Genomic DNA, 110532 nt, shown 5'->3' with positions numbered 1-110532 from the left:
TGCAACGCCTCCTCGCGGTAGGCGGGCGCGGCGGCGAGCGCGAAGTCGACGGCCTTCGGCGGCGCGACCGCAGCAAGCGGCAACCGGACGCAGAACGTGCTCCCGGCCCCCTCCACCGAATCCGCGCACACCGTGCCGTCGTGCAGCCGCACCAGTTCCTGCACCAGCGCCAGCCCGATCCCGGCGCCCTCGTGGGAGCGGCCCTCCCGCCCGCGCGCCCGGTGGAACCGCTGGAACAGCCTGGGCAGCTCGTCGGCCGGGATGCCGGCGCCGGTGTCGGCGACCGTCAGCTCGGCGTGCCCGTCCACCTCCCGCAGCCGGACCGCGACCCCGCCCTCCCGCGTGTACTTGAGCCCGTTGGACAGCAGGTTGAGGACGATCTTCTCCCACATGTCCGGGTCGACGACCACCGCGCGGGACAACGGCGGGCAGTCGATCTCGAACCGCAGCCCGGCGCGCCGCACGGCCGGGGCGAAACTCTCCGCGATCTCCGTGGTCAGCGCGGCCAGGTCGTGCGGCGCGGAGTCCGGTTGCAGACGACCGGCTTCGAGCTTGGCGAAGTCGAGCAGGTCGTTCACCAGCCGCCGCAGCCGTCCGGCGTTGCGGTGCACCAGCTCCAGCCGCTCGCGCTGACCGGGCGGCAACGGCTCGGCGGTGTCGGCCAGCGCGTCCTCGGCCGGGCCGGTGATGAGCGTCAGCGGGGTGCGGAACTCGTGACTGACGTTCGCGAAGAACTCGCTCTTCGCGCGATCCAGTTCGGCCAGCGCCTCCGAGCGGCGGCGCTCGCCCTCGTAGGCGAGCGCGTCGGTGATCAGACTCGACACCTGGCCGCCGAGCAGTTCGAGGAAGGCCCGGTAGTCCGCGTCCAGCGCCTGGTAGGCCGACACCCCGAGCACCAGTGCGCCCACCGGCCCCACCCGCCCGGCGGCGACCAGCGGCAGCACCACGGCGCGGTCCGGCGCGGCCGTGCCGACCACCACCGGTTGCACGAAGTCCGGCCCGAACCGCTTCCGCAACCCGTCGCACACCCGGGTCCCGCCGTCCCACAACGGCCAGACCGGTTCCCCGCCGCGGTGCAGCACCGCGGGCGCGGCGCGCTCCCCGGGGCCGACCCCGTACGCGGCGGCCAGCGACGCCTGCCCCTCGTCGAACAGGTACGCCAGCGCGAACGGCAGATCGGCGCCGTGGCGGCTCAGCGCGGACACCGCCGACCGCGCGGTCTGCGCCACCGACCCGGCCGCCGACACCTCGCCGAGGTCGTTGAGCACTTCCATCCTGCGCTGGCGGACCACCTGCTCGGTGGTGTCCTGGACCGCGACCAGGATGCCCAGCACCTCGCCCCGGTCGCCGGAGATCGGGCTGTAGGAGAACGTCCAGTACGTCTCCTCGAGGTAGTTGTGCCGGTCGAGGAACAGCAGCTGGTTCTCCGAGTAGGTGGCGCCCTGACCGGTCATGACGTGACGTGTCAGCGGCCCCAGTTCGGCCCACGCCTCCGCCCAGCACTCGGACGCCGGGCGCCCGAGGTAGCGCGGGTGCTTCTCGCCCATCGCCGGGCGGTAGGCGTCGTTGTAGAAGACGGTGAGCTCGGGCCCCCACCACACCAGCATCGGGAACCGCGACGACAGCACCAGGCGCAACGCGGCGTGCAGCTCACGCGGCCACTCCCCGATCGGGCCGAGGGCGGTCGCCGTCCAGTCGCGTGCGGCGACCATCGCCCCCATCTCACCCACTGCGTCCAAATAGGACGTGTCAGCCGGACGCGTCATCGACCGTGTCAGCCCTCACCCAGGGCGCATTCGAGAGTTTCGGAAACGGTGAACACCTGCCGCAGATCGGCCGCCTCCAGCGCGCGCAGCACGACTCGGTTGGACGCGACCAGCCGCAGCGGTGTGCCGGCCTCGGCACACCGCTGCTCGGCCTCGACGAGCAGGGACAACCCGGCGGAACCGAGGAAGTCCACCTGGGACAGGTCGACGATCACCGGCTGCGGCGGCACGGCCGCGCGGCGGGCCTGGTCCATCTCGCTGATCATCGCCGGTGCGGAACACAGGTCCACACCGCCGGAGACGGTCACCACGACGGCGTCCCCGGTCACCCGGTGACGCACCGCGAAAGCTTCTTCGGCCAACGGAACCTCCCGGACACGCGTAGGGACACCTGCGGTGCGTTCAGCCTAATGCGGGGCCGGGAAGTCGGCAGATCTCGAGCTTCGTCAGCCCGCCAGCGCCGGCGCGGAATACGCGGCCAGCCGCTCCCGGACGTCCACCGGATCCCAGACCGGCGGCTCGAGGACGCCGGCCGCCACGCCGTCGCACAGGTCCTCGGCGAACCGCGCCACCACCCGTGGCGCGGGCAGGACGTCGGCGCCGAGGTAGGCCAGGACGATCAGGTCCTCGCCGCAGTGCGATTCGACGACCAGCGACCACCCGGTGTCCTCACTCCAGAGAAGGGCGGCGTCGCGGTCGGGGAACTCGGGAAGGCGCCGCTCCAGCGCCAGGTATGCGTTTGCCGGTGGTGGGTCTATCTGCACGAAGTAGGCGTTGCCGCCCAGCCCCAGAGCCTCGGTCACCAGTCGCACGTACCGCCGCAGCCCCCGCGCCTGCGCGTCCTCGTATTCCAGGTACATCTGCCCTCGCACTTCGCCCACCAGATACCCGGCGGGGCGCCCCTGCTTGACGCCTCGCCGGAAACCGGCCCCTTGACGGGTTTGAAACCGCTCATGGCCCAGCCGGGCTACCCCTGGCTCGCGAATCCCAAACCTGCCATTTCACTGTGGGTGCGCGCGCGGGCTGCCTCACGCACGAGCGCTGGGTGACTCCTCACCCTCGATGGTGAACGAGCCCAGCAGTCCGGTGATGTCCAGGATGCGCCGCGCGTAGCGGTCCACGTTGGCCAGCTTCACCGTGCCGCCCTGCTCCTCCGCGCTGGTCTTCGCCCTGATCAGGGCGCTGATGCAGGCCGAGTCGAAGAAGTTGAGGCCTTCGAAGTCGAGCACCAGGTGGATCACGCCGGATCCGAGCAGCTTCTCCACGGCCTGGTCCAGCTGGTCCACCGCGCCGTGGTCGATCTCGCCGAGCAGCAGCACACGTCCGCTGTCGCCGCTGGCCTCCGTGCGCACCACGGAAGCCGTGGCGGACCTTGTCGCGCCTTCGTCCGTCGTCATGGTTCGAACTCTCTCCAAAATCGTGGCGTCGGCTTCGGCCCCGGTTGTCGCCCGGCGGCCGTGTGCAATAAGTTTGCCGCAAGCCAACGAACTCTGCGCAACACTGCGGATCGTTCTGCTTACGACCTTCCACCATGCTGGAGCCTGGGAGCGATGACGACAACCTCCGACCGCCAGATCACCACTGTGGTCAGCGATTTCCTTGACGCCCAAAAGGAATCGATCGTCGCGCAGTGGGCCGACTCACCTTTCTTCCGCTCCGTGGCGCAGGATTCCGATCAGGCCGCCGGCGACAGCGCCGAGGTCCTGCGGGGGATCCGCCGGGCCATCGCGGCCGGTGACGCGGACAGCCCGGCCGCCGACGGCTTCAACGACCTGCGCTCGCTGCTCACCGCGCTCGCCTCGCAGCTCGACGGCAACGAGGGTGTGAGCCCGCGCACCGCCGTCGAGGTGAGCGACCTCAAGAAGCCGCTGCTGCGCCTCTGGCAGGAGACCGCGGATGCGGAATTGCTCACAGCGGGCGCCCTGCTGCTCTCCAGCGCGGTGGACACCCTGCGGCTGGTGCTCGTCGAGTCGGCGCTGGCGTCGGCCAAGGAGACCCTGGCCATCCAGCGCGAGCAGCTGACCGAGCTGTCCACGCCGGTCATCAAACTGTGGGACGGGGTGCTGGCGATCCCGCTGATCGGCACCCTGGACAGCATGCGCAGCCAGGTCGCCACCGAGAGCCTGCTGCAGTCGATCATGACCCACCAGGCCAAGGTCGCGATCCTGGACATCACCGGCGTGCCCACGGTCGACACGATGGTGGCCCAGCACCTGCTCAAGACCGCCATGGCGGCGCGGCTGATGGGCGCGGAGTGTGTCATCAGCGGTATCCGCCCGCAGATCGCCAACACGATGGTGCAGCTCGGCATCGACCTCGGCGAGGTCGCCACCCGCGCCCGGCTGGCCGACGCGCTGGCCTACGCCCTCAACCGGCTCGGCCTGCAGGTGGGCTCGTCCGCGGGACCGGGCGTGGTCTGATGGCAGGCATCCCGATCGTCAACCTGAGTGGTGTCCTGCTGGTCACCATCCAGGAGGAGCTCCTCGACCAGTCGGTGGCCGAGTTCGAGTCCGAGCTCACCGAAAAGGTCGTGGAGACCCGCGCCCGGGGTGTGCTCATCGACGTGTCCGTGCTGGACATCATCGACTCGTTCCTCGCCCGCACGCTGCACGACATCGCCGCCATCACCTCGCTGATGGCGGCCCGCACCGTCGTGGTCGGCATGCGGCCTGCCGTGGCCATCACCCTGGTCGAACTCGGCCTGACCCTGCCCGGACTGTCCACGGCGCTCTCCGTCGAGGAGGGTCTGTCACTACTCGCCCCGCCACCGGGGTCATCGCGGACGGCGCTGCGGTGACACGCGCGCCTTCCACGAACACGGTCGCCATCCACGACGAATACGACATCGTGCATGTGCGGCACGCCGCCCGGTCGGCGGCGTCCACCGCGGGGTTCAGCCTCGTGCAGCAGACCAAGCTGGTCACCGCCGCCAGCGAACTGGCCCGCAACGCCCTGGTCTACGGCGGCGGGGGGCAGGCGGAGATCGCCGTCGAGGACCTCGGCGGCAACCCGACGGTGCGGATGACCTTCACCGACAAGGGGCCGGGCATCCCGGACATCGACGCGGCCATGGCGGACGGCTTCACCACGGGTTCCGGCCTCGGCCTCGGGCTCGGCGGCGCCAAACGGCTCGCCGACCAGTTCCGGATCGACTCGGCGCCGGGCCGCGGGACGAGGGTGGAGATCAGCATGTCCGTCCGCAGAAGCGCGGGACCGTGACCCGCGACGACCTGATCGTGACCGAGCCGAGTCACGTGGGCCGCGCACGGGTCGTCGCCGCGTCGGCCGCGACCCGCGCCGGGCTGCCGCTGGAGCGGGTCCACCTGGTGTCGCTCGCCGCCACCGAACTGGCCTCCAACCTGCTCAAACACGCCGGGCGCGGGGTGTTCAGCGTGGTGCCCGCGCTGGGCAGGCTGGACGTGGTCGCCGTCGACTGCGGTCCGGGGATCGGCCGGATCGAGGACAGCATGCGCGACGGCTACTCGACCACCGGCACGCTGGGCGGCGGCCTCGGCGCGGTGCGCCGCGCCGCGGACGTGTTCGACGTCTACAGCAGGCGTGGCCAGGGCACTTCCGTGCTCGCGCGCTGGCACGCCGGCCCGTCGCCGCTGCCCGGTGGCCTGCGGATCGGCAGCGCGATTCTCACCGCACCGGGTGAAGCGGAATGCGGCGACCGCTGGACGGCGGAAACCACGGACGATAGCGTGACCATCGCGGTGAGTGACGGTCTGGGCCATGGCCGGCTGGCGGCGCGGGCCAGTGACGCGGCGATCTCCACCGTCGCGGCGCACCCCGAGCTGCGACCGGCCCGTATCCTGGAGCTGATGCAGCCGTCCCTCGCCTCCACCCGCGGCGCGACCGTGGCCGTCGCGCAGCTGAGTCCGGCGGAGGGGCGCATGCGGTTCTGCGGGGTGGGCAACGTGTCCACCCGGTTCTACGCGGACCAGGACGGGCCCGTGCAACGCATCGTGTCGCGGCACGGCATCGTCGGCGTCGCCGCGCGGCCGCGGCCGTCGGACTCCGCGTACTCGTGGTCCTCCCGCAGCTGGCTGGTCCTGCACTCCGACGGGATTTCGGACAAGTGGAGCAACACCGACTGGCCCGGCCTGTTCACCCACGACCCGGCCACCGTCGCGGGCTGGATCCTGGGGCAACGTGGCCGCGGCCGGGACGACGCGTGCGTGGTCGTCGTGTCGGGAGGTGGTGGACGGTGACGAAAGCCACCACCGAGGACCTGCTCCGCGAGCTGCGCGAGACCATCGCGCGGCAGGAGCGTGAGCTGCGGCTGCACCAGTCGGAGCTGGAACAGACCAACGCGGGCCTGCTGGCCCTGCACGCCGAGGTCGAGCTGCAGCGGCAGCGGTCGGCGTTCCTGGACGAGGTGAGCCGCAGCGTGTCGGCGTCGCTGCGCGGCCGGGAGGTCGTGGAGGCGCTGGTCGGGCTCATCGAGCGGGAGAACCTGGCCGACTGCGCCGGCGTGTGGCTGGTCACGGACGAGAGCCGCAAGCTCAAGCGCCTGCCGCGGCCGGACAGCGCCCCGGACGCGGACGTGAAACGCGTCGCGACCGGGCACCAGGCGCACATCGAGCCGAAGCGGCTGCTGCTCCCGCTGACGGTCGGGCCGCACCTGCTGGGCGTGCTCGAGCTGCACCGGGACAGCGAGTTCACCGGCGACGAGGTGTCCTTCCTCACCGCGGTCGCCGCGCGGTCCGCGGTCGGCCTGCGCAACGCGGGCGAGTACGAGCGGGAACGCGAGCTGGCCGAGCGGCTGCAGCACGCGATGCTGCCCACCCTGAGCACCCCGGACGAGCTGGAGCTGTGCGCCCGCTACCGGCCCGCGGCGACCGGCGTGAACATCGGCGGCGACTGGTTCGACGCGTTCACCAGGGCCGACGGCACGATCGTGCTCACCGTGGGTGACGTCACCGGGCACGGTCTCGACGCGGCCGTGGTCATGGGGAAGCTGCAGAACGCGCTGCGCGCCTACACCGCGGAAGGGCACGGCCCGGCAGAGGCGCTGCGGCTGGCCCACCACCTGCTGCGCGGGCTGGACAGCACGTTGTTCGCCACCGCGGTGGTCGCCGACCTGGAGCTGGAGACCGGCCGGATCCGCTGGGCCAGCGCCGGGCACCTGCCGATCCTGGCCTGCGGCGAGGACGGGGTCCGGCACCTGGAGCGCCCGAACGCGCCGATGCTGGGGGTGCCGTTCGCGTTCGACATCGCCGAGTACGAGGAGACCATCACGCCGGGCAGCGACCTGCTGCTCTACACCGACGGGCTGGTGGAGCGGCGGGCCGAGGTCCTCGACGACGGGCTGGCCCGGCTGACCGGGGCGTTCGCCGAGGTCACCAGGCTGCCCACGGACGAGGCAGGCGACCGGATCCTGTCCGAGATGCTGGGCCAGGACGAGCACGACGACGACGTGTGCCTGCTGCTGTGCCGGTGGTCGGCGCAGCCGGAACGCCCGTCCGGCCGCGGCGCGCGGCACATCCCGGCGCCCGGTTGAGCTCAGTGTGGGATGGCGAACTCCGCCCACACCCACTTGCCGTCGGAGCCGGTCTCGTAGCCCCAGGACTCGCTGACCGCCTCGACGATCACCAGGCCGTTGCCGCGCACCGAATCCCGTTCGGCCGGGCGCGGGACCGGGACGTGCACGTCGTCGTCCCACACGCGCAGCAGCAGGCGGTCGCCGTTCTGGCGCAGCACCACCGTGACCTCGCCCTGCCCGTGCTCGACGGCGTTGGTGACCAGCTCGGACGCGGCGAGCACGATGTCCTCCCTGGTGTCCGGGGGCACCTCCCACGCCTGCAGGGCGGAGGTGGCGAACTCCCTGGCCTGGCCGGCGGCCGGCGCCTCCTCGGGCAGCCGCGTCACCGCCCGCCGCCACTCCGACGGCTTGCTGTGATGCTTCGTCGGTCGGCGCGAGCCGTCGGTCCTCACAGTGTCCTCCCGCCAGCGGTCCTTGCTCGCGTATCGGCTGTGTTGGTGGTTCCCCGGACGTGGCCGGTTAACCACTTTCCGCCCCGATCCTCACCCGCGGTGAAGCCCGGTTAGGATCGGCGGACGGTTGAGCCGCCAGCCTGTTGCCGTGGCGGCTTCGGGTACCGGTGCAGCTTCCTTGTGGTCCGCCGACGGCAGGACGCGGTGAACGACGACAGTAGGAGGTATCTCGGGTGACCACCGAGTTGCGTGTCACGCGACGCCTCATCGACGGGGCCATCGTGGTCTCCGCCGCCGGCGATGTGGACCTGACCAGCGCGCCCGATCTGGAGAGCGAGGTGCAGTCCGCCTGCGCCGAAGCGCAGCCGCCGGGACCGGTGGTGGTCGACCTGTCCGGGGTGACCTTCCTGGGGTCGATCGGCCTGAGCCTGCTGGTGAACGCGCAGCAGAGGTGCGAGGAGAACTCGGTGGAGCTGCGGGTCGTGGCCACCAGCCGCGCCGTGCTGCGGCCGCTGGAGGTGACCCGGCTCGACGAGCAGCTGCGGATCACGTCGTCGCTCGAGGAGGCCGTGGCGCCGCCCGCGACCGAAGCGAGCTGATTGTCCCGCTCCCGCGTGGGGTACTCGCTGCCGATGGACCGAGCCGGGGAGCGAGAGATGATCGTGGTGAGCAAGCGGATTCCCGTGCAGCCCGAAAAGGTGTTCACCGTCCTCGCCGACGGCTGGACCTACGCGGGCTGGGTCGTGGGCGCCTCGCACATCCGGCAGGTGGACAGCGACTGGCCCCGGGTCGGTTCGCGGATCCACCACAGCGTCGGGCCGTGGCCGTTCAACGTGCAGGACGTGAGCTGCGTGCTCGCGGTCGAGGAGAACAAGCTCCTCGAACTGGAGGCTCGCATGTGGCCGATGGGCTCCGCGAAGATCACGCTGACCCTGACGCCCGACACCGAGGGCGGCACCGAGGTGCAGATGGCGGAGAGGTTGGCGCGGGGCCCGCTCAGCCTGCTGCCCGAGCGTGTGCAAGCAGCCATGCTGGCCCCACGGAACACCGAAAGCCTGAAGCGCTTGGCGGACATCGCGGTGCACCGCGACCTTTGAACCAAACCCAAGGCAGCTGGGTGGTCATCCCGTCGCCTGACACCGGCGCCATCACCTTGAGCCAGGGCCGCAACCCGGGCTCTCTCCGGCGGCCGAACATGCCAACCTTGCGGCCCTGGCTCAAGGTGATATGCACAAACCGGAAGGCGACGGGATGACCACCCAGCCACCTCGCCAAGGTGAGGTGAAGTGCTTTTCTGTCATCCCGGAGCCTGCCCGTCCGGCGAGGACTCTTTTGATCTTTTTCCGCCCTGCGGGCGGTGCGCCTTGCGGCGCCGAACGGTCACCTTTCGACCACCCCCGCCCCCGATGCCTGATTGTGTTTCAGTCGCCGAGCAGGGTTGTCAAGGCGGGAAAGCGTGCCTTGACAACCCTGGTCGGCGACTAAAGATCGGCTGTGGATCGGGGGCGGGGGAGGTCTGGTTGGGGTAGTCGGTGGCGTTGCGTTGCCGGGCGGCGGTTCGCTACGAGTAGATGGCTCGTTGTGCTGTTTGTATTGCGGCTGCGTATAGGCCGCCGGTGAATCCGTTGCGCGCTAGTGCTGCCCTTGCGGCGTTGGCTCCTGGTGCTCCGTGCACAGCCCCGCCGGGGTGGGCCGAGGCGCCGGCCAGGTAGAGCCGATCAACTGGGGTGTCGGCCCTCGACAAGCCGGGGACTGGGCGGAACACGAACTGCTGGTGGATCGCCGCGGTGCCGGCGTTGATCGCGCCCTGTACGAGGCTCGGGTTGAGTGCCTCCAGCTCCGCCGGGCCCTGCGGGCACCGCGCCTTGATCAGGCTGCGGAAGCCGGGTGCGCGTCGCTCGATGAGTTCTTCCATCCGGTCGGCGTAGCGCTCCAGCCGGTCCCTGTCCCAACGCTCGCCGCGGGGCACGTGCGTGTACGCCCACACCGCCTCGGTGCCCGCCGGGGAGCGGGACGGGTCCGTCGTCGTCATCTGGCCCAGCAACAGGAACGGCCGCTCGGGCACGCGGCTGCACGCCAGGTCCGCGCCGTACGCGGTCAGCCCATCGAGGTCCGCGTCCAGGTGTACCACGCCCGACCGGCGCGCCGCTTCGGCCGTCCACGGGATCTTCCCGCTCAACGCCCAGTCGACCTTGATCGTCGCGTTGTCCCAGTGGAAACGGTCCAGGTCGGACACCAACCGGGCGGGCAGGTGCTCCTCCCCGACCAGCTCCCGGTACAGCGCCGGGGCCGGCACGTCCGCCAGCACCGCCCGCTTGGCCCGCACCAGTTCACCGTGCTCGTCCCGCACACCCATCGCCCGGTTGCCCGCGATCAGCACGTCCCGGACCCGGCGGTTGCACTCGACCCGGCCACCGCGGTCGGCGAGACGGCGCACCAGTGTCGTGATGATCCGGTCCGCGCCGCCCTCCGGCACCGGGAACCCCACGTCCTGCCCGACCATCCCCAGCAGCCACCCGAACACACCGCTGCCCGCGTTGTCCGGACCAAGATCCGTGTGCAGGGCGTTGCCGGCGAACAGCAACCGCGCGCCCTCGCCGTCGAAGAGCTCCTCACCCAGCCGCCGCACCGGCAGCGTCACCATCCGCACCAGCCGCAGGGTTTCCGCGACCCCGATCCGGCGCACCAGCCTCGACGCCGAGCGCACCGGCGGGAACGGGCGCAGCACCGATTCCAGCAGGTCGTCGCGCACCCTCTCCCACTGCGCGAACGCGTCACGCCAGGCGTCGCCGTCCTTGGCGGCGAAGGTCGAGACCGAGGCAGCCGTCTCGTCGAGGTCCCTGGACAACGCCACGCACCGGTCGTCGTGCAGGACGTGGGCCAGCACCAGCGGCGCGTGCCTCCACACCAGGCCGTAGGAGTCCAGCCCCAGCTCCCGCAACACCGGCGACGCGTAGCCGAGCGGGTAGAACGCGCTGCACAGGTCGCTGCGGAACCCGGGCGCGGTGACCTCTGCACTGCGCACCGCGCCACCGGGCTCCGGCGCGGCCTCGAGCACGAGCACGCTCCACCCGGCGTCGGCGAGCACGTTCGCCGCCACGAGGCCGTTCTGGCCCGCCCCAACGACGACCGCGTCGACAGTTTCGGTCACGACGCTCCCTTCTAGGCTTGCGTCTGACGGCTGGGCCGCCCCAGCCTGACCCCAGCCAACCGCTCCAGCCACGATTCCGCACCCCGCGGCGCGAGCGGCCCGCTGCCGGTGCCACTGCCGTCACGCATCCCGGCGACCAGTTCGGCCAGCGCCTCCTTCGCGTCGTGCCGCGGTTCCCAGCCGAGGTGGGCGCGGGCGCGGGTGGTGTCGACCAGCGGCGCCTTGTCGGCGAGAGTGAGCCAGCCGGGGTGCATCGGCTGCAACCCGAGCCGCCACGTCGGCAGGGCCAGGGTGGTGACCAGCCGCCGCGGCACCGGGACGCGGAACCCGCCGAACAGCTCGGCGAGGTCGTTCACGCCGAGGATCGGTTCGGCGGCCAGGTTGAAGGCGCCCTCCGCGCGCTGGTCGAGCATGCGGCAGATCGCGTCGGCGACGTCGTCGGCGTGCACGACCTGGGCACGCAGACCGCCCCACAGCGGCACCGGCAGCAGGCGGTTGCCGATCAACGCGGTCGGCAGGAGCGGGCTCAGCGTCCACCGCACGAGCTGCGCGCCGGAGTCGTACTGGGCGACGGCGCACGGCCGGAACACCGCGACCCGCACGTCCGGGTGCTGCCGGGCGAACAGCTCGACGAGGCGTTCCAGGCGCGCCTTGTCACGGCTGTAGGCGCTGCCCGGCACGCCGGCGCGCGGCCAGTCCTCATCCACGCGGGTCCAGCGCGGGGCCGGGGTGTAGGCGGCGACCGAGGACGCGCAGACCAGCTGCGGCACCCCGGCCTCGGCGACGGCGGCCAGGACCTCCTGCGAGCCCTCGATGTTGGTCCGGTTGCGTGGCGGCTCGTCGGCACCGGGGTGGATGGCCCAGGCGAGGTGGACGACGGCGTCCGCCCCGGCGAAGACCTTCGGCAGGACGTCCGGGGCGGAGTCGGAGTCGAGGTCGCAGTCGACCCACTCGGCGCTGTCGTACGGTGGACGGGCGTCCGGGATCCGGCGCGCCAGCCCGACGACCTCCCAGTCCGGCCTGCGCGCGGCCGCACGCAGGAACGCGGTGCCGATGCTGCCGGACGCCCCGGTGACCACGACCTTCATGCCGGACGTGTTCCACGAGGGCGGGTTCGCTAACCGCCGGGCGCGGAACTTCTCAGTCCGCAGGCAAGGCGGGCGCGTCCGGCGTCGCCACCGCCGCCAGCCGCGCGCGGACCGCCGTGCGGGCGTAGTCGTAGCGGGACGGGTCGTCGTGCAGCAGGGCGTCCTCGGCGGCGGCCCTGGTGAGCGCGTCCAGCTCGAAGGCCAGCTGCGCCGGGTCCACGTCCGGGTCGATCTCGCCCAGCTCCTGCGCCTCGGCGATCGTCGTGCGGTACAGCGACTGCCAGTCCCGCCGTCCGGCGGCTATCGCGTCACGCACGCGGCCGGGACGGGCGTCGAACTCGGCCGCGGTCGCGACGAAGAAACACCCGCCCGCGAACACCGGCTGCCGCACGTACGCCAGCCACGACTCGGCCAGCGCCCACACCCGCCGCAGCCCAGCCGGGGCCTTCCGCGCGGGCTTCACGACCTTGCCGACGAACACCTCGACGGCCGCGCGCACGGTCGCCAGCTGCAGCTCCTCCTTCGAGCCGAACTGCGCGAACACCCCGCTCTTGCTCACGTCCAGCTCGGTGGCCAGCCGCCGCACGGACAGGCTCTCCAGCCCCTCCACGGACGCGATGTCCATCGCCCGGTCCAGGATCGCCCGCCGCGAGCGCAACCCGCGCTGCACCCGCTTGTCCACATGCACGTCAGCCACCCGCCCAGTCTATCTCGGACAGCCGTCCACCGCCTGCTCGATTCCCTTCGGAGAATTGCGGGCGCGAACCGCGCGAACTTACCGTACGAGTGTCCACCAACTTGGAGGAGCAGACATGCGAGCGGTACTGCAGCGGGCGTGGGGCGACCCGCTCGAAGTGGCCGAGGTGCCCACACCCCGGCCCGCCCCCGGCGACGTCCTGGTCCGGGTCTTCGCGGCGGGCGTCAACCCCGTCGACCACTACACCGCCATCGGCCAGGCCTACAACATGGTCCTGTCGCTGCCCCACACCCACGGCTGGGACGTGGCGGGAGTGGTCGAGCAGGTCGGCTACGGCGTGACGCGGTTCGCGCCCGGCGACCGCGTCTACGGCATGCCGTGGTTCCCGCGCGCGGCGGGCGCGTTCGCCGACTACCTCACCGCCCCGGCCCGCCACCTCGCGCCGATGCCGGAGGGGCTCGGTTTCCCCGAAGCGGCTGCTCTGCCGCTCGCCGGGCTGACGGCGTGGCAGATCCTCACCGACGTCGCCGGCGTGACGGCCGGGCAGCGCGTGCTGGTCTCGGGCGCGGCGGGCGGCGTCGGGCACCTCGCCGTGCAGATCGCGAAGGCCCGCGGCGCGCACGTCATCGGCACGGCGAGCCCGCCGAAGCACGAGTTCGTGCGCGCGCTGGGGGCGGACGAGGTGGTCGACCACCGCACCGGGCCGCCCGCGCGGGACGTCGACGTCGTCGTCCAGATGTTCGGCGGCGAGCACGGCCTGGCCGCGCTGCGCGCCCTCCGGCCGGGCGGGCTGCTGGTCAGCGGCCAGTCCGCGTGGACGCCGGGCCTGCACGAGCGCGCCGCCGAACTCGGCGTGCGCGCCGTGGGCTACCTCGTCGACCCGGACGCCGCCGGGCTCGCCGCACTCACCGACCTGGTCCACAAGGGACAGTTGTCGCCACACGTCAGCGAGACGTTCCCGCTGACCGAGGCCCAGCGCGCCCTGAACCTGCTCGCCGAGGGCCGCACCACCGGCAAAGTCGTCCTGACCGTCACCGACTGAGGAGGAACCGTGGAACAAACCGTCCGCGCCTACGCCGAAGCCAAGAGCCGCGCCGACACCGGCGCCGCACTGGCCCAATGCCACCCCGACGTGGTCATCGAAACCGTCCCCTTCCGGGCCGTCGCGCACGGCACCGCGGAGGCCGGGCGCCAGTTCACCGGGTTCTTCCGCGCGTTCCCGGACTACCGCGTGCATGCCGACTACCTGCGCACCGCCGGGGACCTCGTGGTCGGGGCTGGCACGATCAGCGCCACGATGCGCGGCGCGCTGGCCGGGATCGACCCGACCGGGAAGTCGTTCGAGCTGCCGTTCGCCTGCCACTGGCAGGTGCGCGACGGCCTGATCGCCCACGAGCGGTTCTTCTTCGACTTCCACTGGATGTGTGAGCAGCTGGGCCTGTCGACCGACGAGGCGGGCAAGCGGTTCACCCAGTGGCGGGAGGCGGCATGAGCACGTACGTCCTCGTGGCCGGCGCGTGGCACGGCGGCTGGTGCTGGGACCGCGTGGCGACCCCGCTGCGCGAGCGGGGTCACCGGGTGATCGCCCCGGACCTGCCGATGGACGCCGGAGCCGGCCTGCACACGCACGCCGCCGAAGTGGCCGCGCTGCTGGCGGACCTGGACGACGTCGTGCTCGTCGGGCACAGCTACGCCGGTTTCGTCGTCCGGGAGGCCGCCGACCGGGTGCCGGAACGGGTCGCACGGCTGGTGCTCGTCGATGCGTGGTTCGGCCGGAACGGCGAGTCGCTGGACAGCCGTGCGCCGGGATGGTTCACCGAGTGGGTGGACTCGACGACGGTCGACGGGCTGATCGGCGTGCCACCCGCGGCGGCCGTCGGCGTCACCGACCCCGCCGACGTCAAGTGGCTGGAGGCGAACATGGTCCCGCACCCGCGCCGGTCGTTCGCCGAGCCGACGACCCTGACCGGCGCGGTCGAGTCCATCCCCTGCCACGCCGTGGTGTGCCTGGACAACGAGCGGATGCCGCTGGCCCGGCTGGCGCGGGACGCCGGATGGCCGGTCACCGAGTTGCGCACCGGCCACGAGTGCATGGTCACCGCACCGGACGAGCTCACCGGGGCCCTCCTGGGTCTGTCCACTCAGGACTGACCGGCGGAACCCGGTTCGGCCATCCGGCGGTGCATCGCCGCCTTCACGGTTTCGGGCACCGCCCGCGCCGCCGCGGCCTGAACCTTGTTGCGCGCCGAACCGGCGACCACCTTGTCCTTCCCGGCCATCATCGCGGCGAACCCCTGCTCGGCGACCTCCGCGGGGTCGTCCTTGGGGCCCTGGGCGATCTTGGTGTCGGTCATCCCGGCGCGCTCGAAGAACTCGGTGTCCGTCGGGCCCGGCAGCAGGGCCGTGACCGTCACGCCGCTGTCCTTCAGCTCCTCGCGCAGCGCCTCGGCGAACGACGCGAGGAACGCCTTGCTCGCGCCGTAGACGGCCTGGAAGGGGCCGGGGGTCATGGCCGCGACCGAGGACGTGAACAACACCCGACCCGCCGCCTGCTCCACCATTCCCGGCAGCAGGCGGCGGGTCAGGTGCACGGCCGAGGTGACGTTCAGGTGGACCACGTTCAGCTCGTCGCGCAATGAGCCGTCCACGAACGCGCCGCCGACCCCGACCCCGGCGTTGACGGCCAGCGCGGCCAGCGGCCGGTCCACCGACGCGACCGCGGCGACCAGGTTCTCGACCCCGTCGTAACTCGCGAGATCGCCCCGCACGGCCAGTACCTGCGCGCCGAGCGCCAGCAACTCGCGCTGCGCGTCGTCCAGTTCCGCGTTCTCCGCGGCGATCACGAGGTCGTAGCCGTGCGAGGCGAACTGCTTCGCCAGCTCGCGCCCGATCCCGGTGGAGGCGCCGGTGACGACCGCGAGCGGTCTTGTTCCTGTGTTCGTCATGGCGGGCGGTTACCCCGATCCGGGCCGCCCACTCGGGCTACGCGTTGCCGCGCGCCGCGCTGATGTCGCCGAGCGCCGACGACGGGTCGCGCTCGATCGTGCTGCCGCATCCGCGGGCTCCTCCGGGCGCGCGGGGAGCCGCCGAAACCGGCTACCGTGGGAGGCAGAGCTTCACCGGATTGGGAGGACGTCCCCGTGACCGAGGCCTGGCACCGCCCGTTGCGGCACATCAAGGGCAGCGAGCTGACCGGCGACACCGCGCAGACCAGCGGCATGCGGCGGCTGGAGGCGGTGTCGGGCAAGACGGCCGGCTCGGAGAAGGTCTGGATGGGCGAGACGCACGTCGGCCCGCGCACCAATTCGGGTGACCACCACCACGGCGAAGCCGAAACGGCGATCTACGTCAAGTCCGGGCACCCGGTGTTCGTGTTCGCCGACGGCGACGAGGAGATCCGGCTGGAGACCGAGCCGGGAGACTACATCTTCGTGCCGCCCTGGGTCCCGCATCGCGAGGAGAACCCCGGCGACGAGGACGCGGTCGTGATCATCGCGCGCAGCAGCCAGGAAGGTGTCGTGGTCAACCTGCCAAGCCTGTGGGCCCAGGTGGACCGGCCGGATTCCTGAGCGCGGCCCCGATCCCACTTCTCCGGGCTCTGTTGGTCGCCGTCACGGGGGCACGTATGATCCTGGCCAGCGTCAAGCAGCCGGCGCCCAACGCCGTCCGAACGGCGGACGGCACCACGAGGCGAAGGGCTTGACGATGAACGACCTCCAGCGGATACGTCCGCATTCATCCCCGCCGTGCTGGAACGTGCTGGGGGGCAGGCTCCGGTTCTGATCCGCCGCGGATCCCGGATCACCCACCACATCACGGCACCCGTGCACCGCCCGCGTTCCGCGCGGCGGTCCGGCGGCGTGCCCGGCAGCGCACTCGCGGAGAGAACCCACACATGACCAGATCCGAGCGGCCGGCGCCACTGGCCAGACTCGACGACGTCACCCTCGCGCTGGAGAACCTGCGCCTCGGCATCGACGAAGAGGAGCCACTCGACGCGGTGCTGCGGCGGCTCGCCGAAACCGCCGTGAACGCGATCGCGGACGCCGACGCCGTCAGCGTCACGCTGCTCGACGACGCCGGGCCGCGCACCGCGGCCACCACCGACAACGAACTGACCGGGATCGACCAGGCCCAGTACGTGGCGGGCGACGGCCCGTGCCTGCTGGCCGTCCGCACGCGCGAACCGGTCCGCGCGGTGTCCAAACCGGACAATGGGACGTGGCCCGAGTTCGCCGCCGCCGCACAGGACCGCGGCGTCCTGGCGTTCCTCGCCGTGCCGCTGTTGCTCGGCGCGGGCAGCCGCGACGGCGACGAGCTCGTCGGCTCGCTGAACCTGTACAGCCGGGTCGACGGCGCGTTCGACCCGTTCGACCAGAAGCTGATGCGGTTGTTCACCGGCGCCGCCTCCGCGGCGATCAGCAACGCGCGCCGCTGGTACCACGCGCGGCAGCAGATCCGGCACCTGGAGAGCGCGCTCACCTCGCGCGCCGAGATCGACCAGGCGAAGGGGGTGCTGATGGCGGTGCACGGCATCAGCGCGGGCGAGGCGTTCGACCGGCTGGTGGACCAGTCGCAACGACAGAACATCAAACTCCGCCAGGTCGCCATCGACCTGCTGGAGTCCGTGCGCGCACGCTGACGCCCGGGCCGGTTCAGGCGCGGCGCATCGCGACCCGGGGCCAGCGGTCGAGTCCCCGCGCCGCCTCCGCCGCGCGGATCCGGCGCAGCCCGGGCGACAGCTCGTCCGCGGTCAGGCGGACGAAGCCGCACCGCTCGTAGTACGGCGCGTTCCACGGCACGTCGGCGAACGTGGTCAGCGTCAGCGCCGGGAAGCCCGCCCGCGCGGCTTCCTCGATCAGCGCTCGCCCGATGCCGCGCCGCGCGCGCGAGGCGTGCACGGACACCTGCTCGATGTGCAGCGCACCGTCCACCGGCGCCGCGACCAGGTACGCGACCGGTTCCGGGTCGTCGGCCACCCACGCGAAGGGGTAGCTCGCGAGCTCCGCGGGCGTGGGCAGCACGTCGTCGGCGATCTCGGACATCCCGATGTCCCGGAAGCACTCGCCCGCCGACCGTTCGACCTCCGGCAGCCGGTCGAAATCGGCCGCGGTCGCAGTCCTGATGCGCATGCCGCACAGTGTGACCGGGTACCGCCACATCGATGGCACGAATTTTGTCACCCTGGTACTGGCTGCGGCGGGCCGCGCGCTTCCCCGGGCGGGAGCGTGAGGCCGTGCTGCAGGCGGTCAAGATGGCGCTCGCCGCGGTGCTCGCCTGGCTCGTCGCGCGCGTGGTCGTCCCGTCGCCGCAGTCGTTCATGGCGCCGTACGCTGCCGTGTTCCTGATGACTGCGACGGTCTACCGCTCGCTTACCAACGCGGCGCAGCAGACCGCGGCGCTGCTGCTCGGGCTGGCCCTCGCCTACGCCGCGGCCCACCTGATCCCGCAACCGGCGCTGGCGCTCGCGGCGGCGGTGTTCGTCGGGATGTTGCTCGGCCAGTGGCACCGGTTCGGCGGCAGCGGCATCTGGGTCGGGGTGACCGCGCTGCTGATGATCTCCTACGGCACCGCGGGCAACCTGCTCTACCTGGCCGAACGCACGGCCGAGAGCCTGCTCGGCGCGGCGATCGGGGTGGTGGTGAACACGGTGGTCCTGCCGCCGGTGCACCTGCGCCACACGCGCGACGCCGTGACCGCGCTCGCCGCCGAGGTGCGCGACCTGCTGCAGTCGATCGCCGGCGACCTGCGCGAGGACTGGGACGCCGACACCGCCACCCGCTGGCTGCGGCACGCCCGCCGCCTCGATTCCACGGTGGTGCGGGCCGACGAGGCGGTCAGCTGGGGGCGCGAGAGCGTGCGGTTCAACATCCGCTGGCTGGTGCACCGCCGCCGCGGCCGCCTGCCGCTGCCGTCGGCCTTCGAGTCGCCGCTGAGCGTGCTCAAGGAGGTCTCCGAGCAGGTCAAGCGCATCACCGAGGCGCTGGTGACCGCCGCCCAGCAGGACGAGGCCGACCCGGAGTTCACGGCGGAGTACGCGCGGCTGCTCGACCAGCTCGCCGGCGCGGTCGCCTGCCTGGACCAGAACGACGACCGGCTCGCCGACCTGCCCGGCTACCTGGACGAGCTGGCCGCCCACCACCGCGAACTGGACGACAGGCTGCGGTTCGACCACGTCACGACGGTGATGCGGCAGGCCGAGGACGCGGCGCTGCTCGCGGTGGCCCGCTCGGTGCGGGTGCTGGAGACCGCCGCGCCGAGCTGACCCGTTTGAGCCCGCCGCGGGCGGCAAGCCCACAGGCGGGAAAGGAGGGACGACGATGAACCGCACCACGACCCGGGAGAGCCTGGAGGCCTCGCTGCAGGACCTGGATTTCCCGGCGGAGAAGCCGCAGATCCTGGAGTGCGCGGAGCGCAACGGCGCCGACGACGACACGGTCGCCGCGCTGCGCGCGATCCCGCCGGTGGGCTACGGGAGCTGGACCGAGCTGATCTCGGCCGTCCGCGTCGAGTCCGACGACGACCGGAGCTGACCTCGGGGTGGCGCGGCTACGCGCCGCGCCACCGCACCTGCTCCTGCTCGGCGAGTGCCTGGCGTACCGCCGCGGACACGGCTCACCGCCCCGACTCACCGCCCGCCGATCGCCCTGGCTCGCCGCCCGGCGAACCCTCGATCCAACACCCCACGAACGCCCCGGCTCGCCGCTCCGCGGACCCCCGGCTCACCGGCCGGCCAGCAGCTCCTCCAGCTCCCCCAGCACGTCTTCGACCGGGACCGTCGCCACGAAGGAGTCGTCGTGCTCGCAACGGGGCAGGTCCTCGCGCGTGCAGTCGACGCCGCACACCGGGCAGTTCGCCGTCCACGAGATCAGCAACCTGTGCCGCGACCGGCTGAGCGGCCCCGCGTTCACCACGTTGCCCATCCAGTACACGCTGACCGTCGGCGCGCCGACCGCCGCCGCCAGGTGCCGCGGGCCGCTGTCGTTGCCTGCGAACGCCGAGCACCGGTCCAGCACACCCACCAGCGCGGACATGCTGAGCGACGTCAGCCCGCGCACCGGCGGGCCGGCCAGGCCGGCCACCCGCTCGACCAGTTCACGTTCGTCCGGCGCCCCGATCACCACCACACCGCGCCCGCCTGCCGCGAGCTTGGCCGCGATCTCGGCGAACCGCTCCGCGGGCCACCGGCGGCGCGGGTCACCGGCGCCGGGGTGCACCACGACCAGCGGCTCCGGCAGTCCCTCCAGCACCTCGTCCGCCGCCGCGCGATCGGCGTCGGTCACCGCGATGGACGGTTCCAGCTCCACCGGCCGCGCCCCGGCCAGCCCGGCGACCTCCAGCGCGCGCAACACCTCGTGCTGGTAGTACCGGAACGGCAGCCACCGGTCGGCCTCCGCCGCGTCCGGCGTCCGCGCGCCGACCAGGTACCGCGGTTCCAGCCTGCGCAGAAAAGGGTTGGAGTTGCGCCCGCCGCCGTGCAACTGCACGGCCAGGTCCACCGGCTTCAGCGCGTCGAACCAGGCCTGCTGCTCCGCCGCGTCGAACGGCTTCCCGGCGGGCTCGTGCACGTTCTCGTACGGCGGCAGCGGCCGCACCTCGGTCACCGGCGACGGGCGCCCGGCGAACAGCTCACGGTGCAGTTCCGTGCCCAGCAGCACGATCTCGGCGTCCGGGTAGGCCGCCCGGAGCGCGGCCATCGCCGGCACCGCGAACAGCAGATCCCCCAGACCGCCACCGCGCAGCACGGCGATCCTGCGCACGTCCGGCCACTTCGCTTCGATCGGGCCGACCGCGGGCCCTGCGTCGGAATTCACCACGCGCTCAAGGTGCCCGTTTCCGCAGGCAGCAAACGGAAATGTTTCGTACCGCAAGATCCGGCTACTGGTGGAGCAGGAGAAGGAGTGGAGGTGGACATGGCAGGCGAGACCAAGGACGTGGCCGCCATCACGCCGGACCTCGTCCGGCTGCTGTCGGAGACCGCGCCCACGGTCGTGGTGCTCGGCGACGCGATCCTCGACGTGTGGCTGTCCGGCCACTGCGAGCGCATCTGCCGCGAGGCCCCGGCGCCGGTCGTCGACGTGGGCGCGCGCGCCCTGTCGCCCGGCGGGGCGGCGAACACCGCGGCGAACCTCGCCGCGCTGGGCGCGCGGGCCCGGTTCGTCAGCGTCGTCGGCGACGACGAACCCGGCCGGGAACTGGCCGCGCTGCTGGACTCCCACGGCGTCGACACCGAGAACCTGCTCACCGCGCCGTCGCGGCGCAGCATCAGCAAGCAGCGCGTGGTCGCCGACGACCAGGTGCTGCTGCGGTTCGACGAGGGCGACCGCGACGACCTGCCCGCGGTGCAGACGAACCGCCTCACCAAGGCGCTGGAGAACGCGCTGGCCGGCGCGGATGCGCTGATGGTGTGCGACTACGGCAACGGCCTGCTCGGCAAGCCGCTGCGGGACGCGGTGGCGCGGCTGCGGGCGGACATCCCGCTGCTGGTCGTCGACGCGCACGACTTCGAGCACTGGCTGCAGGCCCGGCCCGACCTCGTCACCCCGAACGCCGCGGAGGCCGCGAACCTGCTCGGCGCCGACCTGCCGGAGCCCGGCGAAGAACGCGCGCGCCTGTTCGAGGACGAGCGGCGGACGCTACTCGACAAGACCGGCGCCGCGGCCGCGGTCGTGACCATGGACCGGCACGGCGCGATGCTGCTCACGGGCGAGGGCCGCGGCTACCGCACGTGGGCCGATCCCGCACCGGAGAGCCAGGCCAGCGGCGCGGGCGACACGTTCGCGGCGGCGCTCGTGCTGGCGCGGGCCGCGGGCCTGCCGACCACGAGCTGCATGGAGCTGGCGCAGACGGCGGCGAACGTCGTGGTGCACCAGGACGGCACTGCGATCTGCAGCCAGGCTCAGCTGTCCCTGGCGCTGAGCCGGGAACGCGAGGCCGCGGTGCCGGCCGGGGAACTCGCCCGCGCCGTCGCCGCGCACCGCGAGGCCGGGCGCCGGGTGGTGTTCACCAACGGCTGCTTCGACGTGCTGCACCGCGGGCACATCACCTACCTCAACGAGGCCAAGCGGCTGGGCGACGTGCTGATCGTCGCGGTCAACTCCGACGAGAGCGTGCGCCGGCTCAAGGGGCCGGACCGTCCGGTGAACACCGCACAGGACCGCGCCGCCGTGCTGTCCGCGCTCAGCTGCGTGGACCACGTGGCCGTGTTCGAAGAGGACACTCCGATCGAGCTGCTCAAGCTGCTGGAGCCGCAGCTCTACGTCAAGGGCGGCGACTACACCGAGAACATGCTGCCGGAGGCACCGACGGTGCGGTCCTACGGCGGCGAGGTCCGCGTGCTCGGGTACGTCGCCGACCACTCGACGACCTCGGTGATCGAGAAGATCCGCACCTCCGCGCCGGTCGGGGAGGGCGCGTGAGGGTCGACGTCCTCATCCCCACGCGCAACCGGCCCGCCGAGCTCGCCGTCACGCTGTCCGGCCTGGCCGCGCAGGACTTCCCGGACTTCGCCGTGCACGTGGCCGACCAGTCCGACGGGAACGCCTCCTACGACTCCCCGGCGGCTGAGGCGATGGTGCGGGTGCTGCGGCACCAGGGCCACCCGGTCGACCTGAGCCGGAACCTGCCCCGGCGCGGTCTGGCGCAGCAGCGCAACCACCTGCTGGACCAGTCCAAAGCGGACTACGTGCTGTTCCTCGACGACGACGTGTGGCTCGAACCCGGCGCGATCAGCCGCCTGCACTCGGCGATCACCGAGCTGGGCTGCGGGATGGTCGGCAACGCCGTCACCGGACTGTCCTACTTGGACGACCGGCGGCCGCACGAGCTGGAGCCGTACGAGGAGTGGGACGGCAGGCCGGAGCCGGAGCAGATCACGCCCGGCACCCGCGAGTGGCGGCGCTGGACCCTGCACAACGCGGCCAACCCGACGCACCTGTCGGAGCGGGTCCGGCACCGTCCGAAGTGGACCGCCTACAAGGTCGCCTGGGTCGGCGGTTGCGTGATGTTCGACCGCGAGGCCCTGGTCAACGTGGGCGGGTTCGAGTTCTGGCAGGAACTGCCGCCGGAGCACTGCGGCGAGGACGTGCTGGCGCAGATGAAGGTCGCCGCCAAGTACGGCGCGGCGGGCATCCTGCCCACCGGAGCCGTGCACCTGGAATCACCGACCACGGTGGTGAACCGGAACACCGAAGCCTACGACGTCGTTTCCCCGTGAGGATCATGACCGAGCCCGTTTCCCAGCAGCGCCTCCGGCTCCGGGACGAGTTCCTGGACCGGGCGGCGGAGGAGTTGTTCAAATACGACGAGCGGTTGCGCGGACTCGACCTGGAGGTCCGCTTCGACCGCGGCATCGCGCACCTGACCGGCGAGGTCGGCGAGCGCGCGCACCTGGACACCGCGCGTGAGCTGCTCGGGCGTCTGGACGGGGTGTTCGGCGTGTGGGACCGCGTGCGGGTCGGCGGGCAGGACCCGCTGATCCTCGACCTCGGCTGCGGCGGCCAGAAGCAGTACCCGGGCAACCTCGGCGTGGACCTGATGGCCACCGGCGAGGTGGACGTGGTCGCCGATCTGTCCGGTCCGCTGCCGTTCGCGGACTCGTGCGCGGACCGGGTGTTCCTGGTGCACATCCTGGAGCACTTGATCGATTTCCTGCCGCTGGTGGACGAGGTGCACCGGGTGCTGCGCCCGGACGGCATCGCGTACGTGTTGTCACCGTGGTGGCGTTATGTGAACGCGGTGGCCGACCCGACGCACGTGCGGTTGCTGGATGTGCAGACGATCAAGGGCATCTGCCGCAGGCCGGGCTCGTCGCGCACCTGGTTCCCGCTGCACGCGGGCTGCGACGGGGCCAGCATCTTCGCCGAGTTGCGGCCGGTCAAGGACGGTTCCGCGGAGGCGCCGGGCGCGGCGCACCTCGCCCGGTTCTTCGACTAGTGACCTGACTCGCACCTGCGCGGTCCCGGCAACGGGGGTGAAACACGGGATGCATACCGTGAATCGCATGACGACCCACCGGATTCCGGCCGGCGCCATCAACCTGTGGCCGGAGCAGCCCGAGAGCACGACCCGGACCGGCGGCACCGAGAACCGCGGCCTGGTGTGGTCGGCGCTCTGGCAGCACGACGAGACCGAGCCGCCCGCCGCCGACGCGCAGTCCTAAGCCGCGAGGCCGAGCCGCGTCAGGTACACGGACAGCTCCGGTGGCGTGTGGAACGCGCTGCGGATCGCCAGTGACGCGTCGCAGCCGAAGGCGATCTCCGCCCTGTTGATGGCATGGCCTTCGGCGCGGAGGCCGTCCTGGTAGGCGTCGAGGACCAGTTCGCGCAACGCGGGCAGGGCGGCGACCGGCAGCGCCCCCTCGTCGGCCGGCCCGACGAGGAGCTGGCCCAGGTCGGAGCCGACCGGGAGCGGGCACTGCCAGCCGACGTCGATCACCACGAACGTGTCCGGTTCGTCGCATGGCACCAGGAGGTTCTGCGGGCAGGCGTCGTGGTGCCCGGTGGTCTGCGGCAGCGCGTCGAGGCGGTCGAGCAGGTCCGGCACCCGTCGCGCGAGCGCGCGCTGGTCGTCGCTGGTGAGCCGGGTGAAGGCGTCCAGGTGGAGCCTGCCTTCGGCGAGGATCCGGAGCGCAGGCCCGGGCGCGCGGCCGAGCCGCCGCCCGGCCCAGCGGCCGAGCAGGTACGCGGCGCGCTCGAACCGCGGCGGGTCCCAGGGGAGGTCCGCGCACCGGACGTCCTCCAGCCACATCGCCACGCGGTCGTCACCCAGCTCGTCGATGCGGAAGACGGCGGGTGTGCGCAGGCCGGGCGGCAGCTCGAAGCCGGACCGGAGGAAGTCCGCTTCGCCACGCCAGGGGAACTCGCGCGCGAACCGTTCCCGGAGGCCGGCGGGGATGGTCGCGAACACCGCGGAATGCCATGGGGCCTGGAGGATCTTGACGAACGCCGGCCGTGGCCCGGTGACGCGGTAGACCGCGGCCGTGGATGGCGCGGTGGGCGTGAACCGCACCGGCACGATGCGGGTCGGCTGGCGCCGCCGCGTTCTTCTTGACAGCGCCGCCTCAGCGGTAGGGATCGGTGATCTCACAGAGCTTCTCCAACGTCTCCCGCAGCTGCGTCATCCGGCGCTTGCCCACGTGCTGCTCCCACTCGGCCTCGATGCGGGCGATCTCGGCCTCCGCGACGGGCGCCGCTTCCCGGGCCTTGTCCGTGGCGTGGATCAGGCGCGCGCGGCCGTCCCGCGGGTCCGGCGCCCGCTGCACGTAGCCGGCCTTCTCCAGCTGGTCGACCAGGAACCCGGCGGTCTGCTTCGTCACCTGCGCCGCCTCGGCCAGCTCGGTCAGCCTGCTGCCGCCGGGGTTGATCCGTTGCAGCAACCGCGCCTGCGCGAGCGTCACCTCGAACCCGGCGGCGCGGATCGCGTCCATCACCCGGTTCTCCAGGTGCCGGTACGGGATGTAGAGCAGCAGTCCGGTGTTCACGCCCGCTCCTTGACGATAGTCAGAGGACTTGCCTAAACTAGTCAGAACATCTTACCACTTTCGGGAGGTTCCCATGGAACAGAACGACAAGTGGCTGGCGATCGACGCGGAACGCACGCGGATCGCCGACCTCTACGAGACCCTCACCGACGTCGAGCGGACGTACCCGTCGCTGTGCGACGGCTGGACGGTCCACGACGTCGCGACGCACGTCGCGCTGGCGCCGCACGTCGGGTTCGGGACTGTCCTCAAGGCGGCGCTGCGGGCGCGCGGGAACTTCAACCGCATGGTCTACGACCTGACCAAGCGGGAGTCGGCCCGGCGCTCACCGCCGGAGGTGGTGGAACTGCTGCGCACGGCGGTCGGCGTGCGCCGTCTCGCGCCGCGGCAGAGTCTCGACAACGCGTTGATGGACGTGCACGTCCACGCGCAGGACATCGCGATGCCGCTCGGCAGGCAGCTGCCGATGCCTGCCGAGGCGGCGGTCGCGTCCGCGGACCACCTGTGGGAGATCGGTTTCCCGTTCCACGCCCGCAAACGCCTGGCCGGTCACCGTCTGATCGCGACGGACGCCGACTGGCGCGCAGGCGAGGGCACGGAGGTCCGCGGCCCGATCCAGGCCCTGGTCATGCTGCTGGCCGGCCGCACCGCGACCACCCCGCAGCTGACCGGGATCTAGGCCGCGCGGTTCTCGCGGGCGCGCTCGACGCCGGTGAGACCCCAGCCCAGCGCGATCATGCCGACGCCGAGGCCCAGGTGGAGCCAGTTGTCGGCGTTGTTCAGCGGCACGAAGTTGGCGCCGCTGTCCTGGTCGATGACCAGTCCGTAGACCCACAGCAGCAGGTAGACGAAGCCACCCAGCACGAGGAACCCGCGGGCGCCGCCCGGGGTGCGGGCCAGCGCGAGCCCCACGATGCCGAACAGCAGGTGCACGATGTTGTGCAGGATGGACACCGCGAAGACCCCGAGCAGCATCGCGCCGGAGTGGTGGCCGGCGAAGGTGAGGTCGCCGTAGTTCGAGGTGATCCCCGGGATGAACCCGAGGATCCCGACGAGCAGGAACACGGCGGCGACGGTGGTGGCCGCGGTCTGCACGGGCCTGCGGACCCTGGTCGCGGTTGCGGAACGCCCGGTCATGACTACTCCTTTGGGACGAATTGCCCCCCGGATAGCCCCACCGAACGTGGCGAAACCCGTTCAGGGACGGCGGCCGACGAGATTCATGGCGACGAGGCTCAGCACGACCTGGTCGTCCTGGTTGAGCAGCTCGCCACGGGTGTGGACGAGGCCGCGGTCCGGCTTGGAGCGGGACGCCCGCGCGGACACGACTGTGGCACGCAGCCGCAGCGAGTCACCCGGCCGGACCGGCGCGGGCCAGCGCAGTTCGTCCACGCCCGGTGACGCGAGGCTGGCGTTGCGGGAGAGGTAGTGGTCGGCGAACAGGCGCATCATGAGGCCGGTCGTGTGCCAGCCGCTGGCGATGAGCCCGCCGAACGGGCCGGTGGTCGCCCACTCCGGCTGGGTGTGGATCGGCTGCGGGTCGAACTGGGCGGCGAAATCCAGGATCTCCTTCTCGGTGACCGAGAGGTGCCCGTACTCGTAGACCGCGCCGGGCTCGTAGTCATCGAAGAAGCGCTGGTCGATCGGCGCGGCGAAGTCCGCCTCGCTGAGGGTCATCGTCATGGCGCCAGCATCGCACGCCTGCCCCGCCCGACCAGCGACGCAGAACGCGCCCGCCCCCGCGCCGCCGCGGCGGTCAGCGTGCCGAACTGCTCAGGTTGTGCGCCGCGGCCAGGGCGTCCGCCGTTTCCGAGGCCATGCGTCGCACGTCGAAATCCTGCTCGGCCTTTTCGCGGGCAGCGTGGGCGAGTTTGCGGCGCAGCGCGACGTCCGTGCTCACCCGGTCCAGCGCCGCGGCCAGTGCCGGCCCGTCGCCGGGCGGGACGATCATCGCCGCGCCGGCCAGTTCGTCCACCACCTCCCCGACCGCGGTCGTCACGCACGGCACCCCGTGCGCCATCGCCTCCAGCACCGCCAGCGACAACGTGTCCCGCCGGGACGGCAGGCAGAACACGTCCAGCCCGCGCAGGAAAGCGCTCACGTCCCGCAGCCGCCCGAGGAACCGCACCGGCAGACCGCGCGCCCGCTCCGCCAGGTCCCGCCCGTCCCCGGCGACCAGCACCCGCACCGCGCGCCCCCGCCGCCGCAGCGTGGCCACGGCGGTCAGCAGGTCCAGGCCGGTCGCCCCGCCGATCGCGCCGATCACGACCGGCGTCCGGTCCGACGGCTCGACCGGCTCGGCCGGGATGTCCACACCAGGCCGGATACGGGTCACCCGCTCCGCCGGCGTGCCCAGGTCCCGCAGCCTCGCCTCGACGATCCGCGACGGCGCCAGCGCCCCGGCCAGCCGCCGGTAGCAGTCCCACACCGCGCTCGACTGCGGCGCACCGCCGACCCGGTGCAGCGTCGCCACGGTCGGCGCCACCGACTCCGCGGCCTGCACGGCGGCCAGGTTCGACCCGGCGTCGGCCAGGTTGACGTGCACGACGTCCGGCGAAAGCGCTCGCAGCGCGTTCTCGACCTGCGGGGCCCACACGCTCCGCACCGCCGTCGCCACGATCTGCTTCGGCACGCGTTCCGGGAACGCACCGGCGAGCGGCTCGCCCACGACGAGGCTCGGCGCGACCCACGACGGCAGGCACCGCAGCAGCCGCCGGACGTAGACCTCCGCGCCGCCGAACGCCTCGTTGTCCACCACCAGCGCCACGTTCAGGCGTTCCATCGCCACCTCACGTAGTCGGCATACCGGACACAGCTACCCGTTCCGCGATCACCCAACACCTAACCGGTCGGTCAGACCCCTGACCGATCGGTTAGCATCGTCCGCATGGAACACGTGACGTGCTGCGTTGTTGGCGGGGGCCCGGCCGGGGTGATGCTCAGCGTCCTGCTGGCCAGGGCCGGAGTCAAGGTGGCCGTGCTGGAGAAGCACCGGGATTTCCTGCGCGACTTCCGCGGGGACACCGTTCATCCGTCCACTCTGCGCCTTCTGGACGAGCTGGGCCTGGGCCGGAAGTTCGCCGAGCTGCCGGGCCCCGAGCTGACCGAGATGCGGATGCGGGTGGCCGGGGAAACCGTGGTGGCGGCCAACTTCGGCCGCCTGCCCGGACGGCACAAGCACATCAGGATGGTCCCGCAGTGGGACTTCCTCGACCTGCTGGCCGCGGCCGAGCCGCTGGACCTGCGGATGGGCACCGAGGTGACCGGTCTGCGCAGGACGGACGGCCGCGTGACCGGGGTGACCTACCGGGACTCCGACGGCGATGGTGAGCTGTCCGCGGACCTGGTGGTCGCCTGCGACGGGCGGGATTCGGTGGTGCGGCAGGCCGCCGGGTTGCGTCCCGACGAGTTCCCGCTGCCGATGGACGTGTGGCAGGTGCGGATTCCCGCGCCCCCGCACGACGAACGCGACGGCCGGGTGTTCGGTGTGTTCGGCAACGGGCAGGTCGCGGTGACGATGGACCGCGGCGACTACCACCAGACCTCGTACCTCATCCCGAAGGGCGAGGACGCCCGGCTGCGCGCCCGCGGCCTCGACTGGTTCCGCGGGCGGCTCGCGGAACTGTTCGGCTGGGACGGTGCGGTGCTGGACGAGATCCGGTCGTGGGACGACGTCAAGCTGCTGGAAACCTCGATGGGCCGGCTGCCGCAGTGGCACGTGGACGGTCTGCTGTGCCTCGGCGACGCCGCGCACACCATGTCACCGGTCGGCGGGGTGGGCGTGAACCTGGCGGTGCAGGACGCCGTGGCGGCCGCCCGGATCCTCGCCGGCCCGCTGTCCGCGGGCCGGGTGTCCACACAGGATCTGGCGAAGGTCCAAAAGCGACGTGAGTGGCCGACGCGAGTGGCGCAGCGGGCCCAGCTCGGCGAGCACGAGATGCTGCTGAAGCCGGCACTTGAGGGCACCCTGACCCGCGTGCCGCCCCCGTTGCGCGCGGTGCAGCGGTTCCCGCTCCTCGCGGTGGTCGCGGCCTACCTCGGCGGGATCGGCGTCCGGCCGGAACACGCGCCGGCCTTCGCGCGGCGTTAGGTGATCGCCGCCAGCACGAACCGCTCCACCTCGTCGGCGGCCGCGTCCAGGTCCAGTTCCGGGTGCGCGAGCCAGTGCGACACCACACCGTCGATCGCGCCGCCGATGGCCAGGGCGACCGTCGTCGTGTCGAACTCGCGTAGCTCCCCGGCGCGCTGGCCGTCCTCCAGCAGCTCGGCCAGGCCCTGCCAGCGGCCGCCGGCGTCGTGCGAGCCGGGCGCCTTGAGCTTCGTCCCGTTCGCGTCGTCGAGCAGCACCTCGGTGATGAGCCGGACGTGCCGCCGGTGCGCCGACTGGTAGCTGATCATGGCTCGCACGTAGGCAGTGATCGCGGACCGGGCGTCGGGCTGGCGGTCGACGCGGGCCCGCACGTAGTCGCCGAATTGCTCGAACACCTGCTCCAGCGCCGCCTGGGCGAGATTCTCCTTCGACGAGAAGTGGTACAGCACCGCGGCCTTCGAGATCCCGGCCGCCTCGGCGATGGCGGACAGCGACGTGCCGCGGTAGCCCTTGGTCGAGATCAGGTCGATGGTGCACTCGATGATCTGCTCCCGGCGGGCACGCTCGGTGAAGGTCGTCGGCCGGGACATGCCCCGATCCTAGAGGTTGCCGTCCGAGCGGCCGGGTATCCGCCCGGAATGCTGTCTTCGATCCTGCGGGGCGCCGCCGCCGGGGCGGCCGGGGCCACCGCGCTGAACGCCGTGACTTACGCCGACATGGCCGTCCGCGGGCGGCCGGCGAGCTCGACCCCGGAGCAGACGGTCGAGCAGGTCACGCACCTCGTCGGCGTCCACATCCCCGGCGACGAGCAGCGGAAAAAGGCGCGGGAGAGCGGCATCGGCGGGCTGCTCGGGCTGCTCACCGGAACCGCGGTCGGCGCCGCCTACGGGGCGGCGCACGGCGCGGGCTGGCGACCGGGCACGCTCACCGGTGGCCTCGCGGCGACCGGCGCCGCACTGGTCGCCGCCAACGGGCCGATGACCGTTCTGCGCATCACCGACCCGCGCCGCTGGAGCTTCGCCGACTGGGCCGGCGACGTGGTCCCGCACCTCGCCTACGGCTTCGTCACCGCCGCAACCTTCGCCGCCACCGTGCGGAAACGCCGCCGCTGACCACCCGCCAGGGGGAGGTGTATGCGGAACGGCCAGGGGGTATCCCGGCGTCAGCGCTCGATCGGGGAGGGAAACCATGGGCAGGCACCGCATCGACGACGCGGGCACGGACCTGAAGTGGGGCGGTCCGGCCCTCGTCACCGAAGCCAGGCACGCCGCCCGCGGCCGGCACGCGCGGCCCGAGGACGAACAGGCGACGCAGCCGCTGGAAGGCGCTCTCACCGGCGAGGTCGCCGTCGCCCCCTGACGGGCGGGAAAGCGCAGGTCAGCGCGTCGCGAACGGGTGCCGCCCGTTCGGGTTGATTAGTGCGAATCGGTATCGGGTACTGCTCCGGCCGTGACACCAGAGGTGGTCGTGGTCGGGCAGATCGCCCGTGACCTCGTCCTGCGCGTGGGTGACGCCCCGGAGGCCGGGACGTCGGCCGCGGTGCGCTCCCGCGACGAGGTGCTCGGCGGCAAGGGCGCGAACCAGGCCGTCGGCGTCGCCCAGCTCGGTGTGCCGGTCGCGTTGCTCGCGGTGGTCGGCGACGACCGCGCCGGGCACGACCTGCTGACCCACGCCGCCGCCGATGGCATCGACGTCTCGCACTGCGTGGTGCGGGAACACGCCCGGTCGGCGCTCGTCGTGAACGTCGTCGACGACCACGGCCAGTGGCGCTACCTGGAGGACATCCCCGAAGACGTGCAGGTGGCCGAACACGATGTGCTCTCCTCGGCCGCACTGCTCCGGGAGGCATCCTCGGTCATCGTCCAATTGCAGCAACCGGCCCGGGCGTCGATGGCCGCGGCCCGGCTCGCCCGCGAAGCCGGCGCCCGGGTGGTGCTGGACGGTGTGCCCGCGGACAAGGACCTGCTGCCGTGCGCGGACGTCCTCCGCGCCGACGCCAGGGAGGCGGAAATTCTCACCGGACAGCCCGTCGAGAATGTGGCCGAAGGGGTCAAAGCGGGCGTTATGCTGCTCGCGCACGGGCTCGACTTGGCAGTACTTGAGGTGGCCGGTCACGGCAACGTGTTCGTCAGCCGGGCCGGCTACGAGTTCCTCCCGCACGGCGACGCGCACGTCGTCGACACCACCGGTGCGGGAGATGCCCTGGTCGCGACCCTGACCTGCGCGTTGTCGCGCGGACAGGACCTGCGCACCGCCGCACGAGCGGCGGTCGAGGCAGCGGCGAGCACAACCGAACACGCCGGGGGCCGACCCCGGCTGACCCCCGGCATCCTCGAGTCGCGGAAGCAGCCATGACCCTCAGCCAGCCCAGACCGGCAACCCGGATACTGATAGCCCCGGACCGCGCGGCGCCACCCGTGCCGTGCGAAGAATGCGGTTACTCCGCCCTGCGCATCGCCAAACTCGTCAACGAGGCCGACGAGCCGCTGGCGACCCTGCTGGTGTGCACCAACTGCCGCGCGCACACTCCTTTGCCGGAGTTGCCTGCTCCTCGGGAGCCTTAGGGCCGCTACGCGGGTGTTCAGGGCGCCGGCTTCGCTTCGCTTCGCCCGGATGAGAAGTGCCCTCCCGAACCCGATCTCTCAGTGTTCGGTTGCCGAGACACCGCGTCAAGGCGGGAAAGCGTGCCTTGACCCGGTGGCTCGGCAACCGATTTGGCTGGGGATCGGGTTGCGGGAGGGGGCTGGCTCGTGGGGTGGTTGCTTTTCGTTGCCGGGTGGCGGACAGGTGGCCGGCTAAGAAACCCCCACCGGAGCATGCAAGGGCACCACGGCGCTGGAGAAATCGCAGAACAAGAACGCGTCATACCGTCGCGAAAGCATCGTCGGCACGTAATTCCCGCGCCACTCCGACCGCGGGTCGTACACGACGCCGATCGCCCGGTGTCCCCGCACCTGCGAGGCCCACTCACCGGCCTCATCGAGCAGGAAGAGCGAATCGGTGTCGGGGACGGCCGAGTGCAGCAGCGACTCCACGGTGTCCTCCCGTGCGGGCGGCACCGGCATGTCCTCCGGCGGCGCGCCCCACCGCGAGCCGGCCATCACGGTGCCCCGGTGCGTGCCGAAGCCCACCGTGAACGACTCGCCGGGGTGGCGTTCCCGCACCAGCTGCCCCACGTTCAGCATCCCGGCCGCGGCCATGTCCGTCGCCCGCGCGTCGCCGACGTGTGTGTTGTGCGCCCACACCACGGCCTTCGCCGACGGGCCGTACGCCTCCAGCAGCCGGTCGAGCGTGTCGGTCATGTGCTCGTCCCGCACGTTCCACGATTCGACATCGCCGCGGACCATCGTCCGGTAGTAGCGCTCCGCCCCGGCGACCACCTCGGCGTTCTGCCGCGCCACGAAACCGGCGTCCAAACCGGGCACATCGCCGGTCTCCCGCAGCGAGGCGAGCAGCCGCAGCACGTCGCTTTCGCAGTTTTCCGGCACCAGCCGCGTCGAGTACGCGTAGTCGTGCGGGTCCTCGGCGAACGGCTCGAAGCAGCGCATCGCGGAAAGCGCCGTCTCCACCTGGCCCGGCTGGTGCTCGCGCAGGTACCCCAGGATCTCCCGCAGCGAATCCCACAGGCTGTAGACGTCCAGACCATGGAAACCCACCGGACGGTCGCCGAACCGCGCCGCATTGTACGCCGTCAGCCACCTGGCGAATTCCACCACGTCGTCGTTGGCCCACATCCAGCGCGGCCACCGGTCGAAACCGGACAGCACGGCCTCCGGATCACCGCGCCCGCCCGCCACGCAGCAGTGCACGCGGTGGCAGTCCGGCCAGTCGCCCTCCACGGCGACGAACGAGAAGCCCCGCTCCACGATCAGCCGCTTGGTGATCTCCGCCCGCCACCGGTAGAAGTCGGCGGTGCCGTGCGAAGCCTCGCCCAGCAGGACCAAACGCGCGTCGCCGACGCGGTCGATCAGCGGGTCGAGGTCCTCCACCCGGCGCAGCCCGATGGCGTCCTCGCGCGGGGTCAATACGAGAGCTCCTTGGCCGCGGCCTGCGCGGTGGCGAGCTCCTGGCACAACCGCACCGTGACCTCCTGCGCCCTGGCCAGCGCGGCCGTGGCGTCGAAGACCGACGTGATCAGCGTTTCGTACCCGCCCTGATCACCCGGCACATCCAGGTTCCCCAGCCACAGCTGCCGTTCCAGCCACGTGCCTAGTTCGGGCAGACTGCGGGCGACGTTCTGGGAGAGCAACTTGAGCGATCCGAGCACCTGGTAGATCTCCGCGGCGCCGTCGATGCCGGTTTCGCCGCCCACCCCGGAGGCGCGGTGGTACAACCCGCGCGTCGCCAGCTGGGCCTGTTCCGCCAGCCCGCCGCAGCTGGCCGCCACCTCGCTGTTCCGTGACACGTCCATCTTCGCCGGTCCCCTGTCTGACGCCGGTCGTACTGGTTCAGCTTTCCCCTTCCGCCCCGAAACCAAACCGTGCCGGGCAAAACGTTCAACGGAGGATCAACGCGGGTAGGTGTTCACGGGGACTTACGCGCGAGAGGGGAGTGGGCGATGGCGACGACCGTGTGGCTGGGCCGGTTCGAAGGCATCCGGGTGGGTCTGCATTGGAGCGTCTTCGCGATGGCCGGGGTGCTGGTCGTGGCACTGCCGTTCACCCAGTGGGCGCCACTCGCGCCGGTGCAGGGGGTGTTCGCCTACATCGTGGCGAGCCTGATCACCGCCGCGCTGTTCGTGGTGTCGCTGTGCGCCCACGAACTCCCGCACGCACTCGTCGCGCGGCGATCCGGCCTCGAGGTCCGCGAGGTGACCCTGTGGCTGCTCGGCGGTGTCACGCGGCTGCGCGGCGAACCGCGGTCGCCCGGGGTGGAGTTCCGCGTCGCGTTCGCCGGACCGTTGATGAGCCTGCTGCTGGCGGCGATTTTCGGCTTCGCCACCTGGATGACGTCGCCGATGGGCGATTCGCTGTCCGGCGCGGTGCTCGGCTACCTCGCGGTGCTGAACCTCGTGCTGGGTGTGTTCAACCTGATCCCGGTGGCGCCGCTGGACGGTTGCCGCGTGCTGCGGTCGATCCTGTGGGCCGCGTGGCACGACCGGCACCGCGCCACGCTCGGCAGCGCCCGCGCCGCCCGCGTCCTCGGCTTCGCCGTCTGCGCCCTCGGCGTGGTGACCCTGCTCCGCGGGCCGATCGGGCTCGGCGTGTGGCCGTTGCTGGTCGGGCTGTTCATCGTCAACCTGGCGCTGGCCGAAGAACGCGACGCCGAACTCGGCACCAGCCTCGCCGCGATGCGGGTGCGGGACGTGATGACCATGCGCCCGGCCACCGCGCCCGCCGCCACCACCGTGGCGGCCTTCCTGCGGGACAACGCCATGCTGCGCCAGCATTCGGCCTACCCGCTCGTCGACCCGGTCGGCCGGTTCGCCGGGCTCGTCACGCTGACCCGCATGCGGGCCGTGCCGCCGGAGCAGCGCCCGAACGCCCTGCTCGGGGAAATCGCCTGCCCGCCAACGGAAATCCCGCGCGCCACCCCGGACGAGCCGCTGCTGGCGTTGCTGCCGAGGATGTCCGGGTGCGCGGACGGGCGGGCGCTGGTGTTCGACGCCGACCGGCTCGTCGGGATCGTGTCGCCGTCCGACATCAGCCGCGCGGTGACGTTGCGCGGTCTCGGCGTGGACTGGCACGGCGGCGCGGACGTCGCGGTCGCGCGCAGCCCGTCCAGCCCGCCGCTGGGCCGTCCGGCCGCCCAACGCTGGCCGTGAGTTTCGGCACCTCCGAGCAGGGGAATCCTCGCTTCCGATGAGCCACGAAAACACCCAGCGAGACGTGCGGCGCCTGGCCGATCAGCTCGTGGACGGCCTCGACCGGCACGACCTGGACTCCGTGTCCCGCGTGCTGCCCAGGATGATCGGCGCCGACGCGCCGGACGCCGGCCTGCTCCGGCCGCTGTGCGCGGAGCTGGTCGCGGTGATCGCCCGCGAGGTGCGGGCCCGCGCGGCGCCGGAGGGCGCGGACCTGTTCACCATCGCCCTGTCCGACGAGACCGACGAGGCCGTGCCGATCGACGACCTGCAGCCGCCGCTGCGGGCCGTCCTGCGCGCCGTGCTCGCCGAGCTCAACCAGGACGGCGCGGGGCTGGCGGCGCAGCTGGAGTTCATCGCCGGGGACCCGGATCCGTGCGGTCAGATCGACGCGCTGATCCACCTGGTGTCCTGGGCCCACGACCTGCCGCAGACGTGAGCGGCCAGTGGTGGCGGGACGCCGTCATCTACCAGGTCTACATCCGCAGCTTCGCGGACGGCACCGGCGACGGTGTCGGGGACCTGGTCGGCCTCCGCGCGAAACTCCCCTACCTGTCCGGCCTCGGCGTGGACGCGCTGTGGATCACCCCGTGGTACCCGTCCCCGATGGCGGACGGCGGCTACGACGTGGCCGACTACCGCGACATCGACCCGGTGTTCGGCACGCTCGCCGACGCCGAAGCCCTGATCGACGAAGCGCACCGGCACGGCCTGCGGATCATCGTCGACATCGTGCCCAACCACACCAGCGACCGGCACCCGTGGTTCCAGGCCGCGCTGGCCGCCGGGCGTGGCTCGCCGGAGCGGGATCGGTACGTGTTCCGCGACGAGCCCAACGACTGGCGCAGCGTCTTCGGCGGGTCCGCGTGGACCCGGGTCGACGACGGCCAGTGGTACCTGCACCTGTTCGACCCCGCGCAACCGGACCTGAACTGGGACCACCCGGAGGTGCGCGCGGAGTTCCTGGACGTCCTGCGGTTCTGGCTCGACCGCGGGGTGGACGGGTTCCGCATCGACGTCGCGCACGGCATGGTCAAGGACCCGGCGCTGCCCGACCTCGGCCTGGACCACGAGGGCCTGGTCGAGCCGCCGGACCGCAGCGACCATCCGCACTGGGACCGGCCCGGCGTGCACGAGATCTTCCGGTCCTGGCGCGAACTCGCCCGCCACTACGGCGACGACCGGATCTTCGTGGCCGAAGCCTGGGTGGACAGCCCGCGGCGGCTGGCCCGGTACGTGCGGCCGGACGAGCTGCACACCGCGTTCAACTTCGACTTCCTGCGCTGCCCGTGGGACGCGGCGAAGCTGCGGTCGGTGATCGACTCCAGCATCGCCGCGCTCGCCGCGGTGGGCGCGCCGGCCACCTGGGTGCTGTCCAACCACGACGTCAAACGGCACGTCACGCGGTACGGCGGCGGGCTGCCGCGGGCGCGTGCCGCGTTGCTGCTGATGCTCGCGCTGCCCGGCGGCGCATACCTCTACCAGGGCGAGGAGCTGGGGCTGGAGGAGGTCGAGGACCTGCCGGAGGAGGTGCTGCAGGACCCGACGTGGGAACGGTCCGGGCACACCAAACGCGGTCGCGACGGGTGCCGGGTGCCGCTCCCGTGGTCCGGCTCGGAGCCGCCGTTCGGGTTCTCGGCCGGCACGCCGTGGCTGCCGCAACCCGCGCACTGGGCCGCGAAGACGGTCGCCGCGCAGGAGGACGACCCGGACTCGATGCTGTGCCTCTACCGGGACGCGCTGCGGATCCGCAAGGAACACCCCGCACTCGGGGACGGGGAACTGTCCTGGTTGGACAGTGCGCCGGACGTGCTGGCCTTCCGGCGCGAGCCGGGAGTGGTGTGCGTGGTCAACCTGGGCTCGGCACCGGTCGCGCTGCCGCCGCACCGGAAGATCCTGCTGGCCAGCGCCGAACCGGCGGACGAACTCGCCCCCGACTCCGCCGTGTGGCTGTCAACCTAGGTGCTGGCGCAACTGCCGGCAGGCGTCCGCACAGCTGCGGCAGGCCTCCGCGCACACCGCGCAGTGCTCGTGGTGCCGGGCGTGCTTCTCGCACTCCTCGGCGCACGCCCGGCAGGCCTTCTCGCACAGCGCGAGCAGCTCGGAGACGATTCCGGCGGGGTCACCGCGGCGGGACAGCACCTGGGCGGTCGCGGCGCACACGGCGGCGCAGTCCTGGTCGAGCTTGATGCACCGCACCATCGGAGCCGGATCCGGTTCGGACAGGCAGGCGTCGGCGCAGGCCGTGCAAGTCTGCGCGCAGGACACGCACTCCTCCAGGCACGCGGCGATGGCCTCCGGGTCGAGGCCGCCCAGGTCGGCGGGGTGGGTCCGCACCATGCGCAGGGCGTTGGTCATCACGTCCTCCTCTCCCCCGGCGCATACCCGGCCGGGCCGCGTCCAACCGTTTGCGCGGGCGCGGCCCGGGTAGGCCTTGGCACATGTCCGAACTACCGCTGCCCGAGTACGACGAGCTGCCACTGGCGTCGCTGCAGCACCGCATCCGGTCGCTCGACGAGGAGCAGCTCGACCAGCTGATGTCCTACGAGCTGAAGCACGCCAACCGGCTGCCGGTGCTGGAGCTGATGCGCGTGCGCAAGCGCCAGCTCCACGAGGGCGCCGAGCCGTCGCACGGCGAGCACACCAAGATCCCCGAGGTGACCGGCCACGCCGGGGGCTCACCCGCCAAGCAGCAGACGGCGGCCGAGCCGAACACCCCGCTGCGCCACGGCGTCGCCGACCAGACCCCGCACCGGGGACGCTCCTAGAGCAGCTCCACCCGCCCCCGCGGTCGCGGTGGTAGCGGCGTGGCTCGCTCAGCGGCGACGTTGGTGTGAGTGGCCTGTGTCAGCCCGTCACCAACATCCCCGGATCAGCACACCTGGAGCCGCTCCTGAACGCGGCGCAGCGTCTCGCGCAGGTTGTCCTCCGAGACGGCGTCGATCGCTTCGTCGAGCGGAAGCCACTTCAGCGGCGCGTCCGGCTTCTCCGGCCGCGCCGCTTCCGGCTGCCCGGTCGCCAGCACGAACCGCAGGTCCGCGTGCTCGTGCGCGGGCTCGGCGCCTTTCGCGGGCACCGGGACGACCACCGCGTGCAGCAGGTCCGCGGTCGGCCACGGCCGCAGATCGGTCAGCCCGGTCTCCTCGCGCCCTTCCCGCAGCGCGATCACCAGCGGGTCCGTCTCACCCGGGTCGCCGTGCCCGCCGACCTGCAGCCACGCCTGCTGACGCTGGTGCCAGCGCAGCAGCACGCGGCGGCTCTCCGGGTGCACGATCACCGCGGATCCCGTGACGTGCAAGGGAATCTGCCGCGAGAACGGGTCCGCCGCGGTGGCCAGCACCTCCCGGATCCGTGCCACGTCGGCGTTCTCGGTCTCGTCCCGTGCGGTGTACCCCTCCAGCATGCCCGCAGCCTACGACGTTTCCGGCCCCACGGATGCGGGAACACCCCGCCGGTGTCCAGACACGACGAACTCCGCCGGACCGCACGCGACACCTTCGGCTGGGCGGAGCTGCGCGACGACCAGCTGACCGCGATGGCAGCGCTGCTCGACGGGCACGACGTCCTCGCCGTCATGCCGACCGGATCCGGCAAGTCCGCGATCTACCAGATCCCCGCGCTGCTGATGGACGGACCGACGCTCGTCGTGTCGCCGCTGACCGCGTTGCAGCGGGACCAGGTGGGGCAGATCGAGGACAGCGACGCCCCGGACGCGGTCGCGGTCAACTCCACGCAGCCCGCGCGCACCACGGACAAGGCCTGGGACGCGGTCACCCGCGGTGACGCCGAATACCTGTTCCTCGCGCCGGAGCAGCTGGCCAAGGACGAGGTGCTGGAGCAGCTCGACGAGATCCGGCCGAGCCTGTTCGTCGTCGACGAGGCGCACTGCGTGTCCGCGTGGGGCCACGACTTCCGCCCGGACTACCTCCGGCTCGGGCACGCCATCGAGCGGCTCGGGCGCCCGCGCGTGCTAGCGCTGACGGCCACCGCGGGCGGGCCGGTGCGGGACGACATCGTCGAGCACCTCGGCCTGCGCGACCCGGTGCGCGTGGTGTCCGGGTTCGACCGGCCGAACCTCCACCTCGCGGTGCACCGCGCCACCACCGAGGAGGACAAGCGCGCCGCCGTGCTGCAGTGGGTGCGGGACGCGGAGAAACCCGGCCTCGTCTACGCCACGACCCGCAAGGACAGCGAGCGCTACGCCGAGGAGCTGGGCGCGGTGGCCTACCACGCCGGGATGAAGGCGGCCGACCGCAAGCGCGTGCACGAGGACTTCCTCGCCGACCGGGTGGACGTCGTCGTCGCCACGTCGGCGTTCGGCATGGGCATCGACAAGCCGAACGTGCGGTTCGCCGTGCACGCGTCGGTGCCGGATTCCGTCGATTCGTACTACCAGCAGATCGGCCGCGCCGGCCGGGACGGCGAACGCGCCGACGCGCTGCTGTTCTACCGGCCGGAGGACCTGGGCATGCAGAAGTTCCTCACCGCGCGGCGCTTCGACGACGACGGCATCGCCGAGCTCGCCGAGTCCCTGCGCGAGCAGGACGGCCCGGCCAGCCCGCAGGAGATCGACGGCGAGGTGGACCAGTCGCACCGCCGGACGATGAACAACCTGAACCTGCTGGAGCAGACCGGCCTGGTCGAGGAGACCGGGCAGGGGAAGTTCAGCTACGCCGACACCGATCCGGAGGAGGCGACCGAGCGCGCCGCGGAGGTGTCCGAGCAGCGCAAGAAGCTCGACCGGTCCCGCGTCGAGGTGATGCGCGAGTACGCCGAGACGTCCGCGTGCCGCCGCCAGTTCCTGCTCGGCTACTTCGGCGAGACGCTGGACGAACCGTGCGGGTTCTGCGACACCTGCGACGCGGGCACGGCGGCCGAGCTGACCCCGTCCGACGGCGAGTTCCAGCCCGGCGCGTCGGTGCGCCACGCGGAGTGGGGCACCGGCCAGGTCGTGCGCCGGGAGGCCGAGAAGGTCACCGTGTTGTTCGACGAGGCAGGCTACCGCTCGCTGTCGCTGCCCGCGGTCCGCGAAAAACACCTGCTGACCGAGGAGTGAGATCAGCGCTGCGAGTCCCGCATAGCCGCGAGTTCCGCGCTCAGGGCGCGTAGGCGTCCAGGCCGAACAGGTCGAACAGCTTCTGCTGCACCGCGTCCCGGCAGGTCAGCAGCCGCCGGGTGCGCGGGCGGCCGCCGGTCGACGGGTACCGCAGCACCGTCTCCCCGATGCGCGACAGCAGGTCCAGCAGCTCACGCACCGACAGGTCCAGCCCGGCCCGGTCAGCCTCCTGCCGCATCACGTGCGTCACCGCCGTCGCCAGCACGCTCACCAGCGAGTGCACCGCGATCCGGTGCTCGGTCCAGTGCCGCCGCGGCGCGGACGCGGCCACGAACGGGCCGTTGAGCTGCCGGAACGTCGAGTCCAGGTGGTAGCGCGCCCGGTACGCGGTGATCACGTCGGCGACCGGCCAGTCGTGGTCGGTCACCAGCAGCTGCTTGCCGAAGTACTCCTCGTCCAGGCGCGACCGGGCGTTCTCGTCGACCCGCCACTCCAGCCGCAGCTCGGACGGGCGCGTGCCGGTCAGCCGCGTGGACAGCACACGGTCGACCCACCGCACCCGGGTGATCCGCGCGATCTCGGTCAGCACCTGCTCGCGGGGCCGCCGGTTGGTGCCCGCCGCCAGCGCCAGCGCGAGACCGTCGAGCTGCCGCGTCGCGCTGCTCAGCGCCTGTGCGAACCCGCGCGCCTGCGCCGCGTGCAGCTTCGCCGAGTGCGTCAGCACCACCCGCCGGGTCGTGCCGGACACCACGGCGTGCGTGTCGAGCGCCGTCACCCCGGCAAAGCGATCCGGGCCGACCGACCGGCGCGCCGACGCCGGGCGCGCCAGCAGCTCCGGGTAGTCGCCCAGCGGCAACGCGCCGACGAAGTGCCTGCCGTCGTCGAGGTCGAGCTGCGCGTGCTGGCCCGTCTCGAACACCAGCGTCACCGGGCCGGCCACCCGTGACGCCAGCCGGTCGGCCGACACCCCGAACGGCACCGCGCCCTCCCGGCGGTACACGCTCGACGCCAGCGGGATCGCGCCGTCCCGCGTGACCACCGTGCTCAACCCGGCCGGGGACGCCGCCGCGGTTTCCGATTCCGCGTAGGTCGCGAAGTTCGGCACGTCCACCGCGAGCAGGATCGGCTCCGGCAGTTGTTCCCGCACGCGCGCGGACACCGCCTCCTCGATCCGCTCCAGCTGCGCCCGCGTCAGCCGCCGCGTGGCGCGCCAGAACTCGTCGTCCTGCACGGCGGCGGCGGCGATCCGCGGCCGCACGAACCGGCTCGCCGCGCTCTCCGCCCACCACTGGGCCAGATCCGTGCCCGGCGCGGTCGCGCGGTGCAGCACCGACAACGCGAAGTACGTCCCGATCGACACTTTCGCCCTGCGCGATCCGAGAACATCGTCGATCGCCGAGCGCACCTGGAGCCGCTCCAGGGTGGACCAGACGGCAGCGACGTCACCGAACGCCAGGTGCCGCGTACCGTCGGGTGAACCGGCCGCACCGTCCAGAGCTGCCGCAATGTCCTCGGCGGTGCCGAGATAACGCTGCGACGTGATCCGCGGCGCGCCGTTCACCCGCCCGGTGTGCGCGAGGTAGTAGTAGGTCTTGCCGCCGACCCGCTTGCCGATCACCGAAGCCACACTTTAGGTAATACGCCGGCACCGGCCGCGGCGCAACGACCACGGCCGTGGTGAGCAGCGGAAACAGGGTTCCCGCCACCCGGTGTGGCCGATCTTGCGCGGTCTGGTCCTGGCACCGCGGGCCGGGCCGGTCCTAGCGTTTCCGGTATGGCATCCGCTCCCACCGCCTCCGCGATGCGCCGCGCGCTGGCCCGTGCCCGCGACGGCAAGACCCTCGACATCACCGAGGCGACCGTGCTGTTGCACGCGCGCGACGAAGACCTCGAAACGCTGTCCGAGCACGCCTCCCGAGTTCGCGACGCCGGACTGGCCGAAGCCGGCCGCGAAGGCGTCATCACCTACAGCCGCAAGGTGTTCATCCCACTCACCCGGCTGTGCCGCGACCGCTGCGGATACTGCACTTTCGCGACGGTTCCGGGCAAACTGGACGCCCCGTTCCTGTCGCCGGACGAGGTGCTGGAGATCGCGCGGCAGGGAGCGGCGATGGGCTGCAAGGAAGCCCTGTTCACCCTCGGCGACCGCCCCGAGGACCGCTGGAAGCAGGCCCGCGAGTGGCTGGACGCGCACGGCTACGACGACACGCTGTCCTACGTGCGCGCGATGGCGATCCTGGTGCTGGAGCAGACCGGTCTGCTGCCGCACCTCAACCCCGGCGTCATGAGCTGGCAGGACCTGCAGCGCCTCAAGCCGGTCGCGCCGTCGATGGGCATGATGCTGGAGACCACCGCGACCAGGCTGTGGAGCGAGCGCGGCGGCCCGCACTACGGCTCGCCGGACAAGGACCCGGCAGTGCGGCTGCGGGTGCTGGAGGACGCCGGCCGGACGTCCGTGCCGTTCACCACCGGCATCCTGATCGGCATCGGCGAGAACTACGAAGAGCGCGCGGACGCCCTGTTCGCGATCCGCAAGGTGGCGCGCCAGTACGGCGGTATCCAGGAAGTCATCGTGCAGAACTTCCGCGCCAAGCCGGACACCAAGATGCGCGCCACGCCGGACGCCGACCTGCAGGAGCTGGCCGCGACGATCGCCGTCGCGCGGCTCGTGTTCGGCCCGAAGATGCGCATCCAGGCGCCGCCGAACCTGATCGGCAGCCAGTACGACCTCATGGTGCGTGCCGGGATCGACGACTGGGGCGGGGTTTCGCCGCTCACGCCCGACCACGTCAACCCCGAGCGCGCCTGGCCGCAGATCGACGAGCTGGCCCGGCAGACCGAGAAGGCCGGTTACACGCTGCGCGAGCGGCTGACGATCTATCCCGAGTACCTGCTCGCCGGTGAGCCGTGGCTGGATCCGCGCGTCGCCGGGCACGTCGCCGCGCTGGCCGATCCGAAGACCGGCCTGGCGCGCGAGGACGCGGTCCTGGAGGGCCGCCCGTGGCAGGAGCCGGACGGCGGCTGGCAGGACCAGGCCGGCACCGGCCGCACCGACCTGCACGTCGAGGTCGACACCACGGGTCGCACCGAGGACCGGCGCAGCGACTTCGACTCGGTGTACGGCGACTGGAAGGAACTCGCTTCGCAGGTTCCGACCGCGCCGCGCCGGATGGACACCGACATCGCGGAAGCGTTGCGCCGCGCGGAACGCGACCCGGCCGGTCTGTCCGATGAGGACGCTCTGGCGCTGCTGCACGCGGACGGCGCCGAACTGGAGGCACTCGCCTCGCTGGCGGACGGGCTGCGCCGGGACGTCAACGGCGACGACGTCACGTTCGTGGTGACGCGGAACATCAACTTCACCAACGTCTGCTACACCGGCTGCCGGTTCTGCGCCTTCGCGCAGCGCCGCACGGACGCCGACGCCTACACGCTGTCGCTGTCGCAGGTCGGTGACCGCGTCGACCAGGCGTGGGAGGCCGGGGCGACGGAGATCTGCATGCAGGGCGGGATCCACCCGGACATGCCCGGCACGGCGTACTTCGACCTGGCGGCCGAGGTGAAGCGGCGGCAGCCGGACATCCACCTGCACTCCTACAGCCCGATGGAGGTCGTGAACGGCGCGTCCAGGACGAACCTGTCCATCCGGGACTGGCTGACGCGCGCGCACGAGTCCGGTGTGGACTCGCTGCCGGGCACGGCGGCCGAGATCCTGGACGACGACGTGCGATGGGTGCTCACCAAGGGCAAGCTGCCCGCGTCGAGCTGGATCGAGGTGATCTCGACCGCGCACGAGCTGGGCATCCCGACGACCTCGACGATGATGTACGGGCACGTCGACACGCCCGCCCACTGGGTCGGGCACATCAAGCTGATCGCCGACCTGCAGCGGCGGGCGCTGGAGAAGACCGGTCGGCGCGGGTTCACCGAGTTCGTGCTGCTGCCGTTCATCCACCAGAACGCGCCGATCTACCTGGCCGGGCTGTCCCGCCCGGGCCCGACGAAGCGCGAGAACCGGGCAGTGCACGCGCTGGCGCGGATCCTGCTGCACGGCCTGATCGACAACATCCAGTGCTCGTGGGTGAAGCTGGGCGAGGACACCTGCCGGGACGTGCTGAACGGCGGCGTGAACGACCTCGGCGGCACGCTGATGGAGGAGACGATCAGCCGCATGGCGGGCGCGGACAACGGCTCGTACAAGACGATCAGCGAACTGGAGGCGATGGTCGCCCCGATCGGCCGCCCGCTGGTCCAGCGGACGACCACGTACGGCCGCCCATCGCCGGACCGCGTGGCGGCGGCGCTCGCCTCCGACGGCGTCGCGCAGGCCGTCCGCCGGCCGCTGTCGCTGCCGATCGTGAGCTGAGTGCTGCGGAGGGGCGGACACGCGCCGCCGTGTTCGCCCCTCCCCGCCCCTCCCCGCGCCGCACCGAGTCCGCTCCTCCACCCGCCGCAACCACCACGCGCCGCACAGGGTCCCCCTGCCGCCGAGCGGGTTTTGCCAGCTGGCGCGGCGAGTTCGCCCTTGACCGTGCCGCCGCGCTCCGTGCGCGGCGAGTTCACCGGCATCGAGTTCCCCACCTGTGGCAGTGGTTCCCCGTACCCGCGGTGGTTCACCCCTCCGGGCACCGCGGCGTCAGCCGGCGTTGTCGGTCGTCACCTCGTCCAGGAAGCGCGCCACGTTGGCCAGCATCCGCTCCACCCGCTCCGCAAGCGGCGCGCGGTCCACCGGGTTGTGCACCGCCGGGCGGCGCTTGCCCCGCAGGTACAGCCCGCAGGCCAGGTCGGCGCACACGTACGTGCCGACGGTGTTGCCCTGCTTCCCTGCCGCGCCGACCCGCCGGGCGGCGAACAGCGACACGTTCGTCGCCGCGTGGATCGTTCCGCAGAAGGCACACAGCGAGGACTTCACGGAGCTCCGGTGCTTCGCCGCGGCCCGCAACGCCACCCCGACCACCTCGTCCCCGTAAGGCGCGACGAGGTAGGCGTTCTGCGCGGCACGCGGGTCCCGCCACCCGAGAAAGTCCACTTCGGACCAGTCGAGCCCGGCCAGTCCCGCAGGCAGCGCCAGCCGTTGCGCCTCCCCCTTCGAGCAGTTCACGAACGACTTGCGGATGCGGTTCTCGTCAAGGGGTTGCACGGCGGGAATGATCCGTCGCACCGCCGTGACCGGGCAAGTCATTTAGGATCGAGTGTGATGAGCACGAAGATCGCGTGGCCGGTGCCCGCCCCGGGCCTTCCCGAGAACGTCCACCCCGCACTCGCCGCGATGGCCCGCGCCGCCAGCGCCGCCTACGGGGACGCCCGCCGCAGGCACACCCGCGCGGAGCTGGCCGAGAAGGTCGCCGACGGCGCGGACGGCACCCCGACGATGCGCGTGGACGAGATCGTCGAGGCCGCGATCGCCGAGGAGGCGGACCGGCACCGCGTCAACCTGCTCAGCGAGGAGGTCGGTTTCGTCGACAACGGCTCCGCGGTGACGCTCGTCGTCGACCCGGTCGACGGCTCCAACAACGCCGCCAACGGGGTGCCGCTGAGCTGCTTCGGCGGCACGGTCGCGGTCGACGGCCGGGCGACCGAGGCGCTCACCGTGTGGCTGGACACCGGCCGCGCCTGGCACGCCCGCGCCGGCGAGCCGGTCCCGTTCCGCACCACCGGCCGCACGGCCCTGACCGGCGCGACGGTCAACCTGCTCCGCCCGCACAAGCGCAACGCCGAGGCCTGGATGCGCGTCGCGGACAAGGCCCAGCGCGTGCGGATCCTGTCCACCACGGTGCTGGAGTGCGCGCTGGTCGCCGAGGGCTCGGTGGACGCGTTCTGCGACCCGGGCTCGGACACCCACCGGCTGGTCGACCTCGCGACGGCGATGGTCACGGTGCCCGCGGCCGGCGGCGCGGTGATCGACGTGCGCGGCCGCCCGCTTGAGATCGACCCGGACCTGACCCGCCGCTGGTCCGGAATCGCCGCCGCGAGCCGCGCACTGGCCGACGACCTCGCCGCGACCGTCCTCGGCTAGACCGGACCCACCGGCACCCGCGGCGACCCCGACACGACCCACACCGCACCCACCGCGGACCCGGCATCCACCGCCGCACCCCGCACCCCGGTCGACAACGCCGCAATCATCCCCGGCGAGACCGGCCCCACCGGCACCCCGTTAACAACCACACCGCGGCTCCGCCCTCCCCGCCGCAACCCGCGCCCAGCCCCTGCAAAACAACCCGCTCCTCACCCACCGCAGCTCCAGCATCACCGCCGCAACCCGCGCCCACCCACCGCTGTCCCGACACCGCCGCCGCAACCCAAACCTCACCAACCCCGGCGCCGCACCGCCGCCGTAACCCGCGCCACCCACCGCTGCCCCGGCACCGCCAACCGCCCGCCGCGACCATCCCTGGCAGACCCGGATCCCCCGGGTCCAATGGCCCTACCGTCCATCACCGGCCGGGGTGATCGTGGTGGCCGTGACGTTCCCCGCGCGCGAAAGACCGGTCGCTCCGATGCTCGATCCGTTCGGACTGGAAGTGCTGGGGCGGGCGCAGTGCCTGGAGCTGCTCGCCACCGCCGGGATCGGGCGGGTCGTGTTCACCACGCGCGGTCTGCCCGCCGTCCAGCCGGTCCGGTTCGTGCTGGCGGACGACGCCGTCAACTTCGGCGCGCCCGCCGCGAGCCCGCTGTTCGCCGCGGCGCACGACGGGGTGGTCGCGTTCGAGGCCGACGCCTTCGCCCCGGACCTCGGGTCCGGCTGGTGGGTGACGGTGCTCGGCCGGGCGCGGGCCACCCGGGAACGCGCCAGGGCGTGGCCGGCGAGCACCGCCGATGACCGTTGGATCCGCATCCCGCTGGAAGTAGTCTCGGGTCGGCGGCTCGTGGGGTAGGGCTGCCGGAAGGGCAGTGGGTGATCGGACCGGGCGTTCGCGGACTTGTCGAGGCCGTCGTCGGGGTCGCGGCTGACCTCAGCCTGCCCGAGATCCTGTCCAAGATCGTCACCAGCGCGTGCGACCTCACCGGCGCCGCGCACGCCGTGATCCAGGTGCCGGACGCCGCGCCCGTGCGCGCCGGCGATCCGGCCGCGCCCGGCGCGTCGCTGACCATGCCGCTGCACGCCCGCGGCGGGCGGTTCGGCGAGCTGCGGCTCACCGGCAAGGAGGGCGGGTTCACCGGTGGCGACCGGGAAGCCGTGGTCACGCTCGTCGCCGCGGCCGGCATGGCGATCGACAACGCCACTCTGTACGAGCGGACGCGCAGCCGGGAGCGCTGGCTGGAGGCTTCGCACGAGGTCACCGCGGCCCTGCTGACCGGCGAGGACCCGCAGCGCACACTTCGGCTGATCGCCGAGCACGCCCGGGCGGTCGCGGGCGCCACGGCCGCCGCGGTCGCCGTCCCGCGCGAGGACGACCCCGGCACGCTGGTGTTCGAGGTCGTCGCCGCCGGCGAGGACGCCCCGCCCGGCCTGGCCGGGTTGACGGTGCCGGTCGACGGCACGGCCAGCGGTGCGGCGTTCAGCTCCGGGGAAGCGGTGGTCGTGCGCAACTACGGCCGCTACGCCGCCAAGGAGCAGGCCAAGGTCAACATCCGGATGCCGGAGCAGGTCACCGAGCTGGACTCGGCGGTCGCCGTGCCGTTGATCGTCGGCGGGGAGACCCTCGGCGTGCTGCTGGTCGCGAAGTTCGGCGGCGCCGAGCCGTTCACCGACGACGAGGTCGCCCTGGCCAGCACGTTCGCCGGGCACGCGGCGCTGGCGATGGAGTTCGCCCGCGCCGAGGAGGACCGGCAGCGGCTGGCCGTGTTCACCGAACGCGACCGCATCGCCCGCGACCTGCACGACCTGGTCATCCAGCGGCTGTTCGCGACCGGGCTGGGCCTGGAGGGGCTGCGGCCGCTCGTGACGCAGCCCGAGGTCGCGGACCGGCTGAGCGGTTTCGTGCAGGAGCTGGACCGCACCATCCGCGAGATCCGCAACAGCATCTTCTCGCTGACCCAGCCCGACGAGGCCGCCGAAGGTGTGCGCGCGGAGCTGCTGCGGCTGGCGCAGGACTGCACGCCCGCACTCGGGTTCACGCCCCGGCTCGGGTTCACCGGGCCGGTCGATTCGGCGGTGCCGCCCCCGGTGCGCGCCGACCTCACGGCGACGGTGCGGGAAGCGTTGTCGAACGTCGCCCGCCACGCCAAGGCAGAGGCGGTGTCGGTGGAGGTGGCGGTGGACCTGGCCGGCCGGTCGCTGACGCTGACCGTCACCGACGACGGTGTCGGAATCCCGGACGAGCCCGGGCGGCGCAGCGGGCTGGTCAACCTGGGTGAGCGGGCGGCGCGGTGGCGCGGTCGCTGTTCGGTCGCCCGGAGCGGCGAGCGCGGGACGAAGCTCGTGTGGACGGCCGAGCTCAACGGCGCGGGGAGGGTGCGATGACGGTCTCGGTTTTCCTGCTGGACGACCACGAGCTGGTGCGGACCGGTTTGCGGACCGTGCTGGAGTCCGAAGGCGACATCCGGGTGGTCGGTGAGGCGAGCACCGTCGCCGAGGCCCTGCACCGGATTCCGCCGCTCACGCCGGACGTGGCGATCCTCGATGTGCGCCTGCCGGACGGCGAGGGGATCGGGGTGTGCCGCGAGATCCGGTCGTCGGTGGAGCCGGCGCCGGCGTGCCTCATGCTGACGTCGTACTCGGACGACGAGGCCCTGTTCGGGGCGATCATGGCTGGTGCCGCGGGTTATCTGCTGAAGCAGGTGTCCGGGATGAACTTGGTGGACGCGGTCCGTCGGGTGGCGGCGGGTGCGTCGTTGCTGGACCCGGAGCTGACCGCCACGGTGCTGAACCGGATGCGCGGCGGGGGCGCGGCGGATCCGGGGTATGCGCAGCTCAGCCCGCAGGAGCGGCGGGTGCTGGAGCTGATCGCGGACGGGCTGACCAACCGGCAGATCGGCGAGCAGCTGCACCTGGCCGAGAAGACGGTCAAGAACTACGTGTCGTCGGTGCTGCACAAACTCGGCTTCGAGCGGCGCACCGAAGCCGCCGTGTACGCCACCCGGCGGCGTGACATTTCCCGTCGGCAAACAGGGCCATTGGACCCTGTTCGCGGCGCACGTGATCGGCGAAGGTGAAGAGGTCAGAACAGAAGATTCTCGGCCGCGCCGGTCGCCGCGAGCTGAGATAACCGGCCGGAGCAGCGGCCTCCCACCCCTCCCGCTGCTCCGGCCAACTATTGTCTGTTGTGGACGGTGGGGGTAGGTTTCGCCGGATGGGGCTCACTGGGGCGGAGATCTCGGACGCGGTACGTGACGCCGGCTGGCGGTACGTCCTGGCGGGTTTGTCGACAGCGGTGTCGGTGCCGTCGGCGCGCGACGCGGGGGTTGTGGCGCAGCGGGTGCTGTCGGTGGCGGACGAGGTGGCGGTCGACATCCGGCCCGGTCGGGTAAGGCTGGCGCTCGCCCCGGTGACCGCGCGGGAGATCGGCCTGGCCCGGCGCATCTCCGAGCTGGTCCGGGATCTGGGATACGAGCCGTCTCCGGGGGACGCGCAGGTGCTGGAAATCGCGATCGACACGCTCGACGCCGCGCGGATCGTGCCGTTCTGGCGGGCGGTGATGGACTACGTCGACGGCCCGCGACCGCCCGAGGTGGTCGACCCGCGGGGTCAGGGACCGTCGATCTGGTTCCAGCAAATGGACGCCCCGCGCCCCCAACGCAACCGGATGCACATCGACGTGTCCGTCCCCCACGACGAGGCGCCGCGCCGGATCGAGCGCGCGCTCGCCGCCGGAGGCGTCCTACGCTCCGACGAGGCGGCACCGGCATTCTGGGTACTGGCCGACGCCGAGGGGAACGAAGCGTGTGTCACGACCTGGCAGGGGCGGGACTGACGCTTGGGCGCCGCGCTGTCTCGCCGGTGCCTCGCTTGCGCGCCGGGGCGCCACGCCGCGGGTGTCTCGCCGGTGCCTCGCTTTGCGGGCCGGGGCGCCACGCCGCGGTGCCTCGCTTGCACGCCGCGGCGCCTCGCCGCACCTCACCGCGCCGCCTCGCCGCAGCGCCGAGCCGCCTGCGTGCGGCCCCACCCCGCGACCCCGCCCCTCGCCCGAAATGCTCCCTCACACCCGGTTGAAAGGACCTTTCAACCACCGCGGCTCCACCCTGACCCCACCTCGCGCATCGTTGAAATGACCGTTCAACGCCGCGCGACCGACCCCCTCACCGCCCACCACGAACCCCACCGGCCAATCACCCCCTACCGCAACCCACGCAACTCCTCCGCCGCGCGCAGCACGTCCACGTACCGCACGTACAACCCGGCCAACCCGAACCGCAGCACCTCTGGCGGCCGGAAGTCCCCGATGACCCCGCGCGCGATCAGCTTCCCCATCGCCGCCTTGGCGTCCGGCCACGCGACCGACACCTGGTTCCCCCGCGCGTGTGACCGCGGCGTCACCACCCGCGCGCCCGGCACCAGGGAGTCCAGGCATCGCAGGAAGAAGTCCCCCAGCGCGAGCCCCTTCGCGCGGACCTGGTCGATCGTCACGTCGCGCCATACGTCCAGCGCGGCGTCCAGTGCCAGCATCGACAGGATGTCCGGCGTCCCGGTCCGGCCGCGGCTGATTCCCGCCCGTCCGGCATAAGCCGGGGTCATCCCGAACGGATCCGCATGCCCGGCCCATCCGGTCAGCGGCTGGTCGAACTCGTCGAGCCACTTCCGTGCCACATACAGGAAAGCCGGCGCCCCGGGCCCGCCGTTGAGGAACTTGTACGTGCACCCCACCGCCAGGTCGACACCGGCAGCGTCCAGCGGCACCGGCACCGCCCCCACCGAATGGCACAGGTCCCACACCACGACCGCCCCGGCCGCGTGCACCGCCGCCGTGATGCCCGGCAGGTCGTGCAGCTCCCCGGTCACGTAGTCGACGTGGTTGACCAGCACCACGGCCGTGCGCGGACCGACCTCCGACGCCAGCGTCCCGACCGGCACCCGCCGCACGGAGTGACCGGTCATGCGCGCCGCGCTCTCGGCGATGTAGCCGTCCGTGGGGAACGTGCCCGCGTCGACCAGGATCTCCGGCCGTCCCGGGTTCAACCGCGCCGCCGCGACCACCGCCTTGAACAGGTTCACCGTCGTCGAGTCGCCGACCACCACCTGGCCCGGCCCCGCCCCGATCAACGGCGCGATGCGGTCGCCGATCCGCTCCGGCGCGTCCCACCAGCCTTCGTCCCAGGACCGGATCAGCCGCCCGGCCCACTGCTCGCCGACGACCTCCGCGAGCCGCGGCGCGACCCCGCGCGGCGGGGCGCCCAGTGAATTTCCGTCCAGATAGGACACGTCCGGGTCGAGATCGAACTCCGCCCGCTTGCCCGCCAGCGGGTCCAGCGCGTCGAGCTCGGCCGCTTCGTCTCGCAGCGACATCGTGTCCCTTTCTCTCTATCGCCCTGTGTTGGCGGTCACATAGGGTGGTGTCTCCGCCAGCTGATCACGAGGAGGTCGCAGTTGACCAGCCAACCGTCCGTCGCTGAGCAGGCCGAGGGCTTGACCATCCCCATGCTCCTCCGCCGCAACGCCGCGGAGTACGGCGACCTGCCGGCGCTCACGTCACTGGACGACCCGGACCGCCCGACGCTGACCTGGTCGGCGTTCCGCGACGAGATCGCCGCGGTCTCCCGCGGCCTGGCCGACCTCGGCCTGCGCCGCGGTGAGCGGATGCTGATCATGGCGCCGAGCACCCCGGACCACCTGATCGCCGACCTCGCCGCCACGCACCTCGGCGCCATCTCGTGCACCGCGTACGCGACCCTGAGCCCGGAGCAGATCTCCTACGTCGCCCGCCACAGCGGCACCCCGGTCGTCGTGCTCCAGGGCACGGACGAGCTCAAGCGCTGGCAGCAGGTCCTGCACGAGCTGCCCGCGCTGCGCCGCATCGTGATGATCGACCAGGACGCGGTCCCCGCGGGCGACGAGCGGTTCGTCAGCCTCGCCGAACTGCGCGCCCGCGGCGCCGAGCTGCACCAGGCCGACCCGCAGGCGTTCGAGGACGGCTGGGCGGACGTGCGCCCGGAGGACCCGATCGCGATGATCTACACCTCGGGCACCACCGGCGACCCGAAGGGCGTGGTGCTGTCCCACCACAACGTGATCTTCGAGGCCTACGCCGTGCACGCGCTGCACGAGTCGCCGATGCACCCGTCGAACATCGCCTACCTGCCGCTCGCCCACATCGCCGAGCGGGAGATCTCGATCTACATGCCGATCGTCTACGCCGGCCACGTGCACACCCTCGCCGATCCGACGCAGGTCGCGGGCGCGCTCGGCCGGGTCCACCCGCAGGGCTTCTTCGGCGTGCCGCGGGTGTGGGAGAAGATCGCCGCGGGGCTCAAGGCGATGCTGCCCAACCTGCCCGAGGACCGGCGCGAAGCGCTGCTCTCCGCCAGCGACCTGCTGCAGCAGGGGTACAAGCTGCGCAACGCCGGCCAGGAGGTGCCCGCCGACCTCGCCGAGAAGATCGCCGAGGCCGACCGCACGGTGCTCGCCCCGGTCCGGGCGCTGCTCGGGTTCGACAAGCTGCACTTCTGCTCCAGCGGCGCGGCCGCGTTGCCGGTCGAGGTGCTGTACTTCCTCGCCGGGCTGGGCGTGGAGATCCACGAGGTGTGGGGCCTGTCGGAAACCTCCGGCGCGATCACGTCGAACTCGGCGAAGGCGTTCCGCGCCGGCAGCGTGGGGCGAGCGCTGGCCGACACCGAGATCAAGGTGGACGCCGACGGCGAGCTGCTGGTGCGCGGCCCGCTGGTGTTCATGGGCTACCTGCAGGAGGACGGGACGATCGCCTCCGCGCTGGACGAGGACGGCTGGTTCCACACCGGCGACATCGGCACCATCGACTCCGACGGCTTCGTCACGATCACCGACCGCAAGAAGGAGCTGATCATCACCTCGGGCGGCAAGAACATCGCGCCGACCCGCATCGAGGGGCTGCTCAAGGAGCACCCGCTGATCGGCCAGGCGGTCGCGATCGGCAACGACAAGCCATATGTCACGGCGCTGATCGTGGTCGACGACGAGTTCCTGCCGGCGTGGGCCGCGCAGCAGGGCATCGAGGGCAGCGACCCGGTGGTGCTGGCCGAGCACCCGGCCGTGCGGGAGGAGATCCAGCGCGCGGTCGAGGCGGCGAACGCGCGGCTGGCCCGCGTCGAGCAGATCAAGAAGTACCAGGTGCTGGCCAAGCCGTGGACGCCGGAGAGCGGCGAGGTCACCCCGACGCTCAAGCTGAAGCGCCGGATCATCAACGACCGCTACGCGAACGACATCGCCGCCCTCTACACGGCGGACCAGTAGACACCTAGGCCGAGCGGAGAGGCGTGGTCCACTTCCTCAGACGGGGTGGCACACGCTTCTCCAGGCCGTAGGGCTCGAGGTGGGCGCTGAACACCTCGTCGAACGCCTGCCGCACCGTGTCGGTGTCCCACGTCTGCCGTTCGAGGATCGGCGCCTTCAAGTAGGGCTGCCCGACGATGTGCAGCTGCGGCCCGTTGCACCGCACGAGCTGCCCCGTGATGCCCTCCGCCGCGTCGCTCAGCAGGAACAGCACGACGGGCGCGATGCGCGACGGCGTCCGATCGGGGGGACAGTTGCGCAGCGAGCGCTCCGACTTCCAGACCATCCGGGTGTGGGCCAACGGGCAGACGGCGTTGACGCGGATGCCGGACTCCTCCAGGTCGAGCGCCCAGGAGTAGGTGAGCGAAGCCACCGCCCCCTTGCTCGCCGCGTACACGCCGAGCTTGCGCTGGCCGAGCGAGGCGCCGGAGGAGATGTTGACGATCGACCCGCCGCGGCCTGCCGCGACCATGGCCTGCACGGCCGCGATCCCGGTGTACATCACGCCGAGGACGTTGACCTCGACCAGTTCCCGGACCTCGTCGAGGTCCTCCTCCCAGGGCAGCGCCTCGTAGTTGAGACCGGCGTTGTTCACCAGTCCGTCGATCGCGCCGAACTCGGACACGCACAGGTCGACGATCGCCGTCGCCTGCGCCGGGTCGGCGACGCTGTGCCCGCTGGCCACCGCCCGCCCGCCGTGCGCGCGGATGTTCGCCGCGGTGCGTTCGGCCAGCTCGGCGTCGACGTCGTTGACCACGACCGCCGCGCCGGCCTGCGCGAGGTGCACCGCGAAGGCCTCACCGAGACCCCGTCCGGCGCCGGTCACCACGACGGCGCGGTCCTGCATCAGCATGCTCATCGGTTCTCTCCCCACCGGCCAGTCCCCGAGCTCCAGCCCGTCCTCGGCTGTCTCCCTGGCCTGTGTTCCCAGTCTTCGCGCCGGAACTGCTCAGCGGTGACCGCGCACCGACGAACGGTCCGTCCACTGCGCTGAACGAGTGATGTCTGATCGGCCGGGCTGACCGCACCACGGGTCATGCGGGACGGAAACTTCCACCGTTCGTCGTAACCCGAAGGTTAGAAGGTCTACGACCGTATGGGCCCATTGAGGAGATACGGTCGCGCTGTGACTGTTCGCCTGCGTGTAGTGAGCGGCATACTGATAGTTGCGGAATGTGTCATTCGGGTGATCGGCGTCACAGGAACCGGGCGCGCAGCGACAGAGTCAGTGAGCGCAGGCAACCAGCCGACGAGGGGGAAGTGGGGAGAGGTGTGAAGACCACGACTCGCCCATCCATGGGTGCGGCGCTCGCCAACCGCGAGTTCCGCACCGTGTGGCTGGCCGAGGCCCAGTCGGTGCTCGGTGACCAGCTGACCACGGTCGCGCTGGCCCTCACCGTCTACCACCGCACCGGCTCGGCGCTGTGGTCCGCGGTCGCCTACGCCCTGACGTTCCTGCCCGCGCTGGCCGGCGGGCTCGGGCTGGCCCAGCTGGCCGACCGCTACCCGCGCCGCACGATCCTCGTGGTCACCGCCGCGCTGCAGGCGTTCTTCATCGCGATCATGGCCGTGCCGGGCATGCCGGTGGTGTGGTTGTGCGTGCTGGTCATGCTCGCGCGGCTGGCGGGCGCGCCGTCCAACGCGGCGCAGAACGCGCTGACCCGCGAGATCTTCACCGACGACGAGCTGTACCTGCGCAGCCAGGACATCCGCGGCATCACCACGAACACCACGATGCTGGCCGGGCTCGCGCTGGGCGGCGTGATCGTCACCGCCGCGGGCCCGTCGCTGGCGCTGGCCCTGGACGCGCTGACGTTCGCGATCAGCGCGGTGGCCCTGCACCACTGGGTGCGCCCGCGCCCCGCCGCGGGCGACGGCGACGGCTCCTGGTTCGGCGCCATCAACTGGGTCGCCTCGCAGCGCAGGCTGCGCGTGCTGCTCGGCCTGTCCTGGCTGGTCGGGCTGGCCATGGTGCCGGCAGGCCTGGCCGCCCCGCTGGCGCGCGAAATCGGCGCGCCCGACCAGGCCGTGGGGTGGCTGCTGGCCGCGGACCCGCTGGGGTTCGCGCTGGGCGTGTTCGTCCTGTCCCGCTACGTCTCGGCCTCGGCCCGCCGCCGCACGGTCGGCGTGCTCGCGGTCGTGCCGACGGCACTGCTGCTCGCGTTCGGGCTGCGCCCGGACCTGGTGCTCGCCCTCGTCGTCCTCGCACTGGCCGGCGCGGCGGGCGCGTACATCATCACCGTCGGGGCCACGTTCATCACGTGGGTGCCCAACGAGCTTCGCGGTGGCGCCGGCGGGCTGTACCGGACCGGCCTGCGGGTCGCGCAGGGCGTCGGGGTCGCGTTCGGCGGCATGCTCGCGCAGTGGTCCGGCGCGGCGACCACGGCCATCATGATCGCGGGCGCGGCCGGAGTGGTCCTCGGCGTACCCCTCGCGGTGGCGTGGGGCCGGGTGCTTGGCACGGACAGCGATGCGGCCCGCACCGGCTGACGGCAGCGGCGGCTGCATTCGGAAGATCAGAAGTCACGGTCGCGCACGACGATTCACCTCACGTTATTCGGTCGGAAACAAACACAAATCGAGGGCACCTCAGAAGTCGCGGTCGCGCACGACGAACACCTCTCCCGCGGGAACGAAAACGAACGCTATTCAGGCCAGGGGATCAGAAGTCGCGGTCAGACACGAGGAACACCTCCATTCGGTGCCTGTGGCCGGGACGCGTTGCGTCCGCGCGGCCGCTCGTGGCGGCGGTACGCGACGCTTCGCGTGCGGTGAGATGATACCTGTTGATGGAAAGTACCCGGCGTCGTTCCGGGCACAGCAAAGTTACCCGGCGGCGGTACGCGATGTCGAGGGAAGGTGAGCCGATGCCTCCGCACCACGCGCGTCGGCGATCGCCTACACTCCACGGCGATCCGGACCTCAGGGAGGGCATTCAGTCCATCGAGGAGCGAAATTCGGTACCCCGCCAAGCCGCGCCCGAGAGGGCGGAGGCGAACACAAAGCGTGATGCATCGAGCACACGCCGCGCCATGCTGCCGCAGAATTGGGCATTGTGGCGGCGGCCGAAGCGTTTCATCGTTTTCCTGCTCGTCACCGAACTGATTGCGGTCGCGTGGCTGGTCGTCGCATTCGTGAACGCGAGCCTGCCGAGCGGTCTCGATTGGCTGCGCTTCGCGATTCTCACGGTGGGCGCGACGGCGCACATTCAACTGACCCGGCGGCAGGAAGAACGTCGGCGAAATGCGGGCGGGCGGGTCCTGATCGACCTGACCGCGGTCTGGGTCGTGCCGGCCGCGATTATTCTCCCGGTGCCGTTGACGATCTTGGTCGTCGGCCTGGTCCGGGTACAGCGCTGGTTCGTCGCGCGGCGGCCTGCGCACAACTTCGTGTACTCCACGGTGGCCCACATGCTGGCGGCGACGCTAGCCCACCAGGTCTACGTGGAGCTGGGTCCGCACGACTGGGGTTCGCTGGACGTCGCGGGCTCGCTCACGGAGTTCGGCTGGATGCTGGTGGCCGGGCTCATCTACGAGGGCGTGCAGATCCTCTACATCGGATCCGTGATCGCGCTGGCCGCGCCGGACAAGGCGAACGCGCGGACGGTGCTGGGCAGCCCGGCGGACAACGTGCTGGAGGCGATCACGATCGGCCTCGGCGCAGTGACGGCGATCCTGCTGGTGATCATGCCGCCGACGGTCGCGATCATGGCCGTGGTGACGGTGGTCTTCAACCGGCTCGCCGAGATCGAGCAGCTGCAGGCCGACGTGCGGACCGACCCGAAGACGCAGGTCGCGAACATGCGCGGGTGGACGGAGTCGGCCGAGCGGGCCCTGACCAGGGCGACGAAGGCGGCCGATCCGCTGGCCATCCTGATGATCGACCTGGACCACTTCAAGTGGATCAACGACACGTTCGGCCACCCGGCCGGCGACGACGTGCTGCGGAACCTGGCGCAGCTGCTGGACGAGGTGACCCGGCCGAGCGACGTGGTGGGCCGCTTCGGCGGTGAGGAGTTCCTGGTGCTGCTGCCGGACACGGACCAGGCGGCGGCCACGGTCGCCGGGGAGCGCATCCGCTCCGCGGTGGCCGGGCTGCAGATCAGGACGACCAACAAGCGCGGTGACCAGACGTTGGTGTCGGAGCGGACGGCCTCCATCGGGGTCGCGGTGTTCCCCGACCACGGCGACACCCTGCCCACGCTGATGCAGGCCGCGGACGCGGCGGTCTACGAGGCGAAGGAGGGCGGCCGCAACCAGGTCCGGATAGCCCGAGCCGCCCGCGACTCCGCGCCGCTGCCGCAACCCCCGCGCGAAGCCAAGCACATCACGCACTGAGCGATCGACGGACGCCCCGGCGAGGCCCCTCTGTTCCACTCGCGCTCGCGAATCCACTCATACGAGCCGACTTGCCCACACGCCCGCATCCGGCCTTTTCCGCCACGCCCGGACGCGCCACTCATCCACGCCCCGCCTCACTCCCGAGCACGCGCGCGCCGCCACGGCGATTCCACCCACCGGGCCAAACTCCACTCCGCCGCCACACGAGCACCACGGCGACCACCACGCTCCACGCGCCCCGACGGACACCGCCCCCACGAGCGGCCCACTCACCCACCCACGACTGACCCACCCACACCCCACGAAAGGCCCTCTCGCGCGCCCCGAACGGCCCCCGCCCGGACCACACCCGCCCCACCAGGGCGTTCGCCTTACCCCGGCCCCCCGACTCCTAAACCTGCGACCCCTCACCCACTAGAGTGGCGCACTCCGGAATCCACGATCAGGGAATTCCCTGGTGGCCGCAGAGGCCGCTCCCCTGCCACTCTGGGAGGCGATGATCAGCCCAGCGACCTTCACCGACCACCCGCCACCCGGGCCGGGCACCACACGGGTGCCCCGGGTGCGCCGCCGCCTGGCCACCTCCGCCTGGCTGCTGGTGCTGTCGCTGGCCGTCGTCACCTTCGGGTTCGTCGCGTCGCGGCCGGCCTCCCCGCCGGACGCGGGGCCGCCCACCGGCGGCGCCCTGGCCGCCCAGCAGGCCATCGAGGCGCTCGTCCACCCCGGCCCGCAGGCGACCGCGCTCGACCTCCTGCCTGCCGACTTCACCCAGGTCACCGGCGTCGTCCCCGGCCAGATGCGGGCGCGGGACGGCACGGTCCGCGCGGTCCACGTCGACGGCGGCTGCTCGACCCCGTGGGGCGACGACAACACGAAGTGGGACTACGCGGTCCCGTGCAAGGCGCACGACCTCGGCTACGACCTCCTCCGCTACGCGGCCGCGGTCGGCCACCCCCTCGGCCAGGACGTCCGCGAGGCGCTGGACCAGCGCCTGTCCGACGACATGCACGCGGCCTGCGTCATCAACCCGGTCGACTCGCCGCGCACCTGCCGCGTCGTCGCGAGCCTCTACTCCGCCGGGCTCGTCGTGAACTCCTGGCACCAGCGCTGGGGCCCGCCGGTCGGCGACCCGATCGGACCGCTGCTGGCCGGCGTCGCCGTGATCGGGTGCCTGTTGATCTTCCGGCTGCGCGGCTGGCTGCAGCACCGGCACGCCCGCGTCGCCACGCCCCCGCCACCGGCCACCAGGGCCCCGCCGGCGCCGCTGTCCCCGTGGGTGACGCTCGGCGTGGGCAGCCTGGTGCTGCTGATCCTCGGCGAATCGGCCATCGCGCTGGCCCGGTGGGCCGGCGTGGGCGCGGACTGGCTGTGGCCGCTCACGTGGGTGGCTCAACTCGCCCCGGTGTTCTTCTTCGCCGGCGGCCGCGCCAACGCGGCGGGCTGGCGCGCCACCAGGGACAGCGGCGGCGGGTACCGCCAGTACCTCGCCCACCGGGCGAGCTGGCTGCTGCGCCCGGCCCTGATCTTCGTCGTGGTGGCGCTGCTCGTCCCGCTCGCGCTCGAACTGCTCGGCATCCCCGAGGGCACGAACGCCGCGATCATGCGCATCGCCCTGCACCCGCTGTGGCTGCTGGGCATCTACCTGCTGACGGTGGTCGCCACGCCGCTGATGCTCGCCCTGCACCGGCGAGCCGCGGCGGCCTCGGTCGCGGGCCTGCTCGCCTTCGTCGTGCTGGCCGAGATGGCGGCACGGGCCCTCGGCTCGCCCATCCCGCGCTACCTGGCGGCGTTCGGCCTGGCCCTGCTCGCCCAGCAGGTCGCGTTCGGGCGGATCCGCACGTCGAACCGCCTGCTCCTGGTGGGCGTCGCGGCGGCGGGGGCCACCGGTCTCGCCCTGCTCACCACGGTTGGCGGGCTCAGTCGCGACCTGCTCGGCGCGCCGGGCGCGCCGCCCGCGTTGTCCGGGCCCACCCTGCCGGTCCTGCTGCTCGGCGCCACCCAGATCGGCCTGCTCGGCCTGGCCGCGAAGCCGCTCGCCCGCCTGACCACCCGGTGCGCCGGCGCCGCCCGCCTGGCGATGCGCGCGCCCATGAGCCTGTACCTGGGCTTCCTCGCCGCGATGCTGCTCGTCGTCGCGCTGGTCTACCTGCCGGGCCACCCGGCGGCGATCTTCGGCTGGCTCGGCGACCCGCGCACGTGGTTCGCGCTGGCGCTGCTCGCGGTCCCCGCGCTGATGGTCTTCTGGTGGTTCGAGCGCCACCCGCGGGAGACGGCTGTCCCGGTCGCGGACCACCCGGGCTCCGGCGGCTGGCTCGCGCACGCGGCGACCATGCTCGGGATCGGGTTCGCCGTGGTCGGGCTGTTCGGGTTCGCGCTGACCCGGTTCGGCGGTGACGACGGCTCGATCCTGGGGCTGCCCGTCGACCCGATCCAGAACCTTATCCAGCTGCTGATCGGGGTATTCCTCCTGCACACAGTGCGGACAGGGCTCAGCGGCGCGCGCAGCACGTGGATCGTCACGGGCATCGCGTGCGTTCCGGCACTGCTGTCGGCGGCCGACCCCGTGACGATGGCGGTGCACGGCGTGACGGCCCTGATCGCGCTGGCGGCGGTGGCCAGCACGCTCGTATCCACCAAGGCGGTGGCGCAAAACACGTAACCGAGTGTTGTGAACCACTTCGCGTCGGCCGTATGCGACGCTACGGCCGAGTAGGTGAACGATAACGGCCATGAAAGGAGCACCTGGCGTGGACGACCCGCGGAACGATCGTGGGACCGGCCGGCCCGCACGGCCGCGGCAGCCGCGCCAGATCGACGCCCGCCACGAAGGCCCGGTCCGGCGCACGCCGTCCGACCGAGCCGGGCGCTCCTCCGCCGACCGCATCCCGCCCGACCGAGCCGGTCGCACCCCCGCCGACCGCGTGCCGGGCGACCGGGCGGGCCGCACCCCGGCCGATCGCGCGGGCCGCACCTCCGCGGGCCGCCCGCCCGTCGACCGCGCAGGCAAACCGGTGGGCAACCGCACGTCGGCGGGCCGCCCACCGGCCGGCCGGGCCGCGCGGGGACCGGCCCCTCGCGACCGGGCCGCGCCCGCCCAGATCCGCCGCCGTCCGCCGCCACCGCCGCCAAGGCGCTCGTCGCGCCGGGGCGCGAAGGTCGCCGTGGGGCTGGTGTCCCTGCTGGTCATGAGCCTCACCGGCTACGCGTGGGCGGCGATGCAGGGCCTGGTCAACGGCCTCACCACCACGGACGTGATCGACGGGAACCAGCCCGCCGACGGGGCCCGCGACATCCTGCTGGTCGGCATGGACAGCCGCACCGACGCGCAGGGCAACCCGCTGCCGGAGGACCTCCTCGCCCAGCTCCGCGCCGGTGTCGCGGACGGCGAGGAGAACACCGACACGCTGATCATGGTCCACATCCCCAACGACGGCAGCAAAGCCGTCGCGGTCTCGCTGCCCCGCGACTCCTACGTCAACATCCCCGGCTTCGGCAAGCACAAGATCAACTCCGCGTACGCCCGGGCGAAGGCGGCGGAACGCCGGAAACTGCAGGAAGAGGGCGAGACCGACGCCAAGTCCATCGAGGTGCAGTCCAACCAGGCCGGGGCCAAGACCCTCATCCAGACCGTCGAGCAGCTGACCGGCTCGACGATCGACAACTACGCCTCGGTCAACCTGCTCGGCTTCTCCGAGATCACCAAGGCCATCGGCGGCGTGGACGTGTGCCTGAAGGAGAACGTCAACGACCCGTACTCGGGCGCGAAGTTCACCAAGGGACAGCACACGATTTCCGGCGTCGAGGCGCTCGAGTTCGTCCGCCAGCGGCACGGTCTTCCGCGCGGCGACCTCGACCGGGTCGTGCGCCAGCAGGTCTTCATGGCCGGGATGGCGCGCAAGGTGCTGTCCGCGGGCACCCTCGCCGATCCGGGCAAGCTAAACAGCCTCACGGACGCGGTCAAGAAGTCCGTGGTGCTCAACCAGGGCTGGGACATCCTCGGGTTCGCCCAGCAGATGAAGGGGCTCACCGGCGGGCAGCTGGAGTTCCGCACCATCCCGGTGGTCAACATGGACTACAGCACCCCGGACGACGGGCAGGCCATCCAGGTGGACCCCGGCCAGATCCGCGAGTTCGTGCAGGGCCTGACCGCCGCCCCGGCCCAGTCCGCGCCGCCCGCCGAGACCGGCCCGGCGAAGTCGGCGACCACTGTGGACGTCCGGAACGGAACCGGCCGCGAAGGTCTCGCGTCCACGGTCCTGCAGAGCCTGACCGGTAAGGGCTTCACCGGTGGCCAGACGTCGAACACCACGTCGCGCAAGTCGACCGTGGTCCGGTACCCGGCGGGCGGCCAGGAGGCGGCCCAGCAGGTCGCCGACGCGCTCGGCTCGGGCGCGACGATCGAGCAGGACCCGACGGTGACCAAGGGTCACGTCGTCGTGCTCGTCGGCAGCGACTACTCGACGTCCCCGTCGCGCGTCGTCCAGCAGGCAGCCGCCGCGCCGCCCGCGACCACTCAGAACCCGGAGCCGGGCGGCGACGAGCCGATCACCGCCAACGGCATCACCTGCGTCAACTGACCACACCGTCCAGCGCACCCCGGGTTAGCCCGATCGGCCTAATAACGGTGGTCAACGGAAACGGACTGGGCAAAGTCGCGTAAGGAACGCGCACTCAGCGACTTACATACCCGTGAACACCGCTGGAGTTCGACCGGACGTGCCAGAGCAGGGGTGCGGCGCGACGCAAGGTCAGGGCAGGGGACGGGGAGTGCGCATCGACAATGACCTCTACCAGCGAATCCTGGGGGAGGAACTCCGCAAGCTGCGCCGGCGACGAGGCTGGACGCGCAAGGAGCTGAACCAGCACCTGCAGAGCGACATCTCGCTGCAGACGCTGGCGACCTACGAACTGGGCACGCGGCAGTGCTCGGTGGTGCGGCTCGTCGAGCTGTGCCTCGCGATGGACGAGCTGCCGCAGGACCTGCTGGCCCGCGTGCACCGCCGCGTCTTCGCCGACGAGCCGGGCAAGGTGCGCCTGGACCTGACGCGGATCGTCGCCGATGAGCGGCCCGAGCTGCTGCCGCTGCGCCGGTGGGCGGAGGGCAGACTGCGCCAGCCGGGCGCCCCGCGCGAGGTGCGCCTCGACCGGGCGGCCATGTCGTGGATGGCCCAGCTGTGCAACCTCACCGCACCCGAACTGCTGGACCGCCTGCGCGCGATCTCCGGCGTAGAGGACGACTGACGTTCCCTGCCGGCGTGCGACCCAACCCGGATCGCACGCCGGCAGGACAAAACCGCGCCAGCCGGCGCCGCGCACGAGGTACGCCTCGACCGGGCAGCCACAGCGTGGATGGCCCAGCCGCGCAACCTCGCCGCACTGACCGGACGCTCCCGGCCGGGGCGCGACCCCATCCGGACCGCACTCCGGCAAGGCGTCACGCGAGTCAGCCGCGGCCGACCAGCTCGAAGTCGGACGGCCGCAGCTTGCGCGTGTTCAGCCAGTACCGCCAGGTGAAGCCGGGCCAGATCGTCCGGTTCACGCCCTTCGCGTCGAGGTACCAGCTCTTGCAGCCGCCCTGCGTCCACACGCCCTTGGCCAGCTTCTGCTGGATCTCGGCGTTGAACCGCTCCTGCACCTCGGCCCGCGGCTCCAGCGCACCGGCGCCGGTCTGCTCGACCAGCCGGATCGCTTCGGCGACGTAGCGGATCTGCGACTCGATCATGAACACGACCGAGTTGTGCCCCAGTCCCGTGTTCGGCCCGAGCAGGAAGAACATGTTCGGGAACCCGTTGACCGTGATGCCGAGGTGGGTCCGCATCCCCTCGGTGGCCCACTCCTTGTTGAGCTTGCGGCCCTCGACCCCGATGATGTCCAGGTTGTCGAAGGCGTCCGTGACGTGGAAGCCGGTGCCGAAGATGATCGCGTCGACCTCGCGCTCCACGCCTGCCGTGTCGATCACGCCGGTCTCGGTGACCTCGGCGACGCCGTTCGTGATCACGTCCACGTTGTCCCGGTTCAGCGCCGGGTAGTAGTCGTTGGAGATCAGCACGCGCTTGCAGCCCATCACGTAGTCCGGCGTCAGCTTCGCGCGCAGCGCCGGGTCGTCGATGTGCTTGTCGATGTTGGACTTCGCGAGCTTCTGCGCGACCTTCATCAGGCCCTGGTGGCCGTTGAAGCCGATCGCGCGGGCCTCCAGCATCCAGTACAGGAGGTTGCGGTAGGCGCGCTGCGTGCCGGGGATCTTCGCGAACACCGACTTGGCCCACTCCGGCATCGCGTGGTCCGGCTTCGGCATCACCCACGCAGGCGTGCGCTGGAAGACGTGCAATTGCTCGACCTCGGGCGCGATGGCCGGGATGAACTGGATCGCGCTCGCGCCGGTGCCCACGACCGCGACGCGCTTGCCGCGCAGGTCGTAGTCGTGGTCCCACTGCGCCGAGTGGAAGGTCTTGCCCTGGAACCGCTCGATGCCCTTGAGGTCGGGGATCTGCGGCAGGTGCAGCGCGCCGACGCCGTTGACCAGGAACCGGCCGCTGAAGGTGTCGCCGTTCTTGGTGGTGACGTGCCAGCGGTGCTCGTCCGGATCCCACCGGGCGCCGGTCATCTCCTGGCCGAACCGGGTGCGCTCGTACAGGTCGTACTTGCGCGCGACGCCGCGCAGGTAGTCCCAGATCTCCGGCTGGGGCGAGAACGAACGGCTCCAGTTCGGGTTCTGCTCGAAGGAGAACGAGTACATGTGCGACTGGATGTCGCAGGCGCAGCCCGGGTAGGTGTTGTCGCGCCAGGTGCCGCCGACATCGTCCGCCTTCTCCAGGATGACGAAGTCCTCGCGCCCCTCCTTGCGCAGCTGGATCGCCATGCCCAGGCCGGAGAACCCGGTGCCGACGATGATCACGCCCGTTTGCGTGTGCTCTGCCATGTACCTTCCTCCACACTGAGCATTAGGTGTTACCGCGAGTCCATCTTACTTGGAGTAGGTTACCTCCGGTAGAGTCAGTTTCATGACCGGGCCGACCCGCCGCAAACGCATGCCACGAGCCCAGCGCGAGCAGCAGATGCTCGAGGTCGCGGAAGCGGTGTTCGCCGAGCGCGGGTTCGCCGCGGCGTCGATGGACGAGATCGCCGAGCGGGTGGGCGTGTCCAAGCCGATGCTCTACGAGTACTTCAACTCGAAGGAGGGCCTGCTGCTGGCGTGCGTCGCGCAGGCCAGGGCCGAACTGCGCGAGGTGACCGAACGCGCGGTGGCCGGCCAGACGGACGCGCGCGAGGCGTTGCGCAGCGGATTGCGGGCGTTCTTCGTATTCGCGCGCGAGCGCCGGCAGGGCTGGTCGCTGTTGCGTCACGAGCTCGCCCTGATCGGGACGTCGGCCTCGGACGCGCTGGAGGACACCCGGCGCCAGCAGACGGACCTCATCGCCAAACTGATGGCGCAGTACTTCGACGCAGGCGAGGCGGGGCACCTCCTGCTGGAGGCGACGGCCGAGCTCGTCGTCGGGGCGTGCGAGCGGCTCGCCATCTGGTGCGAGCAGCACGACGAGGTGACACCCGATTTGGCGACCGACCTCGCGATGGAGGTCTTGTGGACCGGACTGGGCCTTCGCACTCAGTGATCACGCGTATCCGCAGGTGGTTGCTCCATCCGGTCGTCACGCATCGCACAGTTTCGCCCAGAACTTGTCACGCAGAGTTCTGTTGATGTATCGATAGAAGCTGACAGAGCGTTAGGCAAATGGCGGCAGAAGCACGCCCGATCGGATGAACGCGATCGGCGTCATGAAGAGGCTTCGGATTGCTCCCTCAAAGTGGAGTTGCAGCCGAGAGCGGCAGGGGTGTGAGACTCATGGCGGTACCGATCACGGCGATCTACGTGCCGGAGGACGACGACTGGGCGGTCACCGTGACCGGCCAGGGCAGGAGCCTGACCGCGCGGGCGCCCGGCATCATCGCGGCGCGGGACCGGGTCGACCAGTTCGTCGAGGAGCTGGGCGCGGAGGCGAAGGGGGCCACCGTCGTCCACCTGCTGAACGGCAGCGCGCTGGAGTTCACGGCCGCGTACATGACCGCGCGGCTGTCGCGGCCCGAGCCGGCGCCGATCGAGGTTCCGGAGCCGGCCGCGGCCGCGGAGGCGTCGACGGCGGAGGAGGCACCGGCTGAAGTACCAGAGCAGCCGGCGCCCAAGCCGGACAAGAAGCCGAAGGCGAAGCTGACGGCGAACATCGGGGACGCGCTGACGGCCGCGAAGCCGGCGGCGCCGCAGCCGGCGGCCACCTCGTCGATCAAGGTGACCGCGGCCGCGAGCACGCCGGCCGCGCGGGCCTGAGCCCTCAGCGGAAGAGCTTGCGCACCAGCAGTGCGGCGACGAGCACGCCGACCCCGATCAGCGGGAACTTGACTTTGGGGTCGTCGAACTTCGTGCGCAGGGTCGTTTTGGCGTTGTCGGCCAGCCGCTTGGGGCTGGCCTTCTCGCCCAGCTGATCCAACGTCGACGCAAGCGCTTCGCGGGCCTTCACGATCTCCCGCTCGATGGTGTCCGGGTCGCGAGCCACAGGTCCTCCTCACCTTCGCAGGGCACAACCGTAGATCACGCCCCGCGACGGGCGGCACCGGCCACGCCGTACGAGGCCCGGGCGCTAGGCTGGTGGCGTCGGGGCCCGTAGCCCAATTGGCAGAGGCACATGGTTTAGGTCCATGCCAGTGAGAGTTCGAGTCTCTCCGGGCCCACACAATCCCTACCTACACGCGCGCTCCTGCCATCAGCGTTACGGAACGCTGAGTGCCACGCCGCCACGATCCCAGGCGGCTTCTACGCCTACGAGGAATACCAGGACGCTCTCGACCGCCTGCGCTCGTCCCTCGGCAGCTGAGGTCTGTTCTCCAAAGTTCGCCGACAGCGCCCGCCGGACGTCAGGCGCTGTCGCGGCGCTCGATCACCGTGTCCAGTGCCGTTCGTGCGCCCTGCAACCGGGCGATCGCGGCGTCGATGCGAGACCGTTCCGCGCGGAGCCGCTCCAGCACCCCATCGCAGGCGGGGGTCGGCGGTTCGCCCCGGACGCAGGTGCCGATCTCGGCTATCCCGGCCGTCGTCAGCCCGGCCGCGAGCAGTTCGCGGATGCGGCGCACCGCCGTCACGTCCTCCTCGGCGTAGTCGCGGTATCCGTTCGGCGTCCGCTCGGGCCGGAGCAACCCCTGCTTTTCGTAGTACCGCAGCAGCTGCTCGTCCACCCCGGTTCGCCGCGCGAGTTCACCGATGCGCATCCGTCCGCCTCCGCGACTTGACCTTGTAACTGATTTCAAGGATTAGCTTCGACGCCGGACACGTCAACGTGACGAGAGGAACGGCAGTGACAGAGGTTTTGGTGGCCGGGGCGACCGGCATGCTGGGCGGGGCGATCGTGGACAGCCTGCTGGAGCGGGACGTCCGCGTCCGGGCGCTGGTCCGGCCCTCCAGCAAGCGCGAGGTGGTCGACGCGCTCGCGGACAAGGGCGTGATGATCGCGGAAGGCTCGCTCACCGATGGGCCGGAACGCCTCGCCCGGCTGCTCGAAGGCGCGGACGTGGCGATTTCCGCGCTGCAGGGCGGGGAAGACGTCGTGGTCGATGGGCAGACGACCCTGCTGCGTGCCGCCGAGAAGGCCGGGGTGCCGCGGCTGATCCCGTCGGACTTCGCCGTCGACCTGTTCCGCCTCGACGACGGCGACAACGTCTTCCTCGACCACCGGCGCCGGGCTCACGAGGCGTTCGCCGGCACCCACGTGCAGGTGACCTCGGTCCTGAACGGCGCGTTCACCGAGGTGATGACCGCGCCGTTCCTGGAGATCGTCGACTGGGACAACGACACGTTCGCCTACTGGGGCGACGGCGACCAGCCCTGCGACTTCACCACGGTGGCGGACACCGCGGCCTACACCGCCGAAGTGGCGCTCGATCCGGCCGTCGCCGGGCGGCCGGTTCGCGTGGCCGGGGACGTGCTGACGATGAAGGAGTTCCACGAGGCGTTGCAGCGCGGCTCGGGCAGGCGTCTCGAACTCCGCGTGCGCGGCGACGTCTCCGAACTCGAAGCCGAGATCCGGCGGCGCCGCGCCGTCGCCACCGGTCCCGCCGACTTCGTCGCCCTGCAGTACGTCTGGGCGATGGTCACCGGGAAAGCCAAGCTCGAGCCGCTCGACAACGACCGCTACCCCGCTGTCCGGCCGACCGGTGTGGCGGAGTTCGCCCGGCGGTTCGCGCGCTGACCGCCGTCACGGGGCGACCAGCGGCTCCTCCGCGTAGGCGCGGTGCAGCAGCTCCACAAAGGACTCCGGCGTGTCCAGCTCCACGTCGTCGATCCGGCGCACCGCCACGCCGGGTGTCCAGGAGTTCATGACCACCGCCCCGCGCATCGCGGGCAGATCGGCCGCGGTCAGGATCTGCGATCGCTGCGGCACGCCCAACCGGTCGAGTTGCCGCCGCAGGATCCCCATCGTGATGCCGCGCAGGACCGCCGCGTCCGGCCAGACCACCGAGGCTCCGTCCCAGAACGCCAGGTTCCAGATGGACGCCTCGGTGAGCCGGCCGTGGCGGTCGACGAACGCGGCGTCGTCGAAGCCGCGCGCCACCGCCTGTCGCGGGTAGTACGTCTTGGCCACCTCGCCGACGTGCTTGAACGCGGGCAGAACCCGCTCGTACTCGAACGTCGCCAGGCTCAGCGGGCCGGCCGGGCCGTCGGTGGCCGGCCCGGTGCGGACCAGCAGTTCGGGCGAGGCGTCCGCTGCCGAGAACTCCGGCGAGTACACGGTGGCGGTCAGCGAGACGTCCGCCGGACCCTCCCGCAACGCGGCCCGCAGGTGCGCGAGCACCACGTCGTCCGGCAGGGCGCGGCCGAACAGCTCGGCCGACGCGGCACGCAGCCGGTCCAGGTGCAGGTCGAGACCGCGGATCCGGCCGCCGCGCACCTGCATCGCCGTGAAGTGGGCGTACCCGGCGAAGGCGAGCGGGGCCAGATCTCCGGTGGTGGCCGGACGGCCGTTGCGGTGGACGACGAAAACGCTCATGCCGCCGAACCTAGAGCCTCACACCGGTGTGAGGCTCCAGCGGTGATGAGCTGGATCACCCGGTCAGCGGTCGCCCCAGGGGCCGGTGATCGCGAAGACGTGGCCAGGGCTCTGGATGCAGGCGAACAGGATCCGCCCGTCCTGGCTGAACACCGGCCCGGTGAACTCGCTGTCGTTGAGGTCGTTGCGCGCCAGCGGGTAGGACTTGCCGTCCCGCGTGACGCCGACGAGGTGGCTCAGGCCCTCCCCGTCCTCGGCGAGGATCAGGCCGCCGTGCGGGGACACGGTGATGTTGTCCGGCCCGTCGTAGTCCGTGTCGGCGTCCGGGTCGGGGTTCACGCCGTAGATCGTCTTCAGCTCGATCGTTTCGGCGCGCGGGTCGTAGAACCACACCTGGCCGTCGTGCTCGTTGACGCTGCCGTCGCTGATCCGGGCGTAGCTGGCGACGAAGTACGCCCCACCGTCGCCCCAGTAGGCGCCCTCCAGCTTGCGGCTGTGGGTCACCTGGCCCGGCTCGAACTGCTTGCGCACCGACACGGTGCGTGCGTCGCGGTCGGGCACGTCGACCCAGCGGACCTTGTAGCGGGTGCCCGGCGTGGTCGCCTCGGACAGGTCGTCGATGTGCCTGCTGCCCTTGAACGCGCTCATCGCCTGCAGCCTGCCCGCCGTGTCACCGCCCGCGGACAGCGCCAGCGCCCGCAGCGCGCCCTTGCCGCCGCGGAAACCCTTCGGCGGCACCCAGCGGAAGTACAGGCCGTTCGGGCCGCTCGCGTCCTCGGTCAGGTAGATCTCGCTGGTCTTCGGGTCGACGGCGACGGCCTCGTGCGAGTAGCGGCCGAGGAACTTCAGCGGGACCGGCTCGAGGTTCGCGTCGCGGTCGAACGCGTCCACCTCGAACACGTAACCGTGGTCCTTCTGGTACACGCCACCGGCGCGCTGCTCGGTCTCCTCGCAGGTCAGCCAGGTGCCCCAGGGGGTCTCGCCGCCCGCGCAGTTGTTGTGCGTGCCGGCCAGGCTGACGTACTCGCTCTTCCGGTTGCCCTCCCGGTCCACCACGATGGTCGTCGTGCCGCCACCGGCGCCCGGGTCGTAGGTGAGGCCCGCCAGCGCGGGCGTGCGGTGCGGCTCGCTGCCGCCGATCTCGTGGTTGTTGATCAGCACGAAGTCCCGGCCGCTGCGGAAGCACGCCATGCCGTCGGGGTCGCTCGGGGTGAACTCCCCGGTCTCCAGCTTCGTCACGCCGGACTGCGCGATCACCTTGTACCGGAAGCCCTTCGGCAGCGCCAGCAGGCCGGCGGGGTCGTCGACGAGCGGGCCGTAGCCGGTGGCGCGGGCGACCTGCGCGGCCGCGGCGGGCGCCGCGATCGCGTCGACGCTGCCCGCGACGATGACGCCCAGACCGCTCGCCGCGCCGGTGCGCAGCAGATCACGCCGGGAAAGTGGAGCCATGACGACCTCCTGTGGTGGGAACCGTGCGAAGGGATCAAAACCGCCGATTCCGACCCGGGCGGGGACCGCAGACGACGCGCAGGCGAACGGCCGGCGAACGGTTCAGGCGAGCCGCTCGTGCGGGTAGCGGTCACGGATGCGGGCCTGGAAGTAGCGGCCCTTGCTCTCCGCGGCCAGCAACGCGCGGAAGATAGCGCTTTCCACGCCGACGTACCGGTAAATCCCGTGGTGCAGGAATTCCACCTCCAGAATGCGGCGCGCCGCGTCGTACCCGACCGAAGCGAGCACACTGGAGGAAACGGGGCGGCGGCGCACTAGGGTCGGCCGGTTTCGAGCAGGTTCTTCAGCCTGCGCAGATCCTTGCGATTCGCGCGTTCCACCGCCGCGGCCATCATCCGGCTGCCCACCTTCGCGAATCCGCTCGGCTCGCCACGGTTGCGCAGCACCATGCGGGTGCTGTCCGCGTCCAGGGATTCCCAGCTGTAGGTGGTTTCCATGGGGAACGGGCCCTGCGCCGTGCGCATCACGAGCCGTTCGCCGGGCACGAGTTCGATCACCTCGTACGTGTACCGCCGGGTCCGGCCGAGAAAACGCGCCACGAATCCGAGCCGGGTGCCCTCGCGCAGCGGTGGGCGGGTTTCCCATTCGACGTCCAGGATGTTGGCGTACCACTCGGGCGCGTTCGACGGGTCGCCCGCGTAGGACGCCACCTTTTCCCTGGGCAGCGCGACCACGATTTCGGTGCGCACGTCGACTGGCACGAATTCGAGGGTAGTTCAGCCTGCCCGGTTTTCGAACCGTATACTTCTTGCAACCGTTGCAAGAAGGAGGTCGACGATGACCGACTGGACCGCCGTGCACGAGAAGGCCGTGGCGGCCTTCGCCGAGGGCTGGGCGCGGCCGCACCCGCAGGCGTGGGACGCGTTGCTGGCCGAAGACGTCGAGCTGAACCAGCCGATGGTGCCGCCGACGCGGGGCAGGCAGGGGTGGGGGCGGGAGGCCGAGCGGCTGCTGGGGTTCCTGCCGGACCTGCGGGGCGAGGTGCTGTCGTGGGCGGGCCGGGAGGACCGGCTGTTCATCGAGCTGCGGCTGAGCGGAACCCTGCGCGGCAAGCCGCTCGCCTTCCGGGCCGTGGACGAGCTGTGGCTGACCGCCGACGGCCGCGTGACGCGCCGGGACTCCTTCTTCGACTCGATGCCGGTGGCGATGGCCGTCGCGGGACGGCCCGGCGCGTGGCCGGCGTGGTGGCGGTCCGGCCTGGGCCCCCTCACCGGACGACGCCGCTTGCGGCGATGATTTCCCGCTCGCCGACGCCAGCGCTGTCGGGTGTTGGCCAGCGCTGATGGATGCGGCGGTGGCCGCCCACTCACCAGCCGCCCGCGAGTGCGGCGGCACCCGGCGGCCGGAGCGCCCCGGGCCACTCACCGGTCGCCCACAGGTGCGGCGAGGCTCAGCAGCCGTGGCAACCCCGGGCCACCATCACGCCGCAACCGCCACCCACACACGAGCCACCGCGGAGCGGTGGCCGAAGCACCCCGACCACTCACCAACCGCCCGCCGATGCGGCGACGCACAGCAGCCGCAGCACCGGGGACCCCACCACGCCGCAACCGCCACCCCACACACGAGCCACCGCCATGCGGTGGCACCCAGTGGCCGGAGCACCGCGGAGCCGCAACCCGCGCCAGCCACCAGCCGCTCGCCGTGCGGCGGCCGCCCAGTGAATTCGGCATTGCGTGGTGTGGAAATGCTTCCGCGGGTGCGGCGGCACCCAGTGTCCGGAGCACCCCGGCCACCGGGCACCACCACCCGGGCTCACATCCCGGCCCCACCGTCACGCCGGCATCGTGAACAGCACCACCGGCGCGCTGGTCGGCTGCTCCGAGCCGCCGGCTGGTTCGATCGTCACGGCGACCGTGCGCACCCCCGTCAGGCCCGCCAGCATCAGCGGCGCACCGGTCGTCCCGGCGTGTCCCATCACCCCGGCCGGGTGCGGGCCCGCCGCGTCGATCGTCCACGCCTGGTACGTCACGTCGGCCGGCTGGTCGGGCATTCCGGTCATCATCAGCATCGCCCGGTCCTGGCTTGGCGACATCACCATCCGCGCCTCGCCCGGGATGCCCGCGTCCGCGCCGTCCAGCGTCTGCACGTCGGGCGCCGCCAGCAGCTGCGTCACTGCCGCGTACTGCGCCTGCGCGGTCTCCAGCTGCCGGTCCGCCCGCACCGCGAGGACCCCGGCGACCGCGGCGACGGCGATCGCGATCACGGCCGCCGCCGCGAGAAAGCGTGTCGTCCAGCTGCGGGAACCCCGTGTCGGCGCCCGGCGGCCGGGTGGCTCCTGCCGCACCTCGCGCACGTCCCGCAGCACCCGGCCCCGCAGCGTCGCGGGCGGCGTCTCGGACACCGCGGCCCCGAGCCGGGCCGTCGTCGCGCGCAGTTCGGCCACCTCTCGCTCGCAGTCCGCGCACCCGGCGAGGTGCTCCTCGAACCGGCGCCGCTCCAGCTCGTCGAGTGCGTCCAGGGCGTACGCGCCGGTCAGCATGTGGACGTCCGGGTTCACCGCGTCACCCCCAGGCAGTCGCGCAGGCGGATCAGGCCGTCCCGCATCCTCGTCTTGACCGTCCCGAGTGGACTCTGCAGCAGGTCCGCGACCTCCGGGTAGGTGTGGCCGCCGTAGTAGGCCAGCATGATCGACTCGCGTTGCAGCTCGGTCAGCCCGTTCAGGCAGCGGCGCACCTGCTCCCGCTCCAGCCGGGCGGTGACCGCCTCCATCACCTCGTCGAACTCCCGCCCCGGCGCCATCGCACCGGCCCGCTGCTCGCGGTCGGTGCGCGCCTGCGCCGACCGCACCCGGTCGACCGCGCGGCGGTGCGCCAAGGTCAGCGACCAGTTCAGCACGCTGCCCTGCCCGCGGTCGTACCGCGCCGCGGTGCGCCACAGTTCGACCAGGACCTCCTGCGCGACCTCCTCGGACTGGGCCACGTCGCGCACCACCCGCCGCACCACGCCGAACACCGGGCCGGCCACGACGTCGTAGAGCTGCTCGAACGCCGCCTCGCTCCCCCGTGCGACCTGGGCCATCAGGTCCTCGGGCGAGGGGCCCGCCTGCCCCGGCGCGGCCGGGCGCATCGCCCGGACCGGATCGTCCATCCCGTCATCCTCCCTCACACCGACGCCCTGTGTTCGGCGCCGAAACGGGACCGGATGGGCCGGATCGCTGGTTGGATTCGGGGATGAGCTTCTACGTGCGCGCCCGCTTCGACGTCCACGACCACCACGGGTTCGAGGAGGTCGCCCGCGCGCTGCGCGACCAGGCCGCGAGCGAGCCGGGCACGCTGACCTACCGCTGGTTCTCCGGGGAGCCGGGCAGCTACGTCGTCATCGAGGAGTACGCCGACGTGGACGCCGCCTTCGCGCACAACGACCGCGGAGCGGCCCTGCTCGAGCGCGGCGGCGAGTGCGCGGACATGGTGGAAGCGGAGATCTACGGCGACATCACCGACGAGCTGTGGGACTGGGTGGCGGCGAACCCGGTGTTCACCGCCTACCCCGAGGTCTTCGCTCAGCCGGACTGACGCGCCAGCCGCAGCCGCCGGTGCGCGGCCATCCGCACCGGCGCGTTGGCGGCCCCGTAGCCGCGGTAGCCGCCGATGCGCTGGACCACCTCGAAGAACACCCGCGAACCCAGAACCTCGGTGTAGAAGTGCAGGAACTCGCCGTGCTCGTCGCGGTCGTAGAGCACCGAGTACTCGCGCAGGGCGGCGAGCAGGTCCGGCGGCGGGGCCAGCCGGGCGTCCAGGTCGTCGTAGTAGTTGGCCGGGATCTCCAGCAACGGCGCGCCGGCCGCGTGCATCGCCTTGGCCGTGGCCAGCACGTCGTCGCTGGTGAAGGCGATGTGCTGCGGGTCGGGCACGCCGGGCGCCCACTCGCCGCGGCGCAGCAGCGCCACGTTCAGCGCGATCCGCACCGTGTTGGCCGGGTTGGTGACCGCCCGGCTGCGGATCAGGCCGAACGGCGCGGCGAACTCGGTCGGCATCTCCGGGTGCAGCCCGAGCACCGTGCGGTAGAACAACGCGGCCTCGTCGAAGTTGTCGAACGGCTGGCTCAACGACACGTGGTCGGTGCCCAGCAACCCGGCGCCCGCGGCGGATGAACCGGTCGGCGTGAAGTCCGACAGCCAGCCGTCTCGGCAGAAGAACACCGCCGTGCCGTCCGGGGCGGCCACCGCGGACAGGTCCGCCTCGCCCGCACGGTGCTCGCGGGGCAGCACCGGCGCGTGGAACGACTCCGCCCGCTCCGCCGAGCGCGCCGGGTCCGCGCTCGCCACCGCCAGCGCGCTGATCTCGGTGGGCCCGCCGGTCGCGTTGAGCAGCACCCGCGCCTCGCCCTGGGCCCACAGCTGCACGGGCTTCGACCGGTGCTGCCCGGTGTGCGCGAAGCCCATCGCGGTCAGCGCCGCGGCCAGCTGCGGGCCGGTGGCCTCGTCCACGGCACCTCGGTGAACGCGTGCCCGGTCAGTTCCGGCGCGGCGATCGCCGGTTCCCCGAGCGACTCCTCCAGCCCGAGCAGCGACCGCATCGCGTCGACCGCCGCGCGACGGGGATCGGCCTGCCGGAACACGTCGTTGAAGACCTCCAGCGACAGCGGCCCGGAGTAGCCGGTGGCGAGCACGTGCCCGACGAACGCGGTCAGATCGAAGGCGCCCTGCCCGGGGAACAGCCGGTGGTGCCTGCTCCACTGCAGGACGTCCATGTGCAGCCGGGGCGCGTCGGCCAGCTGCAGGAAGAAGATCTTCTCGCCCGGGATCGTCCGGATCAGCGCGAGGTCGCTGCCGCGGGAGAGCACGTGGAAGCTGTCCAGGCACAGGCCGACCGCCGGGTGGTCGGCGCGCCGCACGATCCGCCACGAGTGGTCGTAGGTGTCGACGAACCGGCCCCACGCCAGCGCCTCGTACGCAACGCGCATACCGCGCTGAGCAGCTCGTACACCGAGTGTATGCAATTGTTCGGCGGCGAGATCGTCGTCGTCGACGGCGTCCGGCGACACCGAGGAGCACACCAGCATCGTGTCGGCGCCGAGCTGCTCCATCACGTCGAACTTCCGCTCGGCGCGGCGCAGGTTCGCCTCGAACACCGGCGGCGGCACCGCCTCGAAGTCCCGGAACGGCTGGTACAGGTCCACCGACAGCCCGAGGTCGTCGCAGCGGCGCCGGACCTCGGCCGGCGACAGCGGCGAGACGACCAGATCGTTCTCGAAGATCTCGACGCCGTCGAAGCCGGCGGCCGCCGCCGCGGTCAGCTTGTCTTCGAGCGTGCCGGACAGGCACACGGTCGCGATCCCTCGCCTCATGGCCGGGACTCCTCTCGCACGGGCCGGTGTTGGTCGAACCAGTCGGTGAGTCCTACGGTGCGCATATGCCGACCGAAAGCGCCGAACGCCTGCGCGACGCCGAGCGCACCCGCGCCGAGATCCTCGACGTGGCGACCCGCGAGTTCGCCGACCAGGGCTACGCCGGGGCGCGGGTCAACGAGATCGCCGCGAAGACCCGCACCACCAAGCGGATGCTCTACTACTACTTCGGCAGCAAGGAAGGCCTCTACATCGCGGTGCTCGAACGCGCCTACTCCGGCATCCGCGCCCGCGAGCAGGAACTCGACGTCGACCACCTCGACCCGGTCGAGGCGCTGCGGCAGCTCGCCGAGCTGACCTTCGACCACCACGAGTCGCACCCGGACTTCATCCGGCTGGTCAGCATCGAGAACATCCACAACGCCGAGCACATCGGCCGTTCCGAGGTGCTCTCGACGCTCGCCAACCCCGCGCTGGACGTGCTGACCCGCATCCTGGAACGCGGCCGGGCCGCCGGCGCGTTCCGGGAGGACGTCGACGCGCTGGACGTGCACATGATGATCAGCGCGTTCTGCATCTTCCGCACCGCCAACCGGCACACGTTCAACGCCATCTTCAAGCGCGACATGCTCGACCCCGGCCGGCGCGAGCACTATCGCAAGATGCTCGGCGACCTGCTGGTCGAGTACCTGACCGCGCACTGAGCGTTTCGTCCCCTTCTCCGGGTTGACAAGCCTCGTCCGGCTAACTCACCATCTGGTACGTAACCAGACGGTACATTAACCCGGTCCGCAACGGAGCGACAGGAGCGTTGGACGTGGTCGAGCACGGAAAGCCCCGCAAGGCAGCGGTGGCCGCCTGGGTCGGAAGCGCGTTGGAGTACTACGACTTCTTCATCTACGGCACGGCCGCCGCACTCGTCTTCGGCAAGATCTTCTTCCCCAGCTCGGACCCGGCGGCAGGCACGCTGCTGGCGCTGGCCACGTTCGGGGTGGGCTACGTCGCCCGTCCGATCGGCGCGTTCATCCTGGGCCACATCGGCGACCGGTTCGGCCGCAAGAAGGTCCTGGTCTTCACCGTGCTGCTGATGGGCGCCTCGACGTTCCTGGTCGGCTGCCTGCCGACGTACGAGCAGGTCGGCGTGCTCGCCCCGGTGCTGCTGGTGGTCCTGCGCCTGCTGCAGGGGCTGTCCGCGGCAGGTGAACAGGCCGGGGCGAACTCGATGTCGCTCGAACACGCGCCGGAGAACCGCCGCTCGTACTACACGAGCTGGACGCTGTCCGGCACGCAGGCCGGGCAGATCCTGGCGACCGCGGTGTTCCTGCCGGTCGCCGCGATGCCGACGGCCGCGCTGCAGAGCTGGGGCTGGCGGTTGCCGTTCTGGGCCAGCGCGCTGGTCGTCGTCGCCGCGTTCGTCATCCGGCGCAAGCTGGACGAGACGCCGGTCTTCGAGCGCGAGGTGGCCGGCAAGGGGCAGGCGAAGCTGCCGGTCGCGGTGCTGTTCCGCGACCACTGGGCCGACGTCCTGCGGGTCGTGTTCGCGGCCGTGATCGCCGCGGTCAGCACCGTCTTCACCGTCTACGCGCTGTCCTACGCGGTCAACTCCGCCGGCCTGGAGCGCACCCCGATGCTGTGGGTCGGCGTGCTCGCCAACGTCGTCGCGCTCGGCGCGATCCCGCTGTGGGCGATGCTGGCCGACAAGGTCGGGCGCAAACCGGTGTTCATCGGCGGGTCGCTGGGCTGCGGGGTGCTGATCTTCGCCTACCTCGGCGCGATCGCTTCGGGCAACTACGTGCTCGTGTTCGTCGTGGGCATCCTGATGTTCGGCGTCGTCTACAGCGCGACGAACGCGGTGTGGCCGGCGTTCTACGGCGAGATGTTCCCGGCGCGGGTGCGGCTGTCCGGCATGGCGATCGGCACGCAGATCGGGTTCGCGATCGCCGGGTTCACGCCGACGATCGCCGCCGCCATCGCCGGCGACAAGAGCGCGAACTGGGTGGGCGTCGCGATCTTCACCGCTGGTCTGTGCCTGGTGAACGTGATCGCGGTGCTGACCGGCCGGGACAACTACCGGGTCCCGACCGCCGACCTGGGCCGCAAGGACGCCGACGGCGGACGGGTACCGGTGGCCTCCCCGGGCGGGGCCCCCGCCTAGCGGTTGCGGGCGGCGTCGGCGGAGCGGCTCGGGAAGCCTGCGCGGTGCGGGCCGCCTCCGTCGACCGGCAGGACCGCGCCCGACACCCACCGGGCGCGGTCGCTGGCCAGGAACAACGCGGCGTACGCGATGTCCCACCCGGTGCCCTCCGTCTGCAGCGCCACGCCCTTCGCCCGCAGCTCCCGCATCTCCTCGGGCAGGTCGCGCGCCGCCATCGAGGACCAGATCGCGCCGACCCGCACGCAGTTGACCCGGATCCCCCGCGGTCCGAGCGTCGAGGCGGCGCCCTGCGTGAAGTGCTCCACACCGGCCTTGCCGATGCCGTACACCGTGCCGGGCCCGGCCGCGGTGACCGCCGCGGACGAGATGTTCACGACCGCCCCGCCGCCGGTCATCGCTTCCGCCGCGTGGCGCGTCATCATCCAGGCGGTCTTGAGGTTGAGCGCGATCAGCTCGTCCCACCGTTCCGGCGTGACGTCGAAGACCCCGGCGCGATCTCCCGAGGCGGCGCTGTTGACCAGCGCGTCCACGCCGCCGAACTCCTCGGCGGTGGCGGCGACGGCGTGCTCGCAGTCCTCGTCCCGGGTCAGGTCGGCCTGGATGAAGATCGCCTCCCCGCCGTCGGCCTCGATGTCGGCCACCGTCCGCTTGCCCGCGGCCGGATCGCGGTCCAGCACCGCCACCCGGGCGCCCTGCGCGGCGAACAGGCGGCTCACCGCGTAGCCGACGCCGCCCGCCGAACCGGACAGCCCGCCGCCGCTGACGATCGCGCGGCGGCCGGCCATCCACACTGGACCCGCCGCGGCCAGTGGGTCACCGGTCATCGTCGTCTCCCGGGTACGTCAGGTCGATCACCTGCTCGGGCACGCCGAGCGACTGGTGCAGGATGCCGCGCATGATCGGCTCCGGCGCCAGGCAGTCCGCGCACGCGGCCGGATCGGCCACCGAGATCCGCACCGCCACCCGGCCGCCCTCCTCGGCGACGTCGAGGGCGTAGCCGTCCGCGGCGAGCGTCGTGCGCATCGCCGCCAGGCCGGTCTGGTCGATCATGCCGTTCCCTCCACCGCCACCGCCTTGCCGGACCATTCGCCGAACACTCGCACCACCATCGACATCGCCGCGTTGCGGGAACCCGCCACGACCACCGGGACGTGCCGCGGCGACGGCAGGAACCGCTGGAACTCGTCGTCGCCGTCAGTGGACTCGGACGCGCCCCGCACGTGCTTCTCACCCGCGCTCTTGCCGGCACGCCGCAGATCCCGACCGGTGCGTCCGACGTGTTCGATCATCCACGCCTGCACGTCCTGTTTGGACATCCCGTTCTTGGCGAGCAGCTGGGCGTGTTCCGGCCCGAGCACCAGCCCGTAGGAGGCCTCGCGGAAGATCAGCGCGCCGGTGCGGGACATCGTGTCGGCCAGGTCCCACAGCACCTGCTCGTGGTCCTGCGTGTGCCGGTTGTCGACGTACTCGACGGTGCGCAGCAGCATCGCGGTGACCGCGCTGACCCCGTCCCCGAGCCCGGCCGACACCGACAGCGGCTCCCACGGGCTTTCCTCCTCGTTCTCGCCGAAGCAGATCTGCCACCGGCCCGGCAGCCCCTGGGTCGCCTGTTCGAGGACGTGCGGGTGGATGCCGAAGGCGTTGCGCACCATCAGGCCGATCGCGCGCGGCACTGTCGCGTTCGGACGGAAGCCGGGCCCGAACACGCCGCCGGTGCTGTTGAACCCGAGCTCCTGGCGCACCGGCCCGTTGACGACGAGCATCGGCGACGGGCCGCTGGTGCTCTGCCAGCCGCCGCCGCGGGCGGCGCGGTCCAGCATCAGCGCGTCCCACGCGGCCAGCACGACCGGGAAGTACTCGGGACGGCACCCGGCCATCGCCGCGCTGATCGCGGCCTGCTCGACGGTGCACTCGCGGTCCAGCTGCTCGACGCGGCCGATCACCTCCTCCGGAGCGCGGCTCGTGCGCGCCAGGAACTCATCGACCAATGGGCGCGACGCGGGCACCACCGGGAGCCCGTCGGTCCAGCCCTGCTCGTAGCAGTACTCGATCGCCTCCTGGGCGACGACGGGATCGGGCGCGGTCACGACGCCACCGAGGTCAGGATCGCGACGACGTCGTCGAGCGCCTCCTCGGCGCGCTTGCGGACCTCGTCCGGCCCGAGCACCGCCACCGGGTGCGGCGTGACGACGTAGCGGTAACCGGTCGCGTCACGCATCCCGGCCATCGCGTCGGCCGTCACGATGAACGCGTCGCTGCAGATCACCGCCGCCGGGATGCCGTGGCGTTCGAACGCGATCCCGTCCGCGACCGCGGAAGCGCTGCACGAGCCGCAGTCGCCGACGCCGGTGATCACCGCGTCGCAGGTCCTGGCCAGCTCCGCCAGCTGCTCCTCGGGGATCGGCATGGCGAACGCGGCCTTGGTGCGGGCGACCACCCCGGCCGCGCCGTGCCGCTCGACGAGCAGCCTGCCCAGTTCGGCGAGGAACGGCGCCGCGTTCTTCTTGGTGTTCTCCAGCAGCCCGATCGTCGCGCCGGCCAGCTTGAGCCGGTTCGGCGTGAGCACCGCGGCGCCCTGTGCGACGGCGCGCCGTCCGCCCGTCGGATCGAGTATGGCCTCAACCATCGGTGCGACTCCTTGTCTTCCGTGGGGCGGTGACCCCGCTTGCCGGTTCCGCGGCCGTGATCGGTAATGGCCTGACGCGTCACCGGAAGAAGGGACCTCCGCCTTGCCAGCCGATCTCCGCGGCAGCGCCGTGATCAACGCCCGCATCGACCGCCTCCCCGGCTGGGGACTGCCGAAGGCCGCGTTCGCGATCCTCGGCATCGCGTACTTCGTCGACATCTATGACGTGTCGATCGTGGGCTACTCGCTGCCCGTGCTGAAAGAGCACTTCCACCTGACGGCAACCCAGGTGACGGTCATGCTGACCGGAAATCTCGTGGCCACCGCGCTCGGCGCGATCCTGTTCGGGTTCCTCGGCGACATCCTGGGCAGGCAACGGTCGTTCTTCCTCGGCCTCGGCGCGTTGACCGTGACCGCGCTGCTGACCGCGATCGCCTGGGACACCCCGTCGCTGCTGGTGTTCCGCGTGCTGTCGGGGTTCGCCACCGGCGGCGGGATCGCGGTGGTGACCGCGCTGGTGCAGGAGTTCTCCCCGGCCGCGCGGCGCGGGAAGTACCTCGCCTACAACGTGTTCTGGTCCGGAGTGGCCGCGGTGGCCGCCGCGTTCCTGTCGACCGCGCTGGTGCCGGTGGCGAACGTCGGGTGGCGGATCCTGTTCGGCGTCGGGGCGGTCGCGCTGGTGCTGATGTTCTTCACCCGGGAGCCGATCATCCCGGAGTCGCCGCGCTGGCTGGCCACCCGCGGGCGGCTGGACGAGGCCGACCGCATCACGACCGCGCTGGAGCGCCGGATGGCGGCGGCCGGGCACGCGCTGCCCGCGGTCCCGGACGTGCCGCCGGACGCCGAGGGCGAGAAGTTCCCGCTGCGCCTGTTGTTCCGCCCGCCCTACCTGCAGCGCCTGCTGGTGGTGATCGGGTTCTGGTTCGGGGTGCAGTGGTCGGTGCGGGCGACGATCACGTTCCAGCCGACGATCCTCACCGAGTTCGGGCTGTCCCTGTCGAGCGGGACGATGCTGCTGGCGATCGGGACGCTGGCCGGGGTCGCGACCTACTGCGTCATGCCGTTCGTGATCGACCGGGTGGAGCGCAAGAAGCTGATCGTGCTGGGCCTGGCTCTGGCGACGCTGAGCCCGCTGCTGGTCACGGTCACCTCCGGCCACCCGGCCGCGGTGGTGCTCGGGTCGGTGCTGACGCAGGTCGCGGGGCCGATCCTGTTCGTGCCCGGCTTCTCCTACGCGGCGGAGGTGTTCCCGACGCACGCCCGCGCGAGCGGCGGTTCGCTGGCCGGCGGGCTGGGCCAGACCGGCGGGGTGCTGCAGTCGGTGGTGCTGGTGGCGGTCGCCGCGGCGGGCCCGCACGTGTCGATGCTGGTGCTCGCCGCCGGGTACGTGTTCGCCGCGCTGATCATCTTCTACCTGGCCATCCCGACGACGGGCCGTTCCCTGACGGCGATCAGCGCCGGGCGGGACTCGGCGGAGCGGGTGCGGGCATGATCGGTGCGTGCGCCTGGAGACCGACCGGCTGATCCTGCGGCCCCTCACGCCCGCCGACGCGGACCTCGTGGCCGACCTGAACAGCGACCCCGAGGTCATGCGTTACCTGGGCGACGCCGCCGCCGGGGACGTGGCCGGGCGGGAGGGGTACTTCGCCGCGGTCGAGAAGGCGAGCGGCGAGTTCACCGGCTGGTTCGAGTTCCGCCCGCTCGGCGGCGGCGAGGTGGAACTCGGCTACCGGTTGCGGCGGCGGTTCTGGGGCCGCGGCTACGCGACCGAGGGCGCGCGGGCGCTGATCGCCCGGGGGTTCGCCGAGGGCGGGGTCGAGCGGGTCGTGGCGTTCACCATGGCCGTGAACACCGGGTCGCGGCGGGTGATGGAGAAGTCCGGTTTGCGGTACGTGCGCACGTTCCACGAGGACTGGCCGGACCCGCTTCCGGGGGCCGAACACGGTGACGTCGAGTACGCTCTGGCCAAGGACGATTGGATACGACAGCACGGACTGCCATGACGACCGATCGCAATGTTCTGGGCGGCGAACTCGAGCCCTGCGGCACCGATCCGATGACGGGTTTCTACCGGGACGGGTGCTGCACCACCGGTGACGACGACCTCGGCAGTCACACGGTGTGCACCGTGGTGACCAAGGAGTTCCTGGAGTACCAGCGCGGGGTCGGCAACGACCTGTCCACGCCGCGCCCGGAGTACGGCTTCCCCGGGTTGCAGCCCGGTGACCGCTGGTGCGTGGTTGCCGCGCGGTGGCTGCAGGCGTTCGAGGCGGGGGTGGCCGCGCCGGTGGTGCTGGCGTCCACGCACGAGCGGGCGCTGGACGTCGTGCCGTTGGAGGCGCTGCAGCGGCACGCGGTGGACGTGCCGGCGGACCCTAGTTCGCTGACCTGACGGAACGCCGCACGAGCACGGCGGTCAGGGCGATCGACCCGAGCACGGCAGGCACCTCCAGCAGGAGGGAGTGCCGGTCGGCGAAGTCCGGTTCGATGAGATCGCTGGTCAGGATCGGCACCGCGGTCCCGACGGGCACGCGGTCGCCCGGGTCGGTGCGGATGGTCAGGGTGCCGCTGCCGCAGGCGAGGGTGTGCACGAAGCCGTAGTGGTGGTAGCGGGCGCCGGTCTCGATCATGACGCGGTCGGTGACCGTGCACGTCTCGGCCTGGCCGAAGGCGCGGAGGGCGAGCCCGCGGCCGGCGACGGTCAGCGCGGCGAAGAGGAGTGCCGCGCTGATCAGGCCGGCGACGAGGGCCCACCACCGGCCGTTCGCGCGGCGGGCGGTGCCGAGCGCGAAGGCCGCGCCGCCGGTGAGTGCGAGCGCGATCGCGGCGAGGGTGCTGTGTGGTGGGAGGACGAAGAGGGCGGCCCCGAGGACGATCGCGGCGAGCCCGGCGGGCGCGACGTGGCGGCCGGTGCGGATGCCCAGCCTGTCCGTGATGTCGAGGACCATCGGCTGACTCTAGCCACATGTGGCGCGAAATCGGAGACCACATAAAGTGACCGCGTGCGTGGCGAGGGCTACTACGACCTGCTCGGGGTGGACCGGCGTGCCTCGACGTCGGAGATCAAGTCCGCGTACCGGCAGCGGGCGCGCTCCGCGCACCCGGACGCCGGTGGTTCGCCCGACGAGTTCCAGGCGTTGCGGCAGGCCTACGAGGTGCTGGTGGACCCGTTGCAGCGCGCGGCGTACGACCGGGCGCTGGATCGTGCGGCCGCGACCTCGTCGCCGGTGCGGGCGCGGCGGCCGGGGCGGAAGCTGGGTGAGGACCCGAGTTTCACGGCCGAGTTGCCGGTGCTGGACCCGGATGCGCTGGAGTGGTGGGACGCGGCTCGGGAGAAGGCGCGGACCGGGGACCGGGCGGCGCCTGGGCACGCTCCGGCGGCGTTGTTGCTGGCGTGGTTGCTGCTGGTGGTGCTGCCGATCATGGCGGGCGCGCTGGCTGTCGCGGTGTGGCTGGTGCTGGCGTCGGCGGTGGCGATCTGGTTGGTGCGGCAGCACCGGGAGATGGCGCGGGCCGAGCGCGCGGTGGATGACGAGTTCGGTGGCACGGTCGTGTTCGGCGCGCCCGGTTCGGAGCCGGACCAGTGGGGCGAGCGGTTGACGGCGGAGCTGCTGGAGCGGTACCTGACCCGGTTGCCGGGGGCGCGGATCTTCCATGGGCTGGCTTGGCCGGGTTCGGTGTTCGCCGACATCGATCACGCTGTGCTCGCGGGGCGGCGGCTGGTGTTGATCGAGTCGAAGACGTGGTTGCCCGGGCACTACGCGGCTGACGAGTACGGGGAGCTGTGGCGGGACAACCGTCGTTTCCGCGGCGGGGCGACGCAGCTGCCGGAGGCTCTCGACGCCTTCCGCGCGTTGTTGCCGGGCGCGGAGATCCGGGGCGCGTTGATCGTGTACCCGAGCCGGACGGGCGAGATCACCACCGACGAGGACTTCGACGTGCCCGCGCCGCCGATGACGCCGGACCAGTTCGTGCAGGTGATCGGCGACTGGCTGGCCGCCGAGCCGGCGCGCGTGGACGTGCGGCTGCTGCGCAAGGTGCGCGCACAGGTCGTCTAGGCCACGAGGTACGGCTCGAAGCAGTAGACGGCCGCGCGGTTGGGCCGCTCGGCGACGAAGGTGCCCTTGGACGGGATCGTGCGCACGAGCCCACGGTCGCGCAGGACCTTCGTCGCGTGGCGGCAGGTGCCGAGCGAGACACCGTACTGCCGGGCGAGCGTCTGTTCGGCCGGCAGCGGCGTGTTGACCGCGAGCTCCCCCGTCTCGATGCGACGGGCCAGGTCGTCGGCGACGAGGTCGTAGAGGTAGGCGGGGCCGGTGGCGGAGAGTTCTCTGTTCACCCCTCCACGGTAGCATAGAAAAGACAAAAAGTCGGCTCGGCGGGACCGTTGGTAGGCTGCGTCGCTGTGACGATGGAGGAGGCACTGGACGCCCGGCTGCGGGCACTGGCAACGCGTGTCCGGCGGCTGCGGCGGGACCGGGACCTGAGCCAGGCCGACCTCGCGGACCGGGCCGGGGTGTCCCGCTCGGTGATCGCCGAACTCGAACGTTCGAGACTCGCGCAAGGCTCCCCCCGCCCGACGCGCAACATCACGCTCGACACACTGTTCCGCCTGGCCGAGGCAATGGGAGTGCACCCGGCGGAACTGCTGGACGACCGGGACCGGTGAGCACCACCAAGAAACCGCCGGCCGGCAACGCAAGCCGGCAACGAAAAGCAAGCGACTACCCCAACCAGACCTCCCCCACCAGCGACACGCAAGCCGGCAACGCAACAGCACCGACCATCGAACCAGACCTCCCCCGCCCCCGATCCACAGCCGATCTTTAGTCGCCGACCAGGGTTGTCAAGGCACGCTTTCCCGCCTTGACAACCCTGCTCGGCGACTGAAACACAATCAGGCATCGGGGGCGGGGGTGGTCGAAAGGTGACCATTCGAGCGCCGTGAGGCGCATTTTCCGCGCGAAGGCGCGGCTTTAAAGATCAAAAGATAGTCCTCGCCGGACGGGCAGGCTCCGGGATGACCAGGGGACCGTTGTCATCTCACCTCGGGTGGGTGGCTGGGTGGTCATCCCGTCGCCTTCCGGTTTTGTGCATATCACCTTGACCCAGGGCCGCAAGGTTGGCATGTCAACTCACGCGGGCGCGGAGGTTGCGGCCCTGGCTCAAGGTGATGGCGCCGGTGTCAGGCGACGGGATGACCACCCAGCTTCCTTGGGTTTTGAGCCCTGGCGCTTTCGCCGTCAGTATCCGCGTACCGCGTTCACCTGCACGCGCAGTGCCTGCGGATACGCCTTCGAGAACGCCTCCAGGCTGCCGCTGATCGACTCCATCGCTTCGCCGTACTTGGCTACGTAAGCGGGGTTCTCGTGGGCCGGGGGTTGTGTGTCGGCCGGGTGGGCCAGGCCGCGGAACACCACGATGTCCCCGCCCTGCTCGTTGCTGTTGAAGTGGAGCGCCACCTGCGGCCGCTCCTGGACGTGGGACAGCCGTTTGGCGTGCGCGGCGTTGTAGATCAGGAACCCGCCGTCGTCCCACACGAACCACACCGGGTTCGGCTGCGGGGTGCCGTCGGCGCCGGTTGTCGTGAACCAGACGACCCGCTCGTGCTCGAGCCGTTCGCGTACCCGCTGCCCGAACGGGCTGGACGGGTCGGGAAGAACGCCATCTGCCATACCGTCCAGCGTAGTGGCCGGGCTCACTTCCGCGGCAACTCCGTGGACCGCCCGTGATAGTCATTCGGGGATCGAGCGCCGGAAAGGATCATCGATGCGTCTGCTGCTGCTGTCCAACTCGACCGCGCCCGGACGCGGCTACCTGGAGCACGCCACCGACGCGCTGGGCGAAGTGCTCCAGGACGTGCGTCGCCTGGTGTTCGTCCCCTTCGCGCTGGCCGACCACGACGGTTACACGGCCACGGTCGCCAAGGCGCTCGCCCCGTTCGGCGTCGAGGTCGCCGGCGCCCACCAGGATGATCCGATCCGGTTGCTGAACTCCGCGCAGGCCGTGTTCACCGGGGGCGGCAACACGTTCCGGCTCCTGCGCGAGCTCTACCGCCGCGAACTGCTCGCCCCGATCCGCGACCGCGTGGCGCACGGCACCGTCTACATCGGATCGAGCGCGGGCACGAACGTCGCCTGCCCCACCATCCGCACCACCAACGACATGCCGATCGTGCAGCCGCCCACGTTCGACGCGGCCGGGTTCGTGCCGTTCCAGATCAACCCGCACTACCTCGACCCGGACCCGGGCTCCACGCACATGGGCGAGACCCGCGAGGAGCGCATCGAGCAGTTCCTCGAGGAGAACGACGTGCCGGTGCTGGGGCTGCGCGAGGGCACCTGGTTGCGCCGCGAGGACCAGAGCCTCACCCTGGGTGGCGACGAAAGCGGCGCCCGCCTGTTCCGCCGCGGTTCCGAGCCGGCCGAGTTGCGGCCGGGCGCGAACCTCGGCGACCTACTGGCGAGCGAAATCGCCTGAGCCCGCGAAAATTGATCAAGCATTTTCCGGAACGCGCGGCAGTGCGCCTCGAATCAAGGCCGGTCCGCATCATTTTCCACGCGTTTCCGACAGGGGCGAACCACACCCGTCAATAAAAGGTTCAACAGTGTTTCAGCAGCCGAGACAACCGTTTGCTACATTCGGATGACGATGCTTCGTGCCCGCTCCGGCCCGTGCCTACCATGGTGCAACTGCGAGCGACGGGATGCGATCATGACCACGCACATCGATTTTCGCCCCGCGGACAGCTGCTTCGGCTGCCTCGTTCCCCACGAGCAGACCCCCGCCGACGAGGAATGGTGTTTCGACGCGCAGGGCCACCCGCTTTGCGGGCAATGCGCCCGCGACGAGCAGATCATTCACGAACCGTGGACGGGCCCACCGGAGGCGCACCGCGCCGAATGGGATTTGGTGCACGACCTGTCGTATTTCCTCCATTGACCTACCGCGCACCGCGAACTGTGCCGGGTGAGCTAACCTGAGCAACGCCAATGGCGTCGAGGTCAGCTTGTGCGGGGAGGTGAGCGCGATCGCGGACACCACGGCCCGCCCCACCGTGAGCAGGCGGCGCGAGGTCAGCCACACGAGCGCGCGGTCGGTGCTGATGACCGTGCTCGGCGAGTTCGTGCTGCCCCGCGACCGCCCGGTGTGGACCTCCACCCTCGTCGACGTCCTCGGCATGTTCGGCGTCGAGGAGAAGTCGGCCCGCCAGGCCCTGGCCCGCACCGCGGCCGAGGGCTGGCTGGTGTCACAGCGGCAGGGCCGGCGCGTGCGCTGGTCGCTGACCGCGCCGGGACGGCGGCTGCTGACCGAGGGCGCCGAGCGGATCTACGGCTTCGGCCGCGCGGACACGCCCTGGGACGGCACATGGCTGATGCTGCTGGTGTCGGTGCCCGAGACGAAGCGGGACCTGCGGCACAGCCTGCGCACGCGGCTGACCTGGGCCGGGTTCGGGTCGCCGACGCCCGGAGTGTGGATCTGCCCCGACCCGAGCCGGCAGGACGAGGCGAACTCCATCGTGCGTGAGCTGGGACTGGACGCGGAGGCGATGTCGTTCGTCGCGTCGTACGGCCGGATCGGCGACGAGGACGCGATGGTCGCGCGGGCCTGGGACCTGACGGCCCTGGAAGAGCGCTACGAGGACTTCATCGACGAGTTCGCCGCGCTGGCCCCCGAGTCGGGCGAGGCGGTGCTGCACGCGCAGACCCGCCTGGTGCACGAGTGGCGCCGCTTCCCGTTCCTCGACCCGCGCCTGCCGGGCCGTCTGCTGCCCGACGGCTGGAGCGGCGCCAAGGCGGCGGAGCTGTTCCACCGCAGGCACGTGGAATGGCGGCCGGTCGCGCAGCGCCACTGGGACACGCTGGTGAGCGAGGAAGAAGCGGCCTAGTCCGGCAGGTTCCCGTCGCCGCCGAGGTTCGCTACCATCCGCCGCAGGACGTTGATCGTGGTCACGAAGTCGCCACGGTCCACCCCCTCGTGCATCCGCTCGTGGACGCGCGCGTTGCGGTCGCGGGCCCGCAGGCGGCCGGCCTCGCCCGCTTCGGTGAGGGTCAGGCCGTCCCGCTCGACCAGCCAGCCCCGCGCGATGAGGTCGTCGAAGACCGCGTCGAAGTCGATGCCAAGGTCGTCGTAGCGGGCGAGGCGCCGGACGAGCGCCGCACGGGTCCACTCCCCCGGCCTGCCCGCGACGTGGTTCAGCGTCCACCAGTGCGGCTGGGTGAGGTCCTCGACCGCGAGCGCCTCCCGCAATGCACCGACCACGAGCCGGTACGCCTCGCCGCTCCACGCCCCAATGGGCTGGGCGGCCACTTCTTCGTCGCTGTACTCCTTGATCACGAGCCGACGGTAGAACCTCCAGCGAACTGGAGGTCAACTACAGCTCCCAGACCCCGGACTCCGGCTGCCCGAGCCGGATCGCCGTACGCCGCACCGCCTCGGCGGCCCGGTCCTCGTCCACGCCGCCCGGCACGAACACCACGGCGACGCTGCCCGCGGCGCCATGCGCGAGCCGGACGGGCGCGGCGATCTCGGTGAGCCCGGCGTGGATCTCGCCGACCGTGCGGACGTACCCGGTCTGCCGCGCCCAGCCGACCTCAGGACGCTCGTCCGGATGTGCGGGACCCGTGGACTGAATCGCCAGGCCGCACGCCCCGCGGTCCAGCGGCGCCCGCGTCCACGGCTGGTAGGCGACGGCGGCGCGGCGGCGATCCGGTTCGACGGTCACCACGGCGACGACCTGACCACCTCGTGGCACCGCGAAGAACGCCGTCGCGCCAACGGTGTCGGCCAGCTCGCCGAGCACCTCGTGCAGGCGGGCCTGGGCGTCGCCGAGGACGGTCCGCGACAGCACGAGCAGCCCGAGCCCGAGCGTGTAGCGGCCTTCCGCGGTGCGCCGCGCCAGCTGGCGGTCCTCCAGCGTGCGCAGGATCCGGTAGACGATCGAGCGGTGCAACCCGGCGGCGTCGGCGATCTGGTGGCTCGTGCGCGGCTGGCCGTCGGCGAGGACGTCCAGCACGTCGAGCGCCCGGTCCAGCGTCTGCGCGCGAACGCCCGGCTTGGTCTCCACCCCGCTCCCCTTCGTTGCCCGCGTCACTCTAACACGCTAGGCTGCTCGCATATCGAGCTCAGAACACCGATCAACGCTCGATATCAGAGCTGCTGCCTGGGGAGGCTTCGTCGTGCCCGAGACGTCGCTCGATGACCACCCGGCCGTCGACCCGGCGCACTTCCGCCGCACCATGGGGCGGTTCACCAGCGGCGTCACGGTGGTCACGACGGTCGACGGCGAGCACGTGCACGGCATGACCGCCAACGGCTTCCTGTCGGTCTCGCTTGAGCCGCCACTGGTCCTGGTGTCGCTCGGGCACCGGTCGCGCATGGCCGGCCTGCTGCGCCGCACCGGGCGGTACGCGGTCAGCGTGCTCGCCGGCGACCAGCAGGACCATTCGCGGCACTTCGCCGGGCAGCCGGTGCCCGGGCTGCGCCCGGAGTTCCACCACCACGACGGGTTCGCCTTCCTGGACGGCGCGCTCAGCCACATCGGCTGCGACGTCGTCGAGGTGCACCCGGCCGGGGACCACCTGTTGTTCCTCGGCCGCGTGACCCGTCTGTCCTATTCGGACGTCGAACCGCTGGTCTTCTTCACCGGTTCCTATCGCGCACTGCACTGAACGAGGAGAGTTCTCAATGGCGGGAATCGGCATCGTCGGCGCCGGGATCGCCGGCCTGCACCTGGGCCTGCAACTGCGGCAGCACGACGTCCCGGTCACCATCTACAGCGACCGGACCGCGGAGCAACTGGCGGGCGGCCGCCTGCCCAACAGCGTCGCGCACCACCACACGACGGTGGCACGCGAGCGGTTGCTCGGCATCGACCACTGGGACGCCGAGGAGTACTTCTACTTCGGCCACCACCACTACATCGGACTGCCGGACCCGTTGTCGTTCCCCGGTTTCTTCACCGCGCCGTCGCGGGCGCTGGACTACCGGATCTACCTGCCGCGGATCCTGGGCGACTTCACCGACCGCGGTGGCGACTTCCAGGTGCGGCCGGTCGAGCCCGCGGACGTGGCGGAGCTGTCCGACCGCCACGACCTCGTCGTCGTGGCTTCCGGGCGGGGCAGCCTGAGCGCGATGTTCCCGCGCCGGGCGGACAAGTCGCCCTACGACAGCCCGCAGCGCAAGCTGTGCGTCGGGCTCTACGAGGGCATCGCGCATTCCGAGCCGCGCGGAGTCACGATGAGCATCTCGCCCGGCAACGGCGAGCTGCTGGAAATCCCGATCTTCTCGTTCGCCGGGCACGTCACGGCGCTGCTGTTCGAGAACATCCCCGGCGGCGACACCGAGGTGCTGGCCGAGGCGCGCTACGACGACGACCCCGCCGCGTTCGAGAAGCTGGTGCTGGAGAAGACGCGGCAGCACCACCCGCGGACGTTCGAGCGGATCGATCCGGCGAAGTTCCGGCTCACCGGGCCGCAGGACCTGCTGCAGGGCGGTGTCCTGCCGTCCGTGCGGGAGGACTACACGCGGCTGCCCAACGGCAAGTACGTCGTCGCGCTCGGCGACGCGCACACCGTGGTGGACCCGGTGGTCGGCCAGGGCGCGAACTGCGCGTCGTACTCGGCCTGGGAGCTGGGCCGGACCATCCTGGAAGACCAGACCTTCGACGAGCGGTTCTGCCGGAAAGTGGCGCTGCGGCGGGAGAACGTCGTGCACGCGACGGCGGACTGGACCAACCTGATGGTCCGCGTGCCGCCCGCCCCGCACCTGCTGCAGCTGCTCGGCGCGATGTCGGCCAACCAGGCGGTGGCGGACACCTTCACCGACAACTTCAGCCACCCCGACCGCCAGTGGGACATCCTCGCTTCGCCCGAACGGGTGCGGAAGTTCCTGGCCGGGCACGGGATGGCGGACTGAACTGTCGGTGGCAGGCCGTAAGGTTCCCGGCGTGATGGATTACCTGAGCATCCCGACCGCGAACGGCACGTTCGACGCCATCGCGGCCGGGCCCGCCGGCGGCAGGCCGGTGCTGCTGCTGCACGGCTTCCCGGAGGCGGCGATCTCCTGGGAGTACCAGGTCGCGGTGCTGGGCGACCGTGGGTTCCGGGCGGTGGCGCCGGACCAGCGCGGCTACTCGCCGGGGGTGCGGCCGGAACAGGCGGCCGAGTACGGCATGGACGAGCTGGTCGGGGACGTGCTGGCGATCGCCGACGCCCTGGAGTGGTCGCGGTTCGACCTGGTGGGGCACGACTGGGGCGGCGCCGTCGCGTGGTGGACGGCGTCGGAGCACCCGGAGCGGCTGCGGACGCTGACCGCGGTGTCGACGCCGCACCCCGGAGCGCTGGGCCAGGCCCTGCGCACGGACGAGGACCAGCAGATGCGGTCGCAGTACATGCGCGACTGGCGGTCCGGTTCCACCGAACGGCAGATGCTCGCGAACAACGCCGAGGCGCTGCGGCGCATGTTCGAGTGGAAGGTGCCCCAGAGCCGGGTCGACGAGTACATCCGGCGGCTGTCCGAGCCGGGCGCGCTGACCGCGGCGCTCAACTGGTACCGCGCGAACCGCCCGCGCGCCGCCATCGACAAGGTGTCCGTGCCGACGCTGTACGTGTGGAGCACGGAAGATGTCGCCCTCGGCTCGACGGCGGCGCTGGACACCGAGAACTGGGTGACCGGGCCGTACACCTTCCAGATGCTGGAGGACGTCACCCACTGGATCCCGGAGGAGGTTCCGGAGGTGCTGACAGCGATGATGCTGGAACACCTGAACGCCTTCTGACGCCACCGCGGCGCCGTGCCTGTTCACGGCGCCGCGCGTCGGACTCCGGTCAGGAGCGCGAGAACTCGGCGCTCACCGCGTTCGGGCCGTCGTACTCGCGGTCCGGCAGCTGGCGCAGGTGGTCCAGCACGTCCTCCGGCGCGCCCTGGCTCTGCGCGTGGTCGACCAGCTTGTCCCGCGTGCACGGGTAGTCGACGCCGGACAGGAACTTCTGCATCTGGATCGGGTTCGGGGCAGCCATGTCCTGCTCCTTCCTGTTGTCGCTCGTTCGCCCCGGGGGCTACCCACCGATCGGGCCGTCACTCGTCCCGTTTCGCGGATCGACCGGACGGGAAGCCAGTCACCATGCGCGCGACCATCCTGAACTGCACGTTGAAGCCCTCGCCGGAGCCGTCGAACACCGACGCGCTGGCCGAGCTGGTAGCGGCAGGCCTGCGCGAACTCGGCGCGGACGTGCGGACCATCCGGCTGGTCGACCACGACATCAAGCCGGGTGTCAGCAGCGACATGGGCGACGGCGACGAGTGGCCCGGCATCCGCGAGGAGATCCTGAACTCCGAAATCCTCATCATGGCGTCACCCACGTGGGTCGGGCACCCCTCGTCCATCGCGCAGCGGGCGATCGAACGCATGGACGCGATGCTGTCCGAGACGGGCGACGACGGTACACCGGTTGCATACAACCGCGTGGCGGGCGTGGTCGTGACCGGCAACGAGGACGGCGCGCACCACGTGATCAGCGAGATCAACGGCGCGCTCGGCGACATCGGCTTCACCATCCCCGGGCAGGCCTGGGTCTACTGGAACATGGGCCCCGGACCGGGCCCGAGCTACAGCGACACCGACCACGGGCACCAGTACGTCCACCAGGTGGCGGGCCTGATGGCGAAGAACCTCTACGCGGTGGCCGCCGCCCTGCGCGACCGCCCGATCCCAGCAGAGATCCCCCGCGGCGAAGACTGACGCCGCCGGACGAGCGCACCCAGGCCCCACGGCCCAGTCGCACCGCCGTGACACCGCGGGAACCACGCTGCCACCCTTACACGCCCCAAACCCCAGCAATATCCCCCGCCACCGCCCACATCGCGCGCCACACCACCCCCTTACGCAACCCCCAACCCCGCAGAAATCTCCCGCCGCGAAGACCGACACCGCCGGACGAGCGCACCCACGCCCCACGGCCCACTCGCACCGCCGTGACACCGCGGAAACCACGCCGCCACCCCTACGCAACCCAAACCCCAGCAATATCTCCCGCCAACGCCCACATCGCGCGCCCCCTTACGCCACCTCAACCCCCGCAGAAATCTCCCGCCGCGAAGACCGACACCGCCGGACGAGCGCACCCACGCCCCGGGCCGGTCGCCTCGACCTGCACCTGCTCCACGGCCGCGTGACCACAGTGGAGCCACCCACCCCATGCTCATCCCGTTCCCCATGGCGAACCCGCCCGGTGAACCCACCCGGGTGACAGTCCGCCGCTGACGCCCCGGAATTGTCGGACCCCGTCGCTAGTGTTCGCGGTGTCCGGAAGGGGGCGGAGATGCGAGCGGTTGTGGTGGACGGCCCGGGTGGGCCGGAAGTGTTGCGGGTGCGGGAAGTTCCGGTGCCCGAGGTGCGGCACGGCTGGACCCTGGTGCGGGTCGAGGGGTTCGGGCTGAACCGGTCGGAGCTGATGACCCGCCAGGGTCTTTCGCCGAACGTGCGGTTCCCCCGGGTGCTGGGCATCGAGTGCGTCGGCGTGGTCGTGGAGTCCGCGCGGCTCGCGCCGGGCACCAAGGTGGCCGCGGTGATGGGCGAGATGGGCCGGGAGTTCGACGGCGGGTACGCGGAGTACGCGCTGCTGCCGGACGACCTGCTGATGCCGGTGCAGACCGACCTGCCGTGGGAGGTCTTCGCCGCGCTGCCGGAGACGTACCTGACCGCGTGGGGGTCGCTCGCGGCGTTCGGGCCGGCGTCGCCGGGGCAGAGCCTGCTGATCCGCGGCGGGACATCGTCGGTGGGGATGGCGACGCTGTCGCTGGCGCGGGAGCGGGGGCTGGTGACCGTCGCGACGACGCGCAACCGGGAGAAGGTCGCGGCGCTGGAGAAGGCGGGAGCGTCGCACGTGGTGGTGGACGGCGGGGACATCGGCACCGATGTCCGCGCGCTGTGCCGGGATGGCCCGGACTTCGTGCTGGACCTGATCGGAGCGCCGACGGTGCCGGATTCGCTGCGGCTGGTCAAGCGCGGCGGCACGGTGTGCGTGGCGGGCATGCTGAGCGGCGAGTGGGTGATCCCGGACTTCCAGCCGGTGGCGGCGATCCCGTCCGGCACGAAGCTGACGGCGTTCCAGAGCAACGACATCCGGGGCGCGTCCGGCGGCGAGGCGCTGCAGGCGATCGTCGACGGCGTGGCGAGCGGCGTGTACCAGCCGAACCTCGACCAGGTGTTCCGGCTGGACCAGATCGTCGAGGCACATGCCTACATGGAGGCCAACCAGGCCACCGGAAAGGTGGTGGTCCGGAACGACTGACGCCCAGAATCCGGCGCCTGTCCTGCCATCGGGCCGCGGCGGGTGACGGCCTACGTGACCGACCAGGACCGCGCACTGGAGTTCTACACGGAGAAGCTGGGCCTGGCGCAGGGCGTCGATCACCCGGGCCCGACGGGCGCTTCCTCACCGTGGGCGCGCCCGGCAGCCCGATCAAGGTCATCCTGTGGTCGCACCCCGCGGCCGCCGGACAACCGGCCGAGCCGGGCGGCGCGCCGCCCGGATGAACCCGGTGACCGAGGCGTTCGAGGCCCAGCGCGACCGGCAGCGCGCGATCGCCTACCGCGTGCTCGGCTCCCACACCGACGCCGAGGACATGGTCCAGGAGGCCTGGTTGCGGCTGTCCCGCCAGTACGCCGACACCATCGCGAACCTGGCGGGCCGGCTGACCACGGTCGTCGGCCGACTCCGCCTGGATCTCCTGCGCGTCGAAGCGAAACGCACCACGGCGAGCTGCCGGAGCTCGTGGTGACGGCCGCCGACGATGCCGCGACCGAGGACGACGTGGCGCTCGCCGACCCGGTCAGGCTCGCGCTCCTCGTCGTGCTCGAGTCGCTCCGGCCGGGTGAGCGGTCGTGCTGCGCGACCTGCTCGCGGTGCCGTTCGACGAGATCGGCCGGATCCTCGGCAAGTCCGCCGCCGCCGAGATGCTCGCCAGCCGTGCGCTGGAAGGTGCGGGCGGTCAGCGAACGGCCGCGGGCCGGGAGCAACGGGAGGTGGTCGAGGCGTTCCAGGCCGGCGCCCATCGCGGCGACTTCGAGGGGTTGCTGCGCGTGCCCGATTCCGACGTGCAGCTCACCGCCGACACACCCGACGGCACGGTCGTCGTCCTCGGCGCCACCAAGGTCGCCGCCGGCGCACGGCTGTCCGCGGCCGCGCAAGGAGGGGCGGTGCTCGTCAACGGTCGTCCCGGCTTCGTCGTCTGGAGCGAGGGCGGCGCCCCGCTCTCGGTCATCGCGTTCACCGTCGTCGACGGGCGGATCGTGGACATCGCGGATCCGGTTCGAGTCAACGCGACCGCATGGCCCGGTACCACCGGGGCGAGGTGTTCACGGGAGGCTTCAACGACGCACGCACCACCAGGACGTTCGGCTCGTCACTGCGCACGAACTCGCCGAGCAGCCGCCGGAAGGCGCGGCCGAAGCCCTCCACCCGGCCGGCGTCCACGCCGAAGGACCGGGCCAGGCCGACGAAATCCGGCGTGTGCAGGTTGACCCCGCGGTGCGGCAGGCCCTCCCGGTCCTGATCGAACCGGAGCATGCCGTAGCCGCCGTCGTCGACGATGATCACCGTCACCGGCAGCGACTCCTGCGCCAGCGTCGCCAGATCGCCGCACCCGTAAAGGAAACCGCCGTCGCCGCTGACGCACACCACCCGGCCCGCCCCGGTGGCCGCCGCGCCCAGCGCGGCCGGGAAGCCGAACCCGAGCGTGCCCCAGCCCATCGGGTACGCGAACCGGTGCGGCGCCCGCACGCGGTGGAAACCACCCGCCCAGTAACCGGCGATGCACATGTCCGCCACCAGCATGGCGCGCTCGGGCAGCGTCTCTTCCAGTGTGCGCAGGAAATCCGCGGCCTGCGGCTCCTCGCTGCGGATGCGGCGGCGCACCTGCTCGGCGATCCGCTGCAGCCGCTCGGTCAGCTCGGCCAGCCCGGGCCGCGCCGGCAACCCCTGCAGCAGCTCGGGCACCACGTCCCGCGCGTCGCCGGCCAGTGTGATGTCGGGCGGGTAGTTCTTGGCCGCGTCCTTGGGATCGACGTTGATCACGATGAGCTTCGGCGGCTTGGGCATGAGCCAGTTCTGCGTCATCAACCCGTCGAAGTCGGTGCCGATGCCGAGCACCACGTCGGCCTCGTCCCACAGCGCGCCCACCTCCGGCGCGTGCACCGGGTTCGGCGCGGCACACGGGTGCGCGGGCGGCAGCAGACCGCGCGCGGCGAACGTGGTGATCACTGGCGCGGCCAGCTTCTCGGCCAACTGCCCGATCACCTCTCCCGCACCGGCCCTGGCCGCACCGCCGCCCGCCCAGATCAGCGGCCGCGACGCCATCGCCAGCATGCGCCGCGCCGCGTCGAGATCCGCCATGGCCAGCGCCGGGAACGCTTCGGTCGGTTCCGGGTCCGGGCCGCGGAAACCGTTGTGCCGCAGGAAATCCGTGGGAACACCGACGTACACCGGGCCGCTCTGCGGCCGCAACGCCAGCCGGGCGGCGCGCAGGACCGTGGGCGCCAGGTCCTCGGGCGTCTCGACGGTGAACGCCGCCTTGGTCACCGGCGCGAACAGCGCGGCCTGGTCGCTGGTCTCGTGCAGGACGCCGCGCACCGTGCCGGGCCGCCGCAGTCCCGCCGGGATGTCCGTGGCGATCACCAGCACCGGCGAGCCGGAGGCCATCGCCTCACCGACCGCGGCGATCGTGTTCGCCGCACCCGGTCCGGTCGTCACGATCGCGACGCCGAGTTTGCCGGTCGCCCGCGCGTACCCGTCCGCCGCGTACCCGGCGGTCTGTTCGTGCCGGACGCCGATCAGCCGGAGCGGGCTGTCCGCGAGGGCTTCCCAGATGGGCAGGTTGTGCACGCCCGGGAGGCCGAACGCGACCTCGGCCCCGAGCTCGAGCAGCGCGTCCACGAGGTGCTGGGCGCCGGTCTTCGTCACGCCGTCAGAGTATGGCACCCCGTCACCACTGCGGGGGGACGACCTCGTCCCGCGGCGGCGGCCCCGGCGGTGTGCCGTCACCGAAGGGCCGTCCGCCCAGGTCGGCGCGCCCGTGCGGCGTCGCCCACCCGGAAAGGTCCGGACCAGCTGGCACGATCCGCGTCGGGTTGACCTGCTCGTGCACCTGGTAGTAGTGCCGCTTGATGTGGTCGAAGTCCACGGTGTCGCCGAAACCGGGCGTCTGGAACAGATCCCGCGCGTACGCCCACAAGACCGGCATCTCGGTCAGCTTGTTCCGGTTGCACTTGAAGTGCCCGTGGTAGACCGCGTCGAACCGGACGAGCGTGGTGAACAGCCGGATGTCGGCCTCGGTGATCGTGTCCCCGACCAGGTACCGCTGACCAGCCAGGCGCTCGGACAGCTCGTCGAGCCGCGAGAACAACCGCCGGTACGCGTCGTCATAGGCGGACTGCTTCGTCGCGAACCCCGCCTCATACACCGCCGCGTTGACGTCGCGGTGCACTGCGCGGTTGATCTCGTCGATCTCGTCGCGCAGCGCCTCGGGGTACAGGTCCGGCGCGCCGTCGCGGTAGTGGGCGCCCCACTGCGTGTCCAGGTCGAGGGTGATCTGCGGGTAGTCGTTGGTGACCAGCTTGCCGCTGGGGATGTCGACGATCGCGGGCACGCTGATGCCGCCGTCGTAGTCCGGGTCGGCCGCGCGGTAGGCCTCGCCGAGGAACTCAATGCCCAGCACGGGATCCCGTCCCCCGGGGTCGAGCGTGAACCGCCAGCTCCGCTCGTCCTGGATCGGGTCGGCGATCGCCACAGACAGCGCTTCCTCCAGCCCCATCAGCCTGCGCACGATCAGCGCTCGGCTGGCCCACGGGCACGCGCGGCTGACGACGAGCCGGTACCGGCCCGCCTCGGCCGGCCAGCCGTCCGCACCGTCGGCCGTGATCCGCGCCGTGAAGCGGTTCGGCGCTCGCTTGAACTCGCCGGTTTCCGGGTCCGTCGGGATGGTCATTCCCTCAGCGTAGATTGTGTTCCGGGCCGTAGCAGTACGCGTAGACTCAATGACCCTGGGCACACCAGCGCCCTCGACGGAAGGTGGTCACCGATGCCGTTGATGCCCTTCACCGACTCGATGTTCCTGCTGGTGGAAAGCCGCGAGCACCCGATGCACGTCGGCGGCCTGCAGCTGTTCCAGACCCCCGAGGGCGCCGACCACACCTGGCTGCGCAGCCTGCGTGAGGACCTGGTCAAGAACACCGACGTGCGCCCGCTGTTCCGGCAGCGCGTCGCCCGCCCCGTGAACACGCTCGGTTACGCCGCATGGGCCCGCGACGAAGACCTTGATCTCGACTACCACTTCCGGCATTCCGCGCTGCCGTACCCGGGCCGGGTGCGGGAACTGCTGGAGCTGACGTCGCGCTGGCACAGCACGCTGCTCGACCGGCACCGTCCGCTCTGGGAGATCCACCTGGTCGAAGGCCTGCAGGACGGCCGGTTCGCCATGTACAGCAAGGTGCACCACGCGCTGATGGACGGCGTTTCGGCGTTGCGGCACCTGCAGGGCACGCTGTCCGACGACCCGGACGACCGCAGCTGCCCGCCGCCGTGGGGCTCGCGTCAGGTGTCCCGCGGCAAGCCGCCGCGTAACGCACGGTCACTGCTGCGCGTGGGCACGAGTTCGCTGAAGCAGATCGCCGGAATGGCGCCGGCGGCGGCGAAGGTGGCGCGGGAAGCGTTCCGCGAGCACACGCTGCTGCTGCCGATGCAGGCCCCGAAGACGATCTTCAACGTGCCGATCGGCGGCGCGCGCCGGTTCGCGGCGCAGTCCTGGCCGCTCGGGCGGGTGCGTGCGATCGCGACCGCCACCGGGACCTCCCGCAACGACGTGGTGCTCGCGATGTGCTCGGGCGCGTTGCGGGACTACCTCATCGAGCAGCGCGCGCTGCCGGACGCGCCGCTCGTCGCGATGGTGCCGGTGTCGATGCGCAAGCCGACCGACACCGGGGAGGCCGCGGGCAACCAGATCGGCGCGGTGCTGTGCAACCTGGGCACCGACAAGCCGGATCCGGCGTCCCGGCTGATGACGATCCACCAGTCGATGCGCGAGGCGAAGCGGATCTTCAAGGAGCTGACGCCGTTGCAGGCGCTGCTGCTGTCCGGCATCAACGTGGCGCAGCTGGGTATCTCGCCGGTGCCCGGGTTCGTGAACAACACGCGCCCGCCGTTCAACCTGGTGATCTCGAACGTGCCGGGGCCGCGCAAGCAGATGTACTGGAACGGCGCGAAGCTGGACGGCATCTACCCGGCGTCGGTGCTGCTGGACGGGCAGGCGCTCAACATCACGCTGACCAACAACGGGGACAACCTGGACTTCGGGATCACGGGGTGCCGCCGGTCGGTGCCGCACCTGCAGCGGATCCTGACGCACCTGGACACGGCGCTGGAGGAACTGGAGTTCGCCGCGCGCTGACGTGGGCGGGGGCCGGCCCGCGGCCCCCGCCGGTCGTGGTCAGGCCACGCCCTCCGGGCTGGCGCCCTCGACCTGGACGCCACGCGAGGCGATCTTCTCGATGCGGACCAGGTCCTCACCGGTGAGGTCGAGATCCGCCGCGGCGACGCTGTCCTCGATGTTGCGGGCCCGCCGCGCGCCGACGATCGCCACGTGGACGCCCGGCTGGTGCAGGGTCCACGCGATGGCGAGCTGGCTGACGGTGGCGCCCTTCTCGGCCGCGAGGTTCTTCAACTGCTCGACGACCTCCAGGTTCTTCTGGAAGTTCGCGCCCTGGAACGCGCTGGAGTTCGCGCGCCAGTCGCCGGGCTCGAAGGTCGTGCGCGGGTTGAGGGCGCCGGTCAGGAGGCCGCTGCCGAGCGGGCTGTAGACGAGGACGCCGATGTCGTGTTCGCGGCAGTACGGGAGCGGGTCGTCTTCGATCGCGCGGCGGAACAGGTGGTAGGGCGGCTGCAGGGTCTCGACCGGGCGGGTGCGGTCGAACGCGGCCAGTTGCGCGGTGTCGTAGTTGGACACGCCGACGTGGCGGATCTTGCCCGCGTCGACGAGTTCCTGCAGTGCCTGGGCGGTTTCCTCGGCCGGGGTGTCGGGGTCGGGCCAGTGGACCTGGTACAGGTCGATGTGGTCGAGGTCGAGGTGGCGCAGGCTCTCGTCGACGCCCTTGCGCAACCAGTCGCGGCGAGCGTCGCGGGGCCGGTCGCTGCCCGGGTTGATGCCGCCCTTGGTGGCGATCACCAGGCTGTCGCGGTCGCGTTTCAGCTCGTCGCGCAGGGCGCGGCCGAGGAGGGCTTCCGATTTGCCGAAGCCGTACGCCTGAGCGGTGTCGAAGAAGTTCACGCCGAGCTCACGTGCGTGCTGGATGGCCTGGACGGCCGCGTCCTCGTCGAAGGAGCCCCAGTCGCCGCCGAGCTGCCAGGTCCCGAACGCGATCCGGGAGACGTCGAGTCCGCTCTTGCCCAAAGTGGTTCTCCGCATGGTTCAAGGACAGCACACGGCGCGGTGGGGCGCATCGTGGAGCTGCTCTGGGCGGTTGTGGGTCCTTTGTGGATTTTGGTGGTGAGCGAACGGACCGTTCATGGCTTGGCGAGTGGACCACTCATGTGGTTGCGGCTGGCGGGTCGACGGCAGGTGCAGCTCGTGCGGCTCGCGCGGCTCGTGCGGCGATGAACGGACCATTCACCGCTTGACGAGAGGACCCACTCGCGCGGGCGCGAGTGGCAAGTGGACGACAGGTTCACCTCGCGCCGCGATGAACGGACCATTCACCGCTCAGCGAACGGCCCGCCCGCACGCACCCCTCGTGCCTCACGACAGGACACCTCACACGCCGTGAACGGACCATTCACCGCTTGACGAGAGGCCCACTCGTGCACGCGCGGCTGGCGACTCGACGACAGATGCACTTCGCACAGAGATGAACCGACCGTTCATCGCTCGGCGACAGGCCCACTCATGCGCGCCACTCGGAAGTCCACGACAGATGCAACTCGCACCGCGATGAACGGGCCATTCATTGCTTGACGTGAGGCCCACTCATGCACGCGCCACTCGCGACCCGACGACAGACCCACCTCGCAGCGCGACGAAAGGACCATTCACCGCTTGACGACGGACCCACCCACCCAGCCACCACTCGCGAGTCCACGACAGACCCACCTCGCAGCGCGACGAAAGGACCATTCACCGCTTGACGATGGACCCACCCACGCAGCCACCACTCGCGAGTCCACGACAGACCCACCTCGCGGCGCGATGAACGGACCATTCACCGCTTAACGGGAGGCCCACTCATGCACGCGCCACTCGCGACCCGACGACAGACCCACCTCGCAGCGCGATGAACGGATCATTCACCGCCCAGCCGGCCACCCAGCTCACGGCGCACCCGGCCGCCCAGCTCACCGCCCAGCGGGCCGGTCCGTCGGCCACGGGCGGACCTCCTCGAAGAGCCTCGCCACGGCCAGCACCAGGTCATCCGAGTGCCGGGGCCCCACGATCTGCAACCCCACCGGCAGGCCATCCGCCGTCATCCCCGCCGGCACGCTGATCGCCGGCTGCTGGGTCATGTTGAACGGGTACGTGAAGGGCGTCCAGTCCGGCCAGCCGCTCATTCCGCTGCCCGGCGGCACGTCGAAACCGGCCTCGAAGGGCGGGACGGCCACCGTCGGGGTGATCAGCACGTCGTACCGCGTGTGGAACTCGCCCATCCGGATGCCCAGCGCCGCGCGCTCCGCGTTGGCCGCCAGATAGTCAGCCGCCGAGTACGTCTTGCCCTGCTCCCACACCTGCCGCAGGCCCGGGTCGACCTTCGCCTCGCAGCCGGCCGGGAACGTGTCCAGCCACTGGGCCGCGCCGGTCGACCACAGCACGTCGAACGCCTCCCGCGGGTCGGCGAAACCCGGGTCGGCCTCCTCGACCCGCAACCCGGCCTCATCGAGCGCCGCGACCGCCGACGTGACTATCTCCCGCACCTCCGGGTCCACGCGGGCCCAGCCGAGCGTCGGCGAGAACGCCGCGTACAAACCCCGCACATCCCGCCGCACGGCCTCGCGGTACGCGCCCGCCGGCGGCTCCAGCGCGTTCGGGTCCCGGTGGTCCGGCAGCGCCAGCACGTCCAGCAACAACGCCACGTCCGACACCGACCGCGCCATCGGCCCCGCGTGCGACAACGCCCCGAACGGGCTCGCCGGCCACAACGGGATACGACCGTATGTCGGCTTCAGCCCGACGATCCCGCAGAACGACGCCGGGATCCGCACGGACCCGCCACCGTCGGTCCCGACCGACAGCTCACCCATCCCGGCCGCGACCGCCGCACCACTGCCACCGCTGGACCCGCCGGGCGTCTTCGCCGGGTTCCACGGGTTGCGCGTCACCCCGGTCAGCGGGTTGTCCGTCACGCCCTTCCACGCCAGCTCGGGCGTGGTCGTCTTGCCGAGCAGGACCAGCCCGTTCTCCCGCAGCCGCGCGGTGACCGGGCTGTCCACCTCCCACGGCTGGTCCCGGTCGACGCACGTCGAACCACGCAGGGTGGGCCAGCCCTGGGTCAGGAACATGTCCTTGATCGAGGTCGGCACCCCGTCCAGCGAGCCGATCGGGTTGCCCTCGCGCCACCGCGTCTCCGACGCCTTGGCGCCCTCGCGGGCCACCTCCGGGTCGACCAGGCAGAACGCGTTGCACTCCCGGTCCCGCTCCTCGATCGAGCGCAGCGCGGCCTCTGTCGCCTCGACGGGGCTGATCTCCCCGGTCGAGTAGGCGGCGACCAGCTCACTCGCCGTCAACAGGGTGCTCATGGTGAACTCCTCACCGATCGGACGGCACGTACCCCAGCTGCTTGTCCACGACATTACGAAGCGGGGCGCCAGTCTGCCAGCGGTGGAAGTTGTCCGCGAACACCTCGACCAGCGTGTCCCGCCACCCGATGAAGTCACCGGACATGTGCGGCGAGACCAGCACGTTCCGCATCGTCCACAACGGACTGTCGACGGGCAGCGGCTCGGTGTCGAACACGTCCAGCGCGGCGCCCGCGATGCGCCCCGTCCGCAGGGCCTCGACCAGGTCGCCGGTGACCACCAGCTCGCCGCGGCCCACGTTGACGAACCGCGCCGTCGGCTTCATCGCGGCGAACGCGGCGGCGTCGAACAGGCCCTTGGTCTCCTCGGTCAGCGGCGCCACGGCGACGACGTAGTCGAACGCCGGGAGGTGCTCCACCAGCCGGTCGGAGGCGTGCACGTCCCCGAAGTCCGGGTCACCGGAACGCGCCCGGCGGCCGGCGCCCGAAACGCTCATCCCGACGGCGCGCAGCATCCGCGCGATCGCCCTGCCGATCGGCCCGGTGCCCACCACCAGCGCCGAGCGCCCGGCGATCCGCTCGGTCTCGCGGTGCTGCCAGCGGCTCTGGCGCTGCAGGTCGAGCGATCCGTGCAGGTCCTTCGCGAAGGTGAGGATCATCCCCAGGACGTACTCCGCTATCGAGTCGTCGAACACGCCCCGCGAGTTGGTGAGCACGACGTCGCTGTCCCGCATGCCGGGGAACATCACCGGGTCCACGCCGGCGCTCGCGATGTGCAGCCAGCGCAGCCGGTCCGCCGCGTGCCAGGCGTCCGGCACCGCACGGGAAAGGAAGTCGTGGACAAAAAGGACGTCGGCGCCGCGGAGCGCGTCGGCCAGGCCGGCCTCGCCGGTGTAACGCACGACGGCCGTCGAAGCGATGCGCTGCATGGCCGGCGATTCGGTGAGGTCCCGGGCCTGGTCTTCACCGCACAACACCGCCAGCACCGGATTCTCAGTACCGATCACCGTTGACACGGTAAGAGCCGGTCGTATGATTGTCAACAATCCGAGGAGCCACCCCGGAGGCTTCCTTCAGAACGTCCCGGAGGCTGAGCCTTGGATTTCGACTTCCCTGTCTTCGACGGGCCACTGGCACAGCGAGGCATCGGAGTCATCGCACCCTTCGACCTGGCGCTGGAGCGTGAGCTCTGGCGCTGGATCCCGATGGAGGTGTCGCTGCACCTCGCCCGCACGCCCTACGAACCGGTGCCGGTCAGCATGGAGATGGCCCAGCTGGTCAGCAACCACCAGCACCTGGCCGCCGCCACCCGCGACGTGCTGCACGTCGAGCCCGAGGTGGTCGCGTACCTGTGCACGTCGGGCAGCTTCGTCAACGGCCTGGACTACGAACGCTCGCTGTGCAAGGCGATCTGCGACGCCGGCGCGCCGGACGCGGTCACCACGTCGGGCGCGCTGGCCGAGGTGCTGCACCTGCTGGACGTCCACAAGGTCGCGGTGATCACCCCGTACGACGCGGACCTGACGGCGAGCCTGCACGACTTCCTCGCCGAGCTGAACGTGGACACCGTCTCCAGCGACCACCTCGGCCTCGGCGGCGGGATCTGGAAGGTCAGCTACCGCACGATCGCCGAGCGGATCCTCGGGGCCGACCACCCCGACGCCGAGGCGATCTTCGTGAGCTGCACGAACCTCCCGACGTACGACGTGATCGAACCGCTGGAGGTGGCCCTGGGCAAGCCCGTGCTGACCGCGAACCAGCTGACGATGTGGGCTTGCCTGAGACGCATGGAGCTGCCGATCGTCGGCCCCGGCAAGTGGTTGCGCGAAGTGTCCTGAACACCGTCACGTAGGATTGTCTACAATTTGGAGGTTTGTGCATGGCGACCGTCGGCTTCATCTACCCGGACCACGCCGCGGAGGACGACTACCCGTTCGCCGAGCAGCTGCTGGGTTACCGGATCTCGCTGCCCGTCGAGCACATCTACGGCACCGACCTGCACGCCGTGCCCGAGCTGCTCGACCTGGGCAGCGAGAAACGGCTGTCCGAGGGCGCCGCGCTGCTCGCCAAGCACGAGCCGGACGCCGTCGTGTGGGCGTGCACCAGCGGCAGCTTCGTCTACCGCTGGCAGGGCGCGCACGAGCAGGTGGAGAAGCTGTCGGCCGCGGCGGGGAAGCCGGCGTCGAGCACGTCGTTCGCGTTCGTCCGGGCCGCGCAGGCGCTCGGCCTGAAGCGGGTTTCGGTGGCCGCGAGCTATCCGGACGACGTGGCGAAGTTGTTCGTGGACTTCCTCGGCGCGGGCGGTATCGAGGTGGTCGCCATGTCGAGCGAGGACATCGACACGGCCGCGGAGGTGGGCAGGCTGAGCCCCGAGGCCGTCGTCGAGCTGGCGGTGGCGCATGATCACCCGGCGGCGGACGCCGTGCTGGTGCCCGACACCGCGATGCGCACGCTGGGTGTGCTTGGCGCGATCGAGGAGCGGCTGGGCAAGCCCGTCCTGACCGCGAACCAGGTGACGATCTGGGAAGGGCTCCGGCTGACCGGCCAGGTGCCCCGGTGCGACCAGCTGGGCAGGCTGTTCGCAGAAGGCAGGTGAACCATGGCCCTGGCCGACATCGAACCGGTGAGCCGGGAGTCGACCGCGGCGATCATCGCGCGGCAGCTCCGCGAGGCGATCATGAACGGCACGTTCGCGCCGGGCACGCAGCTCGGGGAGACCGAGCTGGCCGGCCGGTTCCAGGTGTCCCGCGGCCCGCTGCGCGAGGCGATGCAGCGGCTGGTGTCGGAGGGCCTGCTGCGCAGTGAGCGGCACCGCGGGCTGTTCGTGATCGACCTCGAGCCGGACGACGTGCACGACATCTACTCGGCGCGGTTCGCCATCGAGCGGGCCGCGCTGATCCGGGTGCTGCGCCACGGTGACCGCGAGGGGCTGGCCCTCCGGCTGCTGGACGCGGTGGAGGAGATGGCGTCGGCCACCGACGGGGACGAGGTGTCGGCCGCGGACGTCCGGTTCCACGAGGAGCTGGTGGCGGCCTCCGGGTCGAAGCGGCTCGGGCGGATGGCGCGGACGCTGCTCATCGAGACGCGGATGTGCCTGTCCGCGCTGCACCGCACGTACGCGACCAACGAGGAGCGGGTGACCGAGCACAAGCGCATCGCGGAGGCGATCGGCGCCGGTGACGAGGAGCTCGCGGTGTCGCTGCTGGAGGCGCATATGGAGGACGCGGTGCAGCGCCTCGCCCCGGGAACCAGCCTGCACGCCTGATTCGTGCTGCTGTAACGGAAGGTTGCGGGTCCGCGATCTTGGTTTCGTCCGCGCGCGACGCGGTGGAACGGGGAGGATCGCGTGCGGGTCTGGGCACTGGCGGCTGGAGCTCGACTCGCCGGGCGGACCGGTCCCATTCATGCCGTCACAGAACAAGAAGTTCGCGCTCGTATCCGCGTGCGCGACTCAGCTGGCCACGGACGCGAAGATCGTGCGCGCCGAGCAGCAGACCTGGCAGGGCGACCACTACGCGCTGGCCGAACTGTCCATCCAGTACCAGGGCATCGACGCCGCCGAGGCGCTGGCCGAGGCGCGGGACGACCTGGCCGCGGCAGCCGAGTTCCGCTGCCTCGGCATCGCCGACGCCGCCGAACAGGAGTCGGCGAGGTCCTTCACGCAGCGGCTGGCGGCGGAGCTGGCGCACGGACTGGAGCGCGCGTGAACCGAATCGCACTCGCCGCTCTGCTCGTCCTGCTCGTGAGCTGTTGGTACACCGGGGACATCCCGGGCAAGATGCGCACCACCGCCCAGAACGCGCTCACCACGCTGACGGCCCTGCTGCCCACCGCAGTGAGCCGGGCGTGAGGGGCCTCGCGGCGCTGCTCGCCGCGGTGCTCGTCCTCGCCGGGTGCAGCACCGAGATCGCCGGCACCGCGGACGTCCCGGGGCCGGGCACCGGGCCGGTCGTGTCCAAGTACGACCTCCAGCAGCGGCTCGTCGGCGCCATGCCCACCGACCCGGAACTCGCCCAGCTGGATCTGTACTGGTCGTCCCCACCACTGCCGTTCATCGAATCGGAGAACTCGCGTTACAAGTTCATCTACGACTGCCCGGGTTACCTGCCCTCGGACGTCGCCATCCAGGCCGCCGAATACGGCACCGCCGGTTCGGGAAGCTTCGACCACGGCACGACGCTTTTCGTGATGACCGCGTCCTACCGTGGCCCCAGCGGCCCCACCGCGGTGGCCCAGGCGCGCACGTTCCGGGGCTGCATCCAGCTTCCCGGAGCCGTCCGGGTCCCGCTGCCGCCGCTCGTCGGCGCTGACGAGCAGGCCGCCTTCTGCGGGGACACGACGGACTCCTTCGGCTTCAACCGGGTCTGCATCCTGCTCCTCGCCAGGCAGAACGCGGCGACGGTGGCTACCTACAGCGTCGACGACAAGAACGCTGCCGTTCCGCCCGTGCAGATGGAAACCGACCTGCCGCGCGTCGGGCAGATGCTCGCCACCGCGCTCATCCGCGCCTGACTCACCCCTCGATCGTCCGCCCGACCACCGCGCCCAGTGCCGTCGCCGCGCCCGCGCTGCCCAGCGCCATCCCCCAGCCGATCGGGCCGAGCGGCGTGCAGCCGAAGAACTGGCTCACGCCGGGCGTCTGGATCACGGCCGCGAGCAGGGCCACCGAACCGAGCGACGTCGCCAGCACCGACCGGTTCCAGCCGCCCGTCAGGAGCGTCTGCCCGAGCTGCGTGCCGACCAGACCGGCCAGCGCGACCGTGCTCGCACGGCGGCCGCGGCCCGTCGCGCGCGCCAGCATCCACGCGGTCGTCGCGCCCAGCGTCGTGACCCCGGCTCGCACGCCGATGTCCTTCTGCAATCGCTTGCCGAGCGAGCTCTCCGGCCCCTCGCGCAGCAGGTCGGAGCCTTCCTCGGGCCGCCGCAGCGCGATCGCCAGCGCCGGCGCCAGGTCGGTCAGCAGGTTGACCAGCAGGAACTGCCGGGCGCCCAGCGGCGACCGGCCGGTCAGCGTCGCGCCGAGCACGCTGAATCCGATCTCGCCGAGGTTCCCGCCGAGGAGGATCGCCAGCGCCTCCCGCACCGAGGCCCACATCGCCCTGCCCTCGACGAGCGCCGCGATGATCGTCTCCAGGCGGTCGTCGGTCACCACCAGATCGGCCGCCGCCCGGGCGGCCGGGGCGCCGTGCCCGCCGAGCGCGATGCCGACGTCCGCGAGCCGGATCGCGGGCGCGTCGTTCGCGCCGTCCCCGGTCATCGCGACCGTGTGGCCGTGCTTCTGATACGCCTTGATGATCCGCACCTTCTGCGCCGGGCTGCACCGCGCCACCACGTCCACGGTCTCCAAAGTGGACGCCAGCTGGTCGTCGTCCATCGCGTCCAGCTCGGCGCCGGTCACCACATGCAGGTCGGCGCCGTCCTCGCTGACCTTGCCCGCGATCGCCTCGCCGGTGTCCGGGTGGTCGCCGGTGATCATCACGATCTGCACGCCCGCCGCCCGCAGATCCGCCGCCGCGGCCGCCGCGCTCCCCCGCACCGGGTCGGCGATCGCGACGAAACCCTTGAACCGCAACCTGGTCACGGAGTCCTCGTCGAGCGTCGCACTGTCCGGAGTGGACTCGGCGACCGCGAGCACCCGCTGCCCGGCCTTGGCCAGCTTCTTCATCCGGCCCGCCAGCTTCTTCCGACGGCCCTCGTCCAGGTCGCAGCGCGGCAGCACGGACTCCGGCGCACCCTTGACGCTCAGCACCAGGCCGTCGCCGTTGCGCATCAGTGAGGCGTGGTAGCCGCGCGACGGCTCGAACGGCACCGCGTCGACCAGTTCCCAGCCGTCGGTGTGCACCGAAACCCGCCGCGCGCCCTCGACGATCGCACGGTCCGTCGCGTGCGGCAGGTCGGACGGGTCGTCGGCCTGCGGCGTCGCCCGCAACGCGGTGAGCAGCACCGACTCGGTCTCGTCGTCCAGGTCCTCGATCTTGCGGCGCTGGTGGCCGTCGTCGACCTCGTGGACCGTCAGCGTCCCCTCGGTCAGGGTGCCGGTCTTGTCGAAGCACAGCACGTCGACCCGGCCCAGCGCCTCGATGCTGCGCGGGTTGCGGACCAGCGCGTTGTGCTCGGCGAGCCGCCGCGCTGCCGCCAGTTGCGCGGCGCTGACCAGGAACGGCAGCCCCTCCGGCACCGACGCGACGGCCAGGTTCACCGCCGCGGACAGGCTTTCCCGCAGCGGCACCCGGCGCAGCAGGCCGGCACCGGCCACCGCGACGGCCGACCCGATCGCCAGCGGCATCGACTTCGACGTCAGCTCGGCCAGCCGGGTCTCGACCCCGGTGACCGGCGCGTTCTCGCGCGCCATCGCCATGCTGCGGCCAGCCTCGGTGTCCGCGCCGGTCGCGACGACGATGCCGATGGCCTCTCCGGCCGCGATCGTCGTGCCCTCGTACAGCATCGACGCGCGCTCGGCGACGTCCGCGGCGATCACCGGCGACGGGTCCTTCGCCACCGGCAGCGACTCGCCGGTCAGCGACGACTCGTCCGCCTCGACGCCGTCGGCTTCGAGCAGGCGGCAGTCCGCGGGCACGACGTCGCCGGCGGTCAGCTTGACGACGTCGCCGGGCACCAGGTCGTCGGCGCTGACCACGCGCTCCCGGCCACTGCGGACCACGGTCGTGCTGATCGCCGACCGGCTCAGCAGCTCGGCCAGCTGCTTCTCGGTGTGGACCTGCTGGACGCTGCCGACCAGCGCGGACACGCCGGTGATCCCGGCGACGAGCGCGGCGTCCACCGGCGACCCGACGGACGCGGACAACGCGGCGCCACCGATCAGGACCGGGGTGAGCGGGTTGGACAGCTCGTTGATGAACGCCTGCATCAGGCTCGTCCGGCCGCCGCTGCCGGTGCCGCGCGCCCTGGCCCGCTTCTGGGCGGCGTCGTCGCTCAGGCCGTCCGGGTCGGTGCCGAGGCGGTCGAGCACGACGTCCACCGGCATCAGGTGCCACGGCGCGGCGTCGCCGGCCAGGCTCGTGTCCCGCTCGGCGAGCTTCTTGGCGCGGCGGTGCGCGTTGGTCAGGGCGACGGCCGCGCCCAGGTTCACCGCCCGCATCGCCCGGTTGGCCGGGCTGCGGCGGCCTGGTTGCAGCGCACTGACCGCGCCGACGCCGGTCGCGCCCTGGGACAGCCAGATGCTGTCGCGGTTGACCTCGCGGGCGGCGGCGATCGCGTCGACGACCAGCGCCGCGATGCCGATGTCCTCGCCGATCAGCAGGTGCGCGCCCCACGGCGGCGGGTCGCCGGGACGCTGGGTGCCGATGCCGCAGTCGGCGGCGCCGAGCGCGCGGCGGTCGTCGGACACCAGCATCACCACGTGCCCGTCGCCCTGCAGCTCGCGCACGG

At 71.7% G+C, this 110532-nt stretch carries 118 protein-coding genes, 1 tRNA gene and 1 pseudogene (2 of these 120 cut by a window edge); 69 read left to right on the top strand and 51 right to left on the bottom strand.

Annotated elements, in window-relative coordinates; translation table 11 throughout:
- The 4 genes from AMYTH_RS0136270 to AMYTH_RS0136255 form a co-directional block, all read right to left on the bottom strand.
- Positions 1–1712, bottom strand: the start of a protein-coding gene (locus AMYTH_RS0136270) for a SpoIIE family protein phosphatase (RefSeq protein WP_228685113.1). 2284 nt of this gene lie to the left of the window's left edge; only the first 1712 of its 3996 coding nucleotides appear in the window; it begins with the start codon at positions 1710–1712; the stop codon falls past the left edge of the window.
- Between the two features lie 62 nt (positions 1713–1774).
- A complete protein-coding gene (locus tag AMYTH_RS0136265) occupies positions 1775–2128 on the bottom strand; it encodes an STAS domain-containing protein (protein ID WP_027934327.1) in 354 nt (117 codons plus the stop codon).
- Positions 2129–2212: 84 nt separating this feature from the next.
- A complete protein-coding gene (locus tag AMYTH_RS0136260) occupies positions 2213–2638 on the bottom strand; it encodes a DUF6292 family protein (protein ID WP_228685111.1) in 426 nt (141 codons plus the stop codon).
- Between the two features lie 156 nt (positions 2639–2794).
- The gene (locus AMYTH_RS0136255) at positions 2795–3163 is read right to left on the bottom strand and encodes an STAS domain-containing protein (protein ID WP_020422971.1); all 369 of its coding nucleotides are present in this window, start codon (positions 3161–3163) and stop codon (positions 2795–2797) included.
- Positions 3164–3316: 153 nt separating this feature from the next.
- Here AMYTH_RS0136255 and AMYTH_RS0136250 point away from each other — a divergent pair, with 153 nt between their 5' ends.
- The 5 genes from AMYTH_RS0136250 to AMYTH_RS0136230 are packed head-to-tail and all read left to right on the top strand — an operon-like array spanning position 3317 to position 7272.
- The gene (locus tag AMYTH_RS0136250; protein WP_027934325.1) at positions 3317–4186 is read left to right on the top strand and encodes an STAS domain-containing protein; all 870 of its coding nucleotides are present in this window, start codon (positions 3317–3319) and stop codon (positions 4184–4186) included.
- On the top strand, positions 4186–4563 hold the full coding sequence (locus AMYTH_RS0136245; protein WP_020422973.1) for an STAS domain-containing protein: 378 nt from the start codon (positions 4186–4188) through the stop codon (positions 4561–4563). The genes AMYTH_RS0136250 and AMYTH_RS0136245 overlap by 1 nt, the downstream gene beginning before the upstream one ends.
- Entirely contained in the window at positions 4560–4985 is a 426-nt protein-coding gene (locus AMYTH_RS0136240) for an anti-sigma regulatory factor (RefSeq protein WP_017984529.1), read from the top strand. The genes AMYTH_RS0136245 and AMYTH_RS0136240 overlap by 4 nt, the downstream gene beginning before the upstream one ends.
- Positions 4982–5980: a SpoIIE family protein phosphatase gene (locus tag AMYTH_RS0136235; RefSeq protein WP_027934324.1), complete on the top strand. Its 999-nt coding sequence runs from the start codon at positions 4982–4984 to the stop codon at positions 5978–5980. Before AMYTH_RS0136240 ends, AMYTH_RS0136235 begins: the two co-directional genes overlap by 4 nt.
- Entirely contained in the window at positions 5977–7272 is a 1296-nt protein-coding gene (locus AMYTH_RS0136230; protein ID WP_027934323.1) for a PP2C family protein-serine/threonine phosphatase, read from the top strand. The genes AMYTH_RS0136235 and AMYTH_RS0136230 overlap by 4 nt, the downstream gene beginning before the upstream one ends.
- A 2-nt stretch (positions 7273–7274) precedes the next feature.
- Here the strand turns inward: AMYTH_RS0136230 and AMYTH_RS0136225 are convergent, their stop codons facing one another.
- Complete coding sequence (locus AMYTH_RS0136225; protein WP_027934322.1) at positions 7275–7706, bottom strand: ATP-binding protein; 432 nt, start codon at positions 7704–7706, stop codon at positions 7275–7277.
- 233 nt (positions 7707–7939) lie between these two features.
- Here AMYTH_RS0136225 and AMYTH_RS0136220 point away from each other — a divergent pair, with 233 nt between their 5' ends.
- Both AMYTH_RS0136220 and AMYTH_RS0136215 read left to right on the top strand, forming a co-directional pair.
- Entirely contained in the window at positions 7940–8305 is a 366-nt protein-coding gene (locus AMYTH_RS0136220) for an STAS domain-containing protein (RefSeq protein ID WP_027934321.1), read from the top strand.
- Positions 8306–8362: 57 nt separating this feature from the next.
- Complete coding sequence (locus tag AMYTH_RS0136215; RefSeq protein WP_027934320.1) at positions 8363–8803, top strand: SRPBCC family protein; 441 nt, start codon at positions 8363–8365, stop codon at positions 8801–8803.
- A gap of 464 nt (positions 8804–9267) precedes the next feature.
- On the opposite strand, the gene AMYTH_RS0136210 is transcribed toward AMYTH_RS0136215, so the two are convergent.
- The 3 genes from AMYTH_RS0136210 to AMYTH_RS0136200 are packed head-to-tail and all read right to left on the bottom strand — an operon-like array spanning position 9268 to position 12642.
- Positions 9268–10857 carry a phytoene desaturase family protein gene (locus AMYTH_RS0136210; protein WP_027934319.1) on the bottom strand — a complete coding sequence of 530 codons (1590 nt, stop codon included), beginning with the start codon at positions 10855–10857 and terminating at the stop codon, positions 9268–9270.
- A gap of 11 nt (positions 10858–10868) precedes the next feature.
- Positions 10869–11945 carry an NAD-dependent epimerase/dehydratase family protein gene (locus AMYTH_RS0136205; protein ID WP_027934318.1) on the bottom strand — a complete coding sequence of 359 codons (1077 nt, stop codon included), beginning with the start codon at positions 11943–11945 and terminating at the stop codon, positions 10869–10871.
- A gap of 52 nt (positions 11946–11997) precedes the next feature.
- The gene (locus AMYTH_RS0136200) at positions 11998–12642 is read right to left on the bottom strand and encodes a TetR/AcrR family transcriptional regulator (RefSeq protein WP_027934317.1); all 645 of its coding nucleotides are present in this window, start codon (positions 12640–12642) and stop codon (positions 11998–12000) included.
- A 115-nt stretch (positions 12643–12757) separates the two neighbouring features.
- On the opposite strand from AMYTH_RS0136200, the gene AMYTH_RS0136195 reads away from it, so the two are divergent.
- The 3 genes from AMYTH_RS0136195 to AMYTH_RS0136185 are packed head-to-tail and all read left to right on the top strand — an operon-like array spanning position 12758 to position 14793.
- Entirely contained in the window at positions 12758–13684 is a 927-nt protein-coding gene (locus tag AMYTH_RS0136195) for an NADP-dependent oxidoreductase (protein WP_027934316.1), read from the top strand.
- Between the two features lie 9 nt (positions 13685–13693).
- A complete protein-coding gene (locus AMYTH_RS0136190) occupies positions 13694–14134 on the top strand; it encodes an ester cyclase (RefSeq protein WP_027934315.1) in 441 nt (146 codons plus the stop codon).
- Entirely contained in the window at positions 14131–14793 is a 663-nt protein-coding gene (locus AMYTH_RS0136185) for an alpha/beta hydrolase (protein WP_037322950.1), read from the top strand. The genes AMYTH_RS0136190 and AMYTH_RS0136185 overlap by 4 nt, the downstream gene beginning before the upstream one ends.
- On the opposite strand, the gene AMYTH_RS0136180 is transcribed toward AMYTH_RS0136185, so the two are convergent.
- Positions 14784–15587, bottom strand: coding sequence for an SDR family NAD(P)-dependent oxidoreductase (locus tag AMYTH_RS0136180; protein ID WP_027934313.1), 804 nt, complete (start codon positions 15585–15587; stop codon positions 14784–14786). The two genes, AMYTH_RS0136185 and AMYTH_RS0136180, sit on opposite strands and share 10 nt — an antisense overlap.
- A 195-nt stretch (positions 15588–15782) precedes the next feature.
- Between AMYTH_RS0136180 and AMYTH_RS0136175 the strand changes: the two genes are divergently transcribed.
- Both AMYTH_RS0136175 and AMYTH_RS0136170 read left to right on the top strand, forming a co-directional pair.
- Positions 15783–16211: a cupin domain-containing protein gene (locus tag AMYTH_RS0136175; protein WP_027934312.1), complete on the top strand. Its 429-nt coding sequence runs from the start codon at positions 15783–15785 to the stop codon at positions 16209–16211.
- A 326-nt stretch (positions 16212–16537) separates the two neighbouring features.
- Positions 16538–17284, top strand: a complete 747-nt coding sequence (locus AMYTH_RS0136170; protein ID WP_027934311.1) for an ANTAR domain-containing response regulator — start codon at positions 16538–16540, stop codon at positions 17282–17284.
- 13 nt (positions 17285–17297) lie between these two features.
- Here the strand turns inward: AMYTH_RS0136170 and AMYTH_RS0136165 are convergent, their stop codons facing one another.
- The gene (locus tag AMYTH_RS0136165; protein ID WP_410468340.1) at positions 17298–17804 is read right to left on the bottom strand and encodes a GNAT family N-acetyltransferase; all 507 of its coding nucleotides are present in this window, start codon (positions 17802–17804) and stop codon (positions 17298–17300) included.
- A gap of 2 nt (positions 17805–17806) precedes the next feature.
- Here AMYTH_RS0136165 and AMYTH_RS0136160 point away from each other — a divergent pair, with 2 nt between their 5' ends.
- Both AMYTH_RS0136160 and AMYTH_RS46350 read left to right on the top strand, forming a co-directional pair.
- On the top strand, positions 17807–18907 hold the full coding sequence (locus AMYTH_RS0136160) for an FUSC family protein (RefSeq protein ID WP_037322948.1): 1101 nt from the start codon (positions 17807–17809) through the stop codon (positions 18905–18907).
- Between the two features lie 55 nt (positions 18908–18962).
- Entirely contained in the window at positions 18963–19175 is a 213-nt protein-coding gene (locus tag AMYTH_RS46350) for a DUF2795 domain-containing protein (RefSeq protein WP_051362917.1), read from the top strand.
- Positions 19176–19364: 189 nt separating this feature from the next.
- Here the strand turns inward: AMYTH_RS46350 and AMYTH_RS0136150 are convergent, their stop codons facing one another.
- Entirely contained in the window at positions 19365–20459 is a 1095-nt protein-coding gene (locus AMYTH_RS0136150) for a glycosyltransferase family 9 protein (protein ID WP_027934308.1), read from the bottom strand.
- A 96-nt stretch (positions 20460–20555) separates the two neighbouring features.
- Here AMYTH_RS0136150 and rfaE2 point away from each other — a divergent pair, with 96 nt between their 5' ends.
- The 4 genes from rfaE2 to AMYTH_RS49715 all read left to right on the top strand — a co-directional run bounded on the left by rfaE2 (position 20556) and on the right by AMYTH_RS49715 (position 23803).
- Entirely contained in the window at positions 20556–22061 is a 1506-nt protein-coding gene (rfaE2, locus tag AMYTH_RS0136145; protein WP_228685108.1) for a D-glycero-beta-D-manno-heptose 1-phosphate adenylyltransferase, read from the top strand.
- Positions 22058–22858: a glycosyltransferase family 2 protein gene (locus AMYTH_RS46345; protein ID WP_037322947.1), complete on the top strand. Its 801-nt coding sequence runs from the start codon at positions 22058–22060 to the stop codon at positions 22856–22858. The genes rfaE2 and AMYTH_RS46345 overlap by 4 nt, the downstream gene beginning before the upstream one ends.
- 5 nt (positions 22859–22863) lie before the next feature.
- A complete protein-coding gene (locus AMYTH_RS0136135; RefSeq protein WP_027934306.1) occupies positions 22864–23577 on the top strand; it encodes a methyltransferase domain-containing protein in 714 nt (237 codons plus the stop codon).
- Between the two features lie 67 nt (positions 23578–23644).
- Positions 23645–23803, top strand: a complete 159-nt coding sequence (locus tag AMYTH_RS49715) for a hypothetical protein (protein ID WP_017984551.1) — start codon at positions 23645–23647, stop codon at positions 23801–23803.
- Here the strand turns inward: AMYTH_RS49715 and AMYTH_RS0136125 are convergent.
- Both AMYTH_RS0136125 and AMYTH_RS0136120 read right to left on the bottom strand, forming a co-directional pair.
- Positions 23800–24651, bottom strand: coding sequence for a hypothetical protein (locus tag AMYTH_RS0136125; RefSeq protein WP_228685106.1), 852 nt, complete (start codon positions 24649–24651; stop codon positions 23800–23802). The genes AMYTH_RS49715 and AMYTH_RS0136125 overlap by 4 nt on opposite strands.
- 52 nt (positions 24652–24703) lie before the next feature.
- Positions 24704–25123: a MarR family winged helix-turn-helix transcriptional regulator gene (locus tag AMYTH_RS0136120; protein ID WP_027934304.1), complete on the bottom strand. Its 420-nt coding sequence runs from the start codon at positions 25121–25123 to the stop codon at positions 24704–24706.
- Between the two features lie 73 nt (positions 25124–25196).
- Between AMYTH_RS0136120 and AMYTH_RS0136115 the strand changes: the two genes are divergently transcribed.
- Positions 25197–25802: a maleylpyruvate isomerase family mycothiol-dependent enzyme gene (locus AMYTH_RS0136115; RefSeq protein ID WP_027934303.1), complete on the top strand. Its 606-nt coding sequence runs from the start codon at positions 25197–25199 to the stop codon at positions 25800–25802.
- Here AMYTH_RS0136115 and AMYTH_RS0136110 read toward each other — a convergent pair.
- From AMYTH_RS0136110 to AMYTH_RS0136100, 3 genes are all read right to left on the bottom strand, one after another.
- Entirely contained in the window at positions 25799–26260 is a 462-nt protein-coding gene (locus tag AMYTH_RS0136110) for a DUF4383 domain-containing protein (RefSeq protein WP_027934302.1), read from the bottom strand. The two genes, AMYTH_RS0136115 and AMYTH_RS0136110, sit on opposite strands and share 4 nt — an antisense overlap.
- A 60-nt stretch (positions 26261–26320) precedes the next feature.
- Positions 26321–26806, bottom strand: coding sequence for a MaoC family dehydratase (locus AMYTH_RS0136105; RefSeq protein WP_027934301.1), 486 nt, complete (start codon positions 26804–26806; stop codon positions 26321–26323).
- A 73-nt stretch (positions 26807–26879) separates the two neighbouring features.
- Positions 26880–27905, bottom strand: coding sequence for a glycosyltransferase family 4 protein (locus AMYTH_RS0136100; protein WP_037322946.1), 1026 nt, complete (start codon positions 27903–27905; stop codon positions 26880–26882).
- A gap of 105 nt (positions 27906–28010) precedes the next feature.
- On the opposite strand from AMYTH_RS0136100, the gene AMYTH_RS0136095 reads away from it, so the two are divergent.
- The gene (locus tag AMYTH_RS0136095; RefSeq protein WP_027934299.1) at positions 28011–29213 is read left to right on the top strand and encodes an FAD-dependent oxidoreductase; all 1203 of its coding nucleotides are present in this window, start codon (positions 28011–28013) and stop codon (positions 29211–29213) included.
- Here the strand turns inward: AMYTH_RS0136095 and AMYTH_RS0136090 are convergent.
- On the bottom strand, positions 29210–29803 hold the full coding sequence (locus tag AMYTH_RS0136090; protein ID WP_027934298.1) for a TetR/AcrR family transcriptional regulator: 594 nt from the start codon (positions 29801–29803) through the stop codon (positions 29210–29212). The two genes, AMYTH_RS0136095 and AMYTH_RS0136090, sit on opposite strands and share 4 nt — an antisense overlap.
- A gap of 48 nt (positions 29804–29851) precedes the next feature.
- On the opposite strand from AMYTH_RS0136090, the gene AMYTH_RS0136085 reads away from it, so the two are divergent.
- The 3 genes from AMYTH_RS0136085 (at position 29852) to AMYTH_RS0136075 (ending at position 31568) form a co-directional block, all read left to right on the top strand.
- Positions 29852–30325: a hypothetical protein gene (locus tag AMYTH_RS0136085; protein WP_027934297.1), complete on the top strand. Its 474-nt coding sequence runs from the start codon at positions 29852–29854 to the stop codon at positions 30323–30325.
- Positions 30326–30401: 76 nt separating this feature from the next.
- Positions 30402–30572: a hypothetical protein gene (locus tag AMYTH_RS49710; protein ID WP_167344627.1), complete on the top strand. Its 171-nt coding sequence runs from the start codon at positions 30402–30404 to the stop codon at positions 30570–30572.
- Positions 30573–30662: 90 nt separating this feature from the next.
- Positions 30663–31568 (top strand): PfkB family carbohydrate kinase, encoded by a 906-nt coding sequence (locus tag AMYTH_RS0136075; protein WP_228685104.1) that lies wholly within the window; start codon positions 30663–30665, stop codon positions 31566–31568.
- 440 nt (positions 31569–32008) lie between these two features.
- On the opposite strand, the gene AMYTH_RS0136065 is transcribed toward AMYTH_RS0136075, so the two are convergent.
- Both AMYTH_RS0136065 and AMYTH_RS0136060 read right to left on the bottom strand, forming a co-directional pair.
- Entirely contained in the window at positions 32009–33238 is a 1230-nt protein-coding gene (locus AMYTH_RS0136065; protein WP_084022747.1) for an erythromycin esterase family protein, read from the bottom strand.
- Positions 33235–33624 (bottom strand): hypothetical protein, encoded by a 390-nt coding sequence (locus tag AMYTH_RS0136060; RefSeq protein WP_020423069.1) that lies wholly within the window; start codon positions 33622–33624, stop codon positions 33235–33237. The genes AMYTH_RS0136065 and AMYTH_RS0136060 overlap by 4 nt, the downstream gene beginning before the upstream one ends.
- 147 nt (positions 33625–33771) lie before the next feature.
- On the opposite strand from AMYTH_RS0136060, the gene AMYTH_RS0136055 reads away from it, so the two are divergent.
- From AMYTH_RS0136055 to AMYTH_RS0136045, 3 genes are read left to right on the top strand one after another with little or no spacing between them, the layout of a single operon-like run.
- Positions 33772–34977, top strand: coding sequence for a site-2 protease family protein (locus AMYTH_RS0136055; protein ID WP_027934294.1), 1206 nt, complete (start codon positions 33772–33774; stop codon positions 34975–34977).
- Positions 34978–35014: 37 nt separating this feature from the next.
- A complete protein-coding gene (locus tag AMYTH_RS0136050; RefSeq protein WP_027934293.1) occupies positions 35015–35455 on the top strand; it encodes a hypothetical protein in 441 nt (146 codons plus the stop codon).
- Positions 35452–36978, top strand: a complete 1527-nt coding sequence (locus AMYTH_RS0136045) for a glycoside hydrolase family 13 protein (RefSeq protein WP_027934292.1) — start codon at positions 35452–35454, stop codon at positions 36976–36978. Before AMYTH_RS0136050 ends, AMYTH_RS0136045 begins: the two co-directional genes overlap by 4 nt.
- Here AMYTH_RS0136045 and AMYTH_RS0136040 read toward each other — a convergent pair.
- The gene (locus AMYTH_RS0136040) at positions 36970–37374 is read right to left on the bottom strand and encodes a four-helix bundle copper-binding protein (protein ID WP_027934291.1); all 405 of its coding nucleotides are present in this window, start codon (positions 37372–37374) and stop codon (positions 36970–36972) included. The two genes, AMYTH_RS0136045 and AMYTH_RS0136040, sit on opposite strands and share 9 nt — an antisense overlap.
- Before the next feature lie 83 nt (positions 37375–37457).
- Here AMYTH_RS0136040 and AMYTH_RS0136035 point away from each other — a divergent pair, with 83 nt between their 5' ends.
- Positions 37458–37784: a hypothetical protein gene (locus tag AMYTH_RS0136035; RefSeq protein ID WP_020423074.1), complete on the top strand. Its 327-nt coding sequence runs from the start codon at positions 37458–37460 to the stop codon at positions 37782–37784.
- Positions 37785–37888: 104 nt separating this feature from the next.
- On the opposite strand, the gene AMYTH_RS0136030 is transcribed toward AMYTH_RS0136035, so the two are convergent.
- Positions 37889–38419 (bottom strand): NUDIX hydrolase, encoded by a 531-nt coding sequence (locus tag AMYTH_RS0136030; RefSeq protein ID WP_027934290.1) that lies wholly within the window; start codon positions 38417–38419, stop codon positions 37889–37891.
- Between the two features lie 51 nt (positions 38420–38470).
- On the opposite strand from AMYTH_RS0136030, the gene AMYTH_RS0136025 reads away from it, so the two are divergent.
- Positions 38471–40072, top strand: a complete 1602-nt coding sequence (locus AMYTH_RS0136025; RefSeq protein ID WP_027934289.1) for a RecQ family ATP-dependent DNA helicase — start codon at positions 38471–38473, stop codon at positions 40070–40072.
- A gap of 40 nt (positions 40073–40112) precedes the next feature.
- Here the strand turns inward: AMYTH_RS0136025 and AMYTH_RS0136020 are convergent, their stop codons facing one another.
- Positions 40113–41699, bottom strand: coding sequence for an IS1634 family transposase (locus AMYTH_RS0136020; RefSeq protein ID WP_027934288.1), 1587 nt, complete (start codon positions 41697–41699; stop codon positions 40113–40115).
- Between the two features lie 147 nt (positions 41700–41846).
- Between AMYTH_RS0136020 and AMYTH_RS0136015 the strand changes: the two genes are divergently transcribed.
- Positions 41847–44438 carry a bifunctional FO biosynthesis protein CofGH gene (locus tag AMYTH_RS0136015; RefSeq protein WP_027934287.1) on the top strand — a complete coding sequence of 864 codons (2592 nt, stop codon included), beginning with the start codon at positions 41847–41849 and terminating at the stop codon, positions 44436–44438.
- Between the two features lie 270 nt (positions 44439–44708).
- Here AMYTH_RS0136015 and AMYTH_RS0136010 read toward each other — a convergent pair whose 3' ends face one another.
- Complete coding sequence (locus tag AMYTH_RS0136010) at positions 44709–45212, bottom strand: FBP domain-containing protein (protein WP_027934286.1); 504 nt, start codon at positions 45210–45212, stop codon at positions 44709–44711.
- Positions 45213–45269: 57 nt separating this feature from the next.
- Here AMYTH_RS0136010 and AMYTH_RS0136005 point away from each other — a divergent pair, with 57 nt between their 5' ends.
- The 5 genes from AMYTH_RS0136005 (at position 45270) to AMYTH_RS0135980 (ending at position 49929) form a co-directional block, all read left to right on the top strand.
- On the top strand, positions 45270–46088 hold the full coding sequence (locus AMYTH_RS0136005; protein WP_027934285.1) for an inositol monophosphatase family protein: 819 nt from the start codon (positions 45270–45272) through the stop codon (positions 46086–46088).
- A gap of 448 nt (positions 46089–46536) precedes the next feature.
- A complete protein-coding gene (locus AMYTH_RS0135995) occupies positions 46537–46950 on the top strand; it encodes a pyridoxamine 5'-phosphate oxidase family protein (protein WP_228685103.1) in 414 nt (137 codons plus the stop codon).
- Between the two features lie 20 nt (positions 46951–46970).
- Positions 46971–48479 (top strand): GAF domain-containing sensor histidine kinase, encoded by a 1509-nt coding sequence (locus AMYTH_RS0135990; RefSeq protein ID WP_051362915.1) that lies wholly within the window; start codon positions 46971–46973, stop codon positions 48477–48479.
- The gene (locus AMYTH_RS0135985) at positions 48476–49171 is read left to right on the top strand and encodes a response regulator (protein ID WP_027934282.1); all 696 of its coding nucleotides are present in this window, start codon (positions 48476–48478) and stop codon (positions 49169–49171) included. The genes AMYTH_RS0135990 and AMYTH_RS0135985 overlap by 4 nt, the downstream gene beginning before the upstream one ends.
- 137 nt (positions 49172–49308) lie before the next feature.
- Entirely contained in the window at positions 49309–49929 is a 621-nt protein-coding gene (locus AMYTH_RS0135980) for a VOC family protein (RefSeq protein ID WP_027934281.1), read from the top strand.
- 362 nt (positions 49930–50291) lie between these two features.
- Here the strand turns inward: AMYTH_RS0135980 and kynU are convergent, their stop codons facing one another.
- Entirely contained in the window at positions 50292–51458 is a 1167-nt protein-coding gene (gene kynU, locus AMYTH_RS0135975; protein WP_027934280.1) for a kynureninase, read from the bottom strand.
- Between the two features lie 132 nt (positions 51459–51590).
- On the opposite strand from kynU, the gene AMYTH_RS0135970 reads away from it, so the two are divergent.
- On the top strand, positions 51591–53378 hold the full coding sequence (locus AMYTH_RS0135970; RefSeq protein WP_051363132.1) for an AMP-dependent synthetase/ligase: 1788 nt from the start codon (positions 51591–51593) through the stop codon (positions 53376–53378).
- 4 nt (positions 53379–53382) lie between these two features.
- On the opposite strand, the gene AMYTH_RS0135965 is transcribed toward AMYTH_RS0135970, so the two are convergent.
- Entirely contained in the window at positions 53383–54276 is an 894-nt protein-coding gene (locus tag AMYTH_RS0135965) for an SDR family NAD(P)-dependent oxidoreductase (RefSeq protein WP_027934278.1), read from the bottom strand.
- 437 nt (positions 54277–54713) lie between these two features.
- On the opposite strand from AMYTH_RS0135965, the gene AMYTH_RS0135960 reads away from it, so the two are divergent.
- The 5 genes from AMYTH_RS0135960 to AMYTH_RS0135940 all read left to right on the top strand — a co-directional run bounded on the left by AMYTH_RS0135960 (position 54714) and on the right by AMYTH_RS0135940 (position 62998).
- Positions 54714–55907, top strand: a complete 1194-nt coding sequence (locus AMYTH_RS0135960; RefSeq protein ID WP_027934277.1) for an MFS transporter — start codon at positions 54714–54716, stop codon at positions 55905–55907.
- Positions 55908–56449: 542 nt separating this feature from the next.
- Positions 56450–57754, top strand: coding sequence for a GGDEF domain-containing protein (locus tag AMYTH_RS0135955; protein ID WP_051362914.1), 1305 nt, complete (start codon positions 56450–56452; stop codon positions 57752–57754).
- A 499-nt stretch (positions 57755–58253) separates the two neighbouring features.
- Entirely contained in the window at positions 58254–60416 is a 2163-nt protein-coding gene (locus AMYTH_RS0135950) for a phospholipase A2 (RefSeq protein WP_051363131.1), read from the top strand.
- An 88-nt stretch (positions 60417–60504) separates the two neighbouring features.
- The gene (locus tag AMYTH_RS0135945) at positions 60505–62334 is read left to right on the top strand and encodes an LCP family protein (RefSeq protein ID WP_157360719.1); all 1830 of its coding nucleotides are present in this window, start codon (positions 60505–60507) and stop codon (positions 62332–62334) included.
- A 190-nt stretch (positions 62335–62524) separates the two neighbouring features.
- Entirely contained in the window at positions 62525–62998 is a 474-nt protein-coding gene (locus AMYTH_RS0135940; RefSeq protein ID WP_027934273.1) for a helix-turn-helix domain-containing protein, read from the top strand.
- A gap of 202 nt (positions 62999–63200) precedes the next feature.
- Here AMYTH_RS0135940 and AMYTH_RS0135935 read toward each other — a convergent pair whose 3' ends face one another.
- Positions 63201–64676: a flavin-containing monooxygenase gene (locus AMYTH_RS0135935; protein ID WP_027934272.1), complete on the bottom strand. Its 1476-nt coding sequence runs from the start codon at positions 64674–64676 to the stop codon at positions 63201–63203.
- A gap of 136 nt (positions 64677–64812) precedes the next feature.
- Between AMYTH_RS0135935 and AMYTH_RS0135930 the strand changes: the two genes are divergently transcribed.
- Together AMYTH_RS0135930 and AMYTH_RS0135925 are read left to right on the top strand one after the other, a co-directional pair.
- Positions 64813–65367 (top strand): TetR/AcrR family transcriptional regulator, encoded by a 555-nt coding sequence (locus AMYTH_RS0135930; protein ID WP_037324258.1) that lies wholly within the window; start codon positions 64813–64815, stop codon positions 65365–65367.
- A 230-nt stretch (positions 65368–65597) separates the two neighbouring features.
- The gene (locus AMYTH_RS0135925; RefSeq protein ID WP_027934270.1) at positions 65598–66077 is read left to right on the top strand and encodes a hypothetical protein; all 480 of its coding nucleotides are present in this window, start codon (positions 65598–65600) and stop codon (positions 66075–66077) included.
- Positions 66078–66081: 4 nt separating this feature from the next.
- On the opposite strand, the gene AMYTH_RS0135920 is transcribed toward AMYTH_RS0135925, so the two are convergent.
- Positions 66082–66303, bottom strand: a complete 222-nt coding sequence (locus AMYTH_RS0135920; protein ID WP_017984592.1) for a DUF3618 domain-containing protein — start codon at positions 66301–66303, stop codon at positions 66082–66084.
- Between the two features lie 101 nt (positions 66304–66404).
- On the opposite strand from AMYTH_RS0135920, the gene AMYTH_RS0135915 reads away from it, so the two are divergent.
- A tRNA-Leu gene (locus AMYTH_RS0135915) sits at positions 66405–66478 on the top strand.
- A 183-nt stretch (positions 66479–66661) separates the two neighbouring features.
- Here the strand turns inward: AMYTH_RS0135915 and AMYTH_RS0135910 are convergent.
- Positions 66662–67012, bottom strand: coding sequence for a MerR family transcriptional regulator (locus AMYTH_RS0135910; protein WP_027934269.1), 351 nt, complete (start codon positions 67010–67012; stop codon positions 66662–66664).
- An 86-nt stretch (positions 67013–67098) separates the two neighbouring features.
- On the opposite strand from AMYTH_RS0135910, the gene AMYTH_RS0135905 reads away from it, so the two are divergent.
- Complete coding sequence (locus AMYTH_RS0135905; protein WP_027934268.1) at positions 67099–67989, top strand: NmrA family NAD(P)-binding protein; 891 nt, start codon at positions 67099–67101, stop codon at positions 67987–67989.
- A 6-nt stretch (positions 67990–67995) separates the two neighbouring features.
- On the opposite strand, the gene AMYTH_RS0135900 is transcribed toward AMYTH_RS0135905, so the two are convergent.
- The 4 genes from AMYTH_RS0135900 to AMYTH_RS0135885 form a co-directional block, all read right to left on the bottom strand.
- Complete coding sequence (locus AMYTH_RS0135900; RefSeq protein ID WP_027934267.1) at positions 67996–68787, bottom strand: aminotransferase class IV family protein; 792 nt, start codon at positions 68785–68787, stop codon at positions 67996–67998.
- Positions 68788–68850: 63 nt separating this feature from the next.
- On the bottom strand, positions 68851–70236 hold the full coding sequence (locus AMYTH_RS0135895; protein ID WP_027934266.1) for an alkaline phosphatase PhoX: 1386 nt from the start codon (positions 70234–70236) through the stop codon (positions 68851–68853).
- 102 nt (positions 70237–70338) lie between these two features.
- On the bottom strand, positions 70339–70524 hold the full coding sequence (locus AMYTH_RS0135890; protein ID WP_228685101.1) for a KTSC domain-containing protein: 186 nt from the start codon (positions 70522–70524) through the stop codon (positions 70339–70341).
- 26 nt (positions 70525–70550) lie between these two features.
- On the bottom strand, positions 70551–70997 hold the full coding sequence (locus tag AMYTH_RS0135885; protein ID WP_027934264.1) for an SRPBCC family protein: 447 nt from the start codon (positions 70995–70997) through the stop codon (positions 70551–70553).
- A gap of 76 nt (positions 70998–71073) precedes the next feature.
- Here AMYTH_RS0135885 and AMYTH_RS0135880 point away from each other — a divergent pair, with 76 nt between their 5' ends.
- Positions 71074–71532: a nuclear transport factor 2 family protein gene (locus tag AMYTH_RS0135880; RefSeq protein WP_027934263.1), complete on the top strand. Its 459-nt coding sequence runs from the start codon at positions 71074–71076 to the stop codon at positions 71530–71532.
- Positions 71533–72070: 538 nt separating this feature from the next.
- Here the strand turns inward: AMYTH_RS0135880 and AMYTH_RS0135875 are convergent.
- Entirely contained in the window at positions 72071–72796 is a 726-nt protein-coding gene (locus AMYTH_RS0135875; protein ID WP_027934262.1) for an anti-sigma factor, read from the bottom strand.
- Positions 72793–73386: an ECF RNA polymerase sigma factor SigK gene (gene sigK, locus AMYTH_RS0135870; protein WP_027934261.1), complete on the bottom strand. Its 594-nt coding sequence runs from the start codon at positions 73384–73386 to the stop codon at positions 72793–72795. Before sigK ends, AMYTH_RS0135875 begins: the two co-directional genes overlap by 4 nt.
- A gap of 83 nt (positions 73387–73469) precedes the next feature.
- Between sigK and AMYTH_RS0135865 the strand changes: the two genes are divergently transcribed.
- On the top strand, positions 73470–73811 hold the full coding sequence (locus AMYTH_RS0135865) for a putative quinol monooxygenase (protein WP_027934260.1): 342 nt from the start codon (positions 73470–73472) through the stop codon (positions 73809–73811).
- Here AMYTH_RS0135865 and AMYTH_RS46340 read toward each other — a convergent pair.
- Positions 73799–75585 (bottom strand): annotated as a pseudogene (locus tag AMYTH_RS46340) (bifunctional sugar phosphate isomerase/epimerase/4-hydroxyphenylpyruvate dioxygenase family protein). The gene AMYTH_RS0135865 and the pseudogene AMYTH_RS46340 sit on opposite strands and share 13 nt — an antisense overlap.
- Positions 75586–75650: 65 nt before the next feature.
- Between AMYTH_RS46340 and AMYTH_RS0135855 the strand changes: the two are divergent.
- Complete coding sequence (locus AMYTH_RS0135855) at positions 75651–76289, top strand: TetR/AcrR family transcriptional regulator (protein WP_020421539.1); 639 nt, start codon at positions 75651–75653, stop codon at positions 76287–76289.
- A 113-nt stretch (positions 76290–76402) separates the two neighbouring features.
- Positions 76403–77740 (top strand): MFS transporter, encoded by a 1338-nt coding sequence (locus tag AMYTH_RS0135850; RefSeq protein ID WP_157360718.1) that lies wholly within the window; start codon positions 76403–76405, stop codon positions 77738–77740.
- Here AMYTH_RS0135850 and AMYTH_RS0135845 read toward each other — a convergent pair.
- The 4 genes from AMYTH_RS0135845 to AMYTH_RS0135830 are packed head-to-tail and all read right to left on the bottom strand — an operon-like array spanning position 77737 to position 80366.
- Positions 77737–78564, bottom strand: coding sequence for an SDR family NAD(P)-dependent oxidoreductase (locus AMYTH_RS0135845; protein ID WP_027934258.1), 828 nt, complete (start codon positions 78562–78564; stop codon positions 77737–77739). The genes AMYTH_RS0135850 and AMYTH_RS0135845 overlap by 4 nt on opposite strands.
- Positions 78554–78790 carry an ADP-ribosylation factor GTPase-activating family protein gene (locus AMYTH_RS0135840; protein ID WP_017984607.1) on the bottom strand — a complete coding sequence of 79 codons (237 nt, stop codon included), beginning with the start codon at positions 78788–78790 and terminating at the stop codon, positions 78554–78556. Before AMYTH_RS0135840 ends, AMYTH_RS0135845 begins: the two co-directional genes overlap by 11 nt.
- Complete coding sequence (locus AMYTH_RS0135835; RefSeq protein ID WP_027934257.1) at positions 78787–79827, bottom strand: hypothetical protein; 1041 nt, start codon at positions 79825–79827, stop codon at positions 78787–78789. Before AMYTH_RS0135835 ends, AMYTH_RS0135840 begins: the two co-directional genes overlap by 4 nt.
- Positions 79824–80366 carry a UGSC family (seleno)protein gene (locus AMYTH_RS0135830; protein ID WP_027934256.1) on the bottom strand — a complete coding sequence of 181 codons (543 nt, stop codon included), beginning with the start codon at positions 80364–80366 and terminating at the stop codon, positions 79824–79826. Before AMYTH_RS0135830 ends, AMYTH_RS0135835 begins: the two co-directional genes overlap by 4 nt.
- Positions 80367–80469: 103 nt before the next feature.
- Between AMYTH_RS0135830 and AMYTH_RS0135825 the strand changes: the two genes are divergently transcribed.
- The 3 genes from AMYTH_RS0135825 to AMYTH_RS0135815 are packed head-to-tail and all read left to right on the top strand — an operon-like array spanning position 80470 to position 82758.
- Positions 80470–81858: an MFS transporter gene (locus tag AMYTH_RS0135825; protein WP_037322943.1), complete on the top strand. Its 1389-nt coding sequence runs from the start codon at positions 80470–80472 to the stop codon at positions 81856–81858.
- Positions 81859–81865: 7 nt separating this feature from the next.
- Positions 81866–82369, top strand: a complete 504-nt coding sequence (locus AMYTH_RS0135820) for a GNAT family N-acetyltransferase (RefSeq protein WP_027934254.1) — start codon at positions 81866–81868, stop codon at positions 82367–82369.
- Positions 82366–82758 carry a DUF2237 family protein gene (locus AMYTH_RS0135815; protein WP_017984611.1) on the top strand — a complete coding sequence of 131 codons (393 nt, stop codon included), beginning with the start codon at positions 82366–82368 and terminating at the stop codon, positions 82756–82758. Before AMYTH_RS0135820 ends, AMYTH_RS0135815 begins: the two co-directional genes overlap by 4 nt.
- Here the strand turns inward: AMYTH_RS0135815 and AMYTH_RS0135810 are convergent.
- Positions 82742–83314: a hypothetical protein gene (locus AMYTH_RS0135810; protein WP_027934253.1), complete on the bottom strand. Its 573-nt coding sequence runs from the start codon at positions 83312–83314 to the stop codon at positions 82742–82744. The genes AMYTH_RS0135815 and AMYTH_RS0135810 overlap by 17 nt on opposite strands.
- 54 nt (positions 83315–83368) lie before the next feature.
- On the opposite strand from AMYTH_RS0135810, the gene AMYTH_RS0135805 reads away from it, so the two are divergent.
- The gene (locus AMYTH_RS0135805; protein WP_027934252.1) at positions 83369–84424 is read left to right on the top strand and encodes a J domain-containing protein; all 1056 of its coding nucleotides are present in this window, start codon (positions 83369–83371) and stop codon (positions 84422–84424) included.
- Here the strand turns inward: AMYTH_RS0135805 and AMYTH_RS0135800 are convergent.
- Entirely contained in the window at positions 84421–84705 is a 285-nt protein-coding gene (locus AMYTH_RS0135800; RefSeq protein ID WP_027934251.1) for a winged helix-turn-helix domain-containing protein, read from the bottom strand. The two genes, AMYTH_RS0135805 and AMYTH_RS0135800, sit on opposite strands and share 4 nt — an antisense overlap.
- Positions 84706–84777: 72 nt before the next feature.
- Here AMYTH_RS0135800 and AMYTH_RS0135795 point away from each other — a divergent pair, with 72 nt between their 5' ends.
- The gene (locus AMYTH_RS0135795; RefSeq protein ID WP_027934250.1) at positions 84778–85035 is read left to right on the top strand and encodes a helix-turn-helix domain-containing protein; all 258 of its coding nucleotides are present in this window, start codon (positions 84778–84780) and stop codon (positions 85033–85035) included.
- 574 nt (positions 85036–85609) lie between these two features.
- On the opposite strand, the gene AMYTH_RS0135790 is transcribed toward AMYTH_RS0135795, so the two are convergent.
- Complete coding sequence (locus tag AMYTH_RS0135790; RefSeq protein ID WP_027934249.1) at positions 85610–86041, bottom strand: TIGR03667 family PPOX class F420-dependent oxidoreductase; 432 nt, start codon at positions 86039–86041, stop codon at positions 85610–85612.
- Between the two features lie 94 nt (positions 86042–86135).
- Between AMYTH_RS0135790 and pepE the strand changes: the two genes are divergently transcribed.
- From pepE to AMYTH_RS0135775, 3 genes are all read left to right on the top strand, one after another.
- Entirely contained in the window at positions 86136–86846 is a 711-nt protein-coding gene (gene pepE / locus AMYTH_RS0135785; protein WP_027934248.1) for a dipeptidase PepE, read from the top strand.
- A 234-nt stretch (positions 86847–87080) separates the two neighbouring features.
- Positions 87081–87308 (top strand): hypothetical protein, encoded by a 228-nt coding sequence (locus AMYTH_RS0135780; protein ID WP_027934247.1) that lies wholly within the window; start codon positions 87081–87083, stop codon positions 87306–87308.
- Between the two features lie 115 nt (positions 87309–87423).
- Positions 87424–88254 (top strand): PaaX family transcriptional regulator, encoded by an 831-nt coding sequence (locus AMYTH_RS0135775; protein ID WP_255346897.1) that lies wholly within the window; start codon positions 87424–87426, stop codon positions 88252–88254.
- Here AMYTH_RS0135775 and AMYTH_RS0135770 read toward each other — a convergent pair.
- Together AMYTH_RS0135770 and AMYTH_RS0135765 are read right to left on the bottom strand one after the other, a co-directional pair.
- A complete protein-coding gene (locus AMYTH_RS0135770) occupies positions 88251–88703 on the bottom strand; it encodes a hypothetical protein (RefSeq protein WP_027934245.1) in 453 nt (150 codons plus the stop codon). The genes AMYTH_RS0135775 and AMYTH_RS0135770 overlap by 4 nt on opposite strands.
- 37 nt (positions 88704–88740) lie before the next feature.
- On the bottom strand, positions 88741–89460 hold the full coding sequence (locus tag AMYTH_RS0135765) for an IclR family transcriptional regulator (protein ID WP_228685099.1): 720 nt from the start codon (positions 89458–89460) through the stop codon (positions 88741–88743).
- 85 nt (positions 89461–89545) lie between these two features.
- Between AMYTH_RS0135765 and AMYTH_RS0135760 the strand changes: the two genes are divergently transcribed.
- The 3 genes from AMYTH_RS0135760 to AMYTH_RS0135750 are packed head-to-tail and all read left to right on the top strand — an operon-like array spanning position 89546 to position 92145.
- A complete protein-coding gene (locus AMYTH_RS0135760) occupies positions 89546–90037 on the top strand; it encodes a flavin reductase family protein (protein ID WP_027934243.1) in 492 nt (163 codons plus the stop codon).
- A gap of 16 nt (positions 90038–90053) precedes the next feature.
- The gene (gene styA / locus AMYTH_RS0135755; protein ID WP_027934242.1) at positions 90054–91283 is read left to right on the top strand and encodes a styrene monooxygenase subunit StyA; all 1230 of its coding nucleotides are present in this window, start codon (positions 90054–90056) and stop codon (positions 91281–91283) included.
- 31 nt (positions 91284–91314) lie between these two features.
- On the top strand, positions 91315–92145 hold the full coding sequence (locus tag AMYTH_RS0135750) for an alpha/beta fold hydrolase (protein ID WP_027934241.1): 831 nt from the start codon (positions 91315–91317) through the stop codon (positions 92143–92145).
- A 49-nt stretch (positions 92146–92194) separates the two neighbouring features.
- Here AMYTH_RS0135750 and AMYTH_RS0135745 read toward each other — a convergent pair whose 3' ends face one another.
- Positions 92195–92386: a DUF2795 domain-containing protein gene (locus AMYTH_RS0135745; protein WP_027934240.1), complete on the bottom strand. Its 192-nt coding sequence runs from the start codon at positions 92384–92386 to the stop codon at positions 92195–92197.
- A gap of 104 nt (positions 92387–92490) precedes the next feature.
- Here AMYTH_RS0135745 and AMYTH_RS0135740 point away from each other — a divergent pair, with 104 nt between their 5' ends.
- From AMYTH_RS0135740 to AMYTH_RS51105, 3 genes are all read left to right on the top strand, one after another.
- Positions 92491–93108, top strand: a complete 618-nt coding sequence (locus AMYTH_RS0135740; RefSeq protein ID WP_027934239.1) for a flavodoxin family protein — start codon at positions 92491–92493, stop codon at positions 93106–93108.
- Positions 93109–93688: 580 nt separating this feature from the next.
- Positions 93689–94660 (top strand): zinc-binding dehydrogenase, encoded by a 972-nt coding sequence (locus AMYTH_RS0135735; RefSeq protein WP_037322942.1) that lies wholly within the window; start codon positions 93689–93691, stop codon positions 94658–94660.
- Positions 94661–94844: 184 nt separating this feature from the next.
- Positions 94845–95150: a sigma factor gene (locus AMYTH_RS51105; protein WP_323807249.1), complete on the top strand. Its 306-nt coding sequence runs from the start codon at positions 94845–94847 to the stop codon at positions 95148–95150.
- A 536-nt stretch (positions 95151–95686) separates the two neighbouring features.
- Here AMYTH_RS51105 and AMYTH_RS0135725 read toward each other — a convergent pair.
- Together AMYTH_RS0135725 and AMYTH_RS0135720 are read right to left on the bottom strand one after the other, a co-directional pair.
- Entirely contained in the window at positions 95687–97330 is a 1644-nt protein-coding gene (locus AMYTH_RS0135725; protein WP_084022744.1) for a thiamine pyrophosphate-binding protein, read from the bottom strand.
- Positions 97331–97352: 22 nt separating this feature from the next.
- A complete protein-coding gene (locus AMYTH_RS0135720) occupies positions 97353–98354 on the bottom strand; it encodes a glutathione S-transferase family protein (protein ID WP_027934235.1) in 1002 nt (333 codons plus the stop codon).
- Between the two features lie 93 nt (positions 98355–98447).
- On the opposite strand from AMYTH_RS0135720, the gene AMYTH_RS0135715 reads away from it, so the two are divergent.
- Positions 98448–99812, top strand: a complete 1365-nt coding sequence (locus tag AMYTH_RS0135715) for a WS/DGAT/MGAT family O-acyltransferase (RefSeq protein WP_027934234.1) — start codon at positions 98448–98450, stop codon at positions 99810–99812.
- A 39-nt stretch (positions 99813–99851) separates the two neighbouring features.
- Here AMYTH_RS0135715 and AMYTH_RS0135710 read toward each other — a convergent pair whose 3' ends face one another.
- The 3 genes from AMYTH_RS0135710 to AMYTH_RS0135700 all read right to left on the bottom strand — a co-directional run bounded on the left by AMYTH_RS0135710 (position 99852) and on the right by AMYTH_RS0135700 (position 104150).
- Positions 99852–100826, bottom strand: a complete 975-nt coding sequence (locus AMYTH_RS0135710; RefSeq protein WP_037322941.1) for an aldo/keto reductase — start codon at positions 100824–100826, stop codon at positions 99852–99854.
- 923 nt (positions 100827–101749) lie between these two features.
- The gene (locus tag AMYTH_RS0135705; protein ID WP_027934232.1) at positions 101750–103144 is read right to left on the bottom strand and encodes an amidase; all 1395 of its coding nucleotides are present in this window, start codon (positions 103142–103144) and stop codon (positions 101750–101752) included.
- Positions 103145–103154: 10 nt separating this feature from the next.
- Positions 103155–104150 carry a D-2-hydroxyacid dehydrogenase gene (locus AMYTH_RS0135700; protein ID WP_027934231.1) on the bottom strand — a complete coding sequence of 332 codons (996 nt, stop codon included), beginning with the start codon at positions 104148–104150 and terminating at the stop codon, positions 103155–103157.
- 90 nt (positions 104151–104240) lie between these two features.
- Between AMYTH_RS0135700 and AMYTH_RS0135695 the strand changes: the two genes are divergently transcribed.
- The 6 genes from AMYTH_RS0135695 to AMYTH_RS0135670 all read left to right on the top strand — a co-directional run bounded on the left by AMYTH_RS0135695 (position 104241) and on the right by AMYTH_RS0135670 (position 107655).
- Positions 104241–104981 (top strand): maleate cis-trans isomerase family protein, encoded by a 741-nt coding sequence (locus AMYTH_RS0135695; RefSeq protein ID WP_020421574.1) that lies wholly within the window; start codon positions 104241–104243, stop codon positions 104979–104981.
- A gap of 41 nt (positions 104982–105022) precedes the next feature.
- A complete protein-coding gene (locus AMYTH_RS0135690; protein WP_027934230.1) occupies positions 105023–105739 on the top strand; it encodes a maleate cis-trans isomerase family protein in 717 nt (238 codons plus the stop codon).
- Positions 105740–105742: 3 nt separating this feature from the next.
- Positions 105743–106408: a GntR family transcriptional regulator gene (locus AMYTH_RS0135685; RefSeq protein ID WP_017984636.1), complete on the top strand. Its 666-nt coding sequence runs from the start codon at positions 105743–105745 to the stop codon at positions 106406–106408.
- Between the two features lie 139 nt (positions 106409–106547).
- Positions 106548–106850 (top strand): hypothetical protein, encoded by a 303-nt coding sequence (locus tag AMYTH_RS0135680; protein WP_027934229.1) that lies wholly within the window; start codon positions 106548–106550, stop codon positions 106848–106850.
- Positions 106847–106993 (top strand): hypothetical protein, encoded by a 147-nt coding sequence (locus tag AMYTH_RS49280; protein ID WP_157360717.1) that lies wholly within the window; start codon positions 106847–106849, stop codon positions 106991–106993. Before AMYTH_RS0135680 ends, AMYTH_RS49280 begins: the two co-directional genes overlap by 4 nt.
- The gene (locus tag AMYTH_RS0135670) at positions 106990–107655 is read left to right on the top strand and encodes a hypothetical protein (RefSeq protein ID WP_027934228.1); all 666 of its coding nucleotides are present in this window, start codon (positions 106990–106992) and stop codon (positions 107653–107655) included. The genes AMYTH_RS49280 and AMYTH_RS0135670 overlap by 4 nt, the downstream gene beginning before the upstream one ends.
- 1 nt (position 107656) lies before the next feature.
- On the opposite strand, the gene AMYTH_RS0135665 is transcribed toward AMYTH_RS0135670, so the two are convergent.
- On the bottom strand, positions 107657–110532 hold the 3' portion of the coding sequence (locus AMYTH_RS0135665) for an HAD-IC family P-type ATPase (protein WP_037324255.1). 1426 nt of this gene lie beyond the right edge of the window; the window shows 2876 of its 4302 coding nt (coding positions 1427–4302); its start codon lies off the right edge, out of view; it ends in the stop codon at positions 107657–107659.

It is taken from the genome of Amycolatopsis thermoflava N1165, assembly GCF_000473265.1.
Classification (GTDB): Bacteria; Actinomycetota; Actinomycetes; order Mycobacteriales; family Pseudonocardiaceae; genus Amycolatopsis_E; species Amycolatopsis_E thermoflava.
This window is presented reverse-complemented; position numbering and strand designations above follow the sequence as displayed.

Coding starts and splice junctions, on each gene's coding strand:
- AMYTH_RS0136255 (WP_020422971.1), bottom strand. CDS start 3,163: ATGACGACGGACGAAGGCGCGACAAGGTCCGCCACGGCTTCCGTGGTG.
- AMYTH_RS0136250 (WP_027934325.1), top strand. CDS start 3,317: ATGACGACAACCTCCGACCGCCAGATCACCACTGTGGTCAGCGATTTC.
- AMYTH_RS0136245 (WP_020422973.1), top strand. CDS start 4,186: ATGGCAGGCATCCCGATCGTCAACCTGAGTGGTGTCCTGCTGGTCACC.
- AMYTH_RS0136215 (WP_027934320.1), top strand. CDS start 8,363: ATGATCGTGGTGAGCAAGCGGATTCCCGTGCAGCCCGAAAAGGTGTTC.
- AMYTH_RS0136205 (WP_027934318.1), bottom strand. CDS start 11,945: ATGAAGGTCGTGGTCACCGGGGCGTCCGGCAGCATCGGCACCGCGTTC.
- AMYTH_RS0136195 (WP_027934316.1), top strand. CDS start 12,758: ATGCGAGCGGTACTGCAGCGGGCGTGGGGCGACCCGCTCGAAGTGGCC.
- AMYTH_RS0136185 (WP_037322950.1), top strand. CDS start 14,131: ATGAGCACGTACGTCCTCGTGGCCGGCGCGTGGCACGGCGGCTGGTGC.
- AMYTH_RS0136180 (WP_027934313.1), bottom strand. CDS start 15,587: ATGACGAACACAGGAACAAGACCGCTCGCGGTCGTCACCGGCGCCTCC.
- AMYTH_RS0136170 (WP_027934311.1), top strand. CDS start 16,538: ATGACCAGATCCGAGCGGCCGGCGCCACTGGCCAGACTCGACGACGTC.
- AMYTH_RS0136165 (WP_410468340.1), bottom strand. CDS start 17,804: ATGTGGCGGTACCCGGTCACACTGTGCGGCATGCGCATCAGGACTGCG.
- AMYTH_RS0136160 (WP_037322948.1), top strand. CDS start 17,807: ATGGCACGAATTTTGTCACCCTGGTACTGGCTGCGGCGGGCCGCGCGC.
- AMYTH_RS46350 (WP_051362917.1), top strand. CDS start 18,963: ATGAACCGCACCACGACCCGGGAGAGCCTGGAGGCCTCGCTGCAGGAC.
- rfaE2 (WP_228685108.1), top strand. CDS start 20,556: ATGGCAGGCGAGACCAAGGACGTGGCCGCCATCACGCCGGACCTCGTC.
- AMYTH_RS0136135 (WP_027934306.1), top strand. CDS start 22,864: ATGACCGAGCCCGTTTCCCAGCAGCGCCTCCGGCTCCGGGACGAGTTC.
- AMYTH_RS49715 (WP_017984551.1), top strand. CDS start 23,645: ATGACGACCCACCGGATTCCGGCCGGCGCCATCAACCTGTGGCCGGAG.
- AMYTH_RS0136115 (WP_027934303.1), top strand. CDS start 25,197: ATGGAACAGAACGACAAGTGGCTGGCGATCGACGCGGAACGCACGCGG.
- AMYTH_RS0136110 (WP_027934302.1), bottom strand. CDS start 26,260: ATGACCGGGCGTTCCGCAACCGCGACCAGGGTCCGCAGGCCCGTGCAG.
- AMYTH_RS0136105 (WP_027934301.1), bottom strand. CDS start 26,806: ATGACGATGACCCTCAGCGAGGCGGACTTCGCCGCGCCGATCGACCAG.
- AMYTH_RS0136100 (WP_037322946.1), bottom strand. CDS start 27,905: ATGGAACGCCTGAACGTGGCGCTGGTGGTGGACAACGAGGCGTTCGGC.
- AMYTH_RS0136095 (WP_027934299.1), top strand. CDS start 28,011: ATGGAACACGTGACGTGCTGCGTTGTTGGCGGGGGCCCGGCCGGGGTG.
- AMYTH_RS0136090 (WP_027934298.1), bottom strand. CDS start 29,803: ATGTCCCGGCCGACGACCTTCACCGAGCGTGCCCGCCGGGAGCAGATC.
- AMYTH_RS0136085 (WP_027934297.1), top strand. CDS start 29,852: ATGCTGTCTTCGATCCTGCGGGGCGCCGCCGCCGGGGCGGCCGGGGCC.
- AMYTH_RS49710 (WP_167344627.1), top strand. CDS start 30,402: ATGGGCAGGCACCGCATCGACGACGCGGGCACGGACCTGAAGTGGGGC.
- AMYTH_RS0136060 (WP_020423069.1), bottom strand. CDS start 33,624: ATGGACGTGTCACGGAACAGCGAGGTGGCGGCCAGCTGCGGCGGGCTG.
- AMYTH_RS0136055 (WP_027934294.1), top strand. CDS start 33,772: ATGGCGACGACCGTGTGGCTGGGCCGGTTCGAAGGCATCCGGGTGGGT.
- AMYTH_RS0136050 (WP_027934293.1), top strand. CDS start 35,015: ATGAGCCACGAAAACACCCAGCGAGACGTGCGGCGCCTGGCCGATCAG.
- AMYTH_RS0136040 (WP_027934291.1), bottom strand. CDS start 37,374: ATGACCAACGCCCTGCGCATGGTGCGGACCCACCCCGCCGACCTGGGC.
- AMYTH_RS0136035 (WP_020423074.1), top strand. CDS start 37,458: ATGTCCGAACTACCGCTGCCCGAGTACGACGAGCTGCCACTGGCGTCG.
- AMYTH_RS0136030 (WP_027934290.1), bottom strand. CDS start 38,419: ATGCTGGAGGGGTACACCGCACGGGACGAGACCGAGAACGCCGACGTG.
- AMYTH_RS0136015 (WP_027934287.1), top strand. CDS start 41,847: ATGGCATCCGCTCCCACCGCCTCCGCGATGCGCCGCGCGCTGGCCCGT.
- AMYTH_RS0136005 (WP_027934285.1), top strand. CDS start 45,270: ATGAGCACGAAGATCGCGTGGCCGGTGCCCGCCCCGGGCCTTCCCGAG.
- AMYTH_RS0135985 (WP_027934282.1), top strand. CDS start 48,476: ATGACGGTCTCGGTTTTCCTGCTGGACGACCACGAGCTGGTGCGGACC.
- AMYTH_RS0135980 (WP_027934281.1), top strand. CDS start 49,309: ATGGGGCTCACTGGGGCGGAGATCTCGGACGCGGTACGTGACGCCGGC.
- kynU (WP_027934280.1), bottom strand. CDS start 51,458: ATGTCGCTGCGAGACGAAGCGGCCGAGCTCGACGCGCTGGACCCGCTG.
- AMYTH_RS0135970 (WP_051363132.1), top strand. CDS start 51,591: ATGCTCCTCCGCCGCAACGCCGCGGAGTACGGCGACCTGCCGGCGCTC.
- AMYTH_RS0135965 (WP_027934278.1), bottom strand. CDS start 54,276: ATGAGCATGCTGATGCAGGACCGCGCCGTCGTGGTGACCGGCGCCGGA.
- AMYTH_RS0135960 (WP_027934277.1), top strand. CDS start 54,714: ATGGGTGCGGCGCTCGCCAACCGCGAGTTCCGCACCGTGTGGCTGGCC.
- AMYTH_RS0135955 (WP_051362914.1), top strand. CDS start 56,450: ATGCTGCCGCAGAATTGGGCATTGTGGCGGCGGCCGAAGCGTTTCATC.
- AMYTH_RS0135950 (WP_051363131.1), top strand. CDS start 58,254: ATGATCAGCCCAGCGACCTTCACCGACCACCCGCCACCCGGGCCGGGC.
- AMYTH_RS0135935 (WP_027934272.1), bottom strand. CDS start 64,676: ATGGCAGAGCACACGCAAACGGGCGTGATCATCGTCGGCACCGGGTTC.
- AMYTH_RS0135930 (WP_037324258.1), top strand. CDS start 64,813: ATGCTCGAGGTCGCGGAAGCGGTGTTCGCCGAGCGCGGGTTCGCCGCG.
- AMYTH_RS0135925 (WP_027934270.1), top strand. CDS start 65,598: ATGGCGGTACCGATCACGGCGATCTACGTGCCGGAGGACGACGACTGG.
- AMYTH_RS0135910 (WP_027934269.1), bottom strand. CDS start 67,012: ATGCGCATCGGTGAACTCGCGCGGCGAACCGGGGTGGACGAGCAGCTG.
- AMYTH_RS0135900 (WP_027934267.1), bottom strand. CDS start 68,787: ATGAGCGTTTTCGTCGTCCACCGCAACGGCCGTCCGGCCACCACCGGA.
- AMYTH_RS0135895 (WP_027934266.1), bottom strand. CDS start 70,236: ATGGCTCCACTTTCCCGGCGTGATCTGCTGCGCACCGGCGCGGCGAGC.
- AMYTH_RS0135880 (WP_027934263.1), top strand. CDS start 71,074: ATGACCGACTGGACCGCCGTGCACGAGAAGGCCGTGGCGGCCTTCGCC.
- sigK (WP_027934261.1), bottom strand. CDS start 73,386: ATGGACGATCCGGTCCGGGCGATGCGCCCGGCCGCGCCGGGGCAGGCG.
- AMYTH_RS0135865 (WP_027934260.1), top strand. CDS start 73,470: ATGAGCTTCTACGTGCGCGCCCGCTTCGACGTCCACGACCACCACGGG.
- AMYTH_RS0135855 (WP_020421539.1), top strand. CDS start 75,651: ATGCCGACCGAAAGCGCCGAACGCCTGCGCGACGCCGAGCGCACCCGC.
- AMYTH_RS0135845 (WP_027934258.1), bottom strand. CDS start 78,564: ATGACCGGTGACCCACTGGCCGCGGCGGGTCCAGTGTGGATGGCCGGC.
- AMYTH_RS0135840 (WP_017984607.1), bottom strand. CDS start 78,790: ATGATCGACCAGACCGGCCTGGCGGCGATGCGCACGACGCTCGCCGCG.
- AMYTH_RS0135830 (WP_027934256.1), bottom strand. CDS start 80,366: ATGGTTGAGGCCATACTCGATCCGACGGGCGGACGGCGCGCCGTCGCA.
- AMYTH_RS0135815 (WP_017984611.1), top strand. CDS start 82,366: ATGACGACCGATCGCAATGTTCTGGGCGGCGAACTCGAGCCCTGCGGC.
- AMYTH_RS0135810 (WP_027934253.1), bottom strand. CDS start 83,314: ATGGTCCTCGACATCACGGACAGGCTGGGCATCCGCACCGGCCGCCAC.
- AMYTH_RS0135795 (WP_027934250.1), top strand. CDS start 84,778: ATGGAGGAGGCACTGGACGCCCGGCTGCGGGCACTGGCAACGCGTGTC.
- AMYTH_RS0135790 (WP_027934249.1), bottom strand. CDS start 86,041: ATGGCAGATGGCGTTCTTCCCGACCCGTCCAGCCCGTTCGGGCAGCGG.
- pepE (WP_027934248.1), top strand. CDS start 86,136: ATGCGTCTGCTGCTGCTGTCCAACTCGACCGCGCCCGGACGCGGCTAC.
- AMYTH_RS0135780 (WP_027934247.1), top strand. CDS start 87,081: ATGACCACGCACATCGATTTTCGCCCCGCGGACAGCTGCTTCGGCTGC.
- styA (WP_027934242.1), top strand. CDS start 90,054: ATGGCGGGAATCGGCATCGTCGGCGCCGGGATCGCCGGCCTGCACCTG.
- AMYTH_RS0135745 (WP_027934240.1), bottom strand. CDS start 92,386: ATGGCTGCCCCGAACCCGATCCAGATGCAGAAGTTCCTGTCCGGCGTC.
- AMYTH_RS0135740 (WP_027934239.1), top strand. CDS start 92,491: ATGCGCGCGACCATCCTGAACTGCACGTTGAAGCCCTCGCCGGAGCCG.
- AMYTH_RS0135735 (WP_037322942.1), top strand. CDS start 93,689: ATGCGAGCGGTTGTGGTGGACGGCCCGGGTGGGCCGGAAGTGTTGCGG.
- AMYTH_RS0135720 (WP_027934235.1), bottom strand. CDS start 98,354: ATGACCATCCCGACGGACCCGGAAACCGGCGAGTTCAAGCGAGCGCCG.
- AMYTH_RS0135715 (WP_027934234.1), top strand. CDS start 98,448: ATGCCGTTGATGCCCTTCACCGACTCGATGTTCCTGCTGGTGGAAAGC.
- AMYTH_RS0135710 (WP_037322941.1), bottom strand. CDS start 100,826: ATGCGGAGAACCACTTTGGGCAAGAGCGGACTCGACGTCTCCCGGATC.
- AMYTH_RS0135705 (WP_027934232.1), bottom strand. CDS start 103,144: ATGAGCACCCTGTTGACGGCGAGTGAGCTGGTCGCCGCCTACTCGACC.
- AMYTH_RS0135690 (WP_027934230.1), top strand. CDS start 105,023: ATGGCGACCGTCGGCTTCATCTACCCGGACCACGCCGCGGAGGACGAC.
- AMYTH_RS0135685 (WP_017984636.1), top strand. CDS start 105,743: ATGGCCCTGGCCGACATCGAACCGGTGAGCCGGGAGTCGACCGCGGCG.
- AMYTH_RS0135680 (WP_027934229.1), top strand. CDS start 106,548: ATGCCGTCACAGAACAAGAAGTTCGCGCTCGTATCCGCGTGCGCGACT.